Origin of the sequence: Arthrobacter oryzae, from assembly GCF_031454875.1 — a bacterium.
Taxonomy (GTDB): Bacteria; Actinomycetota; Actinomycetes; order Actinomycetales; family Micrococcaceae; genus Arthrobacter; species Arthrobacter oryzae_D.
In genome coordinates, this window is record NZ_JAVDRQ010000005.1 from 57,672 (window position 1) to 173,014 (window position 115,343).

The 115,343-nt window shown below is 63.6% G+C and carries 94 protein-coding genes and 2 pseudogenes (1 of these 96 only partly in view); 62 read left to right on the forward strand and 34 right to left on the reverse strand.

The window, feature by feature from the left end:
- The first annotated feature begins 211 nt into the window (after window positions 1-211).
- A complete protein-coding gene (locus J2805_RS10290) occupies window positions 212-1,150 on the forward strand; it encodes a cytochrome b/b6 domain-containing protein (RefSeq protein ID WP_309975792.1) in 939 nt (312 codons plus the stop codon).
- Window positions 1,151-1,197: 47 nt separating this feature from the next.
- Here the strand turns inward: J2805_RS10290 and J2805_RS10295 are convergent, their stop codons facing one another.
- Window positions 1,198-2,622 carry a cryptochrome/photolyase family protein gene (locus J2805_RS10295; protein ID WP_309975793.1) on the reverse strand — a complete coding sequence of 475 codons (1,425 nt, stop codon included), beginning with the start codon at window positions 2,620-2,622 and terminating at the stop codon, window positions 1,198-1,200.
- A gap of 209 nt (window positions 2,623-2,831) precedes the next feature.
- On the opposite strand from J2805_RS10295, the gene J2805_RS10300 reads away from it, so the two are divergent.
- Window positions 2,832-4,073, forward strand: coding sequence for an SGNH/GDSL hydrolase family protein (locus J2805_RS10300; RefSeq protein WP_309975795.1), 1,242 nt, complete (start codon window positions 2,832-2,834; stop codon window positions 4,071-4,073).
- A gap of 102 nt (window positions 4,074-4,175) precedes the next feature.
- Here J2805_RS10300 and J2805_RS10305 read toward each other — a convergent pair whose 3' ends face one another.
- A complete protein-coding gene (locus tag J2805_RS10305) occupies window positions 4,176-4,967 on the reverse strand; it encodes a PspA/IM30 family protein (protein ID WP_309975797.1) in 792 nt (263 codons plus the stop codon).
- Between the two features lie 111 nt (window positions 4,968-5,078).
- The gene (locus tag J2805_RS10310; protein ID WP_309975799.1) at window positions 5,079-7,115 is read right to left on the reverse strand and encodes a TPM domain-containing protein; all 2,037 of its coding nucleotides are present in this window, start codon (window positions 7,113-7,115) and stop codon (window positions 5,079-5,081) included.
- A 299-nt stretch (window positions 7,116-7,414) separates the two neighbouring features.
- On the opposite strand from J2805_RS10310, the gene J2805_RS10315 reads away from it, so the two are divergent.
- From J2805_RS10315 to J2805_RS10340, 6 genes are all read left to right on the forward strand, one after another.
- Complete coding sequence (locus J2805_RS10315; RefSeq protein ID WP_309975801.1) at window positions 7,415-9,049, forward strand: S1C family serine protease; 1,635 nt, start codon at window positions 7,415-7,417, stop codon at window positions 9,047-9,049.
- Window positions 9,050-9,309: 260 nt separating this feature from the next.
- Complete coding sequence (locus J2805_RS10320; RefSeq protein ID WP_309975802.1) at window positions 9,310-10,110, forward strand: electron transfer flavoprotein subunit beta/FixA family protein; 801 nt, start codon at window positions 9,310-9,312, stop codon at window positions 10,108-10,110.
- A 13-nt stretch (window positions 10,111-10,123) separates the two neighbouring features.
- Window positions 10,124-11,077 (forward strand): electron transfer flavoprotein subunit alpha/FixB family protein, encoded by a 954-nt coding sequence (locus tag J2805_RS10325; RefSeq protein WP_309975804.1) that lies wholly within the window; start codon window positions 10,124-10,126, stop codon window positions 11,075-11,077.
- A 4-nt stretch (window positions 11,078-11,081) separates the two neighbouring features.
- Window positions 11,082-11,858 carry a PIG-L deacetylase family protein gene (locus J2805_RS10330; RefSeq protein WP_309975805.1) on the forward strand — a complete coding sequence of 259 codons (777 nt, stop codon included), beginning with the start codon at window positions 11,082-11,084 and terminating at the stop codon, window positions 11,856-11,858.
- A 75-nt stretch (window positions 11,859-11,933) separates the two neighbouring features.
- The gene (locus J2805_RS10335) at window positions 11,934-12,467 is read left to right on the forward strand and encodes a gluconokinase (RefSeq protein ID WP_309975806.1); all 534 of its coding nucleotides are present in this window, start codon (window positions 11,934-11,936) and stop codon (window positions 12,465-12,467) included.
- A 29-nt stretch (window positions 12,468-12,496) separates the two neighbouring features.
- Window positions 12,497-13,909, forward strand: coding sequence for a GntT/GntP/DsdX family permease (locus tag J2805_RS10340; RefSeq protein ID WP_309975808.1), 1,413 nt, complete (start codon window positions 12,497-12,499; stop codon window positions 13,907-13,909).
- Between the two features lie 188 nt (window positions 13,910-14,097).
- On the opposite strand, the gene J2805_RS10345 is transcribed toward J2805_RS10340, so the two are convergent.
- The 4 genes from J2805_RS10345 to J2805_RS10360 form a co-directional block, all read right to left on the reverse strand.
- Entirely contained in the window at window positions 14,098-15,036 is a 939-nt protein-coding gene (locus J2805_RS10345; protein WP_396134293.1) for an anti-sigma factor, read from the reverse strand.
- Between the two features lies 1 nt (window position 15,037).
- The gene (gene sigK / locus J2805_RS10350; RefSeq protein ID WP_309975813.1) at window positions 15,038-15,643 is read right to left on the reverse strand and encodes an ECF RNA polymerase sigma factor SigK; all 606 of its coding nucleotides are present in this window, start codon (window positions 15,641-15,643) and stop codon (window positions 15,038-15,040) included.
- 221 nt (window positions 15,644-15,864) lie between these two features.
- Window positions 15,865-16,332: a tRNA (cytidine(34)-2'-O)-methyltransferase gene (locus tag J2805_RS10355; RefSeq protein WP_309975814.1), complete on the reverse strand. Its 468-nt coding sequence runs from the start codon at window positions 16,330-16,332 to the stop codon at window positions 15,865-15,867.
- Between the two features lie 48 nt (window positions 16,333-16,380).
- Complete coding sequence (locus J2805_RS10360; RefSeq protein ID WP_309975816.1) at window positions 16,381-17,328, reverse strand: J domain-containing protein; 948 nt, start codon at window positions 17,326-17,328, stop codon at window positions 16,381-16,383.
- Window positions 17,329-17,583: 255 nt separating this feature from the next.
- On the opposite strand from J2805_RS10360, the gene J2805_RS10365 reads away from it, so the two are divergent.
- The 3 genes from J2805_RS10365 to J2805_RS10375 all read left to right on the forward strand — a co-directional run bounded on the left by J2805_RS10365 (window position 17,584) and on the right by J2805_RS10375 (window position 19,479).
- Window positions 17,584-18,294 (forward strand): hypothetical protein, encoded by a 711-nt coding sequence (locus tag J2805_RS10365; RefSeq protein ID WP_309975818.1) that lies wholly within the window; start codon window positions 17,584-17,586, stop codon window positions 18,292-18,294.
- A gap of 86 nt (window positions 18,295-18,380) precedes the next feature.
- Window positions 18,381-18,575 carry a hypothetical protein gene (locus tag J2805_RS10370; protein WP_309975820.1) on the forward strand — a complete coding sequence of 65 codons (195 nt, stop codon included), beginning with the start codon at window positions 18,381-18,383 and terminating at the stop codon, window positions 18,573-18,575.
- Window positions 18,576-18,816: 241 nt separating this feature from the next.
- The gene (locus J2805_RS10375; RefSeq protein ID WP_309975822.1) at window positions 18,817-19,479 is read left to right on the forward strand and encodes a helix-turn-helix transcriptional regulator; all 663 of its coding nucleotides are present in this window, start codon (window positions 18,817-18,819) and stop codon (window positions 19,477-19,479) included.
- Here the strand turns inward: J2805_RS10375 and J2805_RS10380 are convergent.
- Window positions 19,466-20,344, reverse strand: coding sequence for a DMT family transporter (locus J2805_RS10380; protein ID WP_309975824.1), 879 nt, complete (start codon window positions 20,342-20,344; stop codon window positions 19,466-19,468). The two genes, J2805_RS10375 and J2805_RS10380, sit on opposite strands and share 14 nt — an antisense overlap.
- A gap of 57 nt (window positions 20,345-20,401) precedes the next feature.
- Here J2805_RS10380 and J2805_RS10385 point away from each other — a divergent pair, with 57 nt between their 5' ends.
- A complete protein-coding gene (locus J2805_RS10385; RefSeq protein ID WP_309975826.1) occupies window positions 20,402-21,631 on the forward strand; it encodes a cysteine desulfurase family protein in 1,230 nt (409 codons plus the stop codon).
- On the opposite strand, the gene J2805_RS10390 is transcribed toward J2805_RS10385, so the two are convergent.
- Complete coding sequence (locus tag J2805_RS10390) at window positions 21,610-22,863, reverse strand: NAD(P)/FAD-dependent oxidoreductase (RefSeq protein WP_309975828.1); 1,254 nt, start codon at window positions 22,861-22,863, stop codon at window positions 21,610-21,612. The two genes, J2805_RS10385 and J2805_RS10390, sit on opposite strands and share 22 nt — an antisense overlap.
- A 239-nt stretch (window positions 22,864-23,102) precedes the next feature.
- On the opposite strand from J2805_RS10390, the gene mnmA reads away from it, so the two are divergent.
- The gene (gene mnmA / locus J2805_RS10395; RefSeq protein WP_309976305.1) at window positions 23,103-24,224 is read left to right on the forward strand and encodes a tRNA 2-thiouridine(34) synthase MnmA; all 1,122 of its coding nucleotides are present in this window, start codon (window positions 23,103-23,105) and stop codon (window positions 24,222-24,224) included.
- Window positions 24,225-24,365: 141 nt separating this feature from the next.
- Window positions 24,366-26,006, forward strand: a complete 1,641-nt coding sequence (locus tag J2805_RS10400; RefSeq protein ID WP_309975831.1) for a gluzincin family metallopeptidase — start codon at window positions 24,366-24,368, stop codon at window positions 26,004-26,006.
- Between the two features lie 7 nt (window positions 26,007-26,013).
- Here J2805_RS10400 and J2805_RS10405 read toward each other — a convergent pair whose 3' ends face one another.
- Window positions 26,014-26,841 carry a caspase family protein gene (locus J2805_RS10405; RefSeq protein ID WP_309975832.1) on the reverse strand — a complete coding sequence of 276 codons (828 nt, stop codon included), beginning with the start codon at window positions 26,839-26,841 and terminating at the stop codon, window positions 26,014-26,016.
- A gap of 325 nt (window positions 26,842-27,166) precedes the next feature.
- Between J2805_RS10405 and J2805_RS10410 the strand changes: the two genes are divergently transcribed.
- The 6 genes from J2805_RS10410 (at window position 27,167) to J2805_RS10435 (ending at window position 34,377) form a co-directional block, all read left to right on the forward strand.
- Complete coding sequence (locus J2805_RS10410) at window positions 27,167-28,801, forward strand: ABC transporter substrate-binding protein (RefSeq protein WP_309975834.1); 1,635 nt, start codon at window positions 27,167-27,169, stop codon at window positions 28,799-28,801.
- Between the two features lie 130 nt (window positions 28,802-28,931).
- Complete coding sequence (locus tag J2805_RS10415) at window positions 28,932-30,023, forward strand: ABC transporter permease (protein WP_309975835.1); 1,092 nt, start codon at window positions 28,932-28,934, stop codon at window positions 30,021-30,023.
- A 1-nt stretch (window position 30,024) separates the two neighbouring features.
- Complete coding sequence (locus J2805_RS10420; protein ID WP_309975836.1) at window positions 30,025-31,050, forward strand: ABC transporter permease; 1,026 nt, start codon at window positions 30,025-30,027, stop codon at window positions 31,048-31,050.
- Complete coding sequence (locus tag J2805_RS10425; protein WP_309975838.1) at window positions 31,047-32,741, forward strand: ABC transporter ATP-binding protein; 1,695 nt, start codon at window positions 31,047-31,049, stop codon at window positions 32,739-32,741. Before J2805_RS10420 ends, J2805_RS10425 begins: the two co-directional genes overlap by 4 nt.
- A gap of 164 nt (window positions 32,742-32,905) precedes the next feature.
- A complete protein-coding gene (locus J2805_RS10430; protein ID WP_309975840.1) occupies window positions 32,906-33,349 on the forward strand; it encodes a chorismate mutase in 444 nt (147 codons plus the stop codon).
- Between the two features lie 2 nt (window positions 33,350-33,351).
- Complete coding sequence (locus J2805_RS10435) at window positions 33,352-34,377, forward strand: uroporphyrinogen decarboxylase/cobalamine-independent methonine synthase family protein (RefSeq protein WP_309975841.1); 1,026 nt, start codon at window positions 33,352-33,354, stop codon at window positions 34,375-34,377.
- Here the strand turns inward: J2805_RS10435 and J2805_RS10440 are convergent.
- The 6 genes from J2805_RS10440 to J2805_RS10465 all read right to left on the reverse strand — a co-directional run bounded on the left by J2805_RS10440 (window position 34,374) and on the right by J2805_RS10465 (window position 40,865).
- Window positions 34,374-35,087 carry a DUF4166 domain-containing protein gene (locus J2805_RS10440; protein WP_309975843.1) on the reverse strand — a complete coding sequence of 238 codons (714 nt, stop codon included), beginning with the start codon at window positions 35,085-35,087 and terminating at the stop codon, window positions 34,374-34,376. The two genes, J2805_RS10435 and J2805_RS10440, sit on opposite strands and share 4 nt — an antisense overlap.
- Window positions 35,088-35,127: 40 nt before the next feature.
- Window positions 35,128-36,420: a DUF58 domain-containing protein gene (locus J2805_RS10445; RefSeq protein WP_309975846.1), complete on the reverse strand. Its 1,293-nt coding sequence runs from the start codon at window positions 36,418-36,420 to the stop codon at window positions 35,128-35,130.
- A complete protein-coding gene (locus J2805_RS10450; protein ID WP_309975848.1) occupies window positions 36,420-37,448 on the reverse strand; it encodes an AAA family ATPase in 1,029 nt (342 codons plus the stop codon). The genes J2805_RS10445 and J2805_RS10450 overlap by 1 nt, the downstream gene beginning before the upstream one ends.
- Window positions 37,445-38,686, reverse strand: a complete 1,242-nt coding sequence (locus tag J2805_RS10455; protein ID WP_309975850.1) for a DUF4350 domain-containing protein — start codon at window positions 38,684-38,686, stop codon at window positions 37,445-37,447. The genes J2805_RS10450 and J2805_RS10455 overlap by 4 nt, the downstream gene beginning before the upstream one ends.
- Window positions 38,683-39,315, reverse strand: a complete 633-nt coding sequence (locus tag J2805_RS10460) for a DUF4129 domain-containing protein (protein WP_309975851.1) — start codon at window positions 39,313-39,315, stop codon at window positions 38,683-38,685. The genes J2805_RS10455 and J2805_RS10460 overlap by 4 nt, the downstream gene beginning before the upstream one ends.
- 83 nt (window positions 39,316-39,398) lie before the next feature.
- Entirely contained in the window at window positions 39,399-40,865 is a 1,467-nt protein-coding gene (locus tag J2805_RS10465) for a DUF7847 domain-containing protein (protein WP_309975852.1), read from the reverse strand.
- 347 nt (window positions 40,866-41,212) lie between these two features.
- On the opposite strand from J2805_RS10465, the gene mtrA reads away from it, so the two are divergent.
- From mtrA to secA, 7 genes are all read left to right on the forward strand, one after another.
- Complete coding sequence (gene mtrA / locus J2805_RS10470) at window positions 41,213-41,887, forward strand: MtrAB system response regulator MtrA (RefSeq protein ID WP_309975853.1); 675 nt, start codon at window positions 41,213-41,215, stop codon at window positions 41,885-41,887.
- 97 nt (window positions 41,888-41,984) lie between these two features.
- Window positions 41,985-43,823 carry an MtrAB system histidine kinase MtrB gene (mtrB, locus tag J2805_RS10475; RefSeq protein ID WP_309976307.1) on the forward strand — a complete coding sequence of 613 codons (1,839 nt, stop codon included), beginning with the start codon at window positions 41,985-41,987 and terminating at the stop codon, window positions 43,821-43,823.
- Window positions 43,820-45,541 carry an LpqB family beta-propeller domain-containing protein gene (locus J2805_RS10480; protein ID WP_309975854.1) on the forward strand — a complete coding sequence of 574 codons (1,722 nt, stop codon included), beginning with the start codon at window positions 43,820-43,822 and terminating at the stop codon, window positions 45,539-45,541. Before mtrB ends, J2805_RS10480 begins: the two co-directional genes overlap by 4 nt.
- Window positions 45,542-45,703: 162 nt before the next feature.
- Window positions 45,704-46,624 carry a ComF family protein gene (locus J2805_RS10485; RefSeq protein WP_309975855.1) on the forward strand — a complete coding sequence of 307 codons (921 nt, stop codon included), beginning with the start codon at window positions 45,704-45,706 and terminating at the stop codon, window positions 46,622-46,624.
- A gap of 178 nt (window positions 46,625-46,802) precedes the next feature.
- On the forward strand, window positions 46,803-47,528 hold the full coding sequence (gene hpf / locus J2805_RS10490; protein ID WP_309975856.1) for a ribosome hibernation-promoting factor, HPF/YfiA family: 726 nt from the start codon (window positions 46,803-46,805) through the stop codon (window positions 47,526-47,528).
- A gap of 48 nt (window positions 47,529-47,576) precedes the next feature.
- Entirely contained in the window at window positions 47,577-48,836 is a 1,260-nt protein-coding gene (locus J2805_RS10495) for a winged helix-turn-helix domain-containing protein (protein ID WP_309975857.1), read from the forward strand.
- A gap of 70 nt (window positions 48,837-48,906) precedes the next feature.
- On the forward strand, window positions 48,907-51,648 hold the full coding sequence (secA, locus tag J2805_RS10500) for a preprotein translocase subunit SecA (RefSeq protein WP_309975858.1): 2,742 nt from the start codon (window positions 48,907-48,909) through the stop codon (window positions 51,646-51,648).
- Window positions 51,649-51,836: 188 nt separating this feature from the next.
- On the opposite strand, the gene J2805_RS10505 is transcribed toward secA, so the two are convergent.
- Both J2805_RS10505 and J2805_RS10510 read right to left on the reverse strand, forming a co-directional pair.
- Entirely contained in the window at window positions 51,837-52,541 is a 705-nt protein-coding gene (locus J2805_RS10505) for an Rv3235 family protein (RefSeq protein WP_309975859.1), read from the reverse strand.
- A complete protein-coding gene (locus J2805_RS10510) occupies window positions 52,445-53,299 on the reverse strand; it encodes a LysM peptidoglycan-binding domain-containing protein (protein ID WP_309975860.1) in 855 nt (284 codons plus the stop codon). The genes J2805_RS10505 and J2805_RS10510 overlap by 97 nt, the downstream gene beginning before the upstream one ends.
- Window positions 53,300-53,455: 156 nt before the next feature.
- Here J2805_RS10510 and J2805_RS10515 point away from each other — a divergent pair, with 156 nt between their 5' ends.
- Complete coding sequence (locus tag J2805_RS10515) at window positions 53,456-54,028, forward strand: hypothetical protein (protein WP_309975861.1); 573 nt, start codon at window positions 53,456-53,458, stop codon at window positions 54,026-54,028.
- A 19-nt stretch (window positions 54,029-54,047) separates the two neighbouring features.
- Here the strand turns inward: J2805_RS10515 and J2805_RS10520 are convergent, their stop codons facing one another.
- Complete coding sequence (locus J2805_RS10520) at window positions 54,048-54,263, reverse strand: helix-turn-helix domain-containing protein (RefSeq protein WP_309975862.1); 216 nt, start codon at window positions 54,261-54,263, stop codon at window positions 54,048-54,050.
- A 156-nt stretch (window positions 54,264-54,419) separates the two neighbouring features.
- Between J2805_RS10520 and J2805_RS10525 the strand changes: the two genes are divergently transcribed.
- The 4 genes from J2805_RS10525 to J2805_RS10540 are packed head-to-tail and all read left to right on the forward strand — an operon-like array spanning window position 54,420 to window position 62,786.
- Window positions 54,420-55,064, forward strand: a complete 645-nt coding sequence (locus J2805_RS10525) for an SAF domain-containing protein (RefSeq protein WP_309975863.1) — start codon at window positions 54,420-54,422, stop codon at window positions 55,062-55,064.
- On the forward strand, window positions 55,061-56,371 hold the full coding sequence (locus J2805_RS10530; protein WP_309975864.1) for an AAA family ATPase: 1,311 nt from the start codon (window positions 55,061-55,063) through the stop codon (window positions 56,369-56,371). The genes J2805_RS10525 and J2805_RS10530 overlap by 4 nt, the downstream gene beginning before the upstream one ends.
- A gap of 57 nt (window positions 56,372-56,428) precedes the next feature.
- Complete coding sequence (locus J2805_RS10535) at window positions 56,429-61,282, forward strand: NAD-glutamate dehydrogenase (protein WP_309975865.1); 4,854 nt, start codon at window positions 56,429-56,431, stop codon at window positions 61,280-61,282.
- A gap of 34 nt (window positions 61,283-61,316) precedes the next feature.
- The gene (locus J2805_RS10540; protein ID WP_309975866.1) at window positions 61,317-62,786 is read left to right on the forward strand and encodes a sensor histidine kinase; all 1,470 of its coding nucleotides are present in this window, start codon (window positions 61,317-61,319) and stop codon (window positions 62,784-62,786) included.
- Between the two features lie 95 nt (window positions 62,787-62,881).
- On the opposite strand, the gene J2805_RS10545 is transcribed toward J2805_RS10540, so the two are convergent.
- Window positions 62,882-63,130, reverse strand: a complete 249-nt coding sequence (locus tag J2805_RS10545) for a WhiB family transcriptional regulator (protein ID WP_015937605.1) — start codon at window positions 63,128-63,130, stop codon at window positions 62,882-62,884.
- Between the two features lie 375 nt (window positions 63,131-63,505).
- Here J2805_RS10545 and J2805_RS10550 point away from each other — a divergent pair, with 375 nt between their 5' ends.
- Window positions 63,506-63,877, forward strand: coding sequence for a hypothetical protein (locus J2805_RS10550; protein ID WP_396134315.1), 372 nt, complete (start codon window positions 63,506-63,508; stop codon window positions 63,875-63,877).
- On the opposite strand, the gene J2805_RS10555 is transcribed toward J2805_RS10550, so the two are convergent.
- Window positions 63,834-67,931: an FtsK/SpoIIIE domain-containing protein gene (locus tag J2805_RS10555; RefSeq protein WP_309975868.1), complete on the reverse strand. Its 4,098-nt coding sequence runs from the start codon at window positions 67,929-67,931 to the stop codon at window positions 63,834-63,836. The genes J2805_RS10550 and J2805_RS10555 overlap by 44 nt on opposite strands.
- Window positions 67,932-68,129: 198 nt before the next feature.
- On the opposite strand from J2805_RS10555, the gene glf reads away from it, so the two are divergent.
- Genes glf through J2805_RS10580 form a run of 5 tightly spaced genes read left to right on the forward strand, consistent with a single transcriptional unit; the run spans window position 68,130 to window position 73,480 of the window.
- Window positions 68,130-69,317, forward strand: coding sequence for a UDP-galactopyranose mutase (glf, locus tag J2805_RS10560; protein WP_309975869.1), 1,188 nt, complete (start codon window positions 68,130-68,132; stop codon window positions 69,315-69,317).
- Complete coding sequence (locus tag J2805_RS10565; protein ID WP_309975870.1) at window positions 69,314-70,180, forward strand: ABC transporter permease; 867 nt, start codon at window positions 69,314-69,316, stop codon at window positions 70,178-70,180. The genes glf and J2805_RS10565 overlap by 4 nt, the downstream gene beginning before the upstream one ends.
- On the forward strand, window positions 70,180-70,911 hold the full coding sequence (locus tag J2805_RS10570) for an ABC transporter ATP-binding protein (protein ID WP_309975871.1): 732 nt from the start codon (window positions 70,180-70,182) through the stop codon (window positions 70,909-70,911). Before J2805_RS10565 ends, J2805_RS10570 begins: the two co-directional genes overlap by 1 nt.
- Window positions 70,912-70,955: 44 nt before the next feature.
- The gene (locus tag J2805_RS10575; protein ID WP_309975873.1) at window positions 70,956-72,581 is read left to right on the forward strand and encodes a glycosyltransferase; all 1,626 of its coding nucleotides are present in this window, start codon (window positions 70,956-70,958) and stop codon (window positions 72,579-72,581) included.
- Entirely contained in the window at window positions 72,578-73,480 is a 903-nt protein-coding gene (locus J2805_RS10580) for a glycosyltransferase family 2 protein (protein ID WP_309975874.1), read from the forward strand. Before J2805_RS10575 ends, J2805_RS10580 begins: the two co-directional genes overlap by 4 nt.
- Before the next feature lie 75 nt (window positions 73,481-73,555).
- On the opposite strand, the gene J2805_RS10585 is transcribed toward J2805_RS10580, so the two are convergent.
- Window positions 73,556-74,689, reverse strand: a complete 1,134-nt coding sequence (locus J2805_RS10585) for a polysaccharide pyruvyl transferase family protein (RefSeq protein WP_309975876.1) — start codon at window positions 74,687-74,689, stop codon at window positions 73,556-73,558.
- 185 nt (window positions 74,690-74,874) lie between these two features.
- On the opposite strand from J2805_RS10585, the gene J2805_RS10590 reads away from it, so the two are divergent.
- Window positions 74,875-76,992, forward strand: coding sequence for an acyltransferase family protein (locus J2805_RS10590; protein WP_309975877.1), 2,118 nt, complete (start codon window positions 74,875-74,877; stop codon window positions 76,990-76,992).
- Window positions 76,993-77,109: 117 nt separating this feature from the next.
- Here the strand turns inward: J2805_RS10590 and J2805_RS10595 are convergent, their stop codons facing one another.
- Together J2805_RS10595 and rfbA are read right to left on the reverse strand one after the other, a co-directional pair.
- Window positions 77,110-79,089 (reverse strand): DUF6541 family protein, encoded by a 1,980-nt coding sequence (locus J2805_RS10595; RefSeq protein ID WP_309976309.1) that lies wholly within the window; start codon window positions 79,087-79,089, stop codon window positions 77,110-77,112.
- A gap of 18 nt (window positions 79,090-79,107) precedes the next feature.
- Window positions 79,108-79,980, reverse strand: coding sequence for a glucose-1-phosphate thymidylyltransferase RfbA (rfbA, locus tag J2805_RS10600; RefSeq protein WP_309975879.1), 873 nt, complete (start codon window positions 79,978-79,980; stop codon window positions 79,108-79,110).
- Between the two features lie 99 nt (window positions 79,981-80,079).
- On the opposite strand from rfbA, the gene rfbB reads away from it, so the two are divergent.
- From rfbB to J2805_RS10625, 5 genes are all read left to right on the forward strand, one after another.
- Window positions 80,080-81,078, forward strand: coding sequence for a dTDP-glucose 4,6-dehydratase (gene rfbB, locus J2805_RS10605; RefSeq protein WP_309975881.1), 999 nt, complete (start codon window positions 80,080-80,082; stop codon window positions 81,076-81,078).
- 2 nt (window positions 81,079-81,080) lie between these two features.
- On the forward strand, window positions 81,081-82,487 hold the full coding sequence (locus tag J2805_RS10610; protein WP_309975883.1) for a bifunctional dTDP-4-dehydrorhamnose 3,5-epimerase family protein/NAD(P)-dependent oxidoreductase: 1,407 nt from the start codon (window positions 81,081-81,083) through the stop codon (window positions 82,485-82,487).
- Window positions 82,488-82,608: 121 nt separating this feature from the next.
- Entirely contained in the window at window positions 82,609-83,274 is a 666-nt protein-coding gene (locus J2805_RS10615) for a glycosyltransferase family 2 protein (RefSeq protein WP_309975885.1), read from the forward strand.
- Between the two features lie 31 nt (window positions 83,275-83,305).
- Window positions 83,306-83,653 carry a DUF2304 domain-containing protein gene (locus J2805_RS10620; RefSeq protein ID WP_214953084.1) on the forward strand — a complete coding sequence of 116 codons (348 nt, stop codon included), beginning with the start codon at window positions 83,306-83,308 and terminating at the stop codon, window positions 83,651-83,653.
- Window positions 83,653-84,906, forward strand: a complete 1,254-nt coding sequence (locus J2805_RS10625) for an acyltransferase family protein (protein WP_309975887.1) — start codon at window positions 83,653-83,655, stop codon at window positions 84,904-84,906. The genes J2805_RS10620 and J2805_RS10625 overlap by 1 nt, the downstream gene beginning before the upstream one ends.
- A gap of 157 nt (window positions 84,907-85,063) precedes the next feature.
- Here J2805_RS10625 and J2805_RS10630 read toward each other — a convergent pair whose 3' ends face one another.
- Both J2805_RS10630 and J2805_RS10635 read right to left on the reverse strand, forming a co-directional pair.
- Window positions 85,064-86,173: an NAD-dependent epimerase/dehydratase family protein gene (locus J2805_RS10630; protein WP_309975889.1), complete on the reverse strand. Its 1,110-nt coding sequence runs from the start codon at window positions 86,171-86,173 to the stop codon at window positions 85,064-85,066.
- Window positions 86,174-86,234: 61 nt separating this feature from the next.
- Entirely contained in the window at window positions 86,235-87,122 is an 888-nt protein-coding gene (locus J2805_RS10635; RefSeq protein ID WP_309975891.1) for a glycosyltransferase family 2 protein, read from the reverse strand.
- A gap of 158 nt (window positions 87,123-87,280) precedes the next feature.
- Here J2805_RS10635 and J2805_RS10640 point away from each other — a divergent pair, with 158 nt between their 5' ends.
- Window positions 87,281-88,585 carry a hypothetical protein gene (locus J2805_RS10640; RefSeq protein ID WP_309975892.1) on the forward strand — a complete coding sequence of 435 codons (1,305 nt, stop codon included), beginning with the start codon at window positions 87,281-87,283 and terminating at the stop codon, window positions 88,583-88,585.
- Window positions 88,586-88,627: 42 nt separating this feature from the next.
- Here the strand turns inward: J2805_RS10640 and J2805_RS10645 are convergent, their stop codons facing one another.
- The 4 genes from J2805_RS10645 to J2805_RS10660 all read right to left on the reverse strand — a co-directional run bounded on the left by J2805_RS10645 (window position 88,628) and on the right by J2805_RS10660 (window position 94,763).
- Window positions 88,628-91,348: a GH25 family lysozyme gene (locus J2805_RS10645; RefSeq protein WP_309975894.1), complete on the reverse strand. Its 2,721-nt coding sequence runs from the start codon at window positions 91,346-91,348 to the stop codon at window positions 88,628-88,630.
- Between the two features lie 187 nt (window positions 91,349-91,535).
- On the reverse strand, window positions 91,536-92,543 hold the full coding sequence (locus tag J2805_RS10650) for a GDP-mannose 4,6-dehydratase (RefSeq protein WP_309975896.1): 1,008 nt from the start codon (window positions 92,541-92,543) through the stop codon (window positions 91,536-91,538).
- Window positions 92,540-93,523: a GDP-mannose 4,6-dehydratase gene (locus tag J2805_RS10655; RefSeq protein WP_309975898.1), complete on the reverse strand. Its 984-nt coding sequence runs from the start codon at window positions 93,521-93,523 to the stop codon at window positions 92,540-92,542. The genes J2805_RS10650 and J2805_RS10655 overlap by 4 nt, the downstream gene beginning before the upstream one ends.
- A gap of 88 nt (window positions 93,524-93,611) precedes the next feature.
- Window positions 93,612-94,763: a glycosyltransferase family 4 protein gene (locus J2805_RS10660; RefSeq protein WP_309975900.1), complete on the reverse strand. Its 1,152-nt coding sequence runs from the start codon at window positions 94,761-94,763 to the stop codon at window positions 93,612-93,614.
- 142 nt (window positions 94,764-94,905) lie between these two features.
- Between J2805_RS10660 and galE the strand changes: the two genes are divergently transcribed.
- From galE to J2805_RS10675, 3 genes are all read left to right on the forward strand, one after another.
- Window positions 94,906-95,925, forward strand: a complete 1,020-nt coding sequence (gene galE / locus J2805_RS10665) for a UDP-glucose 4-epimerase GalE (RefSeq protein WP_309975902.1) — start codon at window positions 94,906-94,908, stop codon at window positions 95,923-95,925.
- Between the two features lie 139 nt (window positions 95,926-96,064).
- Window positions 96,065-97,150: a CpaF family protein gene (locus J2805_RS10670; protein ID WP_309975904.1), complete on the forward strand. Its 1,086-nt coding sequence runs from the start codon at window positions 96,065-96,067 to the stop codon at window positions 97,148-97,150.
- Entirely contained in the window at window positions 97,044-98,504 is a 1,461-nt protein-coding gene (locus tag J2805_RS10675) for a recombinase family protein (protein ID WP_309976311.1), read from the forward strand. Before J2805_RS10670 ends, J2805_RS10675 begins: the two co-directional genes overlap by 107 nt.
- Before the next feature lie 300 nt (window positions 98,505-98,804).
- Here J2805_RS10675 and J2805_RS10680 read toward each other — a convergent pair whose 3' ends face one another.
- The gene (locus J2805_RS10680; protein WP_309975906.1) at window positions 98,805-99,389 is read right to left on the reverse strand and encodes a recombinase family protein; all 585 of its coding nucleotides are present in this window, start codon (window positions 99,387-99,389) and stop codon (window positions 98,805-98,807) included.
- 214 nt (window positions 99,390-99,603) lie between these two features.
- Between J2805_RS10680 and J2805_RS10685 the strand changes: the two genes are divergently transcribed.
- Entirely contained in the window at window positions 99,604-100,182 is a 579-nt protein-coding gene (locus J2805_RS10685) for a hypothetical protein (RefSeq protein ID WP_309975908.1), read from the forward strand.
- Window positions 100,183-100,305: 123 nt separating this feature from the next.
- Here J2805_RS10685 and J2805_RS10690 read toward each other — a convergent pair whose 3' ends face one another.
- The 3 genes from J2805_RS10690 to J2805_RS10700 all read right to left on the reverse strand — a co-directional run bounded on the left by J2805_RS10690 (window position 100,306) and on the right by J2805_RS10700 (window position 103,642).
- Entirely contained in the window at window positions 100,306-102,012 is a 1,707-nt protein-coding gene (locus J2805_RS10690) for a DNA methyltransferase (protein WP_309975909.1), read from the reverse strand.
- A gap of 109 nt (window positions 102,013-102,121) precedes the next feature.
- On the reverse strand, window positions 102,122-102,847 hold the full coding sequence (locus J2805_RS10695) for a hypothetical protein (protein WP_309975912.1): 726 nt from the start codon (window positions 102,845-102,847) through the stop codon (window positions 102,122-102,124).
- Between the two features lie 336 nt (window positions 102,848-103,183).
- Window positions 103,184-103,642: an HNH endonuclease gene (locus J2805_RS10700; RefSeq protein WP_309975914.1), complete on the reverse strand. Its 459-nt coding sequence runs from the start codon at window positions 103,640-103,642 to the stop codon at window positions 103,184-103,186.
- A gap of 1,331 nt (window positions 103,643-104,973) precedes the next feature.
- Between J2805_RS10700 and J2805_RS10705 the strand changes: the two genes are divergently transcribed.
- The 13 genes and pseudogenes from J2805_RS10705 to ftsX all read left to right on the forward strand — a co-directional run.
- Entirely contained in the window at window positions 104,974-106,317 is a 1,344-nt protein-coding gene (locus J2805_RS10705; protein WP_309975916.1) for a pentapeptide repeat-containing protein, read from the forward strand.
- A gap of 214 nt (window positions 106,318-106,531) precedes the next feature.
- Window positions 106,532-106,918: pseudogene (locus J2805_RS23915) on the forward strand (DEAD/DEAH box helicase); the annotation flags it as partial.
- 498 nt (window positions 106,919-107,416) lie between these two features.
- Entirely contained in the window at window positions 107,417-109,003 is a 1,587-nt protein-coding gene (locus J2805_RS10710) for a hypothetical protein (RefSeq protein ID WP_309975917.1), read from the forward strand.
- A gap of 43 nt (window positions 109,004-109,046) precedes the next feature.
- Window positions 109,047-109,397: pseudogene (locus tag J2805_RS10715) on the forward strand (CpaF family protein); the annotation flags it as partial.
- The gene (locus J2805_RS10720; RefSeq protein WP_309975919.1) at window positions 109,397-110,251 is read left to right on the forward strand and encodes a type II secretion system F family protein; all 855 of its coding nucleotides are present in this window, start codon (window positions 109,397-109,399) and stop codon (window positions 110,249-110,251) included. The pseudogene J2805_RS10715 and the gene J2805_RS10720, both read left to right, overlap by 1 nt.
- The gene (locus J2805_RS10725; RefSeq protein ID WP_309975921.1) at window positions 110,248-111,189 is read left to right on the forward strand and encodes a type II secretion system F family protein; all 942 of its coding nucleotides are present in this window, start codon (window positions 110,248-110,250) and stop codon (window positions 111,187-111,189) included. Before J2805_RS10720 ends, J2805_RS10725 begins: the two co-directional genes overlap by 4 nt.
- A gap of 64 nt (window positions 111,190-111,253) precedes the next feature.
- Window positions 111,254-111,505 carry a hypothetical protein gene (locus tag J2805_RS10730; RefSeq protein WP_309975923.1) on the forward strand — a complete coding sequence of 84 codons (252 nt, stop codon included), beginning with the start codon at window positions 111,254-111,256 and terminating at the stop codon, window positions 111,503-111,505.
- A 138-nt stretch (window positions 111,506-111,643) separates the two neighbouring features.
- Entirely contained in the window at window positions 111,644-111,955 is a 312-nt protein-coding gene (locus J2805_RS10735; protein WP_396134316.1) for a TadE/TadG family type IV pilus assembly protein, read from the forward strand.
- Entirely contained in the window at window positions 111,936-112,505 is a 570-nt protein-coding gene (locus J2805_RS10740; RefSeq protein ID WP_309975927.1) for a hypothetical protein, read from the forward strand. Before J2805_RS10735 ends, J2805_RS10740 begins: the two co-directional genes overlap by 20 nt.
- Window positions 112,506-112,549: 44 nt before the next feature.
- Window positions 112,550-112,963: a pilus assembly protein TadG-related protein gene (locus J2805_RS10745; protein WP_309975929.1), complete on the forward strand. Its 414-nt coding sequence runs from the start codon at window positions 112,550-112,552 to the stop codon at window positions 112,961-112,963.
- A 54-nt stretch (window positions 112,964-113,017) separates the two neighbouring features.
- Window positions 113,018-114,133 (forward strand): peptide chain release factor 2, encoded by a 1,116-nt coding sequence (prfB, locus tag J2805_RS10750; protein WP_309975930.1) that lies wholly within the window; start codon window positions 113,018-113,020, stop codon window positions 114,131-114,133.
- A gap of 188 nt (window positions 114,134-114,321) precedes the next feature.
- On the forward strand, window positions 114,322-115,119 hold the full coding sequence (ftsE, locus tag J2805_RS10755) for a cell division ATP-binding protein FtsE (protein ID WP_309975932.1): 798 nt from the start codon (window positions 114,322-114,324) through the stop codon (window positions 115,117-115,119).
- On the forward strand, window positions 115,116-115,343 hold the beginning of the coding sequence (gene ftsX / locus J2805_RS10760; protein ID WP_309975934.1) for a permease-like cell division protein FtsX. It continues 687 nt past the right edge of the window; the window shows 228 of its 915 coding nt (coding positions 1-228); the start codon lies at window positions 115,116-115,118; the stop codon falls past the right edge of the window. Before ftsE ends, ftsX begins: the two co-directional genes overlap by 4 nt.

Consider the following 115,343-nt stretch of genomic DNA (forward strand, 5'->3'; position numbering starts at 1 on the left):
ATGATCACCGCGTTGGCGGGACGTCGCCTCCGAGGACCGGATCTTATGTTGCGGGGCATGACCGCGGCCGCACTCCGGTTCGCTCTTACGCTGTTCATGATTCAAGCTATTAAGGCGCGCTTATCCCAGCCGCCGCTCCTGCCGGTGCAGCCCGGCCGGGGCGGATCCGCCCACGTCACTGGTCGATCATTCTCGAGAGGAATGCTGTTCGATGTCACTACCAACCAAGAAGAAGTCCGGAACTGCCAAGAGCAAGTGGGCCAAACTGTACTGGGCAGTGCCGGCTGTGCTCGTGGCCCTGCTTCTCGTGGTGCTCCTCGCAAGGTGGGCCACGGGGCTTGCCGGAGTACAAGACTTCCTGGCGGAATACCCGGGGCATTCAGAGCTGCCTGAGGGCGCTCCCGCGGGTTTCCCGGCATGGCTGGCCTGGCAGCATTTCCTCAACGGCTTCTTCCTGCTGCTGATCATCCGTTCCGGCTGGCAGGTGCGCACGCAGACCCGTCCTGCCGCCTACTGGACCCGGAACAACAAAGGCCTGATCCGCACCAAAAATGCGCCGACGAAGATCAGCCTGGCGCTGTGGTTCCACCTGGTCCTGGACGCGCTATGGATCCTGAATGGCGTGGTGTTTGCAGTCCTCCTGTTCGCCACCGGCCAGTGGGTACGGATCGTGCCCACCAGCTGGGACGTCTTCCCGAACGCACTCTCGGCTGCACTGCAGTACGCGTCGCTGAACTGGCCCACGGAGAACGGCTGGGTGAACTACAACGCCCTCCAGCTGCTGACCTACTTCCTCACCGTCTTCATCGCCGCGCCCCTGGCCTTCATCACGGGCTTGCGTATGTCGTCGGCCTGGCCCAAGAACGCGAAGGCGCTGAACAAGGCTTACCCGATCGAGGCCGCCCGAGCCGTGCACTTCCCGGTGATGATCTACTTCGTGGCGTTCGTCGTCGTCCACGTGTTCCTGGTCCTGGCCACTGGCGCGCTGCGGAACCTCAACCACATGTACGGCGGCAGTGACGACGTCAGCTGGGTGGGGTTCGGCATCTTCGCAGCGTCGGTCGCAGCGATGGTCGCGGCGTGGTTCCTCGCCCGGCCGCTCTTCCTGAGCCCCATTGCTTCCCTGATGGGCAAGGTCAGCAGCCGCTGACCGGTCCGCTGACCGGCGAACAGTTCGGCCGCAGCCCGGACTGCGGCTCAGCCGTCCTTGAGCCGCTGGTAAGTCTCCAGGGCTCGCTCGCGCGACTCCGGCAAGCCCACCAGGGGCTCCGGATACCCGGGGGCCTGTTCCGGAGACTTCCACGGTTCGTGGATCTCCTTGTCGCCCAGGCCCGCCAGTTCCGGGACGAACTCCCGCAGGTAGCGGCCCGCTGCATCGAACTTCTTGCTTTGCGTCACGGGGTTGAAGATCCGGAAATAGGGTGAGGCGTCCGCCCCCGATCCGGCCACCCACTGCCAGTTGGCCGGATTGCTGGCTGCGTCTGCGTCCACCAGGGTGTCCCAGAACCAGGCTTCCCCCAGCCGCCAGTCCGCCAGCAGGTTCTTCACCAGGAACGACGCCGCCGCCATCCGGACACGGTTGTGCATCCATCCCGTCCGCCACAGCTGACGCATGCCGGCGTCCACCAGCGGATAGCCCGTCCGGCCCTGCTGCCAGGCCTCCAGTTCAGCGTTCGACGGCGTCTGCCACTCGAAGCGGTCGAAGTCGGGACGGTAATTGCGGGTGGCCAGCGCCGGGTTCTCATACAGCAGTTGCCAGCAGAACTCCCGCCAGCCGAGTTCGGACCGGAAGATCCCGACGTCGGCCGGGGCCTGGCGGGGGAACCGCTCACGGAGCGCCTGCCAGACGCGGAAGGGACTGATCTCACCAAAGCGAAGGTGCGGGGACAGCCGGCTGGTGCCCTCGGCTCCGGGCCTGTCGCGGCCGATGGCGTACTCCTCGACGGGGCCGTCCAGGAAGTCGTGCAGACGGCTGTGCGCGCCCGCTTCGCCGGGGGTCCACACTTCAGCCAGGCCAGCGCTCCAGTCGGGTGTGCGGGGGAGCAGCTCCCAACTCTCCAGGTGGTCGCTGTCCGGCAGCGCACCGTGGTTGTCTCGGCCCGGAGCTGGAAGCCTGTACGGGGCGTCGGCCGGCATGCGCGGCTCGCCACTTTCCAGGCAGGCGCGCCAGAAGGGCGTGAATACCTTGTAAGGTCCGCCCGCCCCGGTGCGGACGGTCCAGGGCTCGAACATCAGGCTGGCCTGGAAACTCACGGCATCCAGGCCATGATCTCCGGCCCAGCCCTTGACCCCTGCGTCGATGGCGCGTTCAGGTCCGCCATACCTTCGGTTCCACCGCAAATGTGTGGCGCCAGTTTCGGCTGCCAGCTCCTGGATGATTCCGGTTGCGCTGCCGCGCCGGAGCACCAGCCGCGACCCCACTGCTTCAAGGTTCCTGGCCAAAGACGCCAGGGAATGGTGGAGCCACCACTTCGCGGCTCCCCCGAGCGGCCGCACGCCATCCGATTCCTCATCCAGGACGTACACGACGGTCGTGGCGTGGCCAAGGGCTGCCGCGTCGGCCAGGGCCGGATTGTCATCCAGGCGAAGGTCGTCGCGAAGCCAGACAATGGTGGAAGGCATGCTTCCACGGTACACGTCCGGCAGCGCTATTTACTGGCCGGTAACTTAGCCGTAGACTCTCTCCACGCCGTCCGGGGCGCAATTTTTCCGCCCCGACGGTTCCGTTCGGATCAGCCCATTCCTGTTCATAACGGCATTCCGGCTGGAGGCGGCCGGAATGCCGCCAACCTGTCTGCCGCAATGGTGCCGCGGGCGGGAAAGGATGACCAATGAAGCTATTCCTTGCATCGGCCGAACGGATCCGGAAGGCGGTCCACTCGCGTCCGGCCAACCGGATGATCGGCGCGGCCCTGGCTGTCACCGTCACTGTTGCCGCTTTGGCCGTCCCTGCTGCTCACGCGGCCCCTCCAAGCGGTGACGGGTGGGTCGTCAGCGTGGGAGATTCCTATATTTCGGGGGAGGCGGGCCGCTGGGCGGGCAATTCGAGTGACCCCGCACAGACAGATGCGCTGGGCGACGCGGCGTATCTTGACGCCGGCCGGTCGGAGAGCACCGTGGGATGCCATCGCTCCTCCACGGCAGAGATCAGGATCGGCCAGGCCCAGGCGCTCAACCTGGCCTGTTCCGGTGCCAAAACGGCCACGTCCTGGAACGCGTCCGGGCACTTCAAACCGGGGCTGGACTTCTACAGCGACGGTGCCGGCAGTATGGGCCAGGCGTTGGCTCTGCAGAACTTCGCCTCGGCCAACCGCGTCAGGATGGTTGTGGTCTCGATCGGCGGCAACGACCTCGGGTTTGCGGGCATCATTGCCACATGTGTCTCCAAGTTCATGACCAGCCCATGGTGGTCCCCGAGTTATTGCAAGGACTCCGCCATAGTGGCCACGAACTTTTCTGCAGCCAACCGGGCGGCTGTGGCATCACGGATCGGCAGCTCGCTCGCGAACGTAGCCAAGGCCATGACTGCCGCCGGATACGCGCCGGGGGAGTACAGCCTGGTGGTGCAGAACTACGTCTCACCGCTCCCGCGAAGCGCCGATGTTTCCTACCCCGAGTCAGGATTCAGCCGGCAGGGCACCTACGGCTGCGGGTTCTGGAACGCAGACCTGGACTGGGCCTCAGGAACCGCCGTTCCCGCCATCAACTCCACTATTTCGGCCGGTGTTGCCGCTTCCGGCCTGTACGGCGTTCAAACGTTGGATGTGGCTTCACTCTTTAGCGGCCATGAACTGTGCGCGGAGACTACGAAAAAGTTGGACAACACCGCACTGGCGGATTGGCGGAGTGCGGGCGCCGTGGACATCAGTGAGTGGATCAACGAGGTCCGAACGGCCAGCACTGCCTTCAGTGACTACTACATCCAGGAATCCCTGCATCCCAACTATTGGGGCCAGCTGGCACTCAGGAACTGCCTGCGCCGGATCTACAACGACGGCGCCGTCCGTTCCGGGAGCTGCACGGCAGCAGCCGGGCTGACTACAGCCGGCGAGCCTGCTGTCACTCTGAGGTAGGTCATCGCTCCGTCAGAACCGGGTCGGTAGGGCGGCAAAAAGGCCGGGGCCCACGCGGGACCCCGGCCTTTTGTCGTCCGGATTCCAATCCGGAGCAGCAGCCTAAAGCTTGTCGAAATCAGCTTCTTCAACCGTGGAACCGGCAGCCGAGGAGTTGGCCGACGATCCGATGGCGGGCTTCGCGCCGCCGGACTTCAGGGCAGCGAGCCGGGCTTCGATCTCGGTCTGTTCCCCGAGGTCTTCAAGCTGGTTGAACTGTGCGTCCAGGCTGGAAGCGGCGAGCTCCTGCTGGCCGCGGACCTTGGCCTCTTCGCGGCGGATCTTCTCTTCGAAGCGGCCAACCTCGCTGGTGGGGTCCATGAAGTCGATGCTCTTGAGTGCGTCATGCACCTGGGACTGGGCAGCGGCTGTCTTGGAGCGCGCCACGAGTTCGTTGCGCTTGCTGGTCAGCTCGTTGAGCTTGCCCTTCATCTGGTCCAGGCCGGTCTTGAGCTTGTCCACAACCTCGCTCTGCGAAGCGATGCTCGGCTCGGCAGCCTTGGCCTCGTTCTCGGCGGCCATCTGGCGCTGGATGGCGACCTTGGCGAGGTTGTCGAACTTCTGGGCGTCGACTGCGTCGCCGCTGCTCCGGTACTCGTCAGCCTTCCGGGACGCTGCCAGGGCCTTGTTGCCCCAGTCCTGGGCGTTCTTGACGTCCTCGTTGTAGTCGTCCTGGAGCATCCGCAGGTTGCCGATGGTCTGCGCCACGGCGGACTCAGCTTCGGCAATGTTGTTGGTGTAGTCCCGGACCATCTGGTCCAGCATCTTCTGCGGATCTTCGGCCTGGTCCAGCAAGGAGTTGATGTTAGCCTTTGCCAGCTGCGCCATACGGCCGAAAATGGACTGCTTTACCATGGTGATGCCTTTCATCCTGCTCAGTGGTCGCCACTGAATTCAGTGAACAGTTGATGTACCGCTTCTATCCGGGGGCCGGTGGGAACCGGCCGCCGCTAGTCTTGGGATCAGCTAGAAATCGCCGCCGCCTCCGGAGTCGCCGCCCCAGCCACCGCCGTCGCCGCCGCCGAAGTCGCCACCACCCCAGCCGCCGCCGTCGCTGTGACCGCCGCCCCAGCCGCCGCCGCTGCCGCCGTTGAGGATCGAGTTGATCAGGATGCCGCCGAGGATGGCGCCGCCGAGGCCGCCGCCGCCACCGCCGCCGAACATGCCGCCGCGGCCATAGCCCTGGTCGGCATAGCCGAAGCTGTCCACGTCGCCTTGGGCGAGCTGCGCGGCCTGGGCCGCAAGGGCATGGGACTGCTGGGCGTACGTGAGGGCAGTGACGGGATCATTGCGGGAAATGGACAGGGCATAGTCCAGGTTGCGCTGGGCCTCCGCCAAGCGGGTCCGGGCCTCGGTTCCTACACCGCCGCGGCGCGCGGTGATGTAGTCCGAGGTGGCACTGATCTGCGCCTGGGCCGACATGATGGTCTGCTGTAGCGATGCCTGTGCGCGGCGGGCCTGTTCCTGCTGGTCGCGGATTCCCGTCAGGGACTGGTCCAGCGCCTGATGGGCTGTCTCCACTCGCTCCAGGGTGGCGATCGGATCGATCTTTCCGCCCTGAATCTCCGCCTTGACCTGCGCCAGCGCGGCTTCCACCCGGGCCACCGGTCCGGCGAGTTCAGGATGGGCGCCGGACTGGATGATGGCCTTCGCCTGCGCGAGGTCCTGCGAAGTGTCGATCACTGCGGCCTCGAGGCTGTTACGTGCCTCGTCCAGGTTTCCGGAGACCTTCGTGATGGCATCGATCAGCACCTTGGTCTGGTGCAGGCTTTCTTCCGCGGCGCGGACGGCTACGGCGGCCAGGCTGCTTTCGCCTGACGCCAGCTTGTCCTGGGCAGTTGAAGTGGCGTTCTGGACGAAGGCGAGACGCTCCTTGGCCTGCCCGATGTTATCCGAAACCTGGGTGAGAGCGCTGTCTGCGTATTTGGCCCGCAGTCCGGTGAGGGTCTGTTCCGCAGTTGTGATACGGGCGTCAGCTTCCCGGGCGCCCTCATTCACTGCGGCCAGGGCCTGGGGCGCGTTCTTTTCGAGCTCACGGAGCGAATCGAAGTCAGCCTTCTGCTCCTGGAGCGAGGCGAGGGCAGCTTCCGAACGGCGGATGATCTCGCCGAGCCAGTTCCGCTGCTGTTCCTCGGTGTCCGGGATATGGTCGTCAAGCTGCTGCTGCAGTTTGAACGACTCGGACATGTGGCCCTTGGCTTCCTGCAGCGCTTTGGTGAAGTTACCGACGGCGGCATCGCCGTATTGTGCTTGGGCGAAGCCGAGCTCCTGCTCGCTCGAGTTGATGGCGTTATCGGCCTCTATGAGCAGCGAACCGCTCTTCTTGCGCAGATCCTCCACGCTGAGCGAGGCAAGTGGATCCAGCTCTGCACCCTGGGGGCCGTAGCTCGCGCTCGAGGCGATGGCAGCCTTCTTCCTCCGGTTCCGGAAGTAGAGGTAAGCGCCCACACCGCCCGCGGCGACGACGCCGGTACCCACAAGGACGGCAGTCCCGGCGCCGTTGTCGGAGGGAAGTTTGCCACTGCCGCCGCCCGCTGCGTCGCCGATGGCCGTTGCTGCGTTTATTGCCGCTTGGGCGTAGTTTTTGTTAGCCAGCTCCGGGCCAATGGCGGTGCTCTTGATGTTTTCGATCTGGGCCGCGGTGATCTTGCTTCCACCTTTATTCAAGATGTACTGCTGGGTGTCGGTAGCAACCGCAAGAATCAAGGCGTTCGGTCCAAGCCCTGCTTTTTCAGCTACCTGGTCCGTCCACGCCTCCCTGTCGGTCGGGTTTTCGAACTTCTTGACGGTGACGACGTGCAGTACCGTGGCGTGATCCGTGCCGAGCTTCTTGATGGCGTCTTCGACCTCGGACTTCTTGCCACCAAGAACTCCGGCTTTATCCACTACTTTGGATGCCGGGTCGAGAGTCACCGGGTCTTCGGCCCAAGCTGCCGTGGCGGGAACCGCCAAACACCCGGCAAGGCCGATCACGGCGAGGAGACGTTTGAACTTAGACCGCATGTGCAACCCTTCAGCACTTCTGCGACTGATTCGGGCCGAGCCAGTCGTCACAGAATGCAGCAGCGCCCCCACGCATGTGTAAAGCCGCAGGTCGCTGTGGCAATTCCATTTGATTCTATGGTGCACCTATTTGCCCGTCCACAACGGGGAATATGCCACCAGCGAAAAGACGCTTCAGCCGTGAATCCAAGGGGCAAAAGGGGAAACCGAGGCCGTTCAGGAACCTCCCAGCAAACGTCCGCTTTAGCTTCAGTCAGAGGGTCCATAGTTAAAGGCAGACAAGGATGAAAGGAAGTCTAATGACTGAGAACCCAGCACAGGGTGCATCGCCTGAGAATAGGGATCCGGAAAAGCCTCGGGAAGGCTGGCCGGCACAGCCTCCTCACGCGGACACACAGCCGCTGGATGCTGAGTATCGGGAGTCCCGATCAGCGGCGCAGCCAGCTGCGGACTCAGCACAGGACAACCCGACCATCCGGCTCGAGCAGTCGCAGCACGGCGAGGCCCAATCACAGCACGGCGCCGATGCCGCACCGCGCCCGGTTTACCCGCAGCACCAACCACAGCACCAGCCTTTCTACGGCCAGCAGGCCGGACCGTCCGGCCAGCCTGGCATGCACGCGGGAAACAGCAACTACTCGGGTGCTGGCGCACCGCAGGGAAACGGACCCTACCAGGGAAACCAGCATCAGAGCATGTACGCCTCTGACCCCGCCAGCACGCCCAAGCGCAAAGCGGCCTTCGGCGTGGGAACGCTGGTGGCCAGCATCCTGGCCGCCGGCCTCGTGGGTGGCGGCGTAGTGGCCGCCAGTGACGCCTTCCTCAACAACGGTTCCACGTCAGCTGTCAGCAGCACCGGCAGCCAGCCCGGCACAGTGATCGTCAACAACAAGGATGATGTAAACGTCATCACCGCAGCCTCGGTGAAGGCGTCACCGAGCGTGGTGACCATCAAGGCGACGAGCGGAAGCGATGGCGGAACCGGATCGGGCATCATTATTGACGACGATGGCCACATCCTGACAAACACACACGTCGTGACCCTGGACGGAAAAGCGGCCAATGCCACCATCGAAGTCCGGACCAGCGACGGCAGGGTGCTCACCGCGAAGATTGTAGGCACCGACCCCCTGAGTGACCTGGCCGTCATCAAGGTGGACAATCCCTCCGGGCTGACGCCGGCAACACTCGGTGACTCCAGCAAGCTCAACGTCGGGGACACGGCCATCGCCATCGGATCACCGCTGGGCCTGACGGGAACAGTCACCGACGGCATTGTTTCCACGCTGAACCGGACCATCAGTGTGGCGTCCTCGGCAGCGCCGAAGGAAGGCGCGGATGACTCCCAAAGCGACGACGAGGGCGGCTTCCAGTTCGCACCGCCGGATGGCGGGCAGAGCCAGAGCACCTCGAAACAGGGATCCATCTCGCTCAACGTGATCCAGACGGACGCAGCCATCAACCCCGGTAACTCCGGCGGTGCCTTGGTCAACAGCAAGGGCGAGGTCATCGGCGTCAACGTGGCCATTGCTTCGGCCGGCGGCGAATCCAGCAGCAGCGGCAACATCGGTGTCGGTTTCAGCGTTCCCATCAACCTCGCCAAGCGCGTGGCCAACGAAATCATTGACACCGGAAAGGCAACGCATGGCCAGTTCGGAGTCAGCGTCAAGCCGAAGTCATCCACGTCTTCAAGCTCGTCCTTCTCGGTGGGTGCCGAAGTGGCTACCGTCGAGTCCGGCTCCGCGGCCGCCAAGGCCGGCCTCAAGGTGGGGGACGTCGTCACGAAGTTCAACGACCTTGCCATCAGCGATCCGAACCAGCTGACTGCGGCGGTACGGGAACAGCCGGCGGGCGCCTCGGTGAAAGTCACGATCCTGCGCAGCGGCAAGGAACAGCAAGTGGACGTGACGCTCGGCGCGGCAGCCGAGCAGTAAGCCCGGACCCGATCCGGCAAGGGTAGAAGCAAGCGTTGACGGCAAGACTGAGGCGGGGGCACCGGCACGGTTCCCCCGCCTCAGCTGTGCATCCGCATCCTGCGCCCTGCCTGACATAGGCGTTAACGGGACGGCGCGGGCGCCCCGCTATATGGTTAGCTTGGTTCTACCCGCACCCCGGGGGAGATCCGCGGCCATAACCTCACCCGGCTGGCTATCCACACGCATGGAAGGCTGCTGTACAGAAAGTGGAAGAGACATTGAAGATCATCGTTCTGGTCAAGCATGTACCAGACGCGCAATTGGACCGTCACCTCAGCGGCGAGGACAACACCACGGACCGCGCCGATAGCATCCTGTCCGAGCTGGACGAATACGCCCTGGAGGCTGCGCTGCAGCTGACCGAGGCCCGCGGCGGAGCGAAGGCCGGCAACCAGGTCATCGCCTTGAGCATGGGCCCCGCCGGTGCCGTCAACGCCATCAAGAAGTCCCTTCAGATCGGCGCCACCGAAGGTGTCCACCTTCGCGACGACGCACTGGCCGGTTCCGATGCGGCTGCCACGTCCCTCGCGCTGGCAGCAGCAGTCCGCCATCTTGGAGCGGACAGCCCCGTGGACCTGGTCCTCACCGGCATGGCATCCACCGACGGCGAGACCTCCCTTGTGCCTGCGCAGCTGGCCGAGCGGCTGGACCTTCCGCAGGTAACTTTTGCCTCCGAACTGGAAGTGGACGGCGGCCGCGTCATCGCCCGCCGCGACAGTGACACGCACTACGACACGGTCGAGGCAACGCTGCCGGCGGTCGTGTCCGTCACGGACCAGATCAATGAGCCGCGCTTCCCCAACTTCAAGGGAATCATCGCCGCCAAGCGCAAGACCATCACCACCCTGACGCTCGCGGAGATCGGCGTCGATCCGGCGCAGGTGGGCAAGTCCGGTTCCTGGACCGCAGTGCAGACGGCGGCCGAGCGCCCGCCGCGCACCGCCGGCACCATCATCACCGACGAAGGCGACGCCGGCATCCAGCTGGTCGAGTTCCTGGCCGCCCAGAAGCTGCTCTAAGAGGATTCCAGACATGGCAAAAGTACTCGTATTCATTGACAACCCCGGCCACGCCCTCAAGAAGAGCAGCCTGGAATTGCTGACGATCGCACGTTCGCTCGGTGACACGGCAGTCGCCATCAACGGCCCGCTGAACGACGACGTCGCCGGCACCTTGGGTGCCAACGGCGCCACCACGGTCTTCCGGCCGTCGTCCGACGACCTGGATGCGTATCTGGTGGGGCCCAAGGCTGCCTACCTTGCCGCGGCTGTTGCGGCATCGGGTGCCACCACCGTGCTGCTCGAGAACTCGTTCGATGGCAAAGAGATCGCAGCCCGGCTGGGCATCAAGCTCGGCGCCGGCGTCATCACCGACGTCGTGGCCGTGGACCCGGACGGCACCGCCCACAAGTCGGTGCTCGCAGGTTCCTACACCACCACGGCCAAGGCCACCACGGCAGTCGCCGTGCTGACGGTCAAGCCGAACAGCGTCACTCCGGAGCCAGCCGGAGCACCAGCGAACCCGGAAATCCTCACCGTTGACGTTCCCGACTCGGCCTCTGCCGGCGCAGCCCGCATTACAGGCCGCAAGGACAAGCCGGCCAGCGGCCGCCCGGACCTCACCGAAGCCCGGATCGTGGTGGCTGGCGGCCGCGGCGTCGACGGCGACTTCGGCCCGGTGGAGGAGCTCGCAGACGCCCTCGGTGCCGCCGTCGGTGCGTCACGCGCCGCGACCGACGCCGGGTGGATCGGCCACGATGCGCAGGTGGGCCAGACCGGTAAGACGGTGTCCCCGCAGCTGTACATCTCCGCCGGAATCTCGGGGGCCATCCAGCAGAAAGCCGGCATGCAGACCGCCAAGGTCATTGTTGCCATCAACAAGGATGCCGAATCACCGGTCTTCGAGATCGCCGACTTCGGCATCATCGGTGACCTCTTCCAGGTCCTTCCGCAGGCGACCGAAGAGATCAAGAAACGCAAAGGCTGATTAGTTGAGCATCAACGCTACGGCGCAGAGCCCGTTCAACCCGGACCACCACCGGGTTGAACGGGTCCTTTGTTTTACCGCCCATCCGGACGATATCGATTTTGGCGCTGCCGGTACCATCGCCGCCTGGACAGCCGCCGGAGTTGAAGTCAGCTACTGCATCATGACCGACGGCGACGCCGGCGGCTTTGACCCGGCGCAGCGCGAGGAGATCGTGGCCATGCGGGCGGAGGAGCAGCGGCGGGCCGCTGCGCTGGTCGGCGTCACCGACATCCACTACCTCCATGAACGGGACGGCTACCTGGAGCCGACGCACGAGGTGATGAGGGGCGTAGTGAAGCTGATCCGGGAGATCCGGCCCGACGTCGTGCTTTCCATGCATCCCGAGCGCAACTGGAACCGTATCCAGAAGAGTCACCCGGACCACCTGGCAGTGGGGGAGGCCGTGACCCGGGCGGTCTATCCCGCCCTGGAGAACCCGTTCGCCTATCCGGACCTTGCCGCGGCGGGCCTTGCGGCCTACAAACTGCCGTGGCTTTGGCTGTTTGCCGGGCCGGAAGAGCGGGAAAACCATTTTGTGGACGTCACGGCTCACGTGGAGGAAAAGCTGGCGGCGATCCATGTGCACGCCACCCAGCACCCGGATCTGGACGCCATGGACCGCACAGTCCGCGCCCTCATGCTGGAGACCGGAGCGCGGGCGGGGCTGGCCGACGGGCGCAGTGCCGAGGCGTTTCATGTCGTCACAATCAACGGTTCCGGGACCATCGCCGGGTTCTAAGGTTGCCCGGGTGTAACCCGTGTCATATGCTGGCCTCTGTTTAAATCATATTTATTCAGGGAAAGGCAGACTTTGATGGCGAAGACTGCGCAGCAGCCGGTTCTGGTGATCATGGGCGTCTCAGGATCCGGCAAATCAACTGTGGCCGGCCTCGTGGCGGGCAAACTCGGGTGGGACCTGGCGGAAGGCGACGACCTTCACCCGGCGTCGAACGTCGCAAAAATGCAGGCCGGTGAGCCCCTGACCGATGAGGACAGGTGGCCCTGGCTGGAATCGATCGCCGAATGGATCCGGGCGCACACCCAGGACGGAACCCCGGGCGTCGTGACCTGTTCCGCGTTGAAAAAGCGCTACCGGGACATCCTGCGCGGTGAAGGTGTGGTGTTTGTCTTCCTGCAGGGAAGCAAGGACAAGATCTCCGACCGCCTCGCCTCGCGGCACGGGCACTTCATGCCTCCCGCACTGCTCGAGTCACAGTTTGACGCGCTGGAGGAGCCGACGGCGGACGAAAACTACATCTCCCTGTGTGTCTCGGCCACGCCGTCGGAAGAGGCCCAGGAAATCATCGAGCGGCTCAACCTGGAAGCGGCAGACGCCGCGACCGCATAGACCAGCTTTACGCATTTAGGAACCATACTTTGAATTCTCAGATAGCAACGCAGCTGCCTGCTGCCGTCGAGGGCTGGACCGGCCACGACACACAGCTTTTGGTGGTTGCTGCAATCGGCATTGCACTCATCGTGGTGCTGATTGCCAAACTCAAGCTGCACCCCTTCCTGGCGCTCGTGCTCGGCTCGGCCTTCGTTGGCCTGGCATCCGGCGTTGAACTGGCCAAGGTCATCACCAACTTCGAAGACGGTGTGGGCGGCGTCCTGAAGGAAGTCGGCCTGCTGATCGCCCTCGGTGCGATGCTCGGCAAGCTCCTGGCCGACTCCGGCGGCGCCAACCGGGTGGTGGACACACTGCTGGACAAGGCCAGCGGCAACAAAGTGGTCTGGTCGGTCACGCTGGTGGCCGTGATCATCGGCCTGCCGATGTTCTTCGAAATCGGACTCGTGCTGCTGCTCCCGGTGATCGTCCTCGTCACGCAGCGTTCCAGGATGCCGCTGATGCGCATCGCCATCCCCGCCCTCGCCGGGCTATCCGTGCTGCACGGCCTGGTACCGCCGCACCCCGGACCCCTGATTGCCATCAGCGCCGTCAAGGCCGAGCTCGGCACCACGCTGGCGCTGGGTATCCTCGTTGCCATCCCCACGGTCATCATCTGCGGACCGCTGTTTTCACGCCTCGCCGCCAAATGGGTTCCGGTGGGTGCGCCCGCCGTGGCAGGCGGCATCGACACCCAGCACGGGGCGGACATGGAAGGCGTCAAGCGTCAGCCCACCTTCCTCGTGACCCTGCTGACCATCATCTTCCCGGTGGTGCTCATGCTGCTCAAGGCCGTGGTGGATATCGTCTGGCCGGACCCCAAGACTGCACCGCCGGTCAGGTTCTTCTTTGACTTCGTTGGCCAGCCGCTCGTTGCCATGACCTTGGCCGTGCTGCTGGCGATCATCACGTTCGGATATGCCGTGGGATTCACCGGCAGCCGTATCACGTCCAAGGTCGGCGCCAGCCTCGGCCCCATCGCGGCAATTTTGCTGATCGTGGGTGCCGGCGGCGGCTTCAAGCAGACCCTCATCGGGGCGGGCGTCGGCGACGCCGTCAAGAAGTGGGCCGAAGGAACCAACATGTCGGTCCTGGTGCTGGGCTTCATCGTGGCCGTTGCGCTACGGCTTGCCACGGGCTCGGCCACCGTTGCGACGGTGACGGCAGCCGGCATTGTGGCTCCGTTGGCCAGCTCATTGACACCGACCCATGCTGCCCTGCTGGCATTGGCCATCGGCGCAGGCTCCCTTTTCCTCTCGCATGTCAACGACGCCGGCTTCTGGCTGGTCAAGGAGCTGTTCGGCCTGACCGTCGGGCAGACGTTCAAGACATGGTCCGTTATGGAGACGCTGATTTCCGTCGTCGGCTTCGGGTTCGTGATGCTGCTGTCGCTGATAATTTAGCGCCGTAATTCGTAGGACCGTTGCTCTCGTGAGCCGCACCGCTGCGCAGGCCTGCTCCACCGGAAGGTAGTGAGCAGGGCCTGCGCGGCTTTTGTTGTATGTGCCGCGGCTGCCGGTACGCGCCGGGAAGGCGGGTACCGGCCTGGCGGCCATGGTGCGGACCCGTGATGGTTCCGTCTGCTTGCCGCCTATGCTCCGAGAGGGGCAGCGGCAACTGTCGGCAGCGTGGGCGAAGCGGAGCCGCCAACCGGTTCGACGGTGATCCCCAGAGCTGCTGCCGAACCAATGCCCTTCACCACAGCGGGTTTGGACAGCGCTTCGGCGTCCATAAGCCCCTGTGACACCGGAGCGGAACCGTCCTTGGGGATCAGCCACATCTGGTACACCTTCCCGGCAGGAGGAGCCGGGACGTTGTTCATCTTGACCACAACGGCATCCTTCGACGACGAAATGGAGACCGTGGCTGTGCCTCCGCCGCTCACGTCCACAGTGGCCTGCCGGACGTCCTGCGCCTGGAGGACCTGGTTGAGCGGATCGTTCTGGTTGGCCACGTAGGCGCCCACCCCGACGCCGCCAAGCGCGATCACCGCGGCAGCGGCTACGCCGACCAGCCAGTTGCGGAGGCCGGGTGCCCGACGCCGCTCCTCACGGCGCTGCCGCGCGGCACCGAGTTCGTCGGTGGCCGGAGCGCTGCCCGGTTCCAGGAGCTGCTCATGGCTGGCAGGAGCCGAAGAAGCTTCCGATGGCGCCGTTTCTCCCAGTGCCGCTCCCGGGGCCACTGACGATTGTGCGCCTTCCGGCTGTGCCGCTCCCGGCTGCGCAGGGAGTTGGGCCGGGAGTTGCGCCACGATGCGGTCGAACAGCCCGGCCGGCGGTTCCTCCTCTGCGGTAAAGGTAACGGCCAGCGTTTCCCTCGCCTGGCGGACGCGTTCATCGAAGGTTTCCCGTTCCGGCGTCGGTGCAGTCGAGATGTATTCCTCAACGGCAGCCCGTTCGGCGGGGCTCATGGCGTCCAGAGCATACAGCTCGGCCAGCTCCACTGCCCGCCCGGAGGCCAGGTCCGTGGCGATGTCGTGGGCAAACATCCCGGAGGAACGGCCGCTGTTCGGTTGGTTCATGTCGGTCATCTCAACTCACCCCCAGACAGGTTTTCAGGCGGATCAGCCCATCGCGGATACGGGACTTGATGGTGGGCACGGCGGCATTCAGTTTCTCCGCGACTTCGCGGTATGTCAGTCCGCCGTAGTACGCCAGCCGGACGGATTGCTGCTGCGTCTCGGTGAGCGTGTCCAGGCATCTGACGACGGCTTCGGCTTCGAGCCTGCTTCCGACCTCGTCTGAGACGGAGTCGTGGTCGATTTCCTGGCTGCTCGCGCCGTATTTCGCCTCCCGGTCGCTCGAGGACTGGGAGGAGCGCACCTTGTCCACTGCCCGCCGATGCGCAATGGTCATGAGCCACGCCAGCGGGCTGCCGGCCTCCGAATTGAACTTCGCCGCGTTCTGCCATACCTGCAGAAAGACTTCCTGCGTAGCATCCTCGCTGAGTTCGGGATCTATCAGCACGCGTCGGGCCATCCCGAAGACGCGCCGGGACGTCAGTTCGTAGAACTCCGCGAAGGCGCCTTGGTTCCCGGTGGCTATTTGTGCCAGCAGGTCACCTAGCCGGCGGTTCACGTCGGCGGAGGTACCGGGGGACGCGGTAGCCTCCGGGTTCGGGGCGTTGGGAGTATCCATCACTCTCAAGCATAAGTCGGCTTGCGAGTTTCGTTTCGCATCAGCAGCGCCCGGAGACTGACTGTGGGTGGCGACTTCGCCTGATGAGGACATGCGGACCTGCAATGTAGTCACCTGCCGCTCCTCGCGCTCCTGTCGGGCCCGGATTGGCCTGTACAGGTAATTCGGAGTCCATGCGCAAATGGATGGGCGCGGGGTCCCACAAATGCCGCCGGCGGACCCTAGAGTTTGGCGCCGGCAAAGCCGTTCTGGCGCCAGGCTTCAAACACCGCGATGGAAGCCGCGTTCGCGAGATTCAGGGACCGAAGGGACGGCAGCATTGGCAGCCTCACGCGGGACGTCACATGCGGATCATGCTTGAGGTCCTCGGGAAGTCCGACGGACTCCGGGCCGAAGAGGAGAACATCGCCGGGGAGGTAACTGATGTCCGCATAGGAGGTCTCGCCGTCGGACGTGAAGGCATAGACGCGCTCGGGCTGCAACGCCTCCCAGGCAGCGTCGATGCTCTTGTGCACCGTCACGACGGCGAGGTCGTGGTAGTCCAGCCCTGCCCGGCGGAGCTTGGCATCGGAAAAATCAAAGCCCAACGGCTCCACCAGATGCAGTTCGGCGCCGGTAATTGCGGCGAGTCGGATGGCGTTGCCCGTATTGCCGGGGATTTCAGGGGTGTGGAAGAGGATGCGGAACACCGTCCCATCCTAGCCAAGGCCGGCGCCCTCCTGTACGCGGCCGAAGCGTCAGTGCATTCCGCGGAGCAGTCTCGCCAGGGCCGGGACGTTGACCGTATTGGGAGCAGGCCCGGAACTCAGGAACTCCTTGAGGCCGCGGACGAGCCCCGCTCCGTTGACCACCTGGACGGTTTCATGTCCGCGGGACGAACGCCGGTGGTGGTCGATTACCGGCTCATGGAGATTGCCATCAGGACTGTGAATCACGGTCCAGCCCGTCACGTTAAGCTCCGGAAAGATATCCTGCATGCGCCGTACGATGTGCGCCAGCTGCGGCGGCGTAATGGCCCGGCCGCCATGCGTCAGGGTACTTCCGTTCCACGCGTAGGCACCCTTCGGCAACAGCATGGATCCAATCAAGGCCAGCCGGTATCCGGACAGCAACGCGTGGTCGATGTGGCTGTTGTCTGCGGGTGACTGCAGCCCGTTGATCAGCCTGGCCGCGGGAATGGCGGGGAGGACTTGCCGGCTGATCAGCTGGACTGTCCTCATCTCCCGCTGGATGCGGGCTTCCGCCCCGAAGATGCCGCGCTTCCGCGGCATTCCGTGGACCTGCCGGCTGGCCAGTTCCTCCGGAATCAGCGGGACGCTGCCGGATTCAGGGTGCTCGAACGGCGGAACGTACACCGGTGGGTCCCCGGCCGTGTTCCGCGGGGTGTTGGGCCGATGGACAGTTGCCGAAGCACGGCTCCCGGCCGGCGGTGCGTCGAAGTGCGGGCCGTCGGCGCTTGCCGTTCCCGTGGATCCGTGTGCATATGAGCGGTCATAGGCGGCCCGGCGCTTTGGATCTATCAGGGTCTCGTAGGCCAGCGTGACCTGACGGAACACGGCGGCGTCGCCGCCGTGGTCGGGATGTGCCCGCCGGGCAGCCTTGCGGTAGGCCACCTTGATCTCTTTGTCGGTCGCCGTCACAGGTAGGCGAAGAACCTGGTAATGGGAGCTGCTGCCCTGGGTCAAGCACTGATCCTTTTCTTGTCGGTTCCAGTCCACTCAGGCAGTCCGGTCCGCCCAGTTTAACCGTCTGAAGACTCAACGTCCGCGCCAGTGTCGTAGGTTCCCGGCGGCCGGCATGCAGCCGTCCGCGCGTGATGCCCTGCGGTCCAGGAAACGGACTTGATGTCACTCCGCGTCAGGCGGAGCGTCTAGACTCTTGCGGAGGACCGGCCGGGGGAGTGCCGGCGGCAGAGAGTGCGTGGGGGCAATGTGAGAGCCATGAGCAGCGGGCCCGCTGGAAACAGGACCCAGGCCGTCTCGACGGCGGGGCGGCGGATGGCGGTGTTTCTCGCTTTGGCGGTGGTGTTTGCCGGCTTGACCGGCTGCAGCGTGGGCGTCCCGGATCCGGCCGCCCCGCGTGACATCCGGACCACCCCCGCACTGGCAAGGCCCACGATCACGCCCGGCCACGATGCGGCGGCGGTGGCGGCCAAGGACCTTCCCTTCACGGCGGGTGACTCTCTCGCTGCAGGGGTTGCCGTCGGCCTCTCCGACGGACTCCGAGAGGCGCCGGGCTGGAAGCCGGTCAAGGAGAATGTGGCGGGGGAGAACCGCTACCTTAAAGCCGACGGCTGCGTGGTGTCGGCCCGCGTCCGGGTGAACCAGGGCTCGCTGGCGGTCGCCGGGGATGACAGGGCCTCCACGGTCGAATTGTTCGAATACCTGGATCCCACGATCCTGCCCGGCCACCTCAAAACGGATAGCCTCCGCTGGGGCGGTGACCCGGAGAAACCGGGTCCCAAAGCCGAGGTGCTGGTCCTGGAAGGCGGTTCCGCGGCGTCCGGAAAGTCCACCGCAGTACTGGCGAGGCTGTTTGGCAAAGCGGGTTCGTCGGTTTACATTTCACTCTCGTGCCCGGACCAGGCCGCGCTCGCCGCGGCCCGGGCCGACGTGGCGGAACGCCTGGTTGTCGTTCCGCCGACGAACTGACCCGATCCGCTACCTTGGCTGGCGGGTGTGCCGCGGTGACAGCCGGTTGAGGGCCAGCGCACCCACGAGCAGTCCAAAATCGCGAAGTGCGAATGTCGAAGAAACTGCCCAGCAGCAGCAGGTTGATGATGATGCCCAGCAGCCACGCGGCCACCAGGATCGATCCGAAGCGCGGCCGGACTGCCACCGCGATGCCGGCGATGACTTCCACTGCGCCCACGATGTACATGATGGTCTGCGCCGGGAGCGGAACCACTGAGGTTGCTACCGGGGCAAGGTAGACGGTCCAGTCGGCGAGCAGGTTCGTGAACTTGTCGAGGCCAAAAAGGATCGGGGCCACAGTGAAGACCGTGCGCAACAGCAGGAAGGCCTGCCGGCCCGGATCGGCGGCCAGTGTGCTGGCGGGCGAATTCAGGACCGAGGGAGATTTCATGACGGACTCCTTCTAAAAGTAGGTATCATAATTTTAGAAAGCATTTCGGCTTTAAGCAATGAATCTTGTTTTTAGAGTTAGGGTGTTCCATGCGCAGACTTCCCTGGGCCCGCCGGATCGCAGCCGTGGCATCATTGGGCGACGAGAACCGCCGAAACCTTTTCCGATTCGTCGCTTCATCTCCGCGGCCGGTGGGGCGCGACGACGCTGCCGGTGCACTTGGGATCCCGCGAAGCACGGCATCGTTCCACCTGGACAGAATGGTCCACGACGGCGTGCTCACCGTTGAGTTCCGCAAGCTCGGCGTTAAGGCCGGACCCGGCTCCGGACGGCCGGCAAAGATGTACCGGACGGCCCAGCCGGAGGTGGGCGCTTCCGTGCCGGACCGTAACTATGATCTGGCCGGTGAACTCATGGCAACGGCCATCGAACAGTCCACTGCCGCTGGGCAGCCCGTCCGGGACGCACTCCTGGCCACGTCCTACGCCAAGGGCCTGGCAATGGCGGAGGGCGGCGAAAGCCTCGAGGAGTTCCTCTCGGCCGAAGGCTATGTGCCCGAACCCGACGGCGCCGGAGGCTATGTCCTCCGGAACTGCCCGTTCCACCGGCTGGCGGACAGTCACTCGGACGTGGTTTGCGCCATGAACGGGGCCTTCCTGAGCGGTGCTGCCGCCGGCTGCGGCCTGGCGGAAGGCCGAATAGCGGGGAATGACGTCCCGGGGGAGTGCTGCGCCCGGATTACGCCACCCTGAGCTCCACCGGTTTCTTGGGCCGGCTGGCCATCAGGACGCCCGCTATGACAAGCAGCCCGCCGATGACCTGGGGCAGGCTGACCGGAATTCCCATGATGACGGTGATGGCCGCCGTGAAGACGACCATCAGGTTCAGGTAGTTTCCGGCCGTCGCCGGCGCCGTCGTTTTGAGCGCGAGGTTCCAAAAGAGGTACGCCCCCAGCGACGGGAAGACGGCGATGTACGCCAGCGACCATCCTTCTGCTGCCGTCGCCGGGAACCTGGCTGCCGCGCCGAGGGCGAACGGACAGAGGATGGCAGTGGCCATCACCACCTGCACCGCGGTGGCGGCAATGGCCGGGAGCCCCAGCCTGCGGGCAATGATGGTGTAGAGGCCCCACACCACAATCGCGCCGATCATCAGTAGCTCGCCCGCGTTGAAGGTGATGCTGAAGATACGGTGCAGCTCGCCCCGGGTCAGGACAAGGACCACGCCGCCGAGTCCCAGGGCGATGCCCAGCCAGCCGTACAGGCCGGGCCTTTCCCCCAGGAAGAAGATCGCCAGCACCACGATGAGGGCCGGATTGGCCGCCGTGATCAGCGAAGCGTTGAGCGCCGAGGTGTGTTGGAGGGCAGTGTAGAGCAGGAGGGTGTAGCCGCTCATGCCGAGCACGCTCAGGAGCAGGAGCACGCGCCAACAGGCCAGTACGGCACGCCAGTCCGGACGTTCCACGAAGTGGGCCAACGCCACGAGCGGCAGCGCGGCCAGTGCCCATCGCCAGAAGGTGAGCTCCAGCGGCGTCATGGTAGCCACGGCTGCCTGCCCCACAACATAGTTGCCGGACCAGAACAGGGTGGCCAGCACCAGGTAAATCGAGGCTTTCACCGCTCGAATCTACACCGGCGCCGGAGCCTCCGGTGTGGCCGCGGCTAGAATTGGCTTGTGCCTGTTTACCTCGATCATGCCGCCACAACGCCCATCGCCGCCGAGGCTTTGGCGGCGCTCACCCGCGAGCTTGCCAGGACCGGAAACCCTTCATCGCTGCACGGTTCGGGGCGCCGTGCCCGCCGCTCAGTGGAGGAGGCCCGCGAGGCAATTGCCGCGGCCGCCGGTGCCCACCCGTCAGAGGTCATCTTCACCTCGGGCGGCACGGAGGCTGACAACCTTGCCGTGAAGGGACTGTACTGGTCCCGCCGCGCCGAGAACCCGGGACGCACGCGGATCCTTTGCTCCGCCGTCGAGCATCACGCTGTCCTGGACACCGTGGAATGGCTGGAACGGCACGAGCAGGCGGAGGTCTCGTGGATTCCCGTCGACGCCGACGGCGTCCTTGACCTGGCTGCGCTGAGGTCCGAGCTCGGCCGGGACCCGGAGACCATCGCGCTCGTGTCGGTGATGTGGGCCAACAATGAGGTGGGCACCATCCAGCCGGTGCGGGAAGTGGTTGAGGCGGCCCATGCCGTCGGTGTGCCCGTGCATTCAGACGCCGTCCAGGCGTTTGGTTCGCTGCCCGTGGATTTTCGGGCGAGCGGCCTGGACGCCATGTCCATCTCCGGCCACAAGATCGGCGGCCCGGTGGGCGTGGGCGCCTTGCTGCTGGGCCGTTCCGTGAAGCTGACCCCGGTGCAGCACGGCGGCGGGCAGGAACGCGACGTCAGGTCCGGGACTTTGGACACGGCGTCGATCGCCGCGTTCGCCGCCGCGGCGGAAGCCGTGACCAGGGACCTCCCGGGAGAGGCAGCCCGCATGGCGGGGCTGAGGGACAGGCTGGTAGCCGGCGTGCTGGAATGCGTCCCGCAAGCGGTCCTGCGCGGCGCTCCCGGGGATGGCCGCCTGCCCGGCAACGCACACTTTACGTTTCCGGGCTGCGAGGGTGATTCGCTGCTGTTCCTGCTGGACCTTGCCGGGGTTGAGTCATCAACGGGTTCCGCCTGCACGGCCGGCGTTCCGCGGCCCTCGCACGTCCTGCTGGCCATGGGGCTGGACGAGGAGACCGCGAGGGGTGCGCAGCGCTTCTCTTTGGGGCACTCGTCCACGGAGGCCGACGTCGATGCCCTCCTGGCGGCGCTTCCGGGCGCCTACGAGCGGGCCCGCCAGGCAGGAATGGCCGGACACGAATCGACCATCCAGACTGCAGCCACGGTGGCCCGTCAGTCGTCCGCGAGAAGTTGATCCAGCGGGACGCCGGGGTCTGCCAGACGGCTGGCCCTGATGGTGGTCCGGCTTGAGATGAGGGCCTTGATGGCTTTCTGGGTGCGGGGGACATTGACGTTCATGCCTGCCACCACCCGGCCCTCGTGCTGCCAGAATGCGATGAATTCCCGGCCGGACAAGGAGCCGCGGATGACCGGTTCGGTGCCCTCCGCCAGAGTGGGGAATCCCGAATACTCCATGCTGACGTCGTACTGGTCGGTGTAGAAGTACGGGATGGTGTCCAGTGCTGCGTCCTGGCCGAGCATGGACCTGGCTGCGACCTTTCCGCCGTTCAGCGCATTGGCCCAGTGCTCGCTGCGATGGTGCCGGCCGGTGAAAGGGTGCAGGGCGTTTGCGACGTCCCCGGCCGCGAAAATATCGGCGTTGCTGGTCCGCAGTGCGGCGTCGGTCAGAATGCCGTTGTCCAGGGCCAGTCCGGCCTGCTCCGCGAGCGTGGTGTCGGGCGCTACGCCCACGGCTATCACCACCACGTCGGCCGGCAGCGCCTCGCCCGATCCGGTGACCACTGCGGTGACGCGGCCGGACTCGCCGCCCAGCAGTCCGGCTGCGGTTGCGCCCAGCCGGAACTGCACCCCGTTGGCTTCATGGAGCGACCGGAAGAACGACCCCAGTTCGGGTCCGATGGCGGCTGCCAGCGGGATGTCCTCCAACCCGAGCAGCGTCACGCGGTTGCCGTAGGTGCTGGCCGCGGCCGCGAGTTCCATCCCGATCCACCCCGAGCCGATCATCACCACATCCTGTCCGCCCTGCGACAGCCGTTCCCGGAGGCGTCGGCTGTCATCCAGCGTCCGGAAAGTGGTGACGCCGTCCAGCGTGCTCCCTGGCAACGGGATGTGCCGGGGTTGGGCGCCGGTGGCCAGCAGGAGGGCGCCGTAGCCAACGGAGTCGCCGCTGCTGAGCTGAATCGTGCGCTGGTGGGGATCGATGCTGGCAACCTGTACGCCCAGGCGGAGGTCGACGTCGTTCTCCGCGTACCAGGCCTCCGGCGCCACTGCCACGGCTTCTTCGCCGGCTTTGCCGAGCAGGTACTCCTTGGACAGCGGCGGCCGGAGGTACGGGTGGTGGAGTTCAGCGCCAATGAGGGTGATCCGGCCGGAAAATCCCTCGGCGCGCAGGGTGCGGGCCGCCGTGGCGCCGGCCAAGCCCGCTCCGGCGACGACTATGCTTTCGATGGTTCGTTCGACAGGCATGGTGCCCCTCGGTTCCTGGGATGCCGGCGCATTCGGCCGGGCGTTCTAAAAATAGTAATCCTGACGATAGAAGCCTGGGGCATGCCCGTCAAGGGCCGGTAGCCCTGCTTTCAAAGGCCTCATTACGGAGGCAGTAGAATAGACGGGCATGCAGTGTATCCGGCCGCACAGCCTGGGACGCCGCAGCCCACAACCAAACCCTTCCCCTAAAGAAAGCCAGCATGCGAGTTCTTGCAGCCATGAGCGGCGGAGTCGACTCCGCCGTTGCCGCCGCCCGCGCCGTCGAGGCCGGACACGACGTCGTCGGTGTCCACCTGGCGCTCTCCAGGATGCCCGGGACGCTCCGTACCGGCAGCCGCGGGTGCTGCACCATCGAGGACTCCCGTGATGCCTGGCGCGCCTGCGACGTCCTGGGCATTCCCTACTACGTGTGGGACTTCTCGGAGCGGTTCAAGGAGGATGTGGTCCAGGACTTCATCGACGAATACGCCGCCGGACGGACGCCGAATCCCTGTATGCGCTGCAACGAACGCATCAAGTTCGCGGCGCTCTTGGAGAAGGCCATCGCCCTCGGCTTCGACGCCGTCTGCACCGGCCACTATGCCAAGGTCATCACCGACGCCGACGGAAATCCCGAACTTCACCGCGCGGCCGACTGGGCCAAGGACCAGAGCTATGTGCTCGGCGTCCTCACCCACGAGCAGCTTAGGCACTCCATGTTCCCGCTCGCGGACACGCCGTCCAAGGCTGAAGTGCGTGCGGAAGCAGAACGCCGCGGGCTCTCCGTCGCCAACAAGCCGGACAGCCACGACATCTGCTTCATTCCCGACGGCGACACCGCAGGCTGGCTGGCGGAGAAGATCGACATGACCACGGGCGACATCGTGGACGAATCCGGGGCGAAGGTGGGCGAGCATCCCGGCGCCAACGCATTCACTGTCGGCCAGCGCCGCGGCCTCAAGCTGGGCACTCCTGCGGCCGACGGCAAGCCGCGGTTCGTGCTGGAGATCCGGCCCAAGGAAAACAAAGTGGTGGTGGGGCCCGAGGCGCTGCTGGCCATCGACGAGATCCGCGGCATCAAAGTTTCCTGGGCCGGGCTGCCGATTGCCGAAATCGCCACCGGCGAAGAGTTCGACTGCCACGCCCAGGTCCGCGCCCACGGTGACCCCGTCCCGGCAACGGCGCACACGGAACTGCTGAAGGACGACGACGGCGCGGAGCGGACGAACCTTGTGGTCACGCTCACCACGCCGCTGCGCGGTGTGGCTCCCGGCCAGACCGTGGTGCTCTACCAGGGGAGCCGTGTCCTGGGGCAGGCCACCATCGACGCCGCCCGGTCGCTGCAGCGCGCGGCACTCTAAGGCACTTTCCTGAACCTCCGGCGCGTGGCGCCGTGGCCAATCATGCCCGTGACCGCAATAATTGAGGCTTGGGGAACCAGACTTGATGCAGACCGCCCCTTCACCAGGTGAGGCTGCACGGTTGAGGAAAGCGGGTCCGCCATGGTCTCTGCAGTGCTCGGAATCGGGCATGGCCTCGAGATGGTCGCGCTTACTGCGCTCGCTGAGGGCCCCTTTACGCGCAAATCAGGAAAACCGCTCACCACCAGCATCCGGGTTCCCGTGGAACGGGTCGTCAACGGCCCGGCCGGGGCACGCCTGGCGCTCCGGGTCAGGGCTCCGGGAGCTGACGGACCCCGGCCTATTTCCCTGTCCGTAGACCGCAACGAATGGTGCATCGACGACCAACCCGCACCTTCCGGGCTCGAAGAGCTGCTGGCCGACAGCCGGTTCCTGGCCCAGCATGTTTATGCGGTGGCGACGGCCACTCTGCAGGCCTTTGAAGTCACCTTGGGACGTCGGATGGGCTGGGCCTCGGGCCACCGGCTGGTCATCAGCGTCTATGACAAGATCCCTTACACATCCACAGGCTATGACCGCGAGCGCGGTCTGATCCGATTTGGGCACAGAACCGACAGCCGTTCCCAGCGTTCCGTCCCGCTGGCGCTCTATCACGACCTCGTGGCCCATGAGGTGACCCACGCGGTCCTGGACGGTTACCGGCGGCAGTGGACGGACAGCGATGCCTTGCTCGACGGCTATGCCCTGCACGAGTGCATAGCCGACGTCGTCGCCATGCTGAGCGTTTTTTCATCTCCCGAGCGTGTGGAGCAACAGTTGTCAGTTGCCGTTCCGGGCGCAGAGGGCAAGCGGGCTGGCGTGCCCGCCCGAAACATAGAAAAGGAAGTCCTTACCTCAGGGCTGTTCGGGCTGGCTGACGGACTGTTCTCCCGGAGCGCCGCCCGGCGCCCGCTCGACATCGATGTGCCGTTCGAGTGGCAGCTGGATCCTGAACCTCATCGCCGCGGTGAGATTGCCGTGAAGGGGGTGCTGGATGCCGTCGTCAGACTTTGGCTGCAGCGGCTGGAAAGGCCGGGCGGCCGTTCAAGCCGATATCAGGTGGCCGAAGCCGGAGCCCATCTCGGGCATCAGATGTTAGGCATGGTGCTGCGGGGGCTTGCCTACATGCCTCCGGTGGACCCGAATTGGGAGGACCTGCTGCGCGGCATCCTCGCAGCTGATGCCGTGCTGGTACCGACGGACATGATGGGATACCGGCAAGCCGTGCGGGACGCCTTCTGGGACATAGACCTTTCCACGGAACCCGATGAACTTCTGGACGGGCTGAAGCACCTTCGCGATCTTCGCTATCCGGTCCGTCTGTCTGCCCTGGCCGCCGATCCCGAGGAGATCAACCGGTTCATGTGGGAGAATCCGCGGCTGATCGAGGCGGCCGGCATCGATCAGAACACGAGCATCGTTGTTAACAGGGTGCGCCCCAGCACACGTGTGGGGCCGGATGGTTTCGTGGTGTCCGAAATCGGTGCTTCCTATGTGCAGTCCGTCACCATGTCAAAATCCGAAGCCAGGAACAGGCTTGGGCTGCGGGTCGAGAGCGACTACTACACTGTCCGTGGCGGGGGGCTGCTGCGTTTTGATGAGGGCGGCAGGCTGTGTTTCGCTGCGCTCAAGCCGGTCATGGACGCGGAGTGGCAGCAGGAAAAGCTGGAAATCATCAAAAGGGAAGCCGGGATAAAGATGCCGGCTGCAACTTTCCACCCGGAGGAAGACCGCCGGGAGTGAGCCTCCGTCAGCGTCCCCAGGAAGCCTTCCGCGCCGCCGTCGTGCCTTCCAGCTGGGCCACCTGGTCGAACCCGCCGGCCCTGAGGCCCTTGCTGACGAGCTTCAGGATGTCCGCCCGGCCCAGCGTGCCGTCGCCCCTGACGGCCTTGATGAAGTTGTAGGTGAACGCGCCGTTGTAGCGGCCCTCCAGGAACGCATCGGCTGCCGTCTGGTCAGCGCGGCAGGCAGCCAGGAGGATTGGTTTGACGCCCCGGCCGGCCTTGATGAGGTCCCGAAGTGCCCTGGTGTCGCTGAACTCGGTGGCCGCGACGCCGCGCGCCGTCGGTGCAGGCAGGAAGCGGGGCCGCCGGCCGGGCAGGAGGTCCAGCGATTTCAGGCCGGTCCCGCTGTGGCAGGTATCCAGGACCACGTCCATAAGCACACCGTCCGGCAGCCTGGCAAAAAGCGCGAACAGCTCGTCGTCCGAAATGACGGTGGCCGGATCCCACGAGTCGCCGGAGTTGTTGATGTCGTAGCAGGCGAAGGCTTCGTCCAATCGGTCCGCCTCGTCGTCGCTGGTGTCCGGGATCTGCGTTCCGTGACTGGAAAACGTGAAGACAATGTGCTGGAGCTCGCCCGACGCTGCACGGTCCAGCAGCGAATTCAGCTCGGCCACCACCTGCTCCTTGGTGGCCTGGGAGTCCAGCAGGACCGTGACATCGGCATCGGTGAATCCATAGTCTGCCTGGAGCAGCCCGGCCAGGTCGCGGGCGTCGTTGACGCAGCCTTGCAGCCAGCTCGATTTAGGCAGGTGTTCAAATTCGTTGATTCCCACACAGAGGGCGGCTTTGCTCATGACGTGTGTCCTTAGGCCAGGAATTGCAGGTTTCCCGCAGCGAATCCGGTGAAGCGGTCAAAGCAATCCCACTCTATTCCCGGTGCGGAGGCTCTTCAATGGCGGCCGGCAATCGTTCGGACGGACCCCGATCGTGCCGGATTGCAGAAGAAAACGATAGCTTTGCCCCAATCAGGTAAATTTTGTGTCTCAACTCACAGGATGGAACGTTTCATTGATCTGCTGTCTGGTTGAATCATGTGATCAGGACAACATTCCGCCCCCGAGTCCAACTGATCCGGTTGTCGGGCGGAAGGCGTGTACTCATCGAACAGAAAGTCCACAGATGGCTATGAACAAAAAAGCCCTGCACGGCGCTATCGCGCTGGCAGGTGTCTCCGCTCTTGCACTGACAGCCTGCACAGGCCCGTCCGGCGGCGGCGGAACTTCCACTGGCGGCGCCGGAGGCGGAACCATCACGTATGGCACCACGGACAAGGTCGTTACCCTCGACCCCGCAGGCTCCTACGATGCCGGCTCCTTTATGGTGATGAACCAGATCTACCCGTTCCTCCTGAACGCCAAGCCCGGCACGGCAGACGCCACGCCGGACATCGCAGAGTCCGCGGAATTCACGAGTCCCACGGAGTACACCGTCAAGCTCAAGCCGGACCTCAAATTCGCCAATGGACACGCCCTCACCTCATCCGACGTGAAGTACTCCATTGACCGTGTTGTCAGCATCGCCGACCCGAATGGTCCGGCCTCCCTCCTGGGCAACCTCGACTCCGTGGCCGCCAAGGATGACACCACCGTGGTCTTCACCCTCAAGGCCGGCAACGACCAGGTGTTCCCCGGCGTCCTCGCAGCCAACTCCGGACCGATCATCGATGAAGAGGTCTTCCCGGCGGACAAGCTGATGACCGATGACGAAATCGTCAAGGGCAAACCCTTCGCCGGCCCGTACACCATCGAGAGCTACAAGAAGAATGAGCTGGTCAGCCTCAAGGTCAACCCGGATTACAAGGGCCTGCTTGGCAAGCCCGCGAATGACGGTGCCACCATCAAGTACTACGCCGATTCGAACAACCTTAAACTGGATGTCCAGCAGGGCAACATCGACGTCGCCGGCCGCAGCCTCACTGCAACTGACGCGGCCGACCTGGAGAAGGATTCCAAGGTCAAGGTCCACAAGGGCCCCGGCGGCGAGCTTCGCTACATCGTGTTCAACTTCGACACCATGCCGTTCGGAGCCAAGGCCGCCGACGCCGATCCCGCCAAGGCCCTGGCCGTCCGCCAAGCCATGGCCAACGTGGTGGACCGCGATGCCATCGCCACCCAGGTTTACAAGGGCACCTACCTGCCGGCATATTCAGTGGTCCCCGACGGATTCGTCGGAGCAATCCAGCCGCTGAAGGAAATGTACGGCGACGGCAACGGCAAACCGAGCCTCGACAAGGCAAAGAAGGCCTTCGCCGATGCAGGCGTCACCGCGCCGGTGAACATCAAGCTGCAGTACAACCCGGACCACTACGGCAAGTCCTCGGGCGACGAGTACGCCATGATCAAGGAGCAGCTCGAAAAGTCCGGCCTGTTCAAAGTGGATCTGCAGTCCACCGAGTGGGTCACCTACTCCAAGGACCGTACGGCCGACGCCTACCCGGTGTACCAGCTGGGCTGGTTCCCCGACTACTCGGACGCGGACAACTACCTGACCCCGTTCTTTGCTCCGGGCAACTTCCTCAAGAACCACTACGAGAATGCATCCGTCACCGAGCTGATCAAGGAACAGCTCACCACGGTTGACAAGGCGGAGCGCGAAAAAGTCCTCGGCGAGGCCCAGACCGCCGTCGCGAAGGACCTGTCCACACTGCCGCTGCTGCAGGGCGCCCAGCTGATGGTCGCCGGTAAGGATGTCAAGGGTGTCGACCAGACCCTCGACGCATCCTTCAAGACCCGGCTTGGCGTCATTTCCAAGTAGGTCCAGTTCTCCATCCGGTCCTGACCAGCCGAGGAGGCGGGGCGCCTGCAAGGCGCCCCGCCTTTCGTGCTGACGCGGGGCAACAGATTCCGGGGCTCACGAGGCCGCCGGAGCACACACTTAGGTACCAATGACAACACTTATTGAGGCGCCGCCAACCGACGCCGACGGCCTGCTGCCGTCAAAGAAGAAGTCGTCCGGCGGGGGACTGGGCCAATACATCCTGATCAGGTTCCTGCTGATCTTTCCTACAATTTTCATCCTAGTGACGCTGGTGTTCTTCCTGATGCGCATCACCGGTGATCCGATCACAGCGGCCATGGGCGGCAGGCTGCCTCCCGAGCAGCTGGCAGAGCGGATAGCAGCGGCAGGCTATGACCGTCCCATCCTGGTGCAGTACTTCGAATACCTCGGACAGCTCATCACCGGCAATTTCGGTACCACCCTTTCGGATAACCGGCAGGTCACGGAAATGCTGACCACGTACGGTTCCGCCACTCTGGAACTGACCATCAATGCGTTGCTGGTGGCCCTGCTGGTGGGCATTCCATTGGGAATGCTCGCCGCATACCGGAGGGACCACGCCCCCGACGCCGTGCTGCGCGTCTTCGCCATCGTCTGCTACGGCACGCCGGTGTTCTTTGCCGGCATGCTCCTGAAACTCACCTTCGCTGTGTGGCTCGGCTGGCTGCCCGTGGCAGGCCGCGCAAAGACTTCAAGCGAGCTTGAACTCACGTCCCTGCAATCGCCAACTGGCATCTACTGGCTGGATGCCGTCCGCAGCGGCAACATGGCAGCACTGGGGGACGTCATGGCGCATGCGGTCCTGCCGGCAGTTGCCCTTGGACTGCTGACCGCAGGGATCTTCCTCCGACTGGTCCGCACCAATGTAATCGGAACCCTGGGCAGGGACTACGTCGAGGCCGGCCGCTCCCGCGGCGTCAGCGAATTCCGGCTGGTGACAAAGCACGCCTACAAGCCTGCGCTGATTCCGATCATCACGGTAATGGGTCTGCAGATCGCAGTGATGCTCGGAGGGGCCGTGCTGACGGAAACCACCTTCGAATGGAAGGGGTTGGGATTCCAGCTGGCGACCTACCTCACGGCACGCGACTTCGTCGCAGTCCAGGGAATCGTGGTCCTCCTTGCCGTAATTGTGGCCGTGACCAACTTCATCGTGGACATTGTCGCCGCGCTGATCGACCCCCGCGTGAGGTACTGACATGAGCACGCCTACAATCATCGAACCCACGGCCGATCCCCGCGCTCCGCTCTTCCGCCGGTTGCCCGTCATCTCACACTTCAACAAGAGCGTTGGCCTGCAGCGCGGAATGCTGGTGGCGGGCCTGATCCTGACCGGGGCCTTCCTGCTGACGGCTATTTTTGCGCCGCTCATGGCGCCCTACGGGTACTCCCAGCTCTCGGACGCCGAGGGCAGCTTCCCTGCCCAGCAGGCACCCGGCGGAAAACATCTGCTGGGTACCACGGTGGGCGGCTACGACGTTCTGTCCCGGGTCATCTGGGGATCGCAGACCGCGATCATGGTCATCGTGGTGGCCGTCCTGATGTCGATCTTCATCGGCGTCATCCTGGGACTGGTCAGCGGTTACATCGGCGGCTGGCTGGACCGGATCCTCGTCGTCATCGCGGACGCCATCTATGCCTTTCCCTCGCTGCTGGTCGCCATCGTCATGGCCATCGTCATCAGCGGCGGGCAGTCGAGCCTGCTGGGTGGCATCATGGCCGCCGCGATCTCAATCACGGTGGTCTTCATCCCGCAGTACTTCCGCGTGATCAGGGCCGAGACCATCCGCCTGAAAGCCGAACCCTTTGTTGAATCGGCCAAGGTGGTCGGGGCATCCAACATCCGCATTATGAGCCGGCACATCTACAAAAACGCCACCCGCACCCTGCCGCTGATCTTCACGCTCAATGCCTCCGAGGCGATCCTCACCCTTGCGGGCCTGGGCTTCCTGGGCTTTGGCATCGAACCAAGCTCTGCCGCCGAGTGGGGCTTTGACCTGAAGCAGGCGCTCGCCGACACCACGTCCGGCATCTGGTGGACGGGCGTTTTCCCCGGCCTGGCCACGGTGCTGACCGTCGTCGGCCTCACCCTCATGGGTGAAAGCATCAACGACCTCAACGATCCGCGGCTGCGGGGACGCAAGAAGGCCGCTTCCGGCAAGGGCGGACCCGATTCCACCGCAGGCGCCCAGGCTGCGCTCCAAGCTGAAGTGAGAAGCTCATGACCATCAACATCGATAAGCGCGGGGCCGGCCCGGTCCTGGACATTGACAACCTGAAGGTCACTTTCGCCACGGACGCCGGAGACGTCTTTGCGGTCAAGGACGTCAGCCTGGAGGTCAATCCCGGCGAAGTCGTGGCTATCGTCGGGGAGTCCGGATCCGGCAAGACGGTCACGGCGAAAACCATCCTCGGGCTCCTCCCCGAGACCGCTATCAGTTCCGGGGCGGTGCTGATCAACGGCAACAACGTCATCAGCGTCAGCGCCTCCAAGCTGAGGCAGATCCGCGGCCGGGACGTGGCCATGGTGTTCCAGGAGCCTTCCACGGCCCTGAACCCCGTCTTCACCGTGGGATGGCAGATTGCGGAAGGCATCCGCGCGCATTCCGGCGGCAAGGGCAAACGCGTCTCGGCCAAGGAAGCCAAGGCCCGGGCGATCGAGGCCCTCCGCAAGGTGGGCATCCCTGACCCCGAGGAACGCGTGGACTACTATCCGCACCAGTTCTCCGGAGGCCAGAAACAGCGCGTGGTCATCGCTGCGGCACTTGCACTGAATCCGGGGCTGATTGTGGCAGATGAACCCACCACGGCCCTGGATGTCACCGTCCAGGCGGAGATCCTCCAGCTGTTGAGGGACCTGCGGGACAAGTACGGCACATCAATCGTGCTGATTACCCACAACATGGGTGTGGTGGCCGACCTTGCCGACAGGGTGGTGGTCATGTACCAGGGCGACGTCGTTGAGGAGGCACCGGCCAAGGTCCTGTTCGCGGAGCCGAAGCAGGAATACACCCGGAAGCTGCTGGCAGCGGTGCCGCACCTCGGCCGGAATTCAGCCTCCCAGGGAATGGCCACGCGCGCCCACCAGGACCGGAAGGTCCTGGTGGAAGCCAGGGGCCTGACGATTGAATACCCGGGCAGGCTGGGCAGCCCGAGCTTCAAGGCCGTGGACGGTGTCAGCTTCACGCTGTCTGAGGGCGAAGTCTTCGGCCTGGTGGGTGAATCAGGGTCCGGTAAGACCACCATCGGGCGCGCCATCGCCGGCCTGAACCGCACCACCGGCGGCAGCCTGAAGGTGCTGGGCTACGAGATGCTGAACCTGAAGGAGCGGACGTTTAAACCTCTTCGAAAGGAGATCGGGTTTGTGTTCCAGGACCCGGCGGCTTCGTTCAACCCGCAGCTGACCATCGGGGACTGTGTTGCAGAACCGCTGATTATCCACAGCAGTCCGACACCTGCCCAGGCGCGGAAACGCGTCGGTGAGCTGCTCGAGTCAGTGCAGTTGCCGGCGTCGTATGCTGACCGCTTCCCGCATGAACTTTCCGGCGGGCAGCGGCAGCGCGCATCACTGGCCCGCGCCCTGATCCTCAACCCCAAACTGCTGATCGCCGACGAGCCCACGTCGGCCCTGGACGTGTCGGTGCAGGCCGTGGTGCTGGAACTGTTTAAGGACATCCAGCAGGAGTTCGGGTTCGCCGCATTGTTCATCAGCCATGACCTGGCCGTTGTGGACATCCTGTCCCATTGGGTGGGTGTGCTCTACAAGGGCAAGCTCGTGGAGCAGGGACTTGGCACCCAGGTCATGGGGGACCCGCAACACGACTACACGCGGCGGCTCATCGCGTCGCTGCCCGTGCCCGATCCCGACGAACAGGCGAGGCGCCGGGAAGCAAACCGCGGGCTGCTCGCCGGTTAGCTTCAACGCCCTCATCCAGTTCCTGGCTGGAGTTGCCCGCCGTCCACTGTGGACGGCGGGCATCTCCGTCAGGCGTTTCCGTCGAGCGTTTGCGTTCCTCGGGAAACGTTTCGCGGCCGCTTAACAGCCACAGGGATTCAGCGCGGTGCCCATAGACTGGAGCCATGACCGAGCAGAACCAAGATCTTCCAGACGCCGCATCCTACGACCCCTCCGCCAGCTCCTTGGCCGGACAGGTGGACCAATCGGTGATGGCGGAACTGCTGTCCATTCGGTCCAGCATCGACAACATCGACGCCACCCTTGTCTTCCTCCTGGCCGAGCGGTTCAAAGCCACCCAGAAGGTGGGCTTCCTCAAGGCCGCGCACAAGCTGCCTGCCGGTGACCCGGGCCGCGAGACTGCCCAGATTGCACGGCTGCGCCGCCTCGCCGAGGAGGCGCACCTGGACCCCGCCTTTGCGGAAAAGTTCCTGAACTTCATCATCGGCGAAGTCATCAGGCACCACGAAGCCATTGCCGAAGACCACCAGGCCGCGGAGACCAACGGAGCCGCCGCCGGCCAGCCGCGGCTTACGCAGGCCGCCCCGTCCACGGCCGTCGACGCCTAGGCATGCCGGAATCACAGGTAACTGCCACCGCCCTGGGGCCGTGGCCGGGAGAAGACCCCGTGGAAGCCACGCGGATTGTCCGCGGTGAGCTCGGCAGCCCGCACCTGCCCTTCCTCGTGGAGCTTCCGGACCGCGGTGTCGGTTCGGATGCGCTCGGCAGGACGGCATCACTGCTGGTGGACCTTTCCGTTGATGTCCAGCCCCATGGGTGGCGGATCGTGGACCGTCCCGGCCGGGACTTGATGAAGGCAAAATCGGCCCTGTCCACTGACGTCAACGTCCTCGCTGATGTTGCCGGGACCGAAGAAAGTCCTGCACAGGATTTTAAGGTCCAACTGCGCGGGCCGCTCAGCCTGGCCGCCGGGCTGCACCTCCACAACGGGGAACGGGCTTTGATCGACTACGGTGCCCGACGAGACATCGCCGAATCGCTGGCAGCCGGTGTCGGCGATTTCCTGGCCAGGGTCGCAACCGCTGTTCCCGGGGCCCGGCTGGTTGTCCAGATCGATGAACCTGACATTGCGGCCGTAATGGCCGGTACGATTCCAACGTCCAGCGGTTACCGGACCTTACGGTCGGTGCCAGGCCAGGAGGTCACGGAATCCTGGCGGCTGGTCATCGACGCGATCAGGGCGGCCGGCGCTGCGGAAACGGTGATTGCTGTTGCCGAAGTTGAGGCGCCCTTCGAGCGCATCATCTCTTCCGGGGCAGACGGGATCGCAGTCCCGCTGAAGGCCCTCACGTCCCGCCAGTGGGAACAGCTGGCGGAAACGGTCGAGGCGGGGAAAAGCCTGTGGGCCGGTGTGCTGCCGGTGAAGGACGCGTCAGCGGCGCTGCCGCGTGTCCAGGAAGCCGTGGAGAACGTATGGCGGCCCTGGCGTCAGCTGGGCCTGCCCGCGTCGGCGCTCGGCTCCATCCGCGTGACGCCGTCCGAGGGGCTGGCCGGGCACACGCCGTCGTCCGCGACTGCAGTCCTGACCCGACTGACCCAAGTGGCGGACGGGCTCAACCAGCTGGCGCTCGGCTAAATGCGGCTCTCCCACCTGTCCGGCCGGGCGTAGCCGGGAAGGTGGCCCTGCGCCGTGGCGGCGCCGGGGTAGGAACGGAGCCGGTAATCAAAGCTCCCCGCGTAGACGAGGACGAGGCCCAGCTGGGGCTGGATCACTTTGACCTGGATCCGGTGCTTTCCGCGCGTGCCCTCCGCCGGCTCCCACCACTGCTCCGCGTAGGCCTTGGCGTCCACGGCGGCGGGCAGCGGGATCCGCAGCGGGCCAAGGAACAGCCGGGAGGCTTCGGAGACGCCCCGCAGCCGCCCTTCTGCGGTCACGCTGAGATTCAGGTCGGTGACAAGGCGCCGGTAGCGGCCCACGTAATCCACCAGTCCCGGGTTCTTTCGGGATTCATCGAAGCTGGTGGTGTCATGGAACAGCCGCGTCCGTCCGGGAAACTGGATTTCACGACGGGCGGTGAGGCTCGACCGGCCGAACGGGTCAAGGTGTGCATGGTTTTCGATCCGGAACGGAATACGTTCACCGTACTCCGGGAAGAACGCCTCTTCCCCGCTGGTGAGCCGAAGCAGCGGCCGCAGCCACTGCTGCCGGCAACCGACGACGTCGAACACCCCCTCGCCCACGCCGTAGCGTCCGGACCCGGGAGCCAGCGAAAAGTACTCCTGCAGCTCGGGCTGAAGCCGGGCGAAATCGCTGCCCAGGGCACGTTCATAGATAGGGGTGTTCAAGGTAGCCTCCTGCTTTCCACGGAACAGTTTTCGGAATCGGTCACAGTCGGCCCGCCGCCTTAAGCCGGATATAGGCGTCTGCGAGGGCCGGCGGCAATTGGTGCGGTTCGGCGTCAACCACTTCGACGCCCAGTTGGCGCAACTGCATGGCCACGGCTTCGCGTTCCAGCAGGGCGCGTTCGGCGGCTGCCGCGCGGAACACCTGCGTCGCCGTCGCTCGTTCCTTTTGCATCGTGCCGAGCATGGGGTCCCGCACCGAGGCCACCACCACAACATGCTGCTGCGCTAATTGCGCCGCCATCGGGAGCAGCCCCTCCTCGGGCGCGCCGCCATCCAGCGGGGTCAGCAGTACCACGAGGGAGCGGTGCGCCGAGATCTGCCGTATCTGGCCGGGGACCTGGCTCCAGTCCAGCTCGATGAGCTCCGGTTCCAGCGGTTCCATGGCCTGGACGAGCTGTCCGAGGAGGTTTCCCTTCGAAGCCGAACCTGCCCGTCCCCTGGTCCGCCGGTCGAAGGCGAAGAAGTCCACGCGGTCGCCGCCCCGTTCCGACAGGACGGCAAGCAGCAGGGCCGCCTCGATTCCGGTGTCGAGGCGCGGTTCGTCGTCGATCCTCGCAGCAGCGGTCCGGGACGTGTCCAGCATGATGACCACGCGCCGGTCCCGCTCGGGCCGCCAGGTGCGGACAACGACGGCGGACCGCCGCGCCGTGGCGCGCCAGTCGATGGAGCGCACATCATCACCGCGGACATAGTCGCGGAGCGAATCGAACTCGGTGCCGGCGCCCCGGATCTGTACGGCAGCCTTTCCGTCGAGCTCACGCAGCTTGCGGAGCTTGGAGGGAAGATGGCGCCGTGAATGGAACGGCGGGAGCACCCGGATGGCGCCGGGACACGGGAGTGTCCGCTGCCGCGCGGCCAGCCGCAGCGGACCGAAGGCGCGAAGGGTCACATGCGGAGCCTTGAGGTCGCCCCGCCGGGCAGGCCGAAGGGTCACTGTCATCCGCCGCCGCTCGCCGGCCGGAACGTCCACCCGCTGGCGTGGATTCTGCGCGCCTGCCGACGGCTGCCACCCGTCCCGCACCAGGGCACGCAGCGGCCGGGTTCCGGTGTTTCCGATCGTCAGGACTGATTCGGTGCTTCCGCTGAGTGCCACATTGCCGGGCAAAGTGCGGTCCAGCGTGACGCTCCGGAGCGACGCCGCAACGAAGAGGTCCAGGAGCAGGACTGCGCACAGGGCCAGGCAGACCAGCAGCACTGTGCCCCAGCCGGGAAACAGCATCACCGGCACCAGCCCCGCCAGTGCCAGAAGTACGAACCGTCCGGAAATGGCCATCAGCGCGGAACGGGCACGGACGCCAGGATGCTGGCGAGGACGCCGTCAACGTGCACGCCGTCCATCTGCGCTTCCGGCTGCAGCGCTACACGGTGTCGAAGGCAGGGGAGCGCCAGTGCCTTGACGTCATCCGGTGTCACGAAATGCCGCCCCGACAGCCACGCCCACGCGCGCGAGGCGCTCAGCAGGGCGGTGGCACCGCGGGGGGAAACACCCAGCTGGAAGGACGGTGCCGCGCGGGTGGCCCTTGCGATGTCCACGATGTAGGCCGCGACTTCCGGCGCCACTTCCACCGCTGCCACTGCCTGGCGGGCCTGCTCCAGTTCGGCCGCACCTGCCACCGCGCGGACCCCGGCCGCAGCCAGGTTCCTGGAGTCGAAACCGGCGGCATGCCTGCGGATGACCTCAATTTCGTCCGCGCGTCCCGGCAGCGGCATGGCGAGCTTGAGCAGGAAGCGGTCCAGCTGGGCTTCGGGCAGGGGATAGGTGCCCTCGTATTCCACCGGGTTCTGGGTGGCAGCGACGATGAACGGGACGGGAAGAGGCCGTGAGATACCGTCCGCCGATACCTGCCGCTCTTCCATGGCTTCCAGCAGGGACGCCTGAGTCTTCGGCGGCGTCCGGTTGATTTCATCTGCCAGCAGGATGTTGGTGAAAACAGGGCCCTCCCGGAAGCTGAATTCGGAGGTCCGGGAGTCGAAGACCAGCGAGCCGGTGATGTCACCGGGCATCAGGTCGGGTGTGAACTGCACGCGCTTGGTGTCAAGGCTCAGGGCCGCGGACAGTGTGCGGACCAGCAGGGTCTTGGCCACGCCGGGAACCCCTTCGAGCAGCACATGCCCGCGGCAGAGCAGTGCGATCAGCAGCCCGGTGACGGTGGAGTCCTGGCCGACCACTGCCTTGGCCACCTCAAGCCTGACGTCGAGCAGGGCCTGGCGGACGGGATCGATGCCCGTCCGGGCCTCCGCCGTTGCCAGGGCAGGCCCGCCCGGCCCGCCCTGCACGAATCCGTTGGTCTGCTCACTCATCGGGTGCTTACCTCTTTCTCTATTGTGTCCAGCTGCTGGGCCCAGCGGACCAGCTCGCTCTCAGTCCGGGGACGGGCCTCCAGCACGCCGGCCGTCTGTTCCGTCGTGCGCCCAAGGTGCCGGGCCGCGGCGTCGACGATGGCCGCAGACTCGGCATCGGGTCCCAGCCGGAGGATCCTGGCAAGCCGGACCAGCGTCCCCGCCCTGAGGTTCTCGGCCGCCCGGTCCACGGCGTGGGCGTCATGGTACAGCCGTGCGCGGCCCTCAGCGGTCTCAACGGCCTTGACCACCACCGGCAGCGGCTCGAAGACCAGCGGTCCCAGCCGCCGTCCCCGCCAGACCATGGCCAGCACCGCCACCAGGGCAAGCCACGGGCCCAGGAAGGCCACCCACGGCGGGGCAAGTTCATCCAGGGTTTTTGGCGCGTCCGCTATGGTGACATCCGCAATGCCGGGCAGATACCAGACAAGACGGTCGGAGACCCCGAGGGTCCGGAGCGCAAGGGCCGCATTTCCATGTTCATCGAGGCGGCCGTTGCTGAGGATCTCCGTACTGCCCAGCACTACCAGCCGGCCGTCGTCGCTGCTTGCGTACAGTCCGCCCAGGCCGTCCGAGGGCTCATAGCAGGGGCCGTCGGCCTGATACAGGTACGCGGACTCCGCAGTGACGGATCCTGCCACGGCCGGGTCCTCCAGCTCGCAGCCGGGATCCAGCGTGGCAACCCCCTCCGGGACAACTCCCGCGGGGCGGATTTCGCTGCTTACTGCCGTGAGCGCGCTCAGCCGGGGAGTCACCACCACCAGCCTGTCCGTAGCCTGCTGCAACTCCTGAAGCTGCTCGCGGTCCAGGTAGCCGTTTCGGTCGTAAAGGAGCAACGTAGCCCCGCGGCCGTCGTCGCTGTCCTCGAACGAACTGTCCTCGGACGCACTCTCCAGGGCTGACAGCGTTGCCGCGAAGTTGTCAGTCTGGCGGACATCCACGCCTTGGATTCCCAGTATTTCGGAGACGGCTCTTGCCCCGTCCGGTGCAGCGTTGCGCGTGGAGAGGGGGGCATCGTCACCGCGGGGCGAGAACTGGGCAATAATCGTCAGCGCCACGCCCAGCGCGAAGACAATGCCGATGAGCGTCCACGTCCGGTGCCGGCGGATCCATGCCGCGACGGCTGGGCCCGCGGCGCGAACTCCTGTGGCGGGTGTCTCCGGCGCCGGCCGGATCTCCGACTCAACTACCGGGGTCATAGCGGCAGCGCCAGGCGGTCCGGGGCACGCTGGCCAAAGTCGGGCTTTACTGATTCCAGGAGCTGATCCAGCGCCACCATGTCGGAGTGGTCCCTGGCTGTGGCCTCTTCATTGCCGTACCGGACGGCGTCGAATTGATCGGCGGCCCGGCGCAGCTGTTTGGCACAGCTGCCGAAAGCGCCGGCCAGCTGGGCGGCCACCTCGTCGGCCGTCCGGCCGGGCAGGGGATCGATTACTGTGCGCTCTTCTGCGGACCGGACGATCGCCCTGAATTGTTCGACGACGGCGGTCCGCCAGTCGGAACGGGCTGCCGCGGCTGCCGCAAGCCGACGGTATTCGGCGGGGCTGATGGAGGGATCGGCGACGACTTCGCCGGCCGGGCGGCGGCGGGCGTTCAGCCGGGGGCGCGCGAGGAGGATGGCTACTGCGACGAGGACGACAATCGTCACTCCAATGGCCGGTACAGCCATGCCGCTGTCAATTGCAGGGTCACCGCTGTTGAGCGACCGCAGCCAGTCCATGAACTGGAGCCACAGATCGGTCAGCCAGTCCGGTTGCGCGTCCTGGTACACGGGCTTGGAAAGCTCCTCGGCGGCCCACCTGCTGGCCTCCTGCCTGTCAGGCTCCACGGGAGGCTCAGCCGGTGTCCGGCCGGCAGCCGAACGCAGAACCGCATCCCCTGCCGATGCCGCCTCGAAACAGGCCAGCCGGCTCATCCGTCGCCCGGGGGCGGGCGGTAGCCCGGGGGCGGACCGTAGCCGCCCGGGGGCGGACCGTAACTCGAGGCAGGGCGGTAGCCCGGCGGCGGACCGTAGCCCGAAGGCTGGCCGTTTCCCGGTGGGGGGCCGTAGCCCGGGGGCGGACCGTAGCCCGAAGGCTGGCCGTAGCCCTGGGGGCCATAGGGGCTGTTCGGCCAGCCGCCGGGGGCCATGCGGCCGGGATTTTCCTGCGGAGCTATGCCGCGTCCAGGGACGCCGTCGGCTTTTTCCGTGCCTGACTCAAGCAGCCGGAGCAGGGCGAGGTCGAGCCCTTCTTTGCGCATGCGAAGGTCCATGTACAACAGGCCCATGACCGAGGTCTGGAATGCGTAGGCCACTGCGCCTATCAGCGCCGAGATGATAAGAGTGGCGATGCCGACGCCGATGGCGAGGGCGCGTTGACCGTCGTCGCCGCCATGGGGTGCGACGACGGACGAGAACCCGGCCGATGCGACGCTGATGGGGACCAGGACGATCTGGCCGATGATGCCGATAAGGAGTGAAATGACCAGCGTGATTCCAAAAATCCGCCACCAGTTGTACCGGGTCAGCTGCCAGGACCTCCGCAGGCCGTCAAGTACGCCCAGTTCCTCGACCACAATCGCAGCAGGCGTCACGAGGAACCGGATGGAGAGCACCAGCATGGTCACCATGGTCCCGAGGAACAAGGGGATGATGATCAGCGCAGACGTTCCGCCCATGGAATCCGCCAGGAGCCAGGATCCGCCCACCAGTACGGCGACGACGGCGATTCCGGCAAGGATCAATAGCCCGCCAAGCCCCAGCAACGAGCCGATCCTGGATCGCGAAAGCGCCCACATCTCCCTAAAACCCGTGCGCCAGTTGAGGACGGAACGGGCCACAGGAACCACCATCATGCCCTGGAGCACGAGGGAGATAAAGACGGACACCAGCCCGAGGAGGACGGCGCCTGCCAGGACCCCGAGGCCCAGGCCGACCATTTCCGTAGGGTTCAGGGTTTCAAGCCACAGCCCGAGGGACTCGCTGCCCGCTCCGGCTTGCGCCGTTATAAGCGCGCCGACAACGGTTCCCAGGGTCTGGGCCAGGAGCGCCGCGCCCAGCATTGCCGCGGCGTTGCGCCTGATGGTCTGAAACGAGCCGTCCAGGATTTCGCCGAAAAGCAGCGGGCGGAGCGGAACTATCCCGGGCTTTGGCGGGGCGACGTATCCCGGCTGAATATGACCCGACTGAACATAACCGGGCTGAAAATGACCAGGCTGATTGGAGGAAGGCTGTGGCGCGGAATACGGGGAGCCCCACGGCGGCTGTCCGCCGTCGTGGCCGGGCTGGTGAATGCCCCATTGCGGCGGCGCCCCCCACTGCGGCTGGTTCCCGCCGTCGGCTGCCGTCTCCGGTGCGTTCGCTTGCGCTTGACGTTCCTCGTGGGGCGGCTGCGGCACGTTCCACTGCTGTGGCTGACCCCATGAGGGTGGTTCCGCCGGCTGAGGCTGCCCCTCCCGGGGCCGCGCGTTCGGATCCTGCTCTGACAACCTGTTCCTCCCCAAAAGATGCTGTCCGCGGGCCGCCCGACCAGAACTCCGGCCAAGTGCTCGGGGCCGGCGGTGTCCTGCACCGTCCGGCCCGCTCCCAGCCTATAGTTTTGCCGGCATGCCTCATAGCCTCCGGCTGATTCTTCGCGCTGTTGCGCCGTTCCGGCCGCGGTCTCTGCTCCCTCCGGCCGGTGACCGCGCCATGCCGTGTCGGCCCTCAACGGGACAAAGCCCATTCAATAGGCGAATATATAACTATGAAGGCACGCATTCTGGTAGTGGACGATGACGAGGCGCTGGCCGAGATGATCGGAATTGTCTTGCGCAATGACGGCTTCGAACCGGTTTTTTGCGCAGACGGCGCACAAGCGCTCGAAGTCTTTCGTTCCTCCAAACCGGATCTCGTGCTGTTGGACCTGATGCTCCCCGGCGTTGACGGCATCGAAGTGTGCCGGCAGATCCGCGCCGAATCGGATTCTCCTATCGTCATGCTGACCGCGAAGTCAGATACCTCCGACGTGGTCCGCGGCCTCGAATCCGGCGCGGACGACTATGTACCCAAACCGTTCAAGCCGGCGGAGCTGGTTGCGCGGGTGAGGGCGCGGCTCCGCCCGGGGGACCAGAAGGCTCCCGAAACACTGCGTATTGCCGACATCACCATTGACGTCGCCGGGCACCTGGTGAGCCGGAACGACGAACGCATCTCGCTGACACCCCTGGAATTTGACCTGCTCGTGGCCCTTGCGCGCAAACCGTGGCAGGTCTTCACCCGGGAGCTGCTGCTGGAGCAGGTCTGGGGATACCGGCACGCGGCAGACACGCGCCTGGTGAACGTCCACGTCCAGCGGCTGAGGTCAAAGATTGAGCGCGACCCTGAAGCCCCCGAAGTTGTTTTGACGGTCCGTGGTGTCGGCTACAAAGCAGGTTCCTGAACCGTCCCGCGGCGAAGCCGGCGGCGAGCCGGAGGTAGCCCGTCCGCCGAAAACGGAACACGCTCACGTCCACGGCGCTCCGGAACATACCGATGCCATTTCCGGCGTGCTCTCTGACTTGCCGTTCCGGACCCGCATCTGGCTGCGTCGCGCCCGGATCGTAGGACTCCGGGTCGCCCGGCTCGTCCGCACTGGCCTGATCCGGCTCCTGCCCGGCGTCCGGTTCCTGCTGCGCGCGTTGCACCGGCGCTGGCGCAGGTCCCTGCAGTTCCGCACGGTCCTCACTACGCTGCTGCTGTCGATAGGTTCGTTCGCCATAGTGGGCGCCTACCTCTCGAACCAGATCGCGAACAACCTCTTCCAGGAACGGTTGACCCAGGCGGAATCGGAGACGCTGTATAACGTCAAACAGGTTCAGGATACGTTTGACGGCGCCCAGGTCACGGATCAGTCGAGCGTCATTACGCTGGTCTACGACACCCTGAACGCCGTTGAGGGGCGCGGAAACGTGATCCAGCGTCGTTATGTCTTCGAGGCGATGCCGGAACAGACCAAACCCCGCAACCGCTGGGTGGAATCGCGGGCATCGGACCAGCTCACCGTCAGCGTCATCCCGCCTGAGTTGCGGAAAGCAGTCCAGGAATCCGGCAAGGACCAGTTCTGGGCGTCCACAGAGTTCCCGGTGGGTACCGAGGACCGGCCAGGCATAGCGGTGGGCAACAAGGTCACCTTCAACGGCACCGTGTACGAGCTGTACCTTATCTACGACCTGAATACGGCGCAGAAAACCCTCAACGAAATACAGAACGTCCTGCTGGCCGGCGGGGCGGTGCTGGTTCTGATCATTGGGGCCATCGCCTGGTATGTGACCCGGAACGTCGTCAGCCCGGTCAGCCATGCAGCCGTCGTCTCCGAGAAACTGGCGGCCGGCCAGCTCCAGGAACGGATGGTGGTCAAGGGCGAGGATGAGGTGGCCAGGCTCGGCGCATCGTTCAACCACATGGCCGCCAGCCTGCAGGAACAGATCACCCAGCTGGCAACGCTTTCGCAAATGCAGCAGCGCTTCGTCTCCGATGTGTCCCATGAGCTTCGGACGCCCCTCACCACTGTGCGGATGGCCGCGGAAGTACTGTACGACGCACGCCATGATTTCGACCCCATCAACAAGCGTTCGGCCGAGCTCCTGTACAACCAGGTGGAGCGCTTCCAGTCCCTCTTGGCTGACCTCCTGGAGATCTCCCGCTTCGACGCGGGCGTGGCCGTGCTCGACGCCGAACCCACCGATATCCTGCAGCTCGTCGCGAACGTCGTGGAAGACGCAAGGCCCGTAGCAGTCGAATATGGTTCGGAGGTCACCATCAATTCCCGGGAGACCAGCATCGTAGTGGAGATGGATGACCGGCGGATCGAGCGGATCCTTCGCAATCTGGTGCTCAACGCGTTGGAACACAGCGAAGGCAAACCCGTGAATATCTCCGTGGCCGCGAATGATACCGCCGTGGCAGTTGCAGTGCGCGACCATGGTATCGGCATGACCCAATCCGAAGCCGCAAGGGTCTTTGACCGCTTCTGGCGGGCAGACCCCGCGCGGGCACGAACCACCGGCGGCAGCGGCTTGGGCCTGTCCATTGCTGCTGAAGACACGAAACTCCACAACGGATGGCTTCAGGCCTGGGGCAGTAAGGGAACGGGATCTAATTTCAGGCTGACGCTGCCACTGAAGCAGGGTGAGGCCATCTCCAAGTCGCCGCTCCAGCTGGAACCCGCCGACGTCGCGCTGCCTGGCAGCACGGGGCAGGGCACTATGCTGCTCTTTGAAACAGTCGCGACGCCGGACGTTGAAGTCATCGCTACGGCTGCAGCGCCGGAGCCTGACGTGCCATCAGCGGCCTCGCCGGGAGCGAAACCAGGCATGGGCGGGGACGGCGCAAAATGAAAGGCATATCCCGAAGGCCAGGCACCGCGGCCGCCGCTGTTTTGGCCGTCCTGCTCCTGCTGCTGACCGCCTGCGCCCAGATTCCGCGCTCCGGACCCGTCGGCAAAAGCACGGACGAGAGTGCGGGCAAGCCCAACAATGCTCCTGTCTTCTTTCCGGTGGCCCCACGAGAAGGCGCCGGACCGGAATCCATCATCGATGATTTCTATCTCGCGGGCAGCGGCTACGAAGACGACTACGCAGTGGCGCGGGAGTACCTTACCCAGGCGGCCTCCGTGGCCTGGAAGCCGGACCAGCGGACGTTGGTTTTCCGATCAACCAGGGTGGTCCGGACCGGCGTCGAAAACGTCTACAACTACGAGCTCGATGTGGCCTACTCCGTGGATGCGGACGGCATCGCCACCCAGTTTCCCGAGGGCACCAAAGAAAACATCCAGGTCACCCTGACCCAGGTGGACGGTGAGTGGCGGATCTCCGGGATTCCGGACGGGACCGCCATTCCCGAACAGACCTTCAAGGTGATTTACGGCGCCTACCCCATCTACTTCTATGATCCGAGCTTCACCTACGCGGTGCCGGACGTCAGGTGGTTCATCAAGAAGAAGACCGTCAAAGCGATGACCAGCGCACTCCTCAGCGGACCCGCACCGTACCTCAAGGGCGCCGTAGTCAGCGCTTTCCCCTCAGGGATGAAGCTGGCGCGGGAGTCCGTTCCCGTGGTCTCCGGCGCCGCGCAGGTGGACCTTACCGCCAAGGAACTGGTGGAGGCTTCCAGTGAGGACAGGTTGCGGATGCAGACCCAGCTGGCACTCACCTTCCGCGGCCAGCCCGACGTCGTCAACGTAGAGCTCAGGGCGAACCAGGACCTGGTGCGCGTCGAGGACAACGGATCCGTGCTGCCGCCCGTCCGGGATAAGAACGTGCCGTCCCGCCAGATTGCCGTGAACGACGGACAGCTGGTCCGCTACGAGAACAACCGGGTTTCACCCCTTCCGGACATCCAGCCCGTGGGAGCCCTCGGTCCGGTTTCCCCGGCCGAATCGCCGGTGTCGCAGTCAGTGGCGTTCCTCAACAGCACCCGGACAACGCTGTACTCCATCGTGCCGGGGCAGCCAGCGAGGGCGCTGACTACCCGTTCCACCCTGACCCACCCGTCGTTCGGCCAGGAGGACTGGGTCTGGACGGCCGGGCCCGGGGCCAACGGCGCCACCGAAGTCCTTGCATACCGCCCGACCGGCGTCGCCGAAGGTGCCGCCGTACCCACGGTGACGCTGGCACCCGCCTGGCTTGCCGGACGCACGGTAAAGGAGTTCCGAATATCCCGTGAGGGCGTCCGTGCACTCGTGATTTCGGAGCAAAACGGGAAGACCCGCGTGCAGGTAACGGGAATCGTCCGTAATGCCGACGGTACGCCCCGGGACCTCACGGCGCCGACGACCCTCCAGACAGACCGCCAACCGGACCAGGGAGTCTGGGTGAGTGATACCACCGTCGCGGTCATGAAGGGATCTGCCACTGACAACGTCACGCCGGAACTGCTTTCCCTGACGTCTTCACAGCCACAGCAACTGGCCCCCTGGCCCGGCCTTACCGCGATCAGCGCAGGGAACGGACCCGAGGAAATTTTCGGGCAGTCCGCTGACGGCATTTTCCAGCGCCTTGGAAACGGTTGGTCGCCGCAGCTGAAAGGGCCCGTGGACCCGTCTTTCCCGGGCTGACGCGGCAGTTATCCCTGACACGGGGGAGCGCGGCGAAGCCCGATGGATGACGCTCACGTAAGCGCCTGGTCCACACAGGCGCGGTCGCCTGCACAGGCTCGGTTATTCACATAGGCGCCCGGGATGCTTCCGGCCGGGTGTTCCGTGAGGCAGCCTTGGCTGGTGATTCGTAGCCCCGATCCCGATCTGGCGCCGCCTACCGCGACGCCGGCCAAGCACCGCAGCGAGTACTCACAGTGGCTTCCGAGGGCTGCGGACCGGGTCTTAGGCGCGGGCCGCGAGCTTTTGGCGCTGGCCGCGCCCGTGGAATGTGTCTGTTGCGGAACGGAGGACTACTCGCTGTGCGGCCCCTGCGACCGGGCCGTGCGGACCCTCACGAGGACCCCTTTCCGGGCTGAAGGTCAGGCCCCTGCCCTCATGGACGTCAACGGTTCGGTTATCCTCCCGGTGGTGGCTGCCGGCATCTATCGTGAGGAACTCGCCCAGGCTGTCCTCTCGTTCAAAAGACACGGCCAGGGCCAGCTCGAGTCGGTATTGGCGAAAGCACTTGGAAGGGCCATCCGAGAGGCCGCAGGGACTATGCAGGGATTCTGCCTGGTACCGGTTCCCACGACGAACAGCGCGTTCAGGAGACGCGGTTTCAGCCCGGTGCACCTCATGCTGCGGAACCTGGCACGCAACGGTGGCCTTGGTGCCGGCACCCTTGCCCCCGTACTGCGCAAGGGGAGGGCAGCTGTCCAATGCCCATGGGCTTTCGCTGATCTCCGGGAACGAATACGGGCACTGATCCCTGCTCCCGCGATGGCCGGAGGACAAAAGGGACTGGGGCGCGGGGCCCGCGTCAGGCGCGTCCGCGGCTCCATGCGGGCGGGATCGGCACTCTTCGCGCCGGACATCCGGGGCCGCCCCTGCATCATTGTGGATGACGTCCTCACCACGGGCGCCACGCTTGCGGAAGCTGCCCGGGCCGTTCATCAGGCGGGAGGCGTCGTCGCTGGTGCTGTGGTGCTGGCAGCGACACGCCCGCCCGACTCCGCCGATCCAATTGCCGCTCCCGGTGCCACCGCGCGGCTGGAAGCCTGACTCCGAAAAAAATAAAACGAAGAAAAGGTGAATAACGGGTAGCGATGAACTAACGTCGGTTGTGGGTACCAAGATCAGTTGTACCTGTCGATAGCGGCTCGGAAAGGGGCTCGACTGTCAGTCAGATCGGCCCCGGGAAGTGCCGCCGTCGTGTCACCGAAGTCATTTGGAGGGCACCATGGAGTTCATGATCAGCGGACGGAATTTGACGGTTTCGGACCGCTTCCGCGAATACGCCGACGAGAAGATCTCAAAGATCGCATCGCTGGGAGACAAGGTCCAAAGGGTGGACGCGAAGGTGTCCAAGGAGACCAAGGCCCGCCAGACCGCAGACTTGCTCACGGTTGAGCTGACTGTCTTGGGCCGGGGCCCCGTGATCCGTGCGGAAGCCAGCGCCGCCGACAAGTTCGCCGCGTTCGATCTCGCTTACAACAAGCTCCTCGAGCGCCTGCGCCGGGCCAAGGACCGCAAAAAGGTCCACCACGGACGGCACACCCCGAAAGCCGTCCGCGAGGCGACAGCCAGCCTCGAGCCGGCAAGTACCACCGAGCCTTTGTACGTAGAGGCCAGTAACCACCAGGAGCCACAGTCAGCGCCGGTGGAAAAGTCGCCGTACGACGTCGACAATGACATCCCGGCGGGCGATTCGCCGGTCCTGATCCGCCGCAAGGTCTTCCCGGCGGCATCCCTCACGCTCGACGACGCCGTCGACAACATGGAACTTGTAGGTCACTCCTTCTACCTGTTTGTAGACAAGGAGACCAAAGCGCCGTCCGTGGTTTACCGCCGCGACGGATGGACCTACGGCGTCATTAGCCTGGACCAAACCTGCGAACCGGGCGAAGCGCCATTGGAAGAGAAGATCCTCGCCTACCGCTCGGAGGATGAGCCTGCACGCGCCTAGCAGCGCGTTCGCCTAAGCTGGTGATGACCAGCCAAGGAAGGGACTGACATGAGCGCATCGCTGAGCCTCAACCAGGCACGGCGGATCGCTTTGGCAGCCCAGGGATTGGACAAAGGACGGCCCGCCGGACCCGTGAGTGCACGGGCGGTGGGCCGTACCTTTGACCGGCTGCACCTGGTCCAGATTGATTCGGTCAATGTCCTGGCACGCAGCCACTATCTGCCCTTCTTCTCCCGGCTCGGAAATTACGACCGGGGCATCCTTCACCGCATGGCCTCCAAGCATCCGCGCCGCATGATGGAGTACTGGGCCCACGAAGCCAGCTTCATCAGGCCGGACCACTTCCCGGACCTGCTGCTGTGGCAGAGCCGGAAATGGGTCGGAGCCTCGGCCCTGGACCCGGAATTGCGCACGGGCGTCGCTGCGAAAGTCCTGGCGGAGCTCGCAAATGGCAAACCCCTGACCGCAGGCGAACTCACGGTCAGGATCGGTCACGTCGAGGACCGGCGCACGGACAATTGGGGCTGGAACTGGAACGCCGTGAAACGCGTCTTGGAACACCTTTTCGAAGAAGGGCTTGTCTCTGCTTCCTCGCGTACCGAGCAGTTCGAACGCCGTTACACACTCACCGGCAAGGTCTTCTCCCCGGTCGGCGGCGGGGAAGAAGACCTTGCCGTCGAGCGGGGAGATCCTGCGGCCGCGATGGACCGGCTCATCGCCGCCGCGGCGAGGGCCCACGGCATCGGAACCGTGCGCTGCTTCGCCGACTACTTCCGTACCCCCATGCGTGCGGCCGCCATTTCCGTGCAGCACCTGGTGGAACTCGGCACGCTGGAACCTGTCTCCGTCCGGGGCTGGGACAGGCCCGTCTACCGGCATGTGGACTCCAGGCTGCCCCGCGCGGCAAGCGGGCGTGCCCTCCTGAGCCCTTTTGACTCGCTCGTATTTGAACGGCGGCGGCTTGAGGAGCTGTTCGGCTTCCACTTCAGGCTTGAGATCTATACACCGGAGGCCAAACGACGCTTCGGCTATTACGTTCTTCCCTTCCTGCTGAGGGACGGCATCGTGGCGCGTGTCGACCTGAAGGCCGACAGGGCCGCAGGCCACCTCCTGGCGAGGGCAGCGCATGCTGAACCGGATGCACCGGCGGATACCGCCGTCGAACTGGCCGCGGAACTCCAGCTCATGGCGGAGTGGCTCGAACTTGACCGCGTGGTCGTTTCTCCGGCGGGCGACCTGGCACCGGCACTTGCCGAGGCCGTCGCTGCGGCCGGAACGGGTGTATCCGCTCTCAGGGAACAGGCGTAACGTGCCGATCGTCTCTCCCGTAGACTGAACACGCCAGAATTCGGCAGCTTGAGACTGGGAGCAACTTCACGTGGCATCACTTATCGAAAAACTTCTCCGTACGGGTGACAAAAAAACCCTGAGGCAGTTGAGGAACTATGCCGATTCCATCAATGCCCTGGAGAGCTCCCTGAAGACCTTCACGGACGCCGAACTGCGTGAAGAAACCGACCGGCTCCGGGAACGCCACCAGGACGGCGAGAAGTTGGATGATCTGCTGCCGGAGGCCTTCGCAGCCGTTCGCGAAGCTTCGTCACGAACGCTGGGGATGCGTCACTTCGACGTTCAGATGATGGGCGGCGCCGCCCTGCACCTGGGCAACATCGCGGAAATGAAGACCGGTGAAGGTAAAACCCTTGTGGCCACCGCTCCGGCCTACCTGAATGCCCTCGCAGGCAAGGGCGTCCACGTCATCACCGTGAATGACTACCTCGCCGAATACCAGTCCGACCTCATGGGACGGGTCTACCGCTTCCTCGGCCTGACCAGCGGCTGCATCCTGTCCAATCAGGACCCCGCCGTGCGCCGCGAGCAGTACGCTGCAGACATTACGTACGGCACCAACAACGAATTCGGCTTCGACTACCTGCGCGACAATATGGCGTGGGACAAGTCAGAACTGGTCCAGCGCGGCCACCATTTCGCGATCGTTGATGAAGTGGACTCCATCCTTATCGACGAGGCCCGCACCCCGCTTATCATTTCCGGTCCTGCCCAGGGCGACACGAACCGCTGGTACAGCGAGTTCGCCAAGGTGGTCCTTCGGCTCCAGGCGGATACCGACTACGAGGTCGACGAGAAGAAGCGCACCGTTGGCGTGCTTGAAGCAGGCATCGAAAAGGTCGAGGACTACCTTGGCATCCACAACCTTTACGAGTCCGCGAACACTCCGCTGATCGGTTTCCTAAACAACGCCATCAAGGCCAAGGAACTCTTCAAGCGGGACAAGGACTACGTCATTCTCGACGGCGAGGTCCTCATCGTCGATGAGCACACCGGCCGCATCCTGGCCGGCCGCCGTTACAACGAGGGAATGCACCAGGCGATCGAGGCCAAAGAAGGCGTCGAAATCAAGGCGGAGAATCAGACCCTCGCCACTGTCACGCTGCAGAACTACTTCCGCATGTACGGCAAACTTTCGGGCATGACCGGCACCGCGGAGACCGAAGCCGCGGAGTTCATGAGCACGTACAAGCTCGGAGTGGTGGCCATCCCCACCAACCGGGACATGCAGCGCATCGACCAGTCGGACCTCGTGTACAAAAACGAGACCGTCAAGTTCGACGCCGTCGTCAAGGACATCGCCGAGCGCCACGAAAAGGGCCAGCCCGTGCTGGTGGGTACCACCAGCGTTGAGAAGAGCGAATACCTGTCCCGGCTGCTGGCCAAGGAAGGCATCCGGCACGAGGTCCTGAACGCGAAGAACCACGCCCGTGAAGCCGCGATCGTCGCGCAGGCCGGCCGGAAGGGCGCCGTAACCGTTGCGACCAACATGGCCGGGCGCGGTACCGACATCATGCTGGGCGGAAACGCCGAGTTCACCGCCGTCGCTGAACTCGCCAAGCGGGGGCTGGACCCGGAAGAGAACTCCGAAGAATACGAAGCGGCCTGGCCCGCGGCCTTCGAGGCCGCCAAGCAGGCGGTGAAGGACGAGCACGAGGAAGTCCTCGACCTCGGCGGACTTTACGTCCTTGGCACCGAACGCCACGAGTCGCGCCGCATCGACAACCAGCTCCGCGGCCGTTCGGGACGCCAGGGAGACCCGGGCGAGTCCCGTTTCTACCTTTCCCTGACCGATGACCTGATGCGGCTGTTCAACTCGGGCGCGGCCGAGCGGCTGATGAACAGTTCGGTACCGGACGATGTCGCACTCGAATCGAAGCTGGTGTCCCGTGCCATTGCATCTGCGCAGGGACAGGTGGAAGGCCGCAACGCGGAGCAGCGAAAGAACGTCCTGAAATACGACGACGTCCTCAACCGCCAGCGCGAAGCCATTTACGGCGACCGGCGACGCATCCTCGAGGGCGATGACCTGCACGAGAAGGTGCAGTTCTTCCTGGAAGACACCATCACGGCCCTCATCGATGAAGCAACCGCCGAGGGAACCGGGGACGACTGGGACTTCAACCAGCTCTGGACCAACCTCAAGACCCTGTACCCCGTCAGCATCACCTCACACGACGTCATTGACGAGGCCGGCGGCAAGTCCCGCATCACCGTCGACTTCCTGAAGGAAGAGATCCTTTCCGATGCACGCCTGGTTTACCAGGCCAGGGAAGAGGCCATCGGATCGGAAAGCATGCGCGAACTGGAACGCCGCGTCGTGCTGTCCGTGATCGGCCGGAAGTGGCAGGAACATCTCTACGAGATGGACTACCTCAAGGAAGGCATCGGCCTGCGGGCCATGGCCCAGCGCGATCCGCTCGTGGAGTACCAGCGCGAGGGATTCATTATGTTCCAGGCCATGATGGAGGCCATCAGGGAAGAAAGCGTGGGCTTCCTGTTCAACCTGGAAGTTGAGGTGACTCCCGCGGAGGACGTTGTAGTGGCCGACGGCGCCGGGGAACACACGGAGCACCACGAGCCGCAGATCCGCGCAGCCGGCCTGGAGGCCCCGGAGAAGCCCGCCCAGCTGCAGTACACTGCTCCGGGCGAGGACGGCGCCAGCCAGACGCGCATCGAGGGCAGGTCGGCGGGCCGTTCGGGAAATCCGGCGAAGGCAGCCGTCCAGGACGGCGCCCGGAAACAGGCACCTAAAAAGAAGAAGCGCTAGGAACCGCTGACCGCCGAACAGGCAGCCAGCTGGGATACAGGTAAGGGCCGGAACTTTTGTTCCGGCCCTTACCTGTATCCCCTCTCGTCTGGCTAGTTTGATCTGCTGGATAGCTTGCTTTGCTCGAGGCTGACTCAACCGGGGGCAAGTCGGCTCCACTGGGCTCAAGTCGGCGCACGGACGATGCGTCAGCCGATTTCCAGCGCCGTGACGCGCCATACCTGGTTGCTGCGCTCAAGTCTCACTGCCACCGCGCGGACCCTCAGTTCATCCACCACGACGGCGCTTGCCTCGTAGATTCCCTCCGCGACCTCGCAGGTGCGGATTGACCGGACAGCGGGATTGCGGTGCAGACGGCCTGCCGTCGGTGAGGATCCGGATGCGAGCCGGCGGGTGAGCGCAGCCCGGTGCTGCAGCGAGGCCAGGCAACGTTGGTCCAAGCGGCGGGACAACTGGTGAATCGGACGCGTTCCCGCCAATACCTCGATGGCAGCCTGCACGGTGCCGCGGGTGATCGCGCAAACCTCCCTATGCTCACCGACGGTCCTGAGCGTCCGCACGTTGCCGGCTGACCGGTCCGGGTTGGCCGTCCCCGATATAGCAGGAGCGCCGGCAGGATGCGGACGCGCAGGCGGAATGCTTACCGGCTTAGGGACCGCCGCCAGCCGCCGGACTGGCGGGACCCCCGAGGCGGGCCGCTCCGTCGCAGGCGATGAGGGGACCGAATGCAATGCGCTCATGACGTTTCCTCTGATTGATGTCGGATTTCTGAAGACTCTTGAAGCCTGGCGGCGGTTTATGAGCCGGACGGGGGCCTCAGAACCTGGCCCGGGAGGAGGGAATTGGGGTTGTCGCCCACGACCGCCCTGTTGGCTTCGTACCAGCGTGGCCATTCCCTGGCGATGTCGACGTCCGAAGCTGAGGAACCACCCAGCTCCCTCGCTGCGATGCTCCAGAGTGAGTCCCCGGCTACTACCGTGACGTGACCGACGTCCGTGGCCGGTTGTTGCCGGGCGGACCTCACGGGTTGGGCGGCTAGCGGACCCGGATGTACGGCGGGGGCGCTCGGCTTCCACCGTGGATCCAGGCTGCCACCGGACGCCGAGGTTGCCGGCAGTGCGGAGATCGAAGCTGTATTGGTCGCTTCGCCAATAGGTGTGGGCGGGATTCCGGCCGGCTCTGACGGAGCCTTACTGGCTTTTCCGGCCACCTCTTCCGTTGGTGTCCACAAGGCCGAAATTGCCGTGGCGGGGTTGGAGCTCGGGCCCAGGTCACCGGGTTCCGGGGCGCCGTGGGCGATGGGAGCGCCCAGCAACTGCAAACCGACTGCGGCAAGGGCGAGCCGACGCATGAAAGCCGGGCTGAACTTGCCGGTGGCTGCGGCTGCCCGGCTGTTTCCGGCACGCTCGAGGGCGGCCGAGGCGAACGCGACCAGCATCGAAAGGATCCACCAGGCGACGACGATGAGTCCCACCGTGTTGACGGTCATTCCGAGCAGATCCTCGAACGCCAGCGACTGGCCCTTCGCCGAGGACGACTTCCAACGCTCCACCATTGAGGCGCCCGTCGCCGCCAGGACAGAGCCCAGGAGAAGTATCGCCGCCGCCAGTCCGGCGTCCGGACCGAGCGGCTTGCACTGTCCACCTTCCATGATGGCCCCATCTCGCTTTGATGCTGTTTGATATATTTTGATGCAACTAAGGAAAGTTTGAACCCTTATATCGACTTTTGTCCAGTGATTTGTTTTTATAGGGCCGGCGGCCAGCTGTGGATTGACCCTCCGCCCGGAGGGGCCTAGATTTGCGGCATGCGGTGGGATGCCCTGTTTGATGACATGGAGGCGCAGCTGGCGTCGGCGGACCGGCTGGAGCTCGAGGCGGAGATCGCTGAGCGCTCCCGGGCGGACGTCGCCGGGGTGGAATTGGCAGACAGGCTACGCGGGTCCCGGGGGCTCAGGGTCGGAGTCCATCTGGTGTCCGGGTCATTTTTCGACGGAACACTGACCCATGTCGGTGCAGAGAGCCTGGTCCTCAGCGATCCGTATCATCAGGTGCTGATTCCCTATGCTGCGGCCTCCCGTTATCAAGGGCTGGGTAGGGTCGCCCTGGCGGAGCCGTCATCCGTCAGGCGGAAACTTGGCCTCGCCAGCGCACTGCGTGGCTTGGCGCGGGACAGGGCCAACCTCTCAGTGTTCCTGATCGGCGCTGGCCAAGCGGTGGCGGGGCTGAGCGGCGTCATCGACCGCGTGGGGCGGGACTATTTCGATCTGGCCTTGACCCGGCCCGGGGAACCCCGCCGGGCGCGCAACGTGAGCGAAGTGGCCACGGTGCCATTCTGCGCGCTGGCTGCGTTAAAGTCCTTGCGCGGCGCCGAGCTCTGAAGCCGGACGTGCCTGTGACTCAGACGGACCTGGACTTCGTTTCCTGGATCATGCGCTCCGCCTCCGCGTAGCGCTCTTCGATGTATTGCTCCAGCATTTTTTCTTCCACACGCCATTGCCCGCGGCCGCCGACCTGGATGGCCTTGAGCTCGCCGCTTCGGACCAGTGCATAGGCTGCCGGGGAATTGATCTGCAACTGTTCGGCTACGTCTGCGAGGGTTAGGAATCGGGGCATGCTTCTATTTTGCCACCAGTGGCGTCAAGTGATGCGGTTATCCACAGTTTGGCGCTGTTTGGTGGTTTGACTTTCGATCCCGCTGTTTTGCCGTAACAATGAGGGAGTCCGGCGCGTGAACCGGTCCGGTCAGCACCGATGGGGGGAGCAGTACGGATGAGTGCTAGCACAACGGCCGCAGGGGTTCGGCTGAAGAAGCCGTCTTGGAAGGATCCCCGGCTCTTGCTCGGTTTCCTGCTGGTCCTGGCTTCGGTAGCGGGTGTGGTGTCCCTGGTTGGTGCTGCCGACCAAACCACGGAAGTGTACGCGGCGAAAGGGCCAATTGCCGTTGGGGAGAAGGTGACCGCCGAGAATGTCAGCCGGGTGAAGGTTAGGCTCGGCGACGTGGAATCGCACTATGTCACAGCCGAGGTAGGACTGCCCGAGGGCATGGTTGCTGTGCAGCGCATTGGCCCGGACCAGCTGGTCCCTAGGGCAAGCCTCGGCAGGCCCGATGCGCTTAACCGCAAGCCGGTAGCAATCACCATAGACGAGGCCCTGCCGGAACAGGCCGCCGCCGGTTCGCGCGTGGACGTCTGGGTCGCCCTCCCGGACTCCCGCAACGGATTCAGCGAACCGAAGCTGCTCCTTCCCGGTGCGGAAATTGCTGAAGTGACGCCAGGATCAACCACGTTGGGCTCGTCCCGGTCCACTGTTGTACTTGTGCTCGTCACGGACGAGCAGATGCCGAAGCTGCTGGGCGCCCAAGCGAACAAGGCCAGGATTTCCGTCGTCTGGAACCCCGGCGGTGGCACGCAATGAGCATTCCGGTAGTCACGGTCGGACAGTCGCGGGAAGACCTGGTCGGCGGTCTGGAAAGACTGCACGGACCTGTCACCGTGGTCAGGAGGTGCTCGGAACTGACGGAGTTGCTGGCCGCCTGCCAGAGCGGCCTTGCCCGGGCGGCTGTCGTCGCAGAAGGCAGTGATGAGCTGACTGCATCGCTGGTGGATCGGCTTGCCGCCGTCGGCGTGGTAATTGTCGCGCTGACCGACAGCGCATCGGAAACCGCGAGGCTATTGTCGATCGGTGTCACTGCAGCGCCGGCAGGCGTGGATTCAGCGGCGCTGGCCGGGAGGATTTCGGGCGCGGTGGAGCAGTGGTCACGCCCCAAACCCTTTCAGGCGGGGGATAGCGGATATGCGGATACAGGCTCGGCCATCCGAACCCAGCCTGGCGCAGAAGACAACGTGCCGGCGGAGCCGTCCGGCGCCGGAAAGCTCATCGCGGTCTGGGGTCCGGCAGGATCTCCCGGCCGGACTCTCGTGGCGGCGAATATGGCAGGTGAGCTGGCCGCAGCCGGTCACTCGGTGGTCCTGATCGATGCCGACAGCTATGGGGCGAGTGTGGCGGGGCTGCTGGGACTCCTGGATGAGTCTGCAGGGCTGGCGCAGGCCTGCAGGTTGGCTGACCTGGGCCAATTGGACGCCGGCGCCCTGCTGAAGGTTGCCACCCCTGTTGCCCTCAAATCCGGGACGCTCCGGATCCTGACCGGGATTACGCGTGCTGACCGCTGGACCGAGTTGCGCGCGTCCGCCCTTGGGGTGGTGTTTGCGAAAGCCCGGGAGACTGCTGACTACGTCGTCGTGGATACGGGATTCTGCCTGGAGGCGGACGAGGAACTCAGTTTCGACACCATGGCTCCGCGCAGGAACGCCGCAACCCTACGGAGCCTGGAACTTGCAGACACCGTGTATGCCGTCGGGTCGGCTGACTCCATAGGGGTGCCGCGGCTGGTCCGTGGCCTGTCCGAGCTTGAGGCGGCCGTCCCGCAGGCAGCTCCACGGGTGATCCTGAACAAGGTGCGTGCCTCGGCGGCAGGAAGGTCGCCGGAACGCCAACTCAGGGACGCCTGGGAAAGGTACGGACCATCGGCGGCCATCGCCGGCTTCCTGCCTTCGGACAGTGCGGCCACGGACTCGGCACTGTTGTCGGGGTCCCTCTTGCTGGAAGCTGCACCGCACTCAGGGCTCCGGCTGGCGATCGCAGAATTGGTTTGTGCACCCGTCCAGCGAAATCATCGATCCTCTGTCTTATCTTCCACAGCGAGGCGATGGCTTAAGGGCTAGGCTCGCCATAAGGGCTGCAAAGAGGCAGCTACGAACTTGTGATGGAGGCGTTTGTCGATGTCGTCTGGGTCCAGCGTGGAGGATCAGTCCGTTATTTTCGGAGCCGGGGAGGGGTACCTCGGAGACTACTACGAGCACCTCGCGGAGGAGGACGCCCGGGCTTATTCGCCTGACGTTTTGGCCGCCCGCGCCGAAACTCACCGCGAAGTGGCCGCTGTCCGTGTTCCGGGCACGGCAAACATCAAGATCGTGGACGAAGCTGACCGAAGCGTCGTGTACATCGTCACGGACGATATGCCCTTCCTGGTGGACTCAGTCAACGCCGAGCTCGTTCGTCAGAACTCCGCAATCCATCTTGTCCTCCACCCGCTGTTTGTCGTGACACGCAACCGGGAGACCGCGCAACTGACAAAAGTGGACCGGGTTCCGTCCAGCATCGGCATTTCCAGCGGCGACACCGCCGCCATGCCCAGCCTTTCGCACCTGATTGCCCAAGGTGACAACGCCTCCCACATGGAGTCCTGGATCGCGGTAGAGATCGGCCTTGCCAGCGAGGAAATGCACGGGCAGCTGATTGAAGGCATCGAACGTGTGCTCGGGGACGTGCGGGCAGCTGTCGAAGACTGGCCCAAGATGCGCAACAAGGCGTTGCAGATCGCCAAGGACCTGGACAACGTGGCCAATCCTTCGCAGATTGAGGAGCTGCGCCAGGCCCAGGACCTCCTTCGGTGGCTCGACGAGGGCAACTTCACCTTCCTCGGCTACCGCGAATACGATCTGGTGAACGAGTCCGGGGAGGATGTCCTGGAACTCCGGGAGGAAAGCGGCCTCGGCCTCCTGCGCAGCGGTGCGGATGGACATCACGTCCAGCACCTGACCCTTGCAGGCCGCAAGAAGGCACGTGAAAAGCGTGCGCTGGTCATCACCAAAGCCAACTCCCGCTCCACCGTGCACCGGCCGGCCTACCTCGATTACATCGGCGTCAAGAGCTTCGATGCCGCCGGAAATGTCAACGGCGAGCAGCGCTTCATCGGCCTGTTCGCAACCAGTGCCTATGCCGGTTCCGTCCGCAACATCCCGATCGTCCGCGAGAAGGTCGAAGCAGTCCTGCGTAAAGCCGGATTCCCGCCGCACTCCCACTCGGGGAAGGACCTGCTGGGTATCCTCGAAACGTACCCCCGCGATGAGCTGTTCCAGATCGAGGTTTCAGACCTCGCTGCGACGGCAACCGGGATCCAGCGGTTGCAGGAACGGCGCCGCACCCGGCTGTTCCTGAGGCCTGACATCTACGGCCGGTTCATGTCCGCACTCGTGTATCTTCCCCGTGACCGTTACACAACGAACGTCCGACTCCGCATCGAGCAGGAGCTGCGCGAAACCTTCCACGCTGTTTCCATCGATTACGAAGCCAGGATGACCGAATCCGCACTGGCCCGACTCTTCTTCCGCATCCGGCTGCCCAAGGATGCCGACATCAGCGACGTCAATGCCGAAGAGCTGGAGAAACGGCTTGTCCGGGCTGCGCGGTCGTGGAGCGAGGGCATCACGGAAGTCCTGCGCGCTTCCGCCGCGGACGATGAGAGCAAGATGTTGGCTACGGCGTGGGCGGAGGCCTTTCCGGCCAGTTACCGCGTCGACTACGAGGTGGAAGATGCCCTGACGGACATAGCCCGTTTCGAGAAGTACGGGGCAGCCGCCGAGCGCGCGGAGGGGGCCAAGCAGGAACGGCCGGGAGTGCACGTTTACCTTCCGGAGGGGGCGGGAGCTACGCTCGAAGAGGACGCACGCGTCAAGCTGTACATGCTTGAGCCCAAGAGCCTCAGCCAAATCCTGCCGTACTTCCACAACCTTGGTCTTGAAGTCCTGGATGAACGTCCCTTCGAAATCGAAACCGCGGACAAGCGGGACTATTTCCTCTACGACCTGGGGCTGAAGTATCCCGCGGGCGTTGCCCCCCTCGCGACCGGTCAACTGCTGGCGGAAGCGTTTGGCGCTGCCGTATCAGGCGCCGTGGAGTCTGACAGTTTTGACCGGCTGGTCCTGCGTGAGGGCATGCACTGGAGCCAGGTCGTGGTCCTCCGCGCCTATGCCAAATACATGCGCCAGATGGGCAACACGAATTCGTTTGGGTTCATCGCCGACACCCTGCTCGGCAATCCCGACGTGACGCGCGCCCTCAGCGCCCTGTTTGCGGCCCGCTTTGACCCCTCCCTCGGGGACGACGTCCGGGCAGAGCGGCAGGCAGCTGTCCGTGCGGAGCTGGCAGCCGCCATCGAACAGGTTGCCACTCTGGACGCCGACCGCGTACTGCGGACCTTCGCGAACCTCATCGAAGCCACGTTGCGGACCAACTTCTATCAGCAGAAGCCGTACCTCAGCTTCAAACTCAATCCGGCCGCCATAAACGGCCTTCCGTTCCCCCGGCCGATGTTTGAAATCTGGGTCTACTCGCCCCGGGTGGAGGGCGTGCACCTGCGCTTTGGCAAGGTGGCGCGTGGCGGGCTGCGCTGGTCCGACCGGCGCGAGGACTTCCGGACTGAAATCCTGGGCCTTGTAAAAGCACAGACAGTGAAGAACGCTGTTATTGTGCCCACCGGAGCCAAGGGCGGTTTCTTCGCCAAGCAGCTTCCGGACCCTGCCGCCGACCGTGCGGCCTGGATGGCGGAAGGCGTGGAGAGCTACAAGACGTTCATCCGCGGCCTGCTGGACCTCACGGACAACCTGATCACCACTCCCGAAGGGGAAGCCGTCGTTCCGCCGGGCAACGTCGTCCGCCACGACGACAACGACTCCTACCTCGTGGTCGCTGCTGACAAGGGAACGGCAACTTTCTCTGACATCGCCAACGGCCTGTCGGAGGAGTACGGGTTCTGGCTGGGCGACGCCTTCGCCTCCGGCGGCTCGGTGGGCTACGACCACAAGGCCATGGGAATTACCGCCCGGGGCGCGTGGGAATCGGTTAAGCGGCACTTCAGCGAACTGGATCTCGACACGCAGTCGGAGCCGTTTTCCGTGGTGGGCGTGGGCGACATGTCCGGCGACGTCTTTGGCAACGGCATGTTGCTTTCCAAGCACATCCGGCTGCTCGCGGCCTTCGACCACCGCCACATCTTCCTGGATCCGAACCCCGATGAGGCCGTGTCCTACGCAGAGCGTGAACGGCTCTTTAAACTGCCCCGATCGTCTTGGGACGACTACGACAAGTCCCTAATCAGCGAAGGCGGCGGCGTCTATGGGCGGCAGGCAAAGTCCATTCCTGTTTCCGACCAGGTGCGGGCGGCCCTGGGACTGCCGGACGGCACGTCCGAGCTGAGCCCGCCGGAGCTCCTGCGCGCGATTCTGCTGGCACCGGCAGACCTGCTCTACAACGGCGGTATCGGAACATACGTCAAGGCAAGCACCGAAACGCACGCGGAGGTAGGGGACAAGGCGAACGACGCAATCCGCGTTGACGGCCGCGACCTCCGCGTCAAGGTGGTCGGCGAAGGCGGAAACCTCGGCATGACCCAGCGTGGACGCATCGAGGCCGCACTTCAGGGAGTCATCCTGAACACGGACGCCATCGACAATTCGGCCGGTGTCGACTGCTCGGACCATGAAGTCAACATCAAGATCTTTGTCGATCGGATGGTAGCCGCCGGCAAGCTCGACTCCGCTGAGCGGGCTGACTTCCTGGCATCCATGACTGATGAAGTCGGGCGGCTCGTCCTGGAAGACAATATTGACCAGAACATCCTCCTGCTGAACGACCGTATCCGTGTTGCCGAGTGGAGTCCCAGCTACGAGCGGCTCATGGACTGGCTGGAGAAATCCGCAGACCTCAAGCGTGAACTGGAAGCACTGCCAACGACGGCGACGCTCCGGGAACGCCTGGAACAGGGGCAGGGGCTTACTTCGCCGGAGCTCTCGGTGTTGGCGGCCTACGCAAAGATAGAACTCGCGACGGCACTGCGCGAGAGCGACCTCGCGGATGATCCGTGGTTCAGGCAGACTCTGCGGTCCTACTTCCCCAAGCAGCTTCGGGAGAGGTTCGACGCCGAGCTTGACACCCATCCGCTGCGACGCGAGATCATCGCTACCGTCGTGGCCAACGACATGATCAACCTCGGCGGCATCACCTTTGCGTTCCGCACCATCGAAGAAACCTCAGCCAACGAAGCCGCGGTGGCCAAGGCCTTCGTTGCCCTCCGCGAAATCTACGAGCTGGACGTCATGGTGGGTGAGCTCAACGAACTGCCTGCGTCCTTCCCGACGGAGCACTGGAGCACTGTCCACCTGGACATCCGGCGGCTCCTGGACCGTGCGGTCCGGTGGGTGCTCAGCCAAGGCAGCGGCTCCCGGCCGATCGCCGAGATCGTGGGCGAATTCAAACCGCTGATGGATCCGATGCGTGCCCGTCTGCTTGACTACCTCCGCGGAGATGACCGCACCCGCGTTGCGTCATGGCTCGAAAAGGCCCGGAGCTGGGAACTTCCGGAGGATCTGGCCCATCGCTGGGCCGAACTGTTCGAAAGCTTCGTTCTGCTGGACATCGCCAAGATCGCCCATACCAACGCCGAGCCGGTGGAAAGTATCGCGCACGTTTACTACACGATATTCGACCGCTTCCATGCGGATTCCCTCCTGGAACGGATTACGAAGCTTCCGAGGCGGGACCGCTGGCAGGCGCTGGCGCGCGCTGCCCTGCGTGATGACCTCTACTCCACCATTTCGGACATTACGACGTCGGTCCTTGAGTCGACGCCGTCCGGCAACCCCGCGGAGGACCGTGTCCGGGACTGGGAGGGCTTGAACGCCGAGCAGCTTGGACGTGCCAAGAGCATGTTTGATGAGGTCAACTCGCTCGAAGCGGACGATATGGCGTCACTGTCGGTAGCATTGAGGCTCTTGAGGTCAATCGTCCGACGCTAGGGATCCTGTCCCAAGCGTCGAATCTGGAGGTGTAGTGGCAATCTTTACGGACCCCATCAGGGAACACGCTGATTTTGGGCCGGGGGATGCCGAGTGGCTGCACCTCCTGGTGGGCGACTGGCAGATGGTCGCCGACCTTGCCTTCGCTGACCTTGCCCTGTGGTTTCCGCATCCTGAGTTTGGATACGTGGCGCTGGCCCACGTCCGCCCCTCCACCACGCATACGGTGTTCCACGCCGACTTCGTGGGGGAGGGGATCAGGTCGGACCTGCAACCGCTCGTGGACAAGGCCTGGGGAAGCCGAACCATTGAGCGGTCCAGCGAAACCAACTGGAGCAGCGATATGGCCCTCCGGGTTGAGGCTGTCCCCATGGTCAGGAACGGCCGGACGCTGGCCGTTGTGACCACGCACATGGATCTGTCCAGCTCACGGATGCCTTCCCGGCTGGAACTGACATACCGCCAATGCGCCTACGATCTGCTCCGGATGGGGACCCTCGGCCTGTGGCCTGACTTCGCGTCGCCCACCGGGTCCCGCCGGGGTGCTCCGCGTGTGGGCGACGGCCTCATCCGGCTTGATGCCGACGGCATCGTGCAGTACGCCAGTCCCAACGGCGTGTCCGCATTCCGGCGCCTGGGCGACGGTGAATCCCTCGAAGGCAGGTCGCTTGCCGAAGTCACAGCGGGACTCCTGCGGGACCGTCGCATGGTGGACGAAACGCTGCCGCTTGTGGTGACCGGCCGGATGCCGTGGCGCAGCGAAATCGAATCCCGCGGCGTTAGCCTGTCCCTCCGGGCCATCCCGCTGCGCGACGAACAGCAGCGGTTCGGGGCTTTGGTGCTCTGCCGCGACGTTTCCGAGCTTCGGCGCCGTGAAATGGAGCTCGTGACCAAGGACGCCACCATTCGGGAAATCCATCACCGGGTGAAGAACAACTTGCAGACAGTTGCTGCGCTGCTGCGGATGCAGTCCCGCCGGATGGTCAGCGATGAGGCCAAACAAGGGCTCGAGCAGGCCATGCGACGGGTCGCAACGATTGCCCTTGTCCACGAGACCCTCTCCCAGGGACTCACGCAAAGCGTCGACTTCGATGAACTGATCGGGCGCCAGTTCCGGCTGTCGGCCGAAGTCGCCTCGCCGTCCCAACAGGTCAAGACCGCCAGGTCCGGACTGTTCGGGGAGCTGCCCAGCGATTTCGCCACCCCGCTGGCCCTGGTGATCAACGAACTTGTGACGAACGCCGTCGAACACGGTCTGGAAGGCAGGACCGGAACTGTCTGGCTTCTGGCCGACCGCTCCGAGGGCGACGACGGTGACGAACTGCTGACTGTAACTGTGGCTGATGACGGTGTCGGTCTGCCGGAAACACCTCACGTGGAGGGCCTGGGACTGCAGATCGTCCGGACGCTTGTGACCAGTGAACTCGGCGGAAGCATCCAGTGGAAGCCCCGCGATGGCGGCGGAACCGCCGTGCAAATTGTCCTGAACCTGCAGAATCGGTAGGCAGGAGCTCCAACTGCTTAAATACGGAGCGGCCCCGGACTGTAGAGTCCGGGGCGCTCCTTTTTGTGTAGCTATCTAAAGCAGAATGTGTCCGGTCAGGAGGCGCGACGTGCGCGTGCAGCGCGGCGCTTGAGGGCCCTGCGCTCGTCCTCGCTCATGCCGCCCCAAACGCCGGCATCCTGTCCTGATTCGAGGGCCCACTGGAGGCAGGTGTCCACCACCGGGCAACGGCGGCACACACTTTTGGCTTCCTCGATCTGCAGGAGAGCAGGTCCCGTATTTCCTACTGGGAAGAACAGCTCCGGGTCCTTTTCGAGGCACGCTGCGCGGTTACGCCAATCCATGCTGATCAGTCACTCCATTCCTGGGAACTCGTTGAAAGCCACTTGTGAAAATATTCACTAGAGGCTACATAAGAAAGGGACCCTGCCGGGTCCCCTTGGTCATCTGAATTAAGCGTGTCATGTTAACGCTGTGTAAACAAGGGGTAATCGTCTAAGAAGTGCCTCTTAGGCGTGAGCGATACGTCACATAGGTCGCCAGCGCCCTCCCCGCTAGTCGACTATGTCCGGTAGGGTGCCAGTGTGTCAAGACCCCCAGAGAACCCCTCCGACCCCACTCCAGAGCCCAACGGGGCAGGGTCCGCGGACGGTTTGGATGCTTCCCTCGGCGCTGATTCCCGGGGTGTCCCGGCGGTGCGGCCACGGACAGTCAGCGTGCTGAGCCTGATCGTCGCAGTTGAAGCGACGGCGCTTCTTGTGGCCGCGGGCTGGTATGCCCTCCAACTGGCGACTGGTGCGCCAGTGCTGTCTTTTTGGGGCGCCGTGTTTACGCTGGCGCTCCTCCTTTCCTTTTCCGCCTGGCTGTTTGCCGTGGCCTACTTTCTCTTCCGTGGATTCCGGTGGCCCCGTGCAGGGGCGCTGGTGGCCCAGTTGTTTGTGCTGACGATCGGATTTCCGACACTCACGGGCGGTTACCTGGTGGCGGGCCTTGCCATGCTGGTTCCGGCCGCTGTCGCGTTGATCCTGTTGTTCAACAAGAGCGTGATCAGCTTTGCTTCGCGTGCCGGTGGGGCGCCGCCTGCCCTTTGACGCCGCCGTCCGCTGCCGCTGCCAGTTGTACCGGCATGGCCCGGCCATCGGAAATGACGACTGCCCTCCCGGGCGGCGGGCTGGGATCCACGTCAAAACGAATACCGAAGAAATCGCCGTCCATGAGATTCCGAGGTGCGATCAGGATTCCGGTCCCATGCCCGCGGGCGTGGGCCGCCAAGGGCACCCGCTGAACGAGGGTCGGACTGAACCCGGCGGTAAGCAGTACCGTCCACCCCAGTCCATGAAGGTGTACAAGTTGCCGGGTGGCCTCCGGCGTCAGTATGTCCGCATCATCCACCAAAAGGACCGCGTCCTTGCTGAGTGTGCCGGCTTCGGCCCGCAGCAGGAGGCGTGCCCAATAATTGTCGGGGCCGGCTTCCATTCCCGGGGAGAGCCACTCGGAGACTTGCGGGTTCAGCTGGGGAATGGCCGCAATTAGCGAGCTTTTTCCGGAGCCTGGACCGCCAAGAACCGCCAGGACACTTGCCGGCGGTAGCCGGATAGTTGCCGGAAGAAGTTCGTCACCGCCGATGCCGACGATGATCCTGCGGTGTTTGGTTCCGCCACCTCCGGCAGGACCTGCGTCCACAGGGGACGCTGCTCGGCGGGCAGTGTGTGCCTGGACATCGGACACACTCAGGCAGGTGGGGAGGGCTTCAACCCTGAATGGACGGGTTGCCAGCTCGGTCACGGCAGCTGTCCGCGCCGTTGACGCGCCGGATCCTGCATAAAACTGGGCCACCAGGCCCGGGCCTCCGGTGAGCGGGCCGAACACCACCGCCCGTCCTCGGATACGAGCCACGTCCGGGATCCGCGGCCATGCGAGACGGCTCTCTTCAGTGGAGCCGGTTGGGAAGAATGCACGATTCGGAACTGCTGCGAAGTAGCGCGCGGTCACAACTTCCCGGTCCCCGGAGATGAGCACCGTGACACCAGCCCTGGCGCCATCCCGGACGATATCGTGGGCCAGGTCTTCGGCCCACGCCAGAGGGCCGGCCCTGAACGCGGAAAGCCACGAACCCCAGCCGGTCAGAACCAGGACAAGCGGCGTAGCCCTTTCTTCTTCTGCCGGGCGACTGAGACGCTTCGTCAGTTCCATGGCAATCCGTTCAAGGATGCGAACGGCCCGCCGCAGTTCATGCGGGCCAACCAGGGCGCCCACCCGAGGCTCGGTGCTTACGGCGCTGAACGTATTGGCGGCATCGAGGATATAGAGGTGCGACTCCTCGACGTGTTGGATCAGCTGCTGAACGGCCAGGACCACTGCGTCGTCGGCACCGCTGCCGGTTCCGCCAATCAGTGCCAGGTGGCCATGGCCTGAGGGCTGCCACGTCAGGTGGGAGATGCGTTGCCGGTCGGGCTCGTCCACCAGGCCGAGCCGAACGGACCAGACGCAGGGAGAGGGGCCACCCGTTCCCGCTCCTAATGGTTCGGGTTCGGGGTTAGGCACTGTCGGGTCATCGTCGGGCCGCGGGCTCCCAGGATCGGAAAGCACTCGGGGCAACGGGACAGCCACAGGGCGGTGTGGGGCGGTGCCGCCCATGCCGTTCCAAATCTCCACGATGGATTCAATAATGGGGGCCGCAGCCTGCGACGGAGACGGGTGCGGCCCGCGGTCCGTTTGCCCGTCAGGTCCTCCTGCAATGTCAGTCAGTGGCTCAGCGGCGAGACGAACCCTGACACCGGATACGGTGGGCTCAGCTGCGGCCCCCACCAGAGACGCCGCCTGGAACTCGACGGGATCTTCCGTCCCGCGGGCGAGAAAGGCGCGACCGGGATTGGCCACCGCAATGCTGGCGGCGATCCGTGAATTGATGATGTCGACCGATTCCATCTCAGACTGGACCCGCAGCGCAATGCTGGTGGTGACGTTCGCACGAATGTCCGCAGTGAGGGCGCCCTGGGGCCGCTGCGTGGCCATGATCAGATGTATCCCCAGCGACCGTCCGATGGCTGCGATCCGCATCAGTTCGGTGAGCGCTTCGGGAGCGTCTTCGACGAGCATGCGGAACTCGTCGATAACGAGGACCAGGTGGGGGAGCGGACCGGTTGCCTCCCCCGCCGCCCTATAGCCCGCCAGGTCCGGAGCGTGGACGGCGGACAGCAATTCCTCCCGGCGCCTGACTTCGGCGCGAAGCGAGACCAGCGAGCGGTCCAGCTCATCCCGGGTGAGGTCCGTAAGCATACCCACGCAATGGGGCAGGCCGGTCAGGGGTCCCAGGCCCGATCCGCCCTTGAAATCGATAAAGAGCAGGTTGACCCGATCCGGCGGATAGCTTAGCGCCAGCCCGGCCGCAAGGCTTCGGAGGAGTTCGGATTTTCCGGAACCCGTGGTTCCCGCCACCAGCAGATGCGGACCGTCGGACTCAAGGTCAAGCAGGCGAGGCCCTTGGGCTGCCATTCCGATGGGCACGGCCAGTCCGGGCACGCAGCGGCCGCCCAACCAACGGGCCGCCGTGTCCGCCGCTGACGCCGGAAGGACATCGGCCAGTGCACAGGTCAGCGGCACACCTTGGTTGCTGCCCGGGCTGGACCCGGTTGCCGGCGCCGCATCCCGGCAGTACCGGTCAAACACCCGCTCAGGAACAAGGTCAGGAAGGAAGTCTTTCGTTGAGCCGGCCTCGGTGAGCCGGGCGACATTTCCACCAAGTTCGATGACTGTGGACGCGTCCGTGGAGCTGTCCCGGGTGCAGTCAAGAACCTGCCATCCACGGCTGACGGCGGCCGCAGACATGCCGGAAATTCCGTCGGCGCCCTCGACGCCGTCGATCAGTATCAGCACGGCCGTTTCCCGACCCCTGTCGATGCCGCGTTCCAGCAGTTCCATCGTCGTCCGTAGGTTCGACGACAGCGAAACCTGGGTGAGGTACCGGGCGGTCAGCGGCAGGGACTCGGGCCGGCCATGCAGCAGGATCCGTGTCCGTGCCGAATCCCGGTAGCTGGTGAGCTGCATAAGAATGAACCGGACAAGGCCGGCGATGTCCTGCCGGGGCCCTCGTACAAAGGTTAGGTCTGAAAGCTGCAGGATGAACGGCAGGCGCCCGGCAGCCGGTGCCTCGAAGTCCGGATCGGCGGGATCGAGGCGTATGTTGGCCTGCTGTTCCGCGATTCCAAGGCGCAGCCCAAGGGGGTCCGGTGCGTCCCCTCCTCCGGGCCGAAGGCTGGGTTCCGCCCTCAGGGCGAGCGCGGCGGCGGACGGCGCGGACCGGCGTCGTCGTTCCCTGTCTTCTTCCACGGCGGCGGCCACCGCTGTCTTCAGGCGGCGCCGCTGCCGGCGGCCGGTCAGTAGGGGAACGAGCACGGAAACAGCAGAAACCGCTGTGAAGGCCAGGAACATCCACATTCCGGTGATCACTGCAAGGCCTACGCCGATGAGCAGCGGCAGTGCCGCTGTGAGGAAGAGGACACCCCGGTTGCCGGCCTCGGCCCTGTGCGGGACCCTCAAGGGTTCGGAGACGCCGGATCCGGCAGCATCCCGCTCCGGAAGCTGTCCTGCCGGCGGATTGCCATAAAAGATGGACAGCGTTGAACCGCCACAACTGATCAGCGAATTGGTCGAAACCGCAGAGTGGTCAACGCGCTTCCCGTCCACGACGGTTCCGTTGGCGCTGCCGAGGTCCGTGATGGTGATCGCGGTGTCTGTCACCTCGAGCCGGGCATGCTCACGGGAGAGGGCAGCGTCCGGAAGGGCGATTTCAGTGCCGCTCCGGCCGATCCGGTAGGTGCCGCGCCGCAGCGGCAGTACGGTTCCGGCGGCGGGTCCGCTGTGCACGGCGATCATCAAGCCGGTATCCGTGGCGTCCCCGGTTGCCGTCGACCGATCTCCTGCTCCATCGGCGATGACCGCCCCGGTAACAAACGGAGGAACTCCGACTGCGAGGCCGGACAAGGGCAGCCCCTTTACGGTCAGTTCCCTGGTGCCGAATTGCTCCGAAATGGCTTGCTGCACGATGAGACCGGCCGTTCCCTGCCCGGCCTCGATAGTGAGTTCGAGCGGCGGTCCGGGGCTGCCGGCGTCGGGTCCGCGGACCAGCGTGCAGTGGAGCGTCATCGGTTACTTTCCCTGGGGAAGGAGACGGTTTCCGTCCAAGCTACCGGCGGGCACTACCCTTGGGCATCGCACTCACCCAGCTATGTGGATAAGCCCGGCCCGTGCCGGGGATTCACTGGCGGCGGTACAGCCTCGGGTAGGCTAGAGCAGCAGCCAATGCACAACATTGGGCTGCCCGCATTCGAATCAGGAGATTTTGTGACCGCTGACCTCGTCATCGTAGGGTCGGGCTTTTTCGGCCTGACAATTGCAGAACAGGCCGCCACTGAGCTGGGCTTGAAGGTCGTTGTCCTCGACCGGCGCCACCACATCGGCGGCAATGCCTACAGCGAAAAGGAAGAGCAGACCGGCATCGAGGTGCACCGGTACGGCGCCCACTTGTTCCACACGTCCAATGAGCGCGTCTGGGAATATGTCAACCGATTCACGACGTTCACGAACTACGTGCACAAGGTGTACGGCGTCCACAAGGGCGAGGTGTACTCCCTGCCGATCAACCTGGCCACGATCAACCAGTTCTTCCGGGCCAACCTGACTCCGGGGGAGGCGCAGGCGCTTATCAAGGAGCAGGCCGGCGAGCTCGCGGGCACTGATCCCCAGAATTTGAACGACAAGGGCATCCAGCTGATCGGCCGCCCCCTGTACGAGGCGTTCATCAAGCACTACACCGGCAAGCAGTGGCAGACGGATCCCAAGGACCTGCCCGCAGGCATCATTTCCCGGCTGCCGGTGCGCTACAACTACGACAACCGCTACTTCAACGACAAGTACGAGGGGCTGCCGACCAACGGCTACACCGCGTGGATCGAGAAGATGGCAGAGAACCCGAACATCGAGGTCCGGCTCAACACCGACTTCTTCGATGAATCGCACGAGTACAGCAAGAACAAGGTTGTCGGCAACATCCCGGTGATTTACACGGGGCCGGTGGACCGGTACTTCGACTTCTCGGAAGGCGATCTCTCCTGGCGGACCATCGACTTCGAAGAGGAAATTCTCGACGTCGGCGATTTCCAGGGAACTTCAGTCGTGAACTACAACGACGACGACGTCCCTTTCACGCGAATTATCGAACCGCGCCACTTCCACCCGGAGCGCAACTACCAGACTGAGCAGACTGTCATCATGCGTGAGTTCTCGCGGGCGGCCGTGAAGGGCGACGAACCCTACTACCCGATCAACACCGCCGCCGACCGCGAACGCCTGCTCAAGTACCGCGATCTCGCGGCTGCGGAAAAGGATGTCCTGTTCGGCGGCCGGCTCGGAACTTATAAGTACCTCGATATGCACATGGCGATCGGTTCAGCCCTGACCATGTTTGACAACCAGATCCGGCCGCATTTCGAGAGTGGCGCGCAGCTTGAAAGCGGAGGAGTAGACGCATGAGCGCTGAGCTGTTGGCTGCTCCCGACAAGGGCGGCGGCCTCATCGACGTGCTCCGGCGCCGTGAACTGCTCCGGCTTATTGTGCGCAAGGAACTCAAGGTCCGCTACCGCAGCTCGGTGCTGGGCCTGCTCTGGAGTTACGTAAAGCCGGGCGTGCAGTTCATCGTCTTCTATTTCGCCCTTGGCGTTTTCCTTGGCCTGAACAAGCAGCCCAACTTCGTGATTTACATGTTCTCTGGCATCATCCTGGTGAACTTCTTCTCAGAAGCCTTCAGTAACGCAACACGGTCCATTGTTGCCAATGGAGCCCTGGTCAAAAAGATCTTCCTTCCTCGTGAGCTCTTTCCGGTGGCGTCCGTGTGGGTGGCGATGGTCCACTTCCTGCCCCAGTTCCTGATCCTCCTCACGGCCTGCTTCTTCTTTGGGTGGACCCCGAGTATCGTGCAGATCCTGGGTGCCATCGGCGCGTTCATCATTGTCGCCATGCTGTCCCTTGGCCTCGGCCTGCTGTTTGCTGCCGCAAATGTGATGTTCCGGGACTCCGAAAATATCGTTGACCTGATGCTCATGATGGCCACCTGGCTCTCGCCCGTTCTTTATGCGTGGTACCTGGTCCGGGACACATTGGGGGAGACGTTCTACTTCTTCTACCAGCTCAATCCGATGACCATTGCGGTCGAACTGTTCCACTTCGCATTCTGGGCCCCGACGGGGGCCGTGCGGGGTGCTGCCGAAGGCGCCAGAATGCCGGAGAACCTCATTTCGCTCTGGTTGCCGGTCGGGCTGCTGATTTCATTGGTGCTCCTCGCAGTTGGACAGACCGTGTTCCGTCGCCTTGAGGGCAGATTTGCGCAGGAGTTGTGATGGCTGCAGAAGCAATCATTGTTGATAAAGTATCGAAACGTTTTAACCTCCGGCACACGCGGTCCCTGAAGGAGACCGTGGTGTGGCTGTTCAAGGGGCGCCGCGGAGATCTTTCCTCCACGTTCATGGCACTGGATGGCGTGGATGTAACTGTTGGGGTCGGGGAGTCGGTTGCGCTGCTCGGTTTTAACGGGTCGGGTAAATCGACCCTCCTCAAACTCATTTCGGGCGTCATGAGCACAGACTCCGGAAGTGTCAGGACCCGGGGCAAGGTTGCAGGCCTCATCGAGGTGGGTGCCGGTTTCCACCCCGACCTGACTGGCCGCGAGAACGTGTTCCTCAACGGAGTGCTCCTCGGCATGACCGAGAAGGAGACAGAAGCGCGTTTTGACGAAATCGTCGAGTTCTCCGAGATCGGAAAATTCATCGACACTGAGGTCAAGTTCTACTCATCCGGAATGTTCCTGCGCCTGGCGTTTTCTGTCGCTGTGCACACCAACCCGGACGTTTTCCTGATCGACGAAATCCTCTCGGTGGGCGACGAGCCCTTCCAGAAGAAATGCCTGGCACGCATCCAGGAACTTCGGGAGTCGGGCTGCACGCTCGTAGTCGTCAGCCACGACCTCGATATGGTGAGCAAAGTCTGTGACAGGGGCGTTGTGCTGCGGCAGGGCAAGAAAGTTGCAGACGGGCCGATCGGGGAAGCAGTCCGCCTTCTCCGGGAAAGCTGATACGAAGCTGACACACATGAACACGATTGCAGTAGGGAGTGCAGATGAGTAGGGCCCGTAAGCTCTTCGAAGTTGTAGACGACGGCGGTTCAGGGCTGGAAGGCGGAGAGGCGCGACTCTCCGATCGGGAAATCGGCCTGCTTGTTGGCGGGTTGAACTACCACTCACTGATCCAGCCCGGCCGTGAATTCAAGGTCATCGTCCTCCGTGCACCGGACGGCGAGTTTCCCCGGCTGACCGGTTACGCCTGCCACCGGCACGAGTGGGAGCCGAACCGGACGGTGGTTTGCACGGTGAGTATCAAAAGCACGGTTCCGGCACCGGTGCCCGCCGATTCGGCCTTGGTTCCCCTGGTGATCGATTTAGGCGGGGAACGCGCTGAAGGGGGAGCAACGTTTTACGACCGGCCGGGCCGGAAAGCCAAGCTGTTGCGTCGTGCCCGCTTTGGAGCGCCGATCGCCTTCGACGCCCTCCGCCAGGGACTGACCGACTACTACGAAAAGCGTCTCACCCCCAACCGCAGGCCGCACCGGATGGCCCCGATCGAATCCGCTGCGCCGCTGCGCAGCCCGTCCGAAAACGGCGAACCGGCCATCATCTTCGGGCTGCATTGGCTGGAAATGGGCGGGGCGGAACGTTGGGCCATTGAAACCATCGCGCTGGCCCGCGATGCCGGCTTCCTGCCCATTGTGCTGACCGACCGGGAATCGGCGCACCCGTGGATTGTCCGCCCCGAACTTGATGGTGCGCTGGTCCTCCCGGTGAACCTTCCCATTTCGGACGAGGAAGAATCCGACCTGCTGCTGGCACTGCTGACAAAGTTCTCCGTTAAGGGCATTCACGTCCACCACAACGGATGGCTTTACCACCGGCTCCCGTGGTTTAAGGCCATGGACCCAACCATCCGGACGGTCGACTCACTGCACGTCATCGAATGGCGTACCGGCGGCTTCGTCGAATTGGCCGTCAAGCTGTCCAACGCCATTGACATGCACCATGTCATTTCGCCCCAGCTGAGGGACTACATGGTCCTGCAACGCGACGTTCCGAAGGAACGGGTCTCCCTCGCCCCGCTGTACGGTCTGAGCGAAGTGGAGACGGCCCCAAAGGCCGAGAAGGATCCCGGGCGTCCGTTTACGGTGTCCTTCGTCGGGCGCCTGAGCCAGCAGAAGCGCCCGTACCTCTTCCTTCGCTACGCGGCTCAGCTCAGGCGCTCCACCGAACAGGACGTCCGGTTTATCCTGCACGGATCAGGCGCGCTGGCTGAAGAGACCTCGCGGCTCATCGCGAAATACGGTCTTTCGGACTGCCTTGAGCGGCGTGAGCCCCCGCGCTCCGTGGATGACACCCTCGCTGACTCGGACCTGTTGGTGATTTCCTCGGATAACGAGGGACTCACCCTCACGACGTTTGAGGCGACAGCCCAGGACGTGGCGGTACTTTCGACAGATGTCGGCTCCCAGGCCTCCCTGGTGTCCGACAAAGCCCTGGTACCGAGGCAACCCCTCGCTTTCATCCGGGATGCAGTCGAGCGCACCAAGGCGATCATGGCTTCGGAAGAGTTGCGCAAACAGATCGTCGAAGAACAAAGGCAGAAAATCGCCGCTCTGAAGGAACTCCCGGAAGCGCGGGAATGGACCACAGGACTTTACGAAGGATGGAAAGCATGACCGACCAGGTCGCAGCCGTAGTCGTTACCTACAACCGTGTTGACAAGCTCGGAAGGGTGCTCGACTCGATCCTCGCCCAGAGCCGGCCCGTGGACCGGCTGATTGTCATCGACAATGCCAGCACGGACTCAACACCTCAGCTGCTGGCTGTCTACGACGACGATCCCCGCGTGGAAATTGTTCGCCTGGATTCCAACACGGGCGGTGCCGGCGGTTTTTCAGCAGGTATGGAACGTGCCTACGAGCGCGGCGCCGACTGGGTATGGATCATGGACGATGACTGCTACACCGAGGAAACGGCCCTTGAGAAGCTTCTGTCCGGCCACGCCGAAGCGGAACAGGAACTCGGGCGCAACGTTCCGTACAGCTGCTCGCTGGTCCGCTACACGGACGGCTCCATCTGCGAGATGAACAACGCAGGCGCCACCTGGGACTGGGGGCGTCTGATCGCACAGGGGCAGCGTGCGGTGCTGATCACCAACTGCTCGTTTGTTTCGGTGCTGATTCCCCGCCGGTCCATCGCCAAGTACGGCCTGCCCCTGGTGGAGTACTTCATCTGGTTCGACGACATGGAATACACGCTCCGGATCAGCGCTGACGGACCCGGCGTCCAGATTCTCGACAGCCTTGTGACCCATGACATGCCGACGAACCGCGGCGTGAACTTCGGTGACCTGAACCCCGCCAATGCCTGGAAGTTCCTCTACGGAGCGCGCAACGAGTCCTCGTACCGCTGGCACCACGATGACAAACTTGCCTGGCTGCAGTTTGTGGTCACCACATATGCCTGGATGGTCAAGGGCGGCGTCGGGCGTCGCCTCCAGCTTCGGGTTGCAAAACAGATCCTTGCCGGGATCAAGTTCGATCCGAAGCCGAAAATGGCCCGCAGCGTCCGCTGAACCGTCTGACGGCACATCAAAAAGGGGGGCCCTGCAGGGCCCCCCTTTTTGATGTCCGTTTGTTCTGTCCGCTGCCTAGCGGACGGGATACAAAGCCAGCGCTTCGCTCCTCTTGCTGCCGGCCAAGCGGGTGGCGGTCGCTTCAAAGTCGGGCGAGCCCGTCGGCTCCGGAAGTGCGGCCTCACTGCTGGCGGCGGCGTAGGTCCAGCCGGAACCGAGATCCAGCAGCGAGCGGTGCTTGATGTCGTAGTAGTCGTCAAGAATGCCAATGGCAACACCCTTGGCCCCGGCGGCCGCCGCAACCATGTGCGGATGGAACCTGGAGGTGTACCACTGCTGGCCTCGGCGGACGGGAAATCCATCGCTCCAGACCTGTGTGAACGGGACGAAGTTCTCCTCAGGAATGAGCCCTTCCAAGGCATCGAACATTCGACGGTCCGACCCCGGAATTGCCTCGACGTAACCGACGGAGAGGCCTTGTGCGAAGGAGTTTTCAACTACCGCCCGCAGTTTGTCCCTGAGCCGCGAGAACGTGGGTTCATCGGTCATATCGCTTTGGATGCACAACATCACATCCTTTGCGCGGGACTGAACGCGTTCCGACTCAGTACTCCGGCGCAGCTCATGGAGAAGGCCAAGGAACACATCGTCGAGTCCCGTTTCGAGGCCGAGGAATTCCGCGCTGGCATCGTCGCGGACGCTCACAGCCGAGAAGTCCGCGAACGTTTTCGCCAGCAGGTCCGAGTTGTCCGGCAGGGGCATCAGTCCCAGCCCGGAACCCACCAACCTGCAGCCGTTCAGGTGCCGTGCTGCGGCCATTCCCGCAACAAGCCCAACATGGTCCGGCCAGACACCGTTGACATAGCCGCCGCCCAAGAGGTGGATGGAGTCGGCCTGGCCCAGTGTCATAAGCCCGACGTCGTACATGGGCGTGCCGCCATGGGTCACCACGTTGACCACATGGTCCCACACGCCTTGGGCGGACTGATCGGGAGCCTCGGCGCAGGAGCGCCACAGCGTGTTCGTGGCGTGGAACCCGGGGTGGATTCCGGCAAAAAGCGCGCTTGCCGTTCCCGGCTGGGGGCAGTCAAGCCAAACGGACGCGTCCGGCCGGACGCGGGCCAGGAACCGCAGCCATGCAGCCACGATCAGCTCATCGCCGTAGTTCGGGTTTCCACCGGAGGCAACGAGATAGAGGTTCTCAGTCATCGGCCAAGGTTAACACTTTCCCTTCGCGTCAACCCAATTCGGGCAGGGCGAAACCCGGCAACTCGCCGGCCGCCAACTTGGGCGCCCACCTTGCCATGGCATAAGCTACCTTGGGCCCGGCTATACGCGCGACCCGCTACTGCGAAAGTCTGAGGAGTTGGGTGGGTTTGTCGACAAGTCGAACTGTGCCATTGGGGCAAGGGGCGGAGTTCCACCAGCGCGAACGCCGCCCGAGACCTGCGTCCGGTCCGAAAAGCGGCTTCCGTGCCGACATTCAGGCCCTGCGTGCGATTGCCGTTGGAATGGTGGTTCTGGGCCATGTCTGGCCCGGTAAACTGCCCGGCGGCTATGTTGGCGTTGACGTGTTCTTCGTCATCTCAGGCTTCCTCATTACATCCCACCTGTCCAAAGAGATCTTCGCGACGGGGAAACTGCGCCTGGCCGCCTTCTACTCCAGGCGCATCCGCCGGCTGTTGCCCGCCGCATTCGTCGTACTCGTCGCATCCCTCATCGCTGCCGTGATGATCCTTCCGTTTTCCAGATGGACTGATACCGCACAACAGGTCTTGGCAAGCGCGCTCTATGCCGAGAACTGGGTATTGGCAGCCAACGCCGTTGACTATTCGGCATCCACAGAATCGGCCACGGTTGCACAGCACTATTGGTCGTTGTCCGTGGAGGAACAGTTTTATCTGCTCTGGCCCCTCCTGATGGTGGGACTGGCGACGGTGGCGGTTCGCTTGCGGGCGCGCCCCCGGGTCATGGTGGCGGCGGGCATCGCCCTCGCTGCCGCCGGCTCGTTCGCCTTGTCCGCCTACCTTGCCGACGCGGGCCGCCATGAGGCTTACTTCTATACCCAGGTGCGGCTCTGGGAATTCGGCGTGGGTGCCGGTCTGGCCCTGATGGTCAACAGACTTAAATTCCCGTCCGCGGCCGCAAACGTTCTTGCCCTTACGGGGTTTGGCGCTCTGATCGCCAGCGCCGTTCTGTATGACGCCGCCACGCCCTTCCCTGGCACAGCCGCGCTCTTGCCGGTCATAGGTACTGCCATGGTCATTGCCGGCGGAACCCCGGGCCACGCCATGTGGCACGGCAGGCTGACGTCCCTGCCGCCGGTGCAGTTCCTGGGTAATATCTCATACTCGCTGTACCTCTGGCACTGGCCCCTTATCGTCGTGGGCCCGTTCCTGATCGACGCGGAACTCCGCACACCCGAGAAGCTCATTCTGGTGGCGATCGCAGTTCCCTTGGCGTGGGCCACGAAGGTGTGGGTCGAAGACAAGGGACTGCAGTTCCGGCCGAAGTCCAAACCTGCCGTGAAGACCGTGGCGGCAATGGCGCTGGGAATGGCTGTCGTTGCTGCCGGCTGCGCCGGGGTTTCGCTGGGACAGCAGTTCAAGGTGTCAGAAGCCGAACAGATCATGCTCAACCAGAAGTCCTCCATCTGCTATGGGCCCCGGGCCATGGACCACGCAGCCAACTGCGGTGACAGGTTCGGTCCCGCCTTCGTACCCACCATGAGCGAGGCAAACGCCTACCACAAGACGGCTTCGGAATGCACTGACAACCTGGACATCCTCATGGCCGGCGACAAGAAGACCACAAGGTTCTGCGACTTCAGCGGCGGCGCCCCGGACGCCACGACCGTCTGGCTGGTCGGGGACTCGCACGCCCAGCAGTGGCAGGCCCCTATATTCGACATGGCCAAACGGAACAAGTGGTTGCTCAAAATCAGCTTCCTGGGCGGCTGCCCGCCGGCTGCGGTGACGTACGCAGGCTTCTACGCATCGGTGGCCGACCAAACGAGCGTCAACAACTGCAGGTCGTGGGGGCAGGCCGTGTCCGAGGCCGTAGCCGCCGACAAGCCGGCCTACGTCTTTACGTCTGCCTTCGCCCGCAGGGAACGCGTCGACGACGGTTCGGGACGGTCGCAGAACGAACAGTACGCCGAGGGCTTCGGTAAATACTGGAAAACATGGACGTCCGCCGGCAGCACGGTGGTAGTCCTGGCAGATCCGCCTTACAACGTTGATGTCCGGGCTGCAGACTGCGCCCTGCTGAACGTCGAAGACCCTGAACGCTGCGCCGTGGACCGGTCAGCGGCAGCACCCCTGGACCCCATGGTGTACGCTGCCCACGCCAACAAGGGCCCGCGACTGAAACTCGTTGACCTGACCGACTACTTTTGCGACAGCAACCGTTGTTACAGCGTCGTCGGAGGCGTGGTGGTCTACTTCGACGTCAACCACCTGAACGTTGAGTTCAGCAGGCTCCTGGGCCCGATGATCGAAGCCCGGCTCTAGGAATCCCGCGGGGCTTGGAGCCCCAAAGGGGCTCCAAGCCCCGGAGGCAGGCCGCAAGGGGCTCCAAACACCGGAGCCAGGCCCGGGTGCCGAACCTGAGGATGCTTAACTACAGGCCTAGCCGCAGGAGACAACCTTCAGCAGCCGGGCGTCTCCCTGGCTGTCCACAACTTCCACTGAGGGTGAATCCTTGACATCCACAACACCCGTGAAGCCCTTGGCTGCCGCTGCGTTGGCCAGATATGAGGATCCGAAGTCGAGGATGTAGTCGACGTTCCGCGCCTTGGCAATTGAGCACACGTCCGAGCCCGGAAGGGCCTCGCCGATATCCTGGTTGATCGCCGTCAGTTCGGGGTCGTCAGTGGAGAACATGTGGTACGTGCTGACTTTGCGGCCCGTCAGCGCATATGCCAGCGAGCCGCCGTTCCATGGATTCACCGCGATGGTCGCGTCTGCCGGGACAGTCTCCGGCAGGCGGTGAATGACGGCCAGCTCATCTGAGTCGACGATCGGCGAAGAGGGGTTCATAACGTATGCCCGTGATGCTTCCTCCGTGATGCCGCGCAAGGTTCCAGTCTGCGTCGCTACAACCGCCGCCAGGACGAAGAGTGCCGCCAGCGACGCCGGGGCTGCCGCCGGGTACCTGCGGCTCAGCGACCCGCTGACCCGTTCGGCGACCCGTGCCACCGGAGCCTTGAGGGCGTCCCACAGGAACAGGCTGCCGATCGTGGCGAGAACCACGGTGAAGATCGGCAGCAGGGCTGCGAGGCGATAGCTGTCCTGGTACCAGCCGCCCGTGAGCAGCATGCGCCAAAAACCCTTGGGAGCGGACGCGGTGGTGACGTAAAGGATCACCGGCACCAGCCAGCACAGCACAATCCAGAGGTCCCGGGAGTTCCGCAGCACCCGCTGGAGGCCAATGAGGGCCAGGATGGAAACGGCCCACGCGACGGGTCGCCCGATGGGTGCATTCAAAATGACTTCGCCCACCGCACCGGTCTGGCTCGTGAAGGGAGCCCATCCGTCGTATTCAACGAGCGGCCGCAAAAGCCGCCACACCAGGGCGAACACCAGCAGCCCGGCAGCGGTTGCCCCGATGATGATCAGCGGCTGCATGGGCCGGAACGTGCGGCCGCGGAGGCCCGAGAGCTCGCGTCCCGCGACCCACAGGCCGAGGGGAAGGGAGAACGCCACCAGGGACAGGAGCCCGTTCGTCTGGGACAGGGCAAGCGCGGGGACGGCCACGGCCAGGGTCATCCACAGCATGGTCCGGTCTTGAGCCTTGTTGAACCCGAGCCGACACAGTCCAATGACAAGCGCCAAAGCCGCCGGCAGGAGGGCGTAGGACAGGATGTTCGGGTACAGCGGTCCGAAGTCCATGATCGAGATCGGGAAAGCCGTGAACCCGGCGGCGAAGACCCCTGTAAGGGCCAGGGCAACAGGCCGTGGCCCAACGATCTGGTGCACCAGAAGGATTAGCGCGGCAGGCCAGAGCACCGCGCCGATGGCGATATTGAATACGTTCTCCGCTACAACCACGTCCGACGCGGAAAGCTGTGCGATCAGGGCCGCCGTCGAGTGCCACGCGGAGGGGTAGATCGCGCCGCCGCCTTCGCCGCCCGCCATTCCTCCAAGTGTCAGTGAGGAGGCGTTGCCGGTCTCGAGTATGTAGCGGATGGCATTGAGGTGAAACACGTTGTCAAAGCGCTGTGCGAAGTTCTCGGGGCTGCCAATGACTTCCATGAGCCGCCGTGCGGACAGGAAAGCGCCGATGGCCAAGCCGGCTGCTGCTCCTGCCCAGGTACGTAAGGGCGTCGGTTCCTGCGCCGGGACTTTGGCCTTAAACACAAAGCGCCGGAGAGCCCACGCGGCGGCGGAGGCGCCCGCCGTCGTCAGCAGCAGTGGCAGGAGGTTCCATCGAAGACCCACCGCGCCAGCCGCGATTCCGGCCACCCCGATGATGCCGACCGTGAGCAGGGGTGCAAGGCACAGGAGGGGTAGCCGCCGTGCACCCATAAAGTAGGCGAGCACCCCGCCGGGGCCGAAAGTGACGAGAAGAGCGACGGCAAATGCGGGCAGGGCGTTCCACCAGGACATGTAGGGCAATACCTGTTCTTAGTTGTTTGCGCTGCGGAGTAGTTCCAGCAGGTAGGCACCGTAGCCGCTCTTCACGAGTGGCTCGGCGCGTTCGCGGAGTTCGTCGTCGCTGAGGAAGCCAAGCCGCCAGGCGATTTCTTCTGGTGCGCCGATCTTCAGGCCCTGGCGGTGCTCCACCGTACGAATGAAGTTGGACGCGTCGTTGAGTGAGTCGAACGTTCCGGTGTCCAGCCACGCCGTGCCGCGGGGGAGGATCTCAACCTTCAGCTGGCCGCGCTCCAGATACGTGCGGTTGACGTCCGTGATCTCGAGTTCGCCACGGGGGGAGGGCTTGAGGTCCTTTGCAATCGAAATGACGTCGTTGTCATAGAAATACAGTCCGGGAACGGCGTAGTGACTCCGCGGCTTCTCCGGCTTCTCTTCGAGGGAGATCGCCTGGCCGCTGCTGTCGAACTCCACAACGCCGTAGGCGGTCGGGTCTGAGACCCAGTAGCCGAACACAGCACCGCCCTCTATGTCCTTGAAGCGGCGGAGCTGGGTGCCCATTCCCTGGCCGTAGAAGATGTTGTCCCCCAGTACCAGGGCCACAGGCTCATTGCCGATGTGCTCTTCGCCAAGAACAAACGCCTGGGCGAGCCCGTCCGGGCTGGGCTGCTGCTTGTACGTAATATTGACGCCGAATTGCCAGCCGTTGCCGAGCAGGCGCTGGAACTGTTCCGCGTCGTGGGGCGTGGTGATAATCAGGATGTCCTGGATGCCGGCCAGGATCAGGGTGGAGAGCGGGTAGTAGATCATGGGCTTGTCGTAGACAGGCACCAGTTGCTTGCTTGAGCCAAGAGTGATCGGGTGCAGCCGCGAGCCTGTGCCGCCAGCCAAGATGATTCCACGCATGCGCTCTATCATTGCGTGCATTGTCACGGCCAGCAAACCAGTAAGACCTGCTGCCCGTCGCGGAAAGTCCCGGCTGCGGGCGCGCGCTAAGCTGGCTGAATGCAGAAACTCCTTGTCACCGGCGGTGCCGGCTTCATCGGTTCCAATTTTGTCCACTACGTTCTGGAGAACACCGAGGACCACGTCACGGTCCTGGACAAGCTGACGTACGCAGGCAACCTGGAATCCCTGAGCGGGCTCCCGGAGGAGCGCTTCCGCTTCGTGCAGGGCGATATCTGCGACGCCGCCCTGGTCGACGGCCTGGTGGCCGACGCCGACGTCGTGGTCCACTACGCGGCCGAATCGCACAACGACAACTCCCTGCATGACCCCCGCCCGTTCCTGGACACGAACATCATCGGCACCTACACGCTGATCGAGGCCGCCCGGAAACACAGCAGGCGCTTCCACCACATCTCCACCGACGAGGTCTACGGCGACCTGGAACTCGATGACCCGGAGCGGTTCAGCGAAAACACGCCGTACAACCCCTCCAGCCCGTACTCCTCAACGAAGGCCGGCTCGGACCTGCTGGTCCGCGCCTGGGTGCGGTCCTTCGGGCTGCAGGCGACCATCAGCAACTGCTCGAACAACTACGGCCCGTACCAGCACGTGGAGAAGTTCATCCCGCGCCAGATCACCAACGTGATCGACGGGATCCGCCCCAAGCTCTACGGCAAGGGCGAGAACGTCCGCGACTGGATCCACGCCAACGACCACTCCTCCGCCGTCCTTGCGATCATCGACAAAGGCATCATCGGCGAGACCTACCTCATCGGCGCGGACGGTGAGAAGAACAACAAGGACGTCGTGGAGCTGATCCTCGAGCACATGGGCCAGCCCCGCGACGCGTACGACCACGTCGTGGACCGGCCCGGCCACGACCTGCGCTACGCCATCGACTCCGCCAAGCTCCGCAACGAACTCGGCTGGGAACCGAAGTTCTCCAACTTCGACGCCGGCATCGAGGACACCATCGCCTGGTACCGCGAGAACGAAAACTGGTGGCGCCCGCAAAAAGCCCACACAGAAGCCAAGTACAAAGAACAGGGCCAGTAGACATGTCCATCGAGTTCTCCAAAAAGCTGACGGCCCACGAAACGCCGATCCCCGGCGTCGTCCTTTACGACCTGCCGGTCCACGGTGACAACCGAGGCTGGTTCAAGGAAAACTGGCAGCGGGAGAAAATGGTGGCCCTCGGGCTGCCGGACTTCCGCCCCGTGCAGAACAACATCTCGTTCAACGAAAAAGCCGGCACCACCCGCGGCATCCACGCCGAACCGTGGGACAAATTCATCTCCGTGGCTACAGGCCGCATCTTCGGGGCCTGGGTGGACCTGCGCGAGGGCCCGTCCTTCGGTGCCGTCTTCACCGCAGAGCTCGACCCCAGCCAGGCGATCTTCATTCCCCGCGGCGTGGGCAACGCCTTCCAGACCCTGGAAGACAACACGGCCTACACCTACCTCGTCAACGACCACTGGTCCGCAGACGCCCAGGGCCAGTACACGTTCCTGAACCTCGCGGATGAAACGGCCGCGATTGCCTGGCCCGTCCCGCTGGAACAGGCCGAGCTTTCCGACAAAGACAAGGCGCACCCGCGCCTTGCGGACGTCGTGCCGATGCCGGCCAAAAAGATCCTCGTTGTCGGCGCTGACGGTCAGCTGGGCAAGGCGCTGCGGGAACTGTACGACGGCGACACGAGTGTTGAGTTCGCCGGCCGCGGCGACTTCGACCTCGGCAGCGAGGCCGCCTTCACGCAGCGGCACTGGAAAAACTACTCGACGGTCATCAACGCCGCCGCCTACACCGCCGTCGACACGGCGGAAACCGCGGAGGGGCGCGCCGCCGCCTGGGCCGTCAACGTTGCCGCAGTGTCACGGCTGGCCCGGACCGCCGTCGAACATGACCTCACGCTGGTCCATGTTTCTTCGGACTACGTCTTCGATGGCGTCCGCGAAAGCCACGACGAGACTGAACCCTTCACCCCGCTCGGCGTGTATGGCCAGACGAAGGCAGCCGGCGACGCCGTCGTCAGCGTGGTTCCCCGCCACTACATCGTGCGGACCAGCTGGGTCATCGGCGAAGGCAACAACTTCGTCCGCACCATGGCCTCCCTCGCCGGCCGCGGCATCGAACCGTCCGTGGTCAACGACCAGATCGGCCGGCTCAGCTTCACGCCGGACATTGCAGCCGGAATCCGTCACCTGCTCGAGTCCGGCGCCGCCTACGGCAGCTACAACCTGAGCAACGACGGCGAACCTCAGTCATGGGCGGACATCGCCGCCGACGTGTACGAGCTCTCAGGACAGCCGAGGACCGCCGTCACGGGCGTCAGCACCGAAGAATACTTCAAGGGCAAGGACGCCGCGCCCCGGCCGCTGAACAGCGTGCTGGACCTGGCAAAGATCCAGTCCGCAGGCTTTCATCCGGCCAGCGCGTCCAGCCGGCTGAAAGAGTACTTGAGCTAGCGGGTGGGGGCCGGCGCAGCCTGAACCGGGCACTATTCGCCGGATTCAGGGCATTTGCGCCGGCCTCAGGCCCCGGTGCCGCTGCCAAGTCGAAGGCGTCCCATATGCAACAATTGATTCTGTGAGTCGCACCTGGATCGTAATCCCCATGTACAACGAGGCTACTGTCGTAGGTTCGGTCATCGAGGGGCTGCGGAAGCAGTTCCCCTACGTTGTTTGCGTCGATGACGGCAGCACGGATGGATCACAGGAGAAGGCGCGGGCGGCCGGAGCGGTAGTTGTTCAGCACCCCATCAACCTGGGCCAGGGTGCCGCCTTGCAGACCGGCATCGAGTTCGCCCTGCAGGATCCGGAGCTCGAATGCATCGTAACGTTCGACGCCGACGGCCAGCACCGGGTCGACGACGCCAAGGCCATGGCGGAGCGGGTGAAATCGGGGGAGGCTGAAATCATCCTCGGCTCGCGCTTCCTGGACGACCGCACAAAGCTCTCGCCTGCCAAACGGCTCGTCCTCAAGACGGCAGCCATTCAGTCCAGGCTTGCCACGGGCATGAACCTGACTGACGCACACAACGGGCTGCGGGCCTTCAACCCCCGTGTTGCCTCGAACATCCACCTGACCCAGAACCGGATGGCCCATGCGTCCGAGTTGGTGAACCAGCTGGCCAGGCTCAAGCCCAAATATGCGGAGCACCCCGTGGAGATCATCTACACGGACTATTCCAAGTCCAAGGGACAGTCCCTGCTGAACTCGGTCAACATCGTGGCCGAACTGTTCTTCAAATAGCCCCAGTTCTTCAACAAGCCAAGGTGTCGGATTGCTAATCATTGTCCAAATTGTCCTCGTCGCTGCCGTCATGGTGGTGTCGCTCGCCCTGATGCGTGGCGGTTCCAACGCCAGGCACCTGGCCGTACGCCGCATCCTGCTCATGATCTTCGCCGTCGTGGCGGCGTTGTCGGTGTTCTTTCCTGAGGCACTCACCCGGGTGGCGGGCTTCCTTGGCATCGGACGAGGAACCGACCTGGTGCTCTATGGCGCGGTAGTTTCCCTGTTTGTCTTCATGGCCACCACTTACCAGCGATTCCGCCACGCAGAAAACGCCCTCACCAAGCTCTCGCGCCGCATCGCGATCGATGAAGCCGAGAAACCCGGGCAGCTGAGCTAGTGGAGGAGACCTCCACCACGTCCCAAATCACGCGGAAGCCGCCGGCTGCTGCTCCCGTTGCCTCGAGCCCGGTTGAGCAGCGGGCTCCCGGTCTGCGTTGGGGCAAGGCGTTGGATCCGCGCAACAACAGCATGAACATGATCAGGCTAGGCCTGGCTGCCATGGTGCTTTTTGCCCACAGTTTTTATCTCGCCGGCGCGGGGGAGGGACCCCATTTCCGCGGTGAGAACCTGGGCGGCTGGGCTGTTGCGGGCTTCTTCGCCCTGAGCGGGTACCTGATCACCGGAAGCCGCTTCACCAACGGCCTGGGCGAGTACCTCGTACACCGCGTCGCGAGGATCTATCCCGCGTTCCTGGCGTGCCTCGTGGTCACAGTCCTGGTTTTTGCTCCCCTTGGGTTCCTCCGGCAGAACGGCACCCTGACCGGTTACTGGACCACTGAAACAACGCCGCTCCGGTTCGTCTTTTCAAACCTTTTCCTGGAAATGAAGAACTACGATGTGGCCTTCACTCCTGCGAATGTGCCCTTTGCCGGCTCGTGGAACGGGTCACTGTGGAGCCTCTACTACGAATTCCTCTGCTACCTGATCATTGCGGCAATCGGAGGACTGGCCTGGGTTCGTCGCTCACCGATACCGCTCGCGCTGGCCTTCGGAGCAAGCGTCGCAGTCTACGCCAACCTGCCGTCCATCATGCCCCTGCTGCAGGACACCGACTTCTCGTTGCTGGCGAAATTGGTGCCGTTCTTCCTCGGCGGAGCCCTTGTTCAATCGATCTCCAAATGGGTGGGGCTCCACTGGGCCGGCGGCATCGGGTCCATCGCGGCCGCTGGACTCTGCATCTTTGCTTTCCCAGTGTGGGGAGGCCAGCTTGCCGGGCCGTTCATTGCCTACGGACTGCTGTGGATCTCGTCGGTGCTGCCGTCGCCGAAGCTGATCCGTGTCCACGATGTCTCCTACGGGTTTTACATCTACGCCTGGCCCGTTCAGCAGCTCCTGGCGCTCTACGGTGTCCATAACCGCGGCATGGCGATTTACATTCTGGCCTCCGCAGCCGGCACCCTTGTCCTGGCCACGCTCAGCTGGCTGCTGGTGGAGCGGCCCGTCATGCGTGCGGTCCGGCGGCGGCGCAAGGCATCGGCGCCCTCAGCAGCGCCAACGGCGGCGCCGACTGACGACGCATCGAAGGACCACGCCTCTGTACCCGCTGAATCCCCGGCGGAGGCCGGGGTCACAACTGCGGGTCGACGCTAGCACCTGTTGCGCCCTGACCGCGGGTACGTGATGATCCGCGCGCATCTGACGATCGACAAAAAATGAGGGCCTCCGGCTCGGTTGAGTGCAATCACTCAGCCGAGCCGGAGGCCCTCGTTTCTGTGTGCCCAGGCAATCGCCAGCGGCCCAGTAGGTTCTAGAGCTTTGCCTCCGCCGGCAGGCGCCCGTCGATCCATTCGGCAAGGCGCGCAATGCCGGCCTCCAGGTCGTAGCGGGGTTCCCACGGCAGCGCGGCCTTTGCCGGCTCCACATCGGCCCATGCATGCCGGACGTCACCCTGGCGGAACTGGCCCGTGACGTGCGGCTCCGGGGCTCCGTAGTGGCGGCTGATGATCTCGGCGGCCGTCCGGATGGTCTGGAATTCTCCAGAGCCGATGTCCAGTGCACCGTCATGTGCTTCCTCGGCGACCGCGGCTGCAACAACAGCTGCGGCGACGTCGTCGATCAGCACGAAGTCGCGGCGTACTTCGCCGTCCTCGTACAGCGGGATGGACTTGCCGGCTTTTGCCATCCGGCAGAAGAGGGACATGATGCCCGTGTAGGGGTTGATGAGGGACTGGCCGGGACCGTAGACGTTCTGCAGGCGCAGTACCGCGGCTTCAACCCCGTACGACTTTGCCCACGACTCGAGGATGTTCTCCTGGGCGAGCTTGGTGGAGCCGTACACGCTGACGGGGGCCGGGGCCACCACAGCGGCCGACATGGCCACGGGCTGGGCGGCGGGGAAGTCCCACTGCGAGCGTGACAGGATTTCATTTGAACGCTGGCCGGGATAAAAGAGGGTGCCGTCCGTGTCCGACTTCCAAGCGCCTTCGCCATATACAGCTCGGCTGCTTGTCAGGACGATGCGCCGCGGCAGCTTGCCGCTCCGGTTCAGGCCGTCCAGCAGCTGCGTGGTACCCACGACATTGGCCATCGCATGGCGCGTGGATTCCTCCAGCGACTGTCCGGTTCCGGTCTCGGCAGCAAGGTGAATCACGACGTCGGGCGCGACGTCCGGGAGCACGTCGTCCCACGTCTGCGCCTCAGTGATGTCACGAACCACCAGTTCGACGGCGGGATCGAGTTCCTCCGGCCGCGACTGGCTGGCGTGGATTTGCGGGTGCAGGCTGTCCACAGCTACCACTCGGTCGAACGCCGCAACCAGGGCCGGGGAAATGGCGCAGCCGATGAACCCGGCGCCTCCCGTTACGAGGACAGTTCCTCGTTTGGCAGGGGACGTTGTTGATGACGTTGAGGGGGTCACTAGTGAGGCCTTTCTGGGGCGGACATGTGCAAGGTCCAGTTTCTCATAGGAGTTGTGCGGCTCAGTGACCGAAAGCGTGCCTGAAGGTGGCCTTGACCGCTACCGGGTTGCGGGACAGCAGGGCACCCGGCATGAGGGTGACGGCGTGCAGGCGGGAGGTCCAGCGCACCCGGGCTGCCACGGCGGCCTTCTTCCAGCCCTTGGCCCGGCAAAGGTCCTCCGCAATTTGCGCGTACTCCCGGTCGCCGGCGAAGCGCGTTCCGTCGGTCAACGTCGCCGCCGAGGCACTCGCGGAATGGCGGCGATAGGAGAACGCCAGCGTCGGGACGTGAACCAGCGACCCGCCCTGCAGGACGATGTCCATCACCAGCGCGAGGTCCTGGACGATGGGGAGTCCGTCGCGGAAGCTCACCTTGCGGATTGCGTCGGTCCGGAAGGCGAGGGACGGCCAGTACAGCCAGTTGCCGCCCAACAGACTGACGGCGAGGGATTCCCCGGCCAGGACCGTCGTGTTGCCGGTTTTGGGTCCGACGAACTTCCGCTTGACCGAATCGGCCAGCGAACGGACAATCTGCCCGTTTTCGTCGATGACCTGAACTCCGGGCTGGATCACGGAAGCGTCCGGAAAATCGCGGTGAGCCTGCAGGACGACGTCAACGTAGTTGGGCAGCAGCACGTCGTCGCAGCCGAGGATCACCATGAGATCCTGGGTGGCCTGGGAGACGCACGTCCGGTAGTTCTCCGTAATGCCCTTGTTGGATTCGTTCCGCTGGTAGGAGACCCGTTCATCATCGATCGCCGCGAAGTACTCCTTCACGGAGGGATCCGGGTAGCAATCGTCGATGACGGTAAGCACCCAATCCCCGTTGGTCTGTGCAAAAACGCTCGCGACGGTTTCCTTCAGCAGCGCAGGATCGCCCCAGTACGGTACAAAAATATCGAGCGGCATTTTCCAACTTCCACGGGTTGTCCTAGCTCATCTGAGCTCGTTCACGGGTGCGGGCGCGGCGGCGCCAATTGAGTGCCCGTCCGTGTCCGACACTAATATGTTGCCATGACCTCCCCAGTTCTCCGGCAATTGACCCCTGCAGCCCCGGCCTTTAACGGATGACGCACACCGAAGGCAAAGCACCCCAGAAGTCGACCATTGCCGCACGCCAGGCGGCTTCCGTCGGATTGGCGTCGATCGCCTCCGCAGCAGCCGGGTACCTGGTCATCTGGTTCGTGCCACGGGTCCTGAGCAAGGCCGACAACGCCGAGTTTCTTGCCTTCTGGTCCGCGCTCTTCCTGCTGTTCGGTATTCTCGGCGGACTCCAGACGGAGATCATCCGGTACGTAACATCCGTGGGCACGGACCATGGCGCCACGGCCAGCCGCACCAAACAGCCCAGAACGGTTCCTCTCTTCGCCGTGGTCTTCGGCATCGCCGCCGGGGTAGCAGTCATCTTGGCAGTGACGTCGCTGCTATGGGGTCGCGCGGTCCTGGGCCCCCACTGGGTGGTGCTGGTCCTTGTCCTGGCCGGCGCCTGCGTGGCTTTTTCCGTGCACGCCGCTTTGGCGGGAGTCCTCAGCGGCCGGCACCTTTGGGGCAATTTCTCTGCCCTCGTCGCTTCCGAATCCTCATTCCGGCTGGTCCTTGTCCTCATCGTCGGCCTGCTGGCGGGATCCACTGCCGGGCTGGCGGCTGCCGCCGCGGCCGGGGCACTGGCCTGGGTGCTCGTAGCCGTCTTCAGCCCGCAGCTGCGGTCAGCGTTCAGCATGCCTCTGGCCGTACCCGTCAGGGACTTCGCGCGGAAAGTGGGCCACGCCAGCATCTCCACCGCAGCCAGCGCATCACTTGTTGTCGGGTTCCCAATCCTTTATCGCATCACGACTCCAGCAGATGTCTACCTCGCTTCGGCTCCTTTGCTGCTTGCCATCCTCCTGACCAGGGCACCGCTGATGGTTCCGCTGGGAACCTTCCAGAGCGTCGCCATCGCCCATTTTGTCAGGCACCGCGACCGCGGCCTCGGGGCACTGCGGCCGATCGCCCTCGCAATTGCGGGCGTCGCGGCAGTGGGAGCCCTGGCGGCATACTTCCTGGGACCCTGGCTCATGGTCCTGCTGTTCGGACCGGACTACGACGTCGCGCCGTGGGTCCTCGCTGGACTGACCGCCGCCGCCGCGGTACTGGCCCTTCTTACCCTCACCGGGGGTATGTGTGTGGCCCTCAACCGCCACCGGGTATCTTCTGCCGGATGGGTGTGCGCAGGCGCCCTCACCCTGGTTGTCCTGCTGCTGCCCTTGGACGCGGATCTCCGCGCCGTCGTTTCCCTGCTGATAGGCCCGCTGCTGGGCGTATCCATCCACACGGTGGCGCTGTCACGCCGCAAGGTGGCCCTGTCAAGTCACCCTGGTGCGCCGGCGGCGTAGGACCCGCAGGGCCACTAGGCCGCCGGCGAGCGGACCGGAAACTCAGTAGCGGTCTATGGTGTAGCCCGCTGCTGCACTCCACTTGATTGCGCCGCCCTTGAAGTACTGCACGCAAGCATCCGCGGTGCAGGTTTCGGTGCTGGTGGGGAATCCAAAGAAACCGTTCTGCGCCCCGTTGGTCCGCCACACGCCGCCAATGCCGCTGTTGTAGACGGCGCCCATGCCCACGCCGGATGCCCACAGGATCTCGCCGCCGGCAAATGACTGGGTGCATGATGTTGCCGCGCAGGTTTCCGTAGTCGTGGGGAAACCGAGCCGGCCCGATTCGGACCCCAGCGATCGCCACAGGGATCCAATGCCGCCGGAGTACACCGCGGCGGTGCCGGTTGCGGGCGACCAGAGGATATCGCCGCCCGCGAAGCTCTGGCGGCAGGAGCTGACGAGGCAGGTCTCGTTGCTGACAGGGTAGCCCAGTCGCGCGTTCTCGGCTCCGAGGGTCCGCCAGAGTCCGCCGATGCTGCCGTTGTATACCGCCCACTGCCCGGTGGCGGGAGTCCAGTAGATGGTGCCGCCGCTAAAGGATTGCTTGCAGGTGCTGCCGGCGCAGGTCTCATCGGTCGCAGGGTAACTCAACCGGGCGTTCTCGCTTCCCATGGCTGCCCACAGGGACCCGATTCCTGTACCGCGGAGTACTCCGAATGCAGGGCCGGAAGCGGTGGGGTTTTTCAGGATCCGGCCACCCACGAAGTCCTGGGAGCACTCTTTACCGTCACAGAAATTAGTGTCGCTGACAGGGCTGCCGAAGCGTCCCTTCTCGGCCTGGAGGGCCGTCCACTTCTTGGAAATTTCGCCGTTGACGATGGTCCGCGTCCCGGACTCCGGGGTCCAGAATATTTGGCCGCTGACGAAAACCTGGCGGCAAACGGATCCCTCACAGCTTTCGGCTGACCGGGGTGCCCCGACCATGCCGGAGAGACCGCCGTCGGCCTGCCACTTGCTTCCAATGGAGGTACGCCAGACCGGGACCGCCCCCGTGGCACCGGTCCACACCATGGTTCCGCCCTGGAAGCTCTGGACGCACGAGGTATCGGTGCACGATTTGTTGTTGGTGGGATAGCCGAGCCGGCTGGTTTCGCCGCCCAACGCCTCCCAGGCCGTTGCGATGTCTCCGGAGGTGACGGCCCAGGAGCCGGTGGCGGCTGTCCAGAGGATCTTGCCCCCTTGGAACGTCTGGCTGCAGGCAGAGGCGGAACAGGTCTCGGAGGCCGTGGGGTAGCCGAGGCTCCCGGATGTGCCGCCCATGGTCTGCCAGCGTGCGCCGATTCCGCCGTTGAAGACGGCGGCGGCGTTCGTTGAGGTGGACCAGTAGACCGTCCCGCCTACGAAGGTCTGGGAACACGCGGTGGCTGAGCAGGTTTCATCGGTTTTCGGGTATCCGAGGCGGCCGTCGACGCCGCCCCACCCGCGCCAGGTACCGCCGATGGAGCTGAAATAGACGGCTTTTGCGCCGGTGCTGGCCTGCCAGATGATCTGGCCGCCGGCATACTGCCGGTAGCATCCGCCGGCCGGCAGACCGCAGTAGAGCGAGTGTGTCTGGGCGCCGAGCCGGCTGGAGGCGCCGCCCATCGAGTTGTACTTGTTGAGGACAGGGTCGAAGCCGGTTGCGAGTGCCTGGAGTTCGGCGTAGCTGCCGCTGAAGACGTTCGAGTCGCCCGCGAACGGGCCTTGGCTGCTGTACTGCCAGATATCGTATTTGGTCCAGCCGGCCGGCAGGACGCCCGGGGAGACGGTGCGGTACGAGGCGATATGGAGCGGCTGGTTTTTGAACGCAGGGCTGTTGCCGGTGCACTGCGTCCACCAGTCGGTGGTGGTGTAGATCGCGGGATAGCGGCCCGTCCGGGTGTACATCGTGTTGGAGAAGTCCGCAATCCAGAGGACCATCTGGCTATGGGACATGTTGTAGCAGGTGTTGCCCAGTTCCGGGTAGGGGTTGTATTCGATGTCCAGCAGGGGAGGCAGGGTGGTTCCGTCGCCACTCCAGGCGCCTCCGTTGGACGCGAAGTAGTTTGCCTGTGCGGCACCGGAAGAGACGTTCGGGATCGCGAAGTGGTACGCGCCCCGGATCATTCCGACGCTGCGGGAGCCGTTGTACTGACTGGAAAAATAGGGATTGAGGTAACTGAGGGCTTCTGACGCCTTCACGTAGGCGAACAGTCCGCCCATGTTGCGCTGTTCCTGCCAGTTCACCGCTCCCTGGTGGCTACTGACGTCCAGCCCCTGGATGCCGGGCGGCATGTATGTGGCCTGTGTCGATGCCGCGCCTGCTTCGGTGGTTGCCCTGATCCCGAGCTTTTGCTCCAGCCCCTGGCCCATGTGCGCGCCGTGGGCTCCCTGAGCGGCTTTGAGCTTGGCCAGTGTTTCTGCGTCAACCGTTGATCCGTCCGGAACGGACCCGGTGGCGGCCGCAGCCGGGCTGGGCGCTGTTGCCTCGCCCGGCGACGGAGCCGGAGCGGGCGCCGTCGGGCTTTCCGTTGCAGTGACCGGAGCCGGCGCCGTAGGGGAGACGGGCGCAGGCGTGGCGTCCGCTGTCTGAACCGGTGTCGACGACGGCGCCGGCGCGACCTGTTCTTCGGCTGATGCCGGCAAAGCCGGCACCAACGAACTCCACACCAGGGCCGAGGCCAGAAGGGCCGCGGCCAGTACCCGTCCGCCGAAGGAGATTGTTGCGCCCGAATGTGCGCTTGTAACTTTGCTGAGACTCATGTTCTGCTCCGGCCGGCAACGCGCAGATCCCCACACATCGCAAAATTAGAAACCTATTGGTTTGTCATTTCGGACGGTGGGGACAGCGGAGCCGTTCCGGATCATCTTCATGACCCGGCCAATGTAGCACCAATGTTACGGGTGTAACCAGAGTGCTTCTTGTTACCAATGTGAACGGAGGGTGGGCCTACTTGTCTGCGAGGAGGGCTTGATCGTGCCGGACCATGGCGGTAACAAGGGCGTCAAAATCGACGGACGGACGCCAGCCCAGCCGGGACGAAATCTTGGAGATGTCGCCCCTCATTTCTGCTGCGTCGGTGGGGCGGGCCAAGGATTCATCGACGTCCACCACCGCGCGCCAGTCGTCAATGCCGACAGCTTTGAACGCCGCTTCCACGAAGTCCTGGACGGAGTGCGAGACGCCGGTGGCGACCACAAAGTCATCGGGCTCGGCAGCATGGATGATCCTGTCCATGGCGTCCACGAAGTCAGGAGCCCAGCCCCAGTCCCGGATAGCGTTCAGGTTCCCCAACGAAAGCCTGTCCAGCTTGCCCGCCGCGATGGCGGCGGCACCCGACGTGATCTTGCGCGTGACGAATTTTGCCGGCCGCCGAACCGACTCGTGGTTGTAGAGAATCGCCGAGGAAGCGAACATCCCGCGGCCCCGGTAGACGCTGACGGCGTGATGCGCCAGCGCCTTCGCGGCGCCGTAAGGGGAAATGGGCCTGATCGGGGTGGACTCGCTCTGCGGCGCCGACTCCGCCTCGCCGAACAGTTCGGCACTCGAAGCCTGGAGAAAGCGGATCTGTTTACCAGTGGACTGCTGCAGCTGCCAGACGGTTTCCAGCATCGACACGACCGAAGCGCCTGAGATCAGCGCAGTGTCATACGGGTGCTGCCACGACTGGTACACCGAACTGATACCGCCGAGGTTGAAGACCAGGTCAGGTTTGACCGAATCCAGGATGGTGCCCACGTCGTCCGGACGGGACAGATCGCCAAGGTGGTATTCCACCCCGTCCACGGTTGTTTCCCCTTCATGTGCTCCCGGCTGCAGCGCATGGCGGACGAGGCCATGGACTTCCCAGCCACGGGAGAGCAGGGACTCTGCCAGGTAGGACCCGTCCTGGCCCGTTACCCCGGTAAGGAAGGCGGTGCCGACGGGAACGGGTCCCGCCTCGCTGAGCGGGTTCACCGCATCAAGGCAGACTGCTCGGCAATGTCGTTCTCAACCATCATCTTGACGAGTTCGTTGAAGGAGACCTTCGGCTTCCAGCCCAGCTTCTCCTGCGCCTTGGACGCGTCACCGATCAGCAGATCGACTTCGGCGGGACGCATGAACTTGGGGTCCTGCCGGACGTACTGCCGCCAGTTGTCCAGGCCTGCGGCGTCGAAGGCGGCCTGGAGGAGTTCTTCGATGGAGTGCGTTGCGCCGGTGGAGATGACGTAGTCGTCAGCTTCGGGCTGCTGCAGCATCAGCCACATGGCTTCGACGTAGTCCCCTGCGAAGCCCCAGTCACGCTTGGCGTCCAGGTTACCAAGGACGATTTCGTCCTGGAGTCCGAGCTTGATCCGGGCAACCGCCATGGAGACCTTGCGGGTGACGAATTCCGGACCGCGGCGGGGCGACTCGTGGTTGAAGAGGATGCCGCTTGATGCGTGCATGCCGTAGGACTCGCGGTAGTTGATTGTCATGTAGTGGCCGAAGACCTTGGCTACGCCATAGGGGGACCGCGGCCAAAGGAGGGTTTCCTCGGTCTGGGGCACCTGCTGGACCTTGCCGAACATCTCGGACGAGGACGCCTGGTAGAAACGCACCCTGGAGATGTCGTCGCCGGCATACAGGCGGGTCGCCTCGAGCATGTTCAGGACGCCCTTGCCGGTGACGTCAGTGGTCAGGGACGCGTTCTCCCAGGAGTAAGCCACGAAGGAAATTGCCCCGAGGTTGTAGACCTCGTCCGGCTGGGCCACACCGAGCACCCGGACCAGCGAAGAGACATCCGTGAGGTCGCCGGTGAGCAGCTTCACGCCCGGAACGGTCTGGCGGACCAGATCGTGCTTGGGGTTGTTCTGTCCTCGGATGAGGCCGAAGACCTCATAGCCTTTCGAGAGAAGGAGCTCTGCGAGATACAGGCCGTCCTGGCCAGTGATTCCGGTGATTAGCGCACGGGGCATGGGAAGAGGTCCTTACAGATTGTTTGCGGGGCTACAGCAACTATATATGGCATGGAGCTTTCGCTCAGAGGCGGCAGGTAACGGGTGATCAAACGGTACTGGCTGCGGTGGAACGCTGATTCAGTGCATAGCGGTACGCCTGTTCGTGCACCTCGGCGCAGTGTTCCCAGGTGAACTTGCGTACCTGCTCGAGGCCCAGTGGCTGCAGCTCCTCGGTCCTGCTGATGGCGTTCCGGATCGCCGCGGCGATGGCCGCAGGGTCCTGTGGATCGAACAGTTCGGCCGCGTCTCCGACGATTTCAGGAAGGGAACCTGCTGTTGAGCTTGCCACGGGGCAGCCTGAAGCCATGGCCTCCAGCGGTGGGAGCCCGAATCCCTCGTAAAGGCTGGGGAACACCATGCACGCCGCTGTGCGATACAGCTCCCTGAGCTCGGCAAGCGGGACCAGGCCGCGGACCTCCACGTTGGCTGGAATGTCCGTCAGGGTGTCCAGCGCCCCGCCGGTCAGGATGAGGCGCAGTCCGGGGTCGGTGACTTCCAGCAACCGCATGGCTTCGAAAAGCTTCGCGTGGTTCTTGTGCTTCCACCCCCTGGCCGGATACATGATGAAACTTTCACGCGCTCCGAAATTCGGGGTGAACTCTTCGGCGTTGACGCCCAGGTGGGCGGTGAAGATTTTCTCCGGTGCTATGCCGAGGTGGCTGACGATGCTCTCTTTGGCGAAGTCACTGATGGTCACGATCGCGTCGGCGTCGCGTGCGGCTTTCTCATAGAAGACCTTGCGATACAGCTTGTCGGCCGTGCCGAAGAGCTCCGGGAGGTCGAGGTGCTGAACGTCGAGCAGGGTCTGAACAAACGGCGTGCCCTTCGGCGGCTTCGGCAGCGGAACGGTGAACGGGACATGGAACACGTCCATCGGGCGCATCCTGCGAAGAATGGAGCTCCTCTTGACGAGGCCTTTCGCCAGAGTGGCCAGCCGTGCGATGGTCGAGGCGCCGCCGGCCAGCCCCGGAATCACGACTTCGTCCGCCCCCTCGCTGAACCCGCGCCCGGATTCGTTGACGTAGCAGGTGGGTTTTACTGCCTGGGAAGCACCGAGATTGCGGACCAGTTCGCGTGCATAGGTTTCGCTGCCTCCCATCCCGCCCGGGACAAGCGTGAGCATGGAAACCCCCACCTTCAACGCGTCTGAGTGGCCGGTTTGGTTGGCAGGCGAAGTGCCGGGCTCCGAGGTCGTCATGCTGAACATACTAACGTTCGAGCCGTAACCGCCCGCCGGCTGGGTCCCCTGCTGCCGGATCTGGTTGCCGCGGTTCCTTCACACAACGTCAGGCAACGATGCGACTGTGACCAGCCTTCGACGCCGTCCTAGACTAGAGCCCATGAAGGTATTGGTCACCGGCGGCGCCGGCTACATCGGATCGCACACAACGCTCTGTCTGCTGGAAGAAGGACATGAGGTTGTTGTCCTCGACAATCTGATGAATTCGAACCGCGAATCGCTGCGCAGGGTGGAACAGCTCAGCGGAAAGAAAGTTGACTTCCGCGAGGTGGATCTGCTGGACGCAGCATCCGTGGACCGACTCTTCACTGAGGACAGCTTTGACGCCGTGATCCACTTCGCCGGTCTTAAGGCCGTTGGCGAATCGGTCGCAAAACCCCTCTGGTATTACCAGAACAACGTGGTAGGCACCCTTAATCTCTTGCACAGCATGGACCGTGCCGGTGTTCGCCGGCTCGTCTTCAGCTCTTCCGCCACGGTTTACGGCGCGTCCGAGGAAGTGCCGCTGATCGAGAAGGCACCGCTGGATGCCACCAATCCCTACGGCCGGACCAAGGAACAGATCGAGGACATCCTCTCGGACCTCGGTGCGGCGGACCCAAGCTGGAGCATAGCCCTGCTCCGCTACTTCAACCCGGTCGGGGCCCACGAGTCGGGCCTGATCGGCGAGGACCCCGTCGGTGTACCCAACAACCTGCTGCCCTTCGTGGCACAGGTTGCAGTGGGGCGGCGCGAAAAAGTCATGGTTTTCGGCGATGACTATCCGACGGCGGACGGCACCGGTGTCCGGGACTACATCCACGTTATGGACCTTGCCGCCGGTCACCTTGCAGCGTTGGGTTACCTGAAGGACAAGGCCGGCGTGTACCGGTGGAACCTTGGAACTGGCCGTGGATCGTCCGTTCTTGAAGTTATCGAGGCTTTCAGTCAGGCGGCCGGGGCGCCCGTGCCCTATGAGATCGCTCCCCGGCGGCCCGGGGACGCTGCTGTCAGCTATTCCGATCCGTCCGCGGCCCTGGCGGACCTGGGCTGGTCAGCACGGCGGAACCTGGCAACAATGTGCGAAGACCACTGGCGCTGGCAAAGCAGGAACCCCTCAGGGTACGAAGAATCAGTGTGACCTAGCCGCGGTTCCTGGCGGCACTTTCCGGCGGTTGTCCACAGCGACAAAGATGTGACTTGGCCTACAGTCCATGCTCCCTTAGCTTTAAGGCAGTTGTACTGCCTCAGTCGGGGGCGGCAGTCGCATTGGGGAACTCATGGATGCTGTTCGGATCGTGGAGGATGAAGTCCGCGAGCTCATCCGGCGCCGCGGGCTCGACCCGCTGAGGCAGGCGGGCGAGGTCAGGCGCCTGGTTGAGGCGGCGGTCAGCGACTACGACGAGCGCGCACTGATGGGGCCGCTGCCGCCCATCGGCCCGCTGGAAACCGCCCGCAGATATGTCTACGACGCCGTTGCCGGCTTCGGGGCATTGCAGCCCCTGCTCGATGACCCGACTATCGAGGAAATCTGGCTGAACGCGCCCAACGAAATCTACGTGGCGCGAAACGGAGAATCTGAGCTGACCTCCCTGAGCCTCTCGGACCAGCAGGTCAGGGACCTCGTGGAGCGCATGCTCAAGAGCTCCGGCCGCCGCCTCGATATGTCTTCGCCGTTCGTGGACGCTGCGCTCCCCGACGGGTCCCGGCTCCACGTAGTCATTCCCGACGTCACCCGGCGGCACTGGGCTGTCAACATCCGAAAATTCGTGGTCAAGGCGAGCCGGCTCGAACACCTAGTGGAGCTCGGCACGCTGACTCCCCAAGCGGCGCGTTTCCTTGGCGCCGCAGTGGCCAGCGGACTGAATATTCTGGTCTCAGGGGCGACGCAGGCCGGTAAGACCACCATGCTGAATTGCCTGGCTGCCAGCATTGGCGCGCGGGAGCGGGTCATCACCGTTGAAGAAATCTTTGAACTGCAGTTTCCATTGCGTGACGTGGTTGGTTTGCAGTGCCGGCAGCCAAACCTTGAGGGCGAAGGTGAAATCCCGCTGCGAAGGCTGGTCAAGGAAGCCCTCCGGATGCGGCCGGACCGCCTCGTGGTGGGAGAGGTCCGGGAAGCGGAAAGCCTGGACATGCTGATCGCACTCAATTCCGGGTTCCCGAACAACGTTCATGCACAACACACGTTAAACTGTTCCCATGCAGATCAGGGCGGCGATTTACACGCGAATTTCAGACGACAAGGCGGGCGAGGGGCTGGGTGTCCGGCGGCAGGAGGACGACTGCCGGAAGCTCGCAAAGGAGCACGGTTTCACTATTACCGAGGTGTTTTCGGACAACGACATAAGCGCGTACTCCGGTAAGCGTCGGCCAGGATATGAGCGGCTGCTGAAGGCCCTGTCCGGCGGCGTGGTCGACGTCGTGCTGTGCTGGCACACTGATCGTTTGCACCGTCAGCCCATAGAGCTCGAAACGTACATTCAGCTCTGCAATACGCGGACGCCGGTGCCGGTGCGCACTTATGCTGTGAAGGGAGGCGAGGTCGATCTCGCCACTCCTGAGGGGATGCTCAAGGCGGGCCTGCTGGGCCAGATTGCCCGCTACGAGTCCCAGCATAAGGCGGACCGTGTTCGGCGCGCACAGGAGCAGATGGCGGCGTCTGGCAAGTGGCTGGGTGGGCGGCGTCCGTTCGGCTGGCATAAGCCCGCTGACGCTTGGGTGATCGAACCTGCTGAAGGCGAAGCTGTAGCCGACGCCTTCGCCGGAGTGCTCGCGGGCAAGAGTCTGGGCAGCCTCGTCGCCGGGCTGAATGAAGCTGGGATACTCACGACGGCGGGCAAGCACTGGGGTTATGCCCAGTTGCGCCAGATGCTTTTGCGTCCGCGTAACGCCGGGCTGGCGGAGTGGAAGGGCGAGATTCTGGCGACGCCCTCCGAGTTCCCGGCGTTGGTGAGCGAGGACGTTTGGCGGGCGGTATGTTCGATTCTTGCTGATCCGTCGCGTCGGCGCTCGCAGTCGAACAGGGCGGTCCACCTGCTGGCGGGCATAGCTCGTTGCCATTGCGGAGAGCCTGTTCGGTCAGCCACGGTTTCGGGGCGCAATCGTGAGAACTACAAGGTCTATCGCTGCCCTGCCAAGGGCACTGGGCATGTCGGGAAGCGAATTGAGTTTGTTGACGGGATGGTGGACGCCTGGGCAGCTGGGTGGCGGGACGCGGCTAGGGTGAACGATGCGCGTCGGGCCGTTGCGCCGGATATGGCTGCGGAGATTGCCAAGCTTGAGACTGAGGCGGCGGGGCTGCGGCGTCGTCTGGATGACTTCGCGATTCAGGCTGTTGAAGGTGAGATTACGCCGGGTCAGATGCGGACAATGACCGAGCATGCGCGGAGGAAGATAGCTGCGCACGAGTCGAGGATGGCTGAACTTAGGCTTTCAGCAGAGCGACCTGTCTGGTCGGGGGATGGGGTGCCCCCGGCGGCCACCCAAGCCGCAATGGCGGAGTGGCTGGCGTTGCCCCTGGATGATCGCCGGGACTGGATGCGGCAGAATCTGGAGGTCACCCTGTTGCCTCATGGCAAGGGGTCAACCAAGGTGTTCAATCCCGCGACAGTGAGGATCTGGCCGAAGGGATATGACCCCGACAAACTGGCGACGCCTGAGCGTCGCCGCAGCTACCGGGAGTGGATCGAATCCCTGCCTGCGCAGGTAGCCAGTTGATCGTTTATAAACGCAAGGTTAATTGAAACGCCGTCGCTGATCGGGGTAGCGTCCCGGTGTCGCGCCACTCGGGTTCGGCATGAGAGGTTGGCGGAAATAGTGAAGGCTTTTGAGCTGTTGTTGGATATTCCTGGCCTGGTCGTTGCGCGTGTAAATGGCGAGGTGCAGGTTAGGTGGGAAGCCCATCTCGTGACTGAGGCGGACCGCGACGCGCACCTCGCATCCGTTCTGCCCCAGCAGGCCTTGTAGCCTCACAAAGCAAGCCCCTGCCGTCAGGCAGGGGCTTCTCTGTGCTCTCGCTCAGGCCTTGGTGAGTTGTTCCATGCGCCGATACAGGGTTGCTCTGGACATGCTGAGGTCCCGTGCCACCTGTGCTGCCGGTTGTCCGGCTTCGATAAGCCGTCGCGCATTTTGAATTTGGCTGTCTGTAAATGAGGCTTTGCGTCCACCGAGGTCTTTGCCCGCTGCACGGCGCTTGCTGACTGAGTCGTTTATGCGCTCGCGTTTGATAGCCAATTCCATCTCGGCCAGGGCGGACATGACTGTGAACGTCATTTGGCCCATTGGTGTGGACGTGTCAACGTCCCCGCCCCCGAGGTTGAGCACTCGGAGGTTGATGCCACCTGCCTTGAGTTGGGTGGCGAGGTCGAGCATGTTCTGTGTTGACCGGCCCAGCCTGTCGAGGGTGGCGATTACGAGGGTGTCGCCTGCGTGGAGGGCTGCTAGTGCTTTATCGAGCGCGGGGCGGCTGGCCTTGGCGCCTGATACACCGTGATCGACGTAGAGGTCATCCCGGCGTACGCCTGCCCCGAGCAGGTCTTGCTGTTGCCTGTCGGCGTCCTGGGCTTTCGTGGAGACGCGGGCGTAACCGATGAGCTTTGACATTTGGGTTCCTCTCAAGGTGTCTCGTAAGAGTGTTTGTTTACACCGAATGTATCACATACTTGCGAGACATGGTTGCGAGACACATTCCGGGTGATATTTACGGGCATAGCTGGGTGTCTCGCTGATGTGTCTTAAAACCCATGGGTTGGGAGACGGCAGCAATCTATAGTGGGTGACTGGCTGGCCGTGTGGGCCGCACAACTTTGGGGGAGACATGGATCAACAGACTGCCCAGATGCTGGTTGCAGGGGGAGGGTTCGCGGCCACCTTGCTGGGCGTCGTGATCACCCAGTCATTCAACAGCAGAGGCGAGACGCGTCGACGCAAGCATGAGGCAAAATCGCGGTGGCATGAAGAAAACTATCGCGTCTGTGCGGCCATCGTCACTAAAGCTACGGCTGTGGAGCGGAGCCTCTATAGCGCGGCCGCAATGTTGGACGACAACGAGCGGGAGCAGCGCATGCCAGGGACCAAGAGCATTCTGCTTTCTCCAGAGGAAGGCATCGAGGGAGTCTTCGACAGGATCACGAGGGAGATCATCGTTGAAGCCGTCGAAGACGGGTTCAAGGTTCTTGATGAGATGGATGATCTGACAGGAGAACTGGCCATCATCGGCAGTCCAGAGCAGGCTGCGACGGCGAGGCTGCTGGCAGACCAAATGCTCGATGCCGTCGGCTCCTTGGAGATGTTCGCCCATCCATCGGATGCCTATGGGGAGATACTGGCCATACGCGACGCGAGGGAATCTTTCGCCGAGGCTGCCCGCGACAACCTGGTGGCCGCTGCTGAATGACCAGGGGGGCGACCCCTTCAGGTCGCCTCCCTCGCCCGGTAGTGGTTAGCACGTTTTTTTGCGTACGGGTTAGGAACTTTTTTGTATCCTGTGCTTGTTGAGCCCGCAGCTTCTACTTCTGTTTTAGAACAGGGTAGGACTCAGCTTTGGCAAGCTTTGCTTCTTGGCTTCGATGTACGGCAGTATCGTGGGCGGCAATTCAGGACGCTTGCCTGCTAAGAGTTCAGCAATGGTGATGTGCTGTAACAGCGGGAACTGCTGACTGTTCGCGGGGTGCACATAGAGACCGCCGTGATCAATCGCATCCTTCACGCCCCGAGTTGCCTCACCAAAGGTGATTAGAACTCCCATTTGCGCCTTTTGGGTTTCTACGGTTCCCTTCAAATCCCTCACCATGCCGGGGTTTAAGTTCTTGCCGCCCTTCACGGAGACAAGGACTTTACCGATCTTGCCTGAGCCATCAATTGGGAAGCGCGCCACACCATCAATGCCCTTGTCGCCAACCTGTTTCTGATTGGGCTCCGCGTTGATCATCGATACTGCCCATCGCTCAAAGTCGAAAGGTGATCGGTCGAATAAGGCTTGTGCACTGAACAGATCACGTGGGATGCCGTTGACCGCAAAGGTTTCTTGAATCGTGGTGCCATGAGTGTGCTGAAGACGCTTCACGATTAGGTCAATCGCAATGTACGTGACATCGATCCCAATCCAGTGACGGCCCAATCGCTGCGCCGCGTCCACAGTGGTTCCGCAGCCGCAGAAAGGATCAAGTACAACATCGCCGGGATTGGAGCTGAGCGCGACGATGCGTTCCAACAGGGAGACCGGCTTCTGCGTCGGGTAGCCCAACTTTTCAGCTGCCCCAGCGCCTATTGGCTTGATATCCGTCCACACATCCTGAGGACCAATGCCAGGCATATCCTCCGCGAATAGCATCAGCCGTGGTTGGCCAGTGCTTCGGTGGGCGAGCTTACCGTTTCGAGCGAACTCGATCAGGTTGGCCTTTGAATAGGCCCAAAACCGGTTGTTGTACGGTCGAACCATTTTGTAGGACCAACCCTCAAGCGGCGTTAGATACTCGTCATCGAGATCAGCTTGCCATGGGTCATTGCCGAACCGCTTAACCGGCCAATCAAAGCTAACGTCTCCGCCCGGCTTCGCCGCCGACAGGTCGCCTTCCTTATACAGGCGACCATCATCAGCGATGTGACGGTACTCGGATTCGAGATACTCATCATCGTAGGGCGTAAAAAAGGGATTCCAAGTGGCCAGCTTGTCCTTGGTATAGAACAGGATCACGTCATGGACTGCGCCAAGAGCTGTGCGGCCTTGCTTGGTGTCGTTGTGAGCCCCTGTGCGCTTCCATATGATTTCATTCTTGAATCTTGCTGGACCAAAGATGCTGTCCAGCAAGATTTTCAGGTAGTGGCTCATCGTCGGATCACAGTGTAAATAAAGTGATCCGGTGCTTCTCAGAACGCGGTGGAGTTCGACCAGCCGGGGAGCCATATTGACGAGATACGCCAGAGCATCGTTTTCTCCCAGTAGCGTACGGAAGGCTGAAAGGGCGTCAACAACCTTGCCTGGGCCGGTGGAAACGAACTTGTTGTATTGAACCTCGGTTTGATGAGTCCAGGTCCATGTGTCCTCAAAAGCTTCAATCTGAGCGGCGTTGTCGCCATCCGTCTTACCGTTGCGGGAGAAGATAACGGAGTAGTTGCGGTTGCTGTTGAACGGGGGATCTAGGTAGACCAGATCAACAGATTCGTCCCTGACGTACTGGCGCAGCACATCGAGATTGTCCCCGTAATAAAGCTGATTCTTATCCACGTCCCTCACCCTAGCTGATGACAGTGGCGAGCCCTTGTCTTTACTTGGGGGGTGATTCTGTGTCAGCCCCTGCAGGGCAGGGCCGAAGCCCTGCCCTTTGTGCGGTGACCTATTTAGCCCATTCGGGGGCGCTTTCGAGCGGTTTGCCATGCTGGGCATGGAACAGGGCGTAGCGTACGGCGCGTTCCATGCTGGCCTCCGTGATGTGGAGGTCGCCAACCTCCACCCATTCGGCGGGGTGCTGGCTGATTCGGGCCTTGATGACGGGCATGTCCACGATGCCGTTGCTGCTGGGTTCGTGCTTGATCCAGGACCAAGGCTTGCCGGCCGGAATGGAGCGGGTGATGAATCCGTCTGCGGTGCGGACCTGTTCCTTCTTGGCATGGACGTAATCCGTTTCGCTGAGGCGTTCCTTGATCATGACGTCGAGCGCGGCGTCGTGTTTGCCTGCCGCCACCGTGAGTTCTGTCGCGGCTTTTTTGACGGCGGTGTAGAACTTGCGCCACGCAGCGGCGCCACCGTCTGTCATGACTCCGGCAGTGCCGTCGTGAATTTCTGCTGCGAGCTGTTGGCCGCGCTTCATTGCAATTTCTCGCTCCAGTTCGGCGATCTTCTTGGCATGGTCGTTCTCGGCGATGATGGCTTCGCGATGCCGGGTGTCGGCGGTGATCTGGTCGGCCATGCCGTAGGCAGGGTCGCCGTTGAGGATTGCCTGGCTTACGAGGTCTTTGTGCTGCTGGGCTTTGGCGAGTTCGGCAGCGTGGGGTGCGTGTTCCCGTTTGGCGGCGTTGAGCTTGGCGAGGGCTTCGAGGATCAGGGTCTTGTGATCGGTCAAGGTGGTTGTCCTTACGGTGGGTTGGTTCCGTCGCGCGTCAGCGTGGCGGGGCTGGGTGTGGCGCTGTGCGCCGATTATTTGCCACTTTTCGTGGGGCCGGTGGTGCAACACCCGGTGGCAGTCAGGAGGGTGTCAGATCGGCAGCAATCGCCTGTAGCGAGACCTGTTTGGGCCGGACAGCTAGTGAGGGCAGTAGCCCTTCTTGTGTTCGCCCCAAGCCGCACGGGCGGCGCATGGGCTGCACCATCCTGAGGTGATGAGCTTGTTCTTGCGTTGATCCCAAGTGCGTGCTTGTCGGATAGTTTCGGGCTTGGCCAAAGAGACGTTTCCTATGCGCTAGGCGGCTAGATGGTATTGGTCGGGGGTTGTGCCGGGGAGCCCGAGTGCCTGGGCGAACTGTTCGGCGGTGTCCGACCATTGCCGGACGTAGCGGGTTGGGGTGATCCACTGGAGGGGGTTCTTGGCTCGCTTGGTTCGGAGCCGGGAGTTTTCCTTGGCGCTGACCGGGAACAGGTGGTCGGGGCGGACGCACAGCGTGTTGGCGCAGACATGGTCTAGTTGCTGTCGGGTGCCGTGGCCTCCGATGAAGTAGGCGTATGACCACCTGTGACCGAGCCATTCGCGGCTCCGGAATGGGAATAGGGGGTATCCGTCTATGTTTTGATTTCCGTGCCATGTCCAGCATTCGCCGTCGGCGTGCAGGCTGTATGTGAATCGGTGGATGGCGCCGTTGAGTGTGGCCGGTTTTGCAGCGTGGATGATGAGCGGTTCGTGTCCGCGGCATTTGCCCTGCATCTTCCTGTCGCGTGTGCATCCGGGGACGTCGCATTTTGCGCGCGTGCGGTAGTCGGCCTTGTAGTGTCGCTGGCATTTCCGGAGCGCATGGATGGGCTGGTTGCAGTCGGTTGTTGCGCATTGTCTGGCGATGGTTTGTAGCCTCCTAGGCTGTCAGAGATGGCGGTTCTCGGTTTGTCCCGAACGGCAAAAAATTCTGGCGGGTGGTGCGGGCTGGTTTGCCCAGTGCTGGCAAGGATTATCTGCGGGCCTGGCACCGGCCAATGTGAGAGGCACCCTTCCGTTGGTTGAAGGGTGCTGGGTGCAGGCTGTTTGGTGGATCGTGCATGCACCGGTGTGGCGCTTCCTGCGAAGCCCTAGCGGAGCAGGGCTAGCGCGGGAGGGTGAGCGGCCATCCAGCCCTCGTGACGTCAGTGGTCTGCCGTCTTCTGGCGTATCCGCGGTCGATGAGTTGGTGCATGGCGCGACCGGTGCGGTCGTGGCCGAGCCCGGTTGCCTTGCGGAGTTGCAGCCAGCTACAGCGAGCCAACGTTCCCGGACCGGTGTAGCAAGTGAGGGCGTAGGCGATGCGCCTAGCATCGGGGCTAAGTCGAATGTCCGCTTCGATGTGTTCGTGGTAGCGGGTCTGAAACGCTGTAAAGCGGGTCATGGTCTTCCTTCGTGTTCAGGGCATGAAAAAAGCCCGGAACCGGTAGGTTCTCGGGCTTGAGGGAGTGTGCCGCTAGTTGGTGAGGTGTGTCCACACCTGCCGATTGAGGATCTGGCTTATGAGTTGCCTGCTGGTGCGGTATTCAGTGGCTAGTTCGGCTTGTGTGGTGATGCCGGGCGAGTAGCGGCCACGAATCTCCCTTACCTGTTCCGCCGTGAGCTTGTGGCGGGGGTGTTCTTCCCCTTGTAGGTGCGGCATGGTTCCTTTCTTCTTGCATTCACTGGCGTTGTCCGGGGGCGTTTCGCATCCTCCATTGGTATAAGAATGTCCAACTCGACGATTTTGGACACAATGTAACAAAGGTCACACTTTGCGACTCTCTGAACGGGCCCTCTACTGCTTAGGGGAGGGGAAATCTCTGATTTCCCCTCAAGCGTGGGCGGCAACACATTGCCGACCGTAGTTGCCCTCCATGGGTCTATGCCTGTTACTCGGGGCTGCGAGTAACAGGCATAGGAGCAACGTCACAATCGCTGTTCGGACTCCGGTGCACGACGTCGCGACAAGCAACTTAGATTTGAGTCGGCTTCCGACTCATATACTTGTGCCAACGCCGTGCACGTGGAGAAGGGGACTTACCATCGCAGATTTTTATGGTTCACCGATTGCTAACGCAATATTGGTGACCGCTCTGATTTCAGGGGCTGCGCTGGTGTGGTCTATTGCAACTGCCGAGCAGTCAAACGAACCCAAGGTGGTTCGGTTCAGGACATTGCCGCTCATGATTTTGGTTGCGACGGCATGTTCGACACTGTTCCTCGCCTTTTATGCATTTGCTTTCCGAGCAACAGAGTTTTACCCATCCGGTGATCCGTCGCAGGCGCCCAGCGGTTCGCCCTTTGGTGTGAGAGTTCCAGCAATCACTGTTGCGGCCGGTCTGTTTGGCGGGGTTTTGTTCGTCGCGTTTACGGTGCTGAAGTATCGGAGTCACGTCCAGGCGGATGAACGACTTGACATTGAGCAGCGAGAAGCGAAGTTGAAAACTGCTGAACACTTCAGCGAGCGCTTCGGTCAAGCTGCGGAAATGCTAGGGTCCGAAAGGTCAGCGACCAGAATCGGCGGCGTCTACGCCCTGGCGGCTCTGGCTGATGAGTGGCGGGAAAGCCGTCAGCAGTGTGTTGACCTTCTGTGTGGGTATATGCGGACGCCAATTCAAAAGTCACCTACATGGGGAAGTGAAAACGAGTCAGTCTCTGCGAAGGAAGAGATACCGCCGCCGCCGTCGACTCCCAGATTGCTCCTTCCGAGGCCCGAGAATAGTCCTATCGTCGTTGAGCTTGACGTGATTGCCGACTATCGGAGCGAACGGACACGCATAGCCGGGGCATATGTTGAATCTTCACGCGCCGATGAAGTGGAGGTTCGAAGAGCTGTTCTGTCTTCAATAGCCCGTGGCACTAGGCGCTCCTTGGATGACGCGACGTCGTGGTCGGACATGACCTTTGACTTATCAAGGTGTTATCTGCCAGGCGTGGATTTTTCTGGCTGCCGATTTCTGCAGAAAGTCGACTTCAACGGTTCAATCTTCAGCGGAAGTGCAAACATGCGTGAGGCTTTTTTTGCGCAGAACGCCCAGTTCGATGGATGCATATTCACTGGCCGCGCATGGTTTTCAAGAGTGATATTTGCAGGTCATGCCTGGTTCAGGGCGGCTGAATTCTGTAAAGAGGCGCGGTTCGGTGGGACGGTTTTTGAAGCTGGAATGCTGTTCAACTTCGCGTATTTCAATGAAGTGCCACACTTCAGGGATAACAGCCTCGGCAATCGAAACGCGGATGTATTGCAGGAAATACCGTTCGCCAACTGGGACGGCGTGCGCTTCGAAGGTGACTTTACAGCCTGCCCGGATGCCCAAACGCCATCAGTCTGGTCGTCCTTCAGCTACAGGCAACGGGGCTATACGCTCACTTGCGAGCAGCCCCACGATGACCGGGCGATGAGTCTTTCAAATATTCACGACAGCTAGACGGCGCTCTGATCATGCGTTGCCAGCAAATAGGGCCGGATCGATCTACTATGCAAGGGCCTAGTGACGGACGGCAAAATGGGTAATCAAGCTGGATGGGGTAGATGTGAACGGCAATTCAAAACCACTTAGTTTTCTGAAGGGCGTTGCTGCTGTAGCCCCATCAGCTTCCCCAGAAGCGCTCTTCGGAGACTTGCCAAAGTTGACGACTGGTGTGCCTGCCCTGTGGTCGCATCAAGCGGACCAGCTCCGTACGTACTTTGACAAACATAGGGCCGCTCCCAACGTCGCCCTGGAACTTCCAACGGGCTCTGGCAAGACTCTGGTTGGCTTGCTAATTGGGGAGTGGAAGCGTCGTGCGCTCAGACATCGTGTCGTATATGCCTGCCCAACAGTGCAGCTGGCCAACCAGGTGGCTAGGGCTGCGGGGGATCAGGGGATTGCCGTAAGTCTCCTGACGGGGCGAAGCGCGGAGTGGGACCGGCGAGACCTCCAACGTTACGTGTCAGCGGAGCGGCTGGCAGTAACGACGTATTCGCACATATTCAACACAAATCCACGTTTCCACGATGCACAAACGCTTCTGTTCGACGATGCCCATGCCGCTGAGAACTACGTAGCCGAGGCATGGTCTTTTAGCATTCTTCACGATGAAGGCGTGTACGCAGCCTTTCTAGCTGAAGTTTCCGACTCGCTGGACACGGACCTCGTGGCGCGTCTGTCCCAGCCTAGGAGCGCCACGGCCGGATTTGACTCGGACGTTCGGCTCATACCAACTTCTGTAATTGACCACCACTCGGCAGCTATCGAGGCCCTATTTAGCGAAGCGCTCACGGACAATCGTCGATTTTCGCTTTCGTGGTTGAAGGACAACCTCAGGTCATGTTGCTTTTACATTTCTGGACGAAGCCTTTACGTGCGCCCGATGATACCGCCAACGTCCAGCCATCCTGCTTTCACTGATCCCGACCAGAGGCTGTACTTGTCGGCGACCCTCGGAGGTGCCGGAGAGCTCGAACGTGCCTTTGGTGTGGCCCGCATTCAGCGCGTGCCAGTCCCAGACGAGTGGAGTCGGTCGGGCAGCGGGCGAAGGTTTTTTGTGTTCCCTGATCTCGCAGATTTTGACGGTGAAAGCGAGTATGACCAGGAGGGTTTGACGCTCGCTGCCATTCGTCGAGCGGATAAGCGAATGGTACTAACACCCAGCCAATCGGAAGCGGATTCGGTAGCCGAAAAGCTAGGGCTGGATGGGTCAGAGCGTTTCGAAGTTAAGCAGAGCGATGACTTTGCCGCCTTCCGAAAAGCAGACCGTGGGACGCTCCTTGCGCCTAACCGGTACGACGGCATGGATCTGGCCGGCGACGCCTGTCGCATGATGTTGATGCTGAATTTGCCCTCAGCAAGTCATCCGCAGGATCAGTTTCTAGACGGGCGGCTCAGGGCTAAGGAGGTTCTCGCAGAGCGAGTGCGGACTCGTATAGTGCAGGGATTTGGTCGGTGCACACGTGGCCCACGTGATTATTCTGTGGTCGTTGTAGCCGGAGATGAGCTCGTCAACTACTTGTCACGGCATGAGAATTTGGAAGCCCTACCTGTTGAGCTGCAGGCGGAGCTTGCCTTTGGAAAACTGGCGAGTCAAAACTCGCCAGAGGACGTCCTTAGTTTGATAGACAGCGCCTTAGCGCAAGACACTCTATGGCAGACGGAAGCTGAACCCACCCTGTCCAGCATGCGCGCCGAAATGACGACTTCGCAAAGTAGTGCGAGTTCCAAGCTGGGCCAGACGACGGTGAATGAGGTGCTCGCCTGGCAGGGGTCTTGGGGTGGAGATTGGGCTCGAGCCGGGCAGTATGCCCAGGCGGTGTTTGAGGCGCTGACAGAACCGCCTCTAAAGCCTTATCGGGCGCTCTGGGCCTATCTTGGTGCGAGTTGGTTTGGTCTGGCTAACGTTCAAAATGAGTCAGGGCTGGCGCTCAAGGCAGAAACCTTGATGAAGGAAGCGCGTGCGGCTGCAGCAGGAACGACGTGGCTCCGGGAGCTCGATCGACCGAGCCCAGACACAGTCATCACGGAAGAGATGGACGATGGGGCCGTTGCGTCCATTATCGACCTGCTCAACGGAAGGTTCCGGAAGCTCGGTAAGTATGACAAAAGCCATGCTCGAATGATGGCAGGCCTATCGGATGTTGAGTCGGCTGGCTATGAAGCTGCACTTGTTCAGCTGGGGGAATTTCTCGGCGCACGTTCGTTCAAGCCGAATTTTGATGGGCGGACTGATGCTGTTTGGATGTGGCCAAAAATTTGGATAACCGTTGAGGCCAAGAGCGAGCAAAAATCTGCAGGGGTTATAAGCATGGAGTACATCCGGCAGACCAATACGCAGTTGGACTCGTTGGCCAGCGACGTCGACGCTGAAGAAGTACCTTCCTTCAGCTTTAGTTTGATCGTGTCCCCAAAGTTGGTCGTTCAACCTGATGCCGTTCCCATTGCCAGGGACCACGTGTACTTGGGATCGCCGCCGATCATCTTTGTTCTTGCTGTGGACGTAGATCAAGCGTGGAAGCAGCTTAGGGCTTTGGACACGTCTGCTGACAACTTGGACTCCTCCGTTGAGAAGATTATGTGGCAGTATCAGCTCCTTCCATCGCAGGTTCACGAAAGACTAACGTTGCGCAAAGTGCGGTAGGCCGCAGGACTCCGTTCTGCTCTGGGCTGTGCCTGAGAAATATTCGGCCTTACCGGGCATGTGCACCGTCCATGCGAATTCCGCGCATGACGCCGTCACCAAACTGTGCACACTGCCGCTCCTGGCCGGCGACAATATCTCCAGTGCGTTTGTGGTGCCGACGGTTGCCTCCTGCATTGACTTGGTGGTCCACTGCAGCCGCCAGTCCAGCGGACGGCGCCAGGTGACGGAGATCCTGTCGCTGGGCAGGCGGGTTGAAAACGGCATCATCGAATCGTCAATGGTCTTCGCGATGTCCGACGGCCACCTCCACCCCAAGGCCAACTCCATGCCCGCCGCTGAGAAGTTCGCCGCGGCAGGATTCGACGTTGCTGCCCTGCTGGAGGTCCGCTGATGGCCCCCGTGCTCGGTGTGCTCTTCGGCACCGGACTCTTCCTCATGTGGTGGTCTGCCTGGGAACAGCCTGAAAGGCCCAAACCCCTGCCGCGCTCCAGCCGGCTCAAGGACCTGCTGCGTGCGGCCGGGATTGAAAACGTCTCGGGGCTTGGCCTGATATCCACCTGCCTGGGCCTGGCAGCATTCGTCGGACTGATTTTCTTCGCTGTGACCCGGTCCTGGCCCATCTCAGCCTGCTTCGGCCTGTTCGGCGGGTGGCTCCCGATGGCACTTGTCAGATGGCGCGCCCGCAAACGCACGGCGACGCTGCGCCGATTATGGCCCGACGTTGTTGACCATCTTCGCTCCGCGATCAGGGCCGGGCTGTCCCTGCCGGAAGCGCTGATCCAACTGGGTGAAAAGGGTCCGGAGGAACTGCGGCACGTGTTTCGTGACTTTGGTGCCGACTATCGCGCCGGCGGCCAGTTCGACCCGGCGCTCAACAGGCTCAAGGAGCGCCTCGCAGATCCCGTCGCCGACCGGATTGTGGAAGCACTCAGGCTCACACGGGAGGTGGGCGGTTCAGACCTGGGACGGCTGCTGGGAACACTCGGCGAATTTCTCCGGGAGAGTGCCAGAACCAGAAGCGAGCTTGAAGCCCGGCAATCCTGGACAGTGAACGCTGCCCGGCTCGCAGTGGCTGCGCCCTGGATCGTGATGGTGCTGCTGGCCACCCGGCCGGAAGCCGTCGCCGCCTACAACACTCCGGTGGGGGCGGCTGTGCTCCTCGGCGGGTTGGTTGTGTCCGCCATCTGCTACTCCGTCATGCTGAGGATCGGTGCCCTCCCCGAGGACGAGCGGGTGCTCAGGTGACGTCGCCGGACGCAACGGCCGTGGTCTGCGGAGTCCTTCTCGGCGCGGGACTCTGGCTCCTGTTAGTACGGTTGCCCTTCATGCGGCCGGTCAGCTTCACGGAACGCATCGAACCGCAATTGAAGTCGCAAAACCTGGAATCCAGGCTGCTGTCGGCCGCCAACGACACCCTCACCCCATTCGGGCCGCTGGAACGCATACTGCGTCCGGTCCTCAAGGACGGGCTCTCGTTCCTGGGACGTTTCAACCTTGGGACGACGGCATTGGCCCGCAGGCTGGCCCAGGCCGGAATCAGGAAATCGGCCGTCGATTTCAGGGCTGAACAGCTGCTCTGGGCAGTCATGGGATTCGTTGCTGCCACCGGTCTGGTCCTAGTCGCCGCGGCAACGGGACGGTTCAATCCGTTCCTCGCAGTCGTCGCAATATTGGGCAGTGCCCTCGGAGGATTCCTGTTCAGGGACTACTGGCTCGGCGCCCAGATCAAGCGTCGTGAGAAACGGATGATGGCTGAGTTCCCGAGCCTCGCCGAGCTCATGGCACTTGCCGTCAGCGCAGGTGAAAGTGCCACCGGCGCGCTGGACCGGGTCTGCCGAAGCTCACACGGCGAACTGGCCAAGGAATTTGAATTGGTGCTCGGCGAAACCAGGGCCGGAAAACCGCTCATCGAAGCCCTGCAGCGGTTCTCTTCACGGACCGATTTGGGCCCCCTGGTGCGGTTTGTTGACGGAATTATCGTGGCGGTGGAACGGGGGACTCCCTTGGCGGATGTCCTCCGTGCCCAGGCCCAGGACGTCCGCGACACTGCCAAGCGCGATCTGATGGAATCGGCCGGAAAGAAGGAAATCGCCATGATGGTGCCGTTGGTTTTTGGTGTCCTTCCCTTGACCGTCATTTTTGCAGTGTTTCCCGGGCTCGCCGCCATCAGCCTCGGACTATAACCGTATCCAGATCGCCCGGACAGCCGGGACCAGACCCCAGCCGGAACCACAGAATGGAAGCTCAATGAAAAATCTCGGAATCCGTGCATTGGCCCTGATCCACACCTTCGCGCTGGTGTTCCGGGGATCGGGGGTCTCCCGGCCGGCAGGCCGTTCGGGCTTCTTCCGAGGCGGGGACCATCCCGAACGGGGTGATGTGCCGGGCTGGGTAATGATCACGCTCATGTCGGCCGTCCTCGTCGCCGCCCTGTTGGCTTTGGCCGGGCCGGCCCTGGAAGGGCTTTTCAACCAGGCCATGGACAAGGTCGGAAACTAGCCCATGCCGACGGCGGTCGCGGTGGCGGAAGGTGCGTCCCGCCGGACGGCGGAGAAACCGGCCGGATGTGACGGCACGTCCTCAAGGGAACGAGGCTCCGCCGTCGTTGACTTCGTCCTGGTGGGCAGCCTGCTCACGATGTTCTTCCTCGCGGTGATCCAGCTGACGTTGGTCCTGCACGTCCGCAACACGCTGATCGACGCTGCCGCTTCAGGGGCCAGATACGGCACACTCGCCGACCGGAACGCCGCCGACGCGCGGGACCGCACAGTCGAGCTGATCGCAACGGCGCTGAACTCGGACTTCGCCAAAGACGTGACCATCACGGAAGTGACGTTTCAGGGTATCCGCGCGCTGGAAGTGACAGTCAGGGCACCGCTGCCGGTGATCGGACTGATCGGTCCACGGGAGGCCCTGGAGGTGAAAGGCCATGCTGCGATTCAGCCGTAGGATTCAGGACTCGCTGACGCGCCGCCTGCAGGAAGCTACCTGCCTGCCGGAGCGCGCCGGGTACGAACGCGGGGAACAAATCGACAGAGCCCGCGAACCAGAATCGGGCACACTTTCCGGAAACGGCAAAACAGCCCCGGGGGAGCGGGGGAGCGCCGTCGTCGAGTTCACGTTCCTGGCCCTCCTCCTCATGGTCCCCCTTGTGTACTTCATCATCACAGTGGGGCAGATCCAGGGCGGCGCCTTCGCCGTTGTCGGCGCCGCTGACCAGGCCGCTAAGGTGTACGTTGCGCAGCCGGATGCTGAAAGCGGCCGCACCGCGGCCGAGCAGGCAGTCATGCTCGCCCTGGCGGACTACGGACATCCAGCGGACAACGCGCGGATGGACGCAAGCTGCCAGCCCTCGGACTGCCTCGCCCCCGGATCGGCTGTCACGATCACCGTCCACCTCACGGTCCCCCTGCCTTTCGTACCGTTCAGCGATGCGTTCCGCCTCAACGCAAGCCACCTGGACGCCTCCGCCACCCAGATTGTGGGGCGGTTCCGATAACGGCAAATACCCCGCACACTGAACCGGATGCGGAGGACGGGCAAATGATGGTCCTCATCATCGGCTACGTTCTCCTCGCGCTCCTTGTCACCACCGCAGTCATGGCGGCATCCGCCCTCTACCTCGAACATAAGAAGCTGCTGTCCGCGGCAGACGGGGCCTCCGTAGCGGCGGCCGACAGCTACACGCTGGGCCAGGTCGAGACCGAAGGCGGGAGTCCCACAGCCGTGCTCAACGGTGCACGGGTGCGCAGCGTCGCCGCCGACTACCTCCTTCGGAATGACGCCCATGCCAGATTCCACGGGCTCGCCGTGGCGCCAGCCACCGGCAGCCCGGACGGTTCCACCGCCGTCGTTGTGCTGACCGCAGAGGTGCATCCTCCGATCGTTAATTTCCTCATCCCGGACGGAATCAGGATTGAGGCGACATCCACGGCGCGTTCCCGTCTTGTCCGTTAGCGGTCCGGACCCGGTGACGGGCGGCTAGGAAGGATAGCGTAGGCTTTAACAACCATGGCTCAAATTGATTTTTCCGCAGAAATCCGCGCCCTGCGCGCCACCTACTCCTCCATCGAAAACGTCTCGAATGTTGAGGAGCTGAAGGAAGACATCGCCGAACTGAGCGAGCGCGCCGGCGAGCCGAACCTCTGGGACGACCCCGCGGCCGCACAGAAGATCACCTCCCGGCTCTCGCACCGCCAGAGCGAACTCGAACGGCTCAACACCCTGGTTTCCCGGATCGACGACCTTGAGGTCCTGGTGGAGCTGGGCCAGGACGAGGACGACGCCGATTCCATGGGCGAGGCCGCGGCAGAGCTTGAGTCCATCCGCAAATCGTTGAAGGACCTTGAAGTAGTGACGCTTCTGTCCGGTGAGTTCGACGAGCGTGAAGCAGTTGTCACCATCCGAGCAGGCGCCGGCGGCGTGGACGCCGCCGACTTCGCTGAAATGCTGCTCCGCATGTACCTGCGTTGGGCCGAACGCCACGGCTACCCGACCACCATCATGGACACCTCCTACGCCGAGGAAGCCGGGCTTAAGTCAGCCACCTTCGAAGTCAACGCCCCGTATGCCTTCGGCACGCTGAGCGTCGAAGCCGGCACCCACCGCCTGGTCCGGATCAGTCCCTTCGACAACCAGGGCCGCCGCCAGACGTCCTTCGCTGCCGTCGAAGTGATTCCGCTGATTGAGCAGACGGACTCCATCGATATCCCGGACAACGAAATCCGCGTCGACGTCTTCCGGTCATCCGGCCCCGGCGGCCAGTCCGTGAACACCACCGACTCGGCCGTGCGCCTGACGCACATTCCCACCGGGACCGTGGTGTCCATGCAGAACGAAAAATCCCAGCTCCAGAACCGTGCCGCCGCCCTGCGGGTCCTCCAGTCCAGGCTCCTGCTTCTCAAGAAGGAGCAGGAAGACGCTGAAAAGAAGGCCTTCGCCGGGGACGTCAAGGCGTCCTGGGGGGACCAGATGCGCTCCTATGTGCTGAACCCGTACCAGATGGTCAAGGACCTCCGGACCGAGCACGAAGTCGGTAACACCTCGGCAGTGTTCGACGGCGAAATCGACGATTTCATTGACGCCGGCATCCGCTGGCGTACCGACAACCGCAACGCCGCCAACTAGGAGCACACGTTGGCGGGGCGTTCCATTCGGTGGCTGAAAACCTGCGACACGCGCCGGAACTCCAGCTTTTCTGCAGGTTGCCGTGCGTATAGTCGAGGGGCCGGAGCTCTACTTCCCCCAAAAGAAAGCCCGTGCGCCGGCTGCAGTACTGGGCTCCATCAGCCGTGTCCTGCAGGGTACTTAGGGCAATGATCCGTTTCGAAAATGTCACCAAGGTCTACGACCAGACGGCCCGGCCGGCGCTGGACTCTGTCAACCTTGAAATTGACCGTGGTGAATTCGCGTTCCTCGTGGGCGCCTCCGGTTCCGGCAAATCCACCTTCCTCCGCCTGGTGCTCAAAGAAGACCGGGCAACCTCTGGCGCCGTGTATGTGGCCGGCCAGAACGTAGCGAACATTTCGAGCTGGCGCGTACCGCGGCTGCGCCGGGGGATCGGCGTCGTGTTCCAGGACTTCCGGCTCCTCCCGCAGAAGAATGTCTTCGCGAACGTCGCCTTCGCCATGCAGGTCATCGGCAAGAGCCGCAGCATCATCCGGGACACGGTCCCCGAGGTCCTCAAAACGGTTGGCCTGGAAGGCAAGGAACACCGGATGCCGCACGAGCTTTCGGGCGGCGAGCAGCAGCGCGTGGCGATTGCCCGCGCCGTGGTCAACCGTCCGGGGATCCTCCTGGCGGACGAACCCACCGGAAACCTCGACCCCACCACTTCCATGGGCATCATGGGCGTCCTGGACAAGATTAACCAGAACGGCACCACTGTGGTGATGGCAACGCACGACGACGACATCGTCAACGAAATGCGCAAACGAGTGGTGGAGCTCCGGAACGGCGTTGTCATCCGTGACGAAGCCCGTGCCCTGTACACCTCGATGATTCCGGTCGTGGGGCAGTCCCGGCGCCTTAAGGATGCCAGCGGACGCCCGGACGAGTCGGCAGCCGAACCCGGAGACGGCTCCGTCCCCTCGTCTTCAGGGGAGGCGAAGTGAGGCTCGCATTCATTCTCAGCGAGATCGGCAGCGGACTGAGGCGCAACCTGTCCATGGTTGTGTCGGTAATCCTGGTGACGTTCGTGTCGCTGACGTTCGTCGGCGCTGCCGGCATGCTCCAGCTGCAGATCAACCAGATGAAGGGCTACTGGTACGACAAAGTCCAGGTGGCAATCTTCCTTTGCGGTGACGGCTCGACGGCGGCCGGCTGCGCCACCGGGACG

Coding starts and splice junctions, on each gene's coding strand:
- J2805_RS10390 (WP_309975828.1), bottom strand. CDS start 22,863: ATGCCTGTCGAACGAACCATCGAAAGCATAGTCGTCGCCGGAGCGGGC.
- J2805_RS10455 (WP_309975850.1), bottom strand. CDS start 38,686: ATGACCCCGGTAGTTGAGTCGGAGATCCGGCCGGCGCCGGAGACACCC.
- J2805_RS10680 (WP_309975906.1), bottom strand. CDS start 99,389: ATGTCAAAGCTCATCGGTTACGCCCGCGTCTCCACGAAAGCCCAGGAC.
- galE (WP_309975902.1), top strand. CDS start 94,906: ATGAAGGTATTGGTCACCGGCGGCGCCGGCTACATCGGATCGCACACA.
- mnmA (WP_309976305.1), top strand. CDS start 23,103: ATGAGCGGCGGAGTCGACTCCGCCGTTGCCGCCGCCCGCGCCGTCGAG.
- J2805_RS10525 (WP_309975863.1), top strand. CDS start 54,420: ATGAGTGCTAGCACAACGGCCGCAGGGGTTCGGCTGAAGAAGCCGTCT.
- J2805_RS10300 (WP_309975795.1), top strand. CDS start 2,832: ATGAAGCTATTCCTTGCATCGGCCGAACGGATCCGGAAGGCGGTCCAC.
- J2805_RS10720 (WP_309975919.1), top strand. CDS start 109,397: ATGGCCCCCGTGCTCGGTGTGCTCTTCGGCACCGGACTCTTCCTCATG.
- J2805_RS10295 (WP_309975793.1), bottom strand. CDS start 2,622: ATGCCTTCCACCATTGTCTGGCTTCGCGACGACCTTCGCCTGGATGAC.
- J2805_RS10495 (WP_309975857.1), top strand. CDS start 47,577: ATGAGCGCATCGCTGAGCCTCAACCAGGCACGGCGGATCGCTTTGGCA.
- J2805_RS10400 (WP_309975831.1), top strand. CDS start 24,366: ATGGTCTCTGCAGTGCTCGGAATCGGGCATGGCCTCGAGATGGTCGCG.
- J2805_RS10535 (WP_309975865.1), top strand. CDS start 56,429: ATGTCGTCTGGGTCCAGCGTGGAGGATCAGTCCGTTATTTTCGGAGCC.
- J2805_RS10735 (WP_396134316.1), top strand. CDS start 111,644: ATGTTCTTCCTCGCGGTGATCCAGCTGACGTTGGTCCTGCACGTCCGC.
- J2805_RS10430 (WP_309975840.1), top strand. CDS start 32,906: ATGACCGAGCAGAACCAAGATCTTCCAGACGCCGCATCCTACGACCCC.
- J2805_RS10405 (WP_309975832.1), bottom strand. CDS start 26,841: ATGAGCAAAGCCGCCCTCTGTGTGGGAATCAACGAATTTGAACACCTG.
- J2805_RS10685 (WP_309975908.1), top strand. CDS start 99,604: ATGGATCAACAGACTGCCCAGATGCTGGTTGCAGGGGGAGGGTTCGCG.
- prfB (WP_309975930.1), top strand. CDS start 113,018: ATGGCTCAAATTGATTTTTCCGCAGAAATCCGCGCCCTGCGCGCCACC.
- J2805_RS10445 (WP_309975846.1), bottom strand. CDS start 36,420: ATGGCCATTTCCGGACGGTTCGTACTTCTGGCACTGGCGGGGCTGGTG.
- J2805_RS10645 (WP_309975894.1), bottom strand. CDS start 91,348: ATGAGTCTCAGCAAAGTTACAAGCGCACATTCGGGCGCAACAATCTCC.
- J2805_RS10310 (WP_309975799.1), bottom strand. CDS start 7,115: ATGCGGTCTAAGTTCAAACGTCTCCTCGCCGTGATCGGCCTTGCCGGG.
- J2805_RS10575 (WP_309975873.1), top strand. CDS start 70,956: ATGAGTAGGGCCCGTAAGCTCTTCGAAGTTGTAGACGACGGCGGTTCA.
- J2805_RS10315 (WP_309975801.1), top strand. CDS start 7,415: ATGACTGAGAACCCAGCACAGGGTGCATCGCCTGAGAATAGGGATCCG.
- J2805_RS10585 (WP_309975876.1), bottom strand. CDS start 74,689: ATGACTGAGAACCTCTATCTCGTTGCCTCCGGTGGAAACCCGAACTAC.
- J2805_RS10635 (WP_309975891.1), bottom strand. CDS start 87,122: ATGCCGCTCGATATTTTTGTACCGTACTGGGGCGATCCTGCGCTGCTG.
- J2805_RS10415 (WP_309975835.1), top strand. CDS start 28,932: ATGACAACACTTATTGAGGCGCCGCCAACCGACGCCGACGGCCTGCTG.
- J2805_RS10290 (WP_309975792.1), top strand. CDS start 212: ATGTCACTACCAACCAAGAAGAAGTCCGGAACTGCCAAGAGCAAGTGG.
- hpf (WP_309975856.1), top strand. CDS start 46,803: ATGGAGTTCATGATCAGCGGACGGAATTTGACGGTTTCGGACCGCTTC.
- J2805_RS10510 (WP_309975860.1), bottom strand. CDS start 53,299: ATGGAAGGTGGACAGTGCAAGCCGCTCGGTCCGGACGCCGGACTGGCG.
- J2805_RS10345 (WP_396134293.1), bottom strand. CDS start 15,036: ATGACCGACATGAACCAACCGAACAGCGGCCGTTCCTCCGGGATGTTT.
- J2805_RS10365 (WP_309975818.1), top strand. CDS start 17,584: ATGAGCAGCGGGCCCGCTGGAAACAGGACCCAGGCCGTCTCGACGGCG.
- J2805_RS10570 (WP_309975871.1), top strand. CDS start 70,180: ATGGCTGCAGAAGCAATCATTGTTGATAAAGTATCGAAACGTTTTAAC.
- rfbB (WP_309975881.1), top strand. CDS start 80,080: ATGCAGAAACTCCTTGTCACCGGCGGTGCCGGCTTCATCGGTTCCAAT.
- J2805_RS10450 (WP_309975848.1), bottom strand. CDS start 37,448: ATGAGTGAGCAGACCAACGGATTCGTGCAGGGCGGGCCGGGCGGGCCT.
- J2805_RS10660 (WP_309975900.1), bottom strand. CDS start 94,763: ATGACGACCTCGGAGCCCGGCACTTCGCCTGCCAACCAAACCGGCCAC.
- J2805_RS10580 (WP_309975874.1), top strand. CDS start 72,578: ATGACCGACCAGGTCGCAGCCGTAGTCGTTACCTACAACCGTGTTGAC.
- J2805_RS10555 (WP_309975868.1), bottom strand. CDS start 67,931: ATGACGCTCCACTGCACGCTGGTCCGCGGACCCGACGCCGGCAGCCCC.
- J2805_RS10305 (WP_309975797.1), bottom strand. CDS start 4,967: ATGGTAAAGCAGTCCATTTTCGGCCGTATGGCGCAGCTGGCAAAGGCT.
- J2805_RS10670 (WP_309975904.1), top strand. CDS start 96,065: ATGGATGCTGTTCGGATCGTGGAGGATGAAGTCCGCGAGCTCATCCGG.
- J2805_RS10610 (WP_309975883.1), top strand. CDS start 81,081: ATGTCCATCGAGTTCTCCAAAAAGCTGACGGCCCACGAAACGCCGATC.
- ftsE (WP_309975932.1), top strand. CDS start 114,322: ATGATCCGTTTCGAAAATGTCACCAAGGTCTACGACCAGACGGCCCGG.
- J2805_RS10740 (WP_309975927.1), top strand. CDS start 111,936: ATGCTGCGATTCAGCCGTAGGATTCAGGACTCGCTGACGCGCCGCCTG.
- J2805_RS10745 (WP_309975929.1), top strand. CDS start 112,550: ATGATGGTCCTCATCATCGGCTACGTTCTCCTCGCGCTCCTTGTCACC.
- J2805_RS10655 (WP_309975898.1), bottom strand. CDS start 93,523: ATGCCCCGTGCGCTAATCACCGGAATCACTGGCCAGGACGGCCTGTAT.
- J2805_RS10425 (WP_309975838.1), top strand. CDS start 31,047: ATGACCATCAACATCGATAAGCGCGGGGCCGGCCCGGTCCTGGACATT.
- J2805_RS10505 (WP_309975859.1), bottom strand. CDS start 52,541: ATGGCCACGCTGGTACGAAGCCAACAGGGCGGTCGTGGGCGACAACCC.
- mtrA (WP_309975853.1), top strand. CDS start 41,213: ATGAAGGCACGCATTCTGGTAGTGGACGATGACGAGGCGCTGGCCGAG.
- J2805_RS10325 (WP_309975804.1), top strand. CDS start 10,124: ATGGCAAAAGTACTCGTATTCATTGACAACCCCGGCCACGCCCTCAAG.
- rfbA (WP_309975879.1), bottom strand. CDS start 79,980: ATGCGTGGAATCATCTTGGCTGGCGGCACAGGCTCGCGGCTGCACCCG.
- J2805_RS10375 (WP_309975822.1), top strand. CDS start 18,817: ATGCGCAGACTTCCCTGGGCCCGCCGGATCGCAGCCGTGGCATCATTG.
- J2805_RS10595 (WP_309976309.1), bottom strand. CDS start 79,089: ATGTCCTGGTGGAACGCCCTGCCCGCATTTGCCGTCGCTCTTCTCGTC.
- J2805_RS10700 (WP_309975914.1), bottom strand. CDS start 103,642: ATGCAGGGCAAATGCCGCGGACACGAACCGCTCATCATCCACGCTGCA.
- J2805_RS10640 (WP_309975892.1), top strand. CDS start 87,281: ATGACGCACACCGAAGGCAAAGCACCCCAGAAGTCGACCATTGCCGCA.
- J2805_RS10515 (WP_309975861.1), top strand. CDS start 53,456: ATGCGGTGGGATGCCCTGTTTGATGACATGGAGGCGCAGCTGGCGTCG.
- J2805_RS10435 (WP_309975841.1), top strand. CDS start 33,352: ATGCCGGAATCACAGGTAACTGCCACCGCCCTGGGGCCGTGGCCGGGA.
- J2805_RS10420 (WP_309975836.1), top strand. CDS start 30,025: ATGAGCACGCCTACAATCATCGAACCCACGGCCGATCCCCGCGCTCCG.
- J2805_RS10730 (WP_309975923.1), top strand. CDS start 111,254: ATGAAAAATCTCGGAATCCGTGCATTGGCCCTGATCCACACCTTCGCG.
- J2805_RS10565 (WP_309975870.1), top strand. CDS start 69,314: ATGAGCGCTGAGCTGTTGGCTGCTCCCGACAAGGGCGGCGGCCTCATC.
- J2805_RS10530 (WP_309975864.1), top strand. CDS start 55,061: ATGAGCATTCCGGTAGTCACGGTCGGACAGTCGCGGGAAGACCTGGTC.
- J2805_RS10545 (WP_015937605.1), bottom strand. CDS start 63,130: ATGGATTGGCGTAACCGCGCAGCGTGCCTCGAAAAGGACCCGGAGCTG.
- J2805_RS10410 (WP_309975834.1), top strand. CDS start 27,167: ATGGCTATGAACAAAAAAGCCCTGCACGGCGCTATCGCGCTGGCAGGT.
- J2805_RS10335 (WP_309975806.1), top strand. CDS start 11,934: ATGGCGAAGACTGCGCAGCAGCCGGTTCTGGTGATCATGGGCGTCTCA.
- J2805_RS10480 (WP_309975854.1), top strand. CDS start 43,820: ATGAAAGGCATATCCCGAAGGCCAGGCACCGCGGCCGCCGCTGTTTTG.
- J2805_RS10520 (WP_309975862.1), bottom strand. CDS start 54,263: ATGCCCCGATTCCTAACCCTCGCAGACGTAGCCGAACAGTTGCAGATC.
- sigK (WP_309975813.1), bottom strand. CDS start 15,643: ATGGATACTCCCAACGCCCCGAACCCGGAGGCTACCGCGTCCCCCGGT.